General features: G+C 61.0%; 118 protein-coding genes and 3 tRNA genes (2 of these 121 only partly in view). 77 read left to right on the top strand and 44 right to left on the bottom strand.

Annotated features, from left to right (window positions below; translation table 11 throughout):
* The 11 genes from HNE05_RS06485 to HNE05_RS06435 form a co-directional block, all read left to right on the top strand.
* Nucleotides 1-273 carry the final stretch of an urea amidolyase associated protein UAAP2 gene (locus HNE05_RS06485; protein WP_173204536.1) on the top strand. The gene continues 363 nt to the left of window position 1, outside the view, so 273 of the gene's 636 nt are visible here — the last part of the coding sequence; the start codon falls outside the window, past its left edge; the stop codon is at nt 271-273.
* Between the two features lie 322 nt (nt 274-595).
* Complete coding sequence (gene uca / locus HNE05_RS06480; protein ID WP_173204533.1) at nt 596-4,219, top strand: urea carboxylase; 3,624 nt, start codon at nt 596-598, stop codon at nt 4,217-4,219.
* 171 nt (nt 4,220-4,390) lie between these two features.
* On the top strand, nt 4,391-6,196 hold the full coding sequence (gene atzF, locus HNE05_RS06475; RefSeq protein WP_173204530.1) for an allophanate hydrolase: 1,806 nt from the start codon (nt 4,391-4,393) through the stop codon (nt 6,194-6,196).
* A 252-nt stretch (nt 6,197-6,448) separates the two neighbouring features.
* On the top strand, nt 6,449-7,513 hold the full coding sequence (locus HNE05_RS06470; protein ID WP_173204527.1) for a DUF2157 domain-containing protein: 1,065 nt from the start codon (nt 6,449-6,451) through the stop codon (nt 7,511-7,513).
* On the top strand, nt 7,510-8,334 hold the full coding sequence (locus HNE05_RS06465; RefSeq protein ID WP_173204524.1) for a DUF4824 family protein: 825 nt from the start codon (nt 7,510-7,512) through the stop codon (nt 8,332-8,334). The genes HNE05_RS06470 and HNE05_RS06465 overlap by 4 nt, the downstream gene beginning before the upstream one ends.
* Nucleotides 8,335-8,419: 85 nt before the next feature.
* Nucleotides 8,420-9,904: a sensor domain-containing diguanylate cyclase gene (locus HNE05_RS06460; RefSeq protein WP_173204520.1), complete on the top strand. Its 1,485-nt coding sequence runs from the start codon at nt 8,420-8,422 to the stop codon at nt 9,902-9,904.
* The gene (locus tag HNE05_RS06455; RefSeq protein ID WP_173204504.1) at nt 9,901-10,110 is read left to right on the top strand and encodes a cysteine-rich CWC family protein; all 210 of its coding nucleotides are present in this window, start codon (nt 9,901-9,903) and stop codon (nt 10,108-10,110) included. Before HNE05_RS06460 ends, HNE05_RS06455 begins: the two co-directional genes overlap by 4 nt.
* 3 nt (nt 10,111-10,113) lie before the next feature.
* Entirely contained in the window at nt 10,114-10,806 is a 693-nt protein-coding gene (locus tag HNE05_RS06450) for a pseudouridine synthase (RefSeq protein WP_173204501.1), read from the top strand.
* Nucleotides 10,807-11,182: 376 nt separating this feature from the next.
* A complete protein-coding gene (locus tag HNE05_RS06445; protein WP_173204498.1) occupies nt 11,183-12,064 on the top strand; it encodes an alpha/beta fold hydrolase in 882 nt (293 codons plus the stop codon).
* A gap of 125 nt (nt 12,065-12,189) precedes the next feature.
* Nucleotides 12,190-12,263 (top strand) — tRNA-Gly (locus HNE05_RS06440).
* 325 nt (nt 12,264-12,588) lie between these two features.
* Nucleotides 12,589-13,323, top strand: coding sequence for a hypothetical protein (locus HNE05_RS06435; RefSeq protein WP_173204495.1), 735 nt, complete (start codon nt 12,589-12,591; stop codon nt 13,321-13,323).
* Nucleotides 13,324-13,623: 300 nt separating this feature from the next.
* Here the strand turns inward: HNE05_RS06435 and HNE05_RS06430 are convergent, their stop codons facing one another.
* The gene (locus tag HNE05_RS06430; RefSeq protein WP_173204492.1) at nt 13,624-14,847 is read right to left on the bottom strand and encodes a virulence factor BrkB family protein; all 1,224 of its coding nucleotides are present in this window, start codon (nt 14,845-14,847) and stop codon (nt 13,624-13,626) included.
* A gap of 85 nt (nt 14,848-14,932) precedes the next feature.
* On the opposite strand from HNE05_RS06430, the gene arsC reads away from it, so the two are divergent.
* From arsC to HNE05_RS06410, 4 genes are read left to right on the top strand one after another with little or no spacing between them, the layout of a single operon-like run.
* Complete coding sequence (gene arsC / locus HNE05_RS06425; protein ID WP_173204489.1) at nt 14,933-15,286, top strand: arsenate reductase (glutaredoxin); 354 nt, start codon at nt 14,933-14,935, stop codon at nt 15,284-15,286.
* The gene (gene wrbA / locus HNE05_RS06420; RefSeq protein ID WP_173204485.1) at nt 15,283-15,888 is read left to right on the top strand and encodes an NAD(P)H:quinone oxidoreductase; all 606 of its coding nucleotides are present in this window, start codon (nt 15,283-15,285) and stop codon (nt 15,886-15,888) included. Before arsC ends, wrbA begins: the two co-directional genes overlap by 4 nt.
* Nucleotides 15,881-16,291 carry a DUF2069 domain-containing protein gene (locus tag HNE05_RS06415; RefSeq protein ID WP_173204482.1) on the top strand — a complete coding sequence of 137 codons (411 nt, stop codon included), beginning with the start codon at nt 15,881-15,883 and terminating at the stop codon, nt 16,289-16,291. The genes wrbA and HNE05_RS06415 overlap by 8 nt, the downstream gene beginning before the upstream one ends.
* Complete coding sequence (locus HNE05_RS06410; RefSeq protein WP_173204479.1) at nt 16,291-16,974, top strand: alpha/beta fold hydrolase; 684 nt, start codon at nt 16,291-16,293, stop codon at nt 16,972-16,974. Before HNE05_RS06415 ends, HNE05_RS06410 begins: the two co-directional genes overlap by 1 nt.
* A gap of 6 nt (nt 16,975-16,980) precedes the next feature.
* On the opposite strand, the gene hda is transcribed toward HNE05_RS06410, so the two are convergent.
* The 3 genes from hda to HNE05_RS06395 are packed head-to-tail and all read right to left on the bottom strand — an operon-like array spanning nt 16,981 to nt 19,851.
* Complete coding sequence (gene hda, locus HNE05_RS06405; protein WP_160494865.1) at nt 16,981-17,685, bottom strand: DnaA regulatory inactivator Hda; 705 nt, start codon at nt 17,683-17,685, stop codon at nt 16,981-16,983.
* Nucleotides 17,682-18,776, bottom strand: coding sequence for an AI-2E family transporter (locus HNE05_RS06400; protein ID WP_173204476.1), 1,095 nt, complete (start codon nt 18,774-18,776; stop codon nt 17,682-17,684). Before HNE05_RS06400 ends, hda begins: the two co-directional genes overlap by 4 nt.
* A gap of 49 nt (nt 18,777-18,825) precedes the next feature.
* A complete protein-coding gene (locus tag HNE05_RS06395; RefSeq protein ID WP_173204473.1) occupies nt 18,826-19,851 on the bottom strand; it encodes a DUF2066 domain-containing protein in 1,026 nt (341 codons plus the stop codon).
* A gap of 207 nt (nt 19,852-20,058) precedes the next feature.
* Here HNE05_RS06395 and purM point away from each other — a divergent pair, with 207 nt between their 5' ends.
* The 4 genes from purM to HNE05_RS06375 all read left to right on the top strand — a co-directional run bounded on the left by purM (nt 20,059) and on the right by HNE05_RS06375 (nt 23,005).
* A complete protein-coding gene (gene purM / locus HNE05_RS06390) occupies nt 20,059-21,117 on the top strand; it encodes a phosphoribosylformylglycinamidine cyclo-ligase (protein ID WP_173204470.1) in 1,059 nt (352 codons plus the stop codon).
* Nucleotides 21,117-21,764: a phosphoribosylglycinamide formyltransferase gene (gene purN / locus HNE05_RS06385; RefSeq protein WP_420826991.1), complete on the top strand. Its 648-nt coding sequence runs from the start codon at nt 21,117-21,119 to the stop codon at nt 21,762-21,764. Before purM ends, purN begins: the two co-directional genes overlap by 1 nt.
* Before the next feature lie 10 nt (nt 21,765-21,774).
* Nucleotides 21,775-22,491 (top strand): DUF3108 domain-containing protein, encoded by a 717-nt coding sequence (locus tag HNE05_RS06380; RefSeq protein ID WP_173204467.1) that lies wholly within the window; start codon nt 21,775-21,777, stop codon nt 22,489-22,491.
* A 238-nt stretch (nt 22,492-22,729) separates the two neighbouring features.
* The gene (locus HNE05_RS06375) at nt 22,730-23,005 is read left to right on the top strand and encodes a Rho-binding antiterminator (protein ID WP_173204463.1); all 276 of its coding nucleotides are present in this window, start codon (nt 22,730-22,732) and stop codon (nt 23,003-23,005) included.
* 331 nt (nt 23,006-23,336) lie between these two features.
* Here HNE05_RS06375 and HNE05_RS06370 read toward each other — a convergent pair whose 3' ends face one another.
* From HNE05_RS06370 to cysM, 5 genes are all read right to left on the bottom strand, one after another.
* Nucleotides 23,337-23,876 (bottom strand): DUF2058 domain-containing protein, encoded by a 540-nt coding sequence (locus HNE05_RS06370; RefSeq protein WP_173204460.1) that lies wholly within the window; start codon nt 23,874-23,876, stop codon nt 23,337-23,339.
* 20 nt (nt 23,877-23,896) lie between these two features.
* A complete protein-coding gene (gene mazG / locus HNE05_RS06365; protein ID WP_173204457.1) occupies nt 23,897-24,736 on the bottom strand; it encodes a nucleoside triphosphate pyrophosphohydrolase in 840 nt (279 codons plus the stop codon).
* Nucleotides 24,737-24,998: 262 nt separating this feature from the next.
* Entirely contained in the window at nt 24,999-27,245 is a 2,247-nt protein-coding gene (relA, locus tag HNE05_RS06360) for a GTP diphosphokinase (protein WP_173204454.1), read from the bottom strand.
* An 80-nt stretch (nt 27,246-27,325) separates the two neighbouring features.
* On the bottom strand, nt 27,326-28,678 hold the full coding sequence (rlmD, locus tag HNE05_RS06355; protein WP_173204450.1) for a 23S rRNA (uracil(1939)-C(5))-methyltransferase RlmD: 1,353 nt from the start codon (nt 28,676-28,678) through the stop codon (nt 27,326-27,328).
* A 61-nt stretch (nt 28,679-28,739) separates the two neighbouring features.
* Nucleotides 28,740-29,633: a cysteine synthase CysM gene (gene cysM / locus HNE05_RS06350; RefSeq protein WP_173204437.1), complete on the bottom strand. Its 894-nt coding sequence runs from the start codon at nt 29,631-29,633 to the stop codon at nt 28,740-28,742.
* A 176-nt stretch (nt 29,634-29,809) separates the two neighbouring features.
* Between cysM and HNE05_RS06345 the strand changes: the two genes are divergently transcribed.
* From HNE05_RS06345 to HNE05_RS06330, 4 genes are all read left to right on the top strand, one after another.
* Entirely contained in the window at nt 29,810-32,563 is a 2,754-nt protein-coding gene (locus HNE05_RS06345; RefSeq protein WP_173204435.1) for a response regulator, read from the top strand.
* 106 nt (nt 32,564-32,669) lie between these two features.
* Nucleotides 32,670-33,665: a 2-hydroxyacid dehydrogenase gene (locus HNE05_RS06340; protein ID WP_173204433.1), complete on the top strand. Its 996-nt coding sequence runs from the start codon at nt 32,670-32,672 to the stop codon at nt 33,663-33,665.
* Nucleotides 33,666-33,693: 28 nt separating this feature from the next.
* Nucleotides 33,694-34,131: a hypothetical protein gene (locus HNE05_RS06335; protein WP_173204432.1), complete on the top strand. Its 438-nt coding sequence runs from the start codon at nt 33,694-33,696 to the stop codon at nt 34,129-34,131.
* On the top strand, nt 34,128-34,526 hold the full coding sequence (locus HNE05_RS06330) for an META domain-containing protein (RefSeq protein ID WP_173204431.1): 399 nt from the start codon (nt 34,128-34,130) through the stop codon (nt 34,524-34,526). The genes HNE05_RS06335 and HNE05_RS06330 overlap by 4 nt, the downstream gene beginning before the upstream one ends.
* A gap of 345 nt (nt 34,527-34,871) precedes the next feature.
* Here the strand turns inward: HNE05_RS06330 and HNE05_RS06325 are convergent, their stop codons facing one another.
* The 4 genes from HNE05_RS06325 to HNE05_RS06310 form a co-directional block, all read right to left on the bottom strand.
* Complete coding sequence (locus tag HNE05_RS06325) at nt 34,872-35,111, bottom strand: anti-sigma factor family protein (RefSeq protein ID WP_173204430.1); 240 nt, start codon at nt 35,109-35,111, stop codon at nt 34,872-34,874.
* Entirely contained in the window at nt 35,105-35,713 is a 609-nt protein-coding gene (locus tag HNE05_RS06320; protein ID WP_173204429.1) for an RNA polymerase sigma factor, read from the bottom strand. The genes HNE05_RS06325 and HNE05_RS06320 overlap by 7 nt, the downstream gene beginning before the upstream one ends.
* 18 nt (nt 35,714-35,731) lie before the next feature.
* Nucleotides 35,732-36,853 carry a beta-ketoacyl-ACP synthase III gene (locus tag HNE05_RS06315; protein WP_173204428.1) on the bottom strand — a complete coding sequence of 374 codons (1,122 nt, stop codon included), beginning with the start codon at nt 36,851-36,853 and terminating at the stop codon, nt 35,732-35,734.
* A gap of 373 nt (nt 36,854-37,226) precedes the next feature.
* Nucleotides 37,227-38,192 (bottom strand): lipin/Ned1/Smp2 family protein, encoded by a 966-nt coding sequence (locus HNE05_RS06310; RefSeq protein ID WP_173204427.1) that lies wholly within the window; start codon nt 38,190-38,192, stop codon nt 37,227-37,229.
* A 433-nt stretch (nt 38,193-38,625) separates the two neighbouring features.
* Here HNE05_RS06310 and HNE05_RS06305 point away from each other — a divergent pair, with 433 nt between their 5' ends.
* The 5 genes from HNE05_RS06305 (at nt 38,626) to HNE05_RS06285 (ending at nt 42,681) form a co-directional block, all read left to right on the top strand.
* Nucleotides 38,626-40,203, top strand: coding sequence for an ATP-binding response regulator (locus tag HNE05_RS06305; RefSeq protein WP_219637217.1), 1,578 nt, complete (start codon nt 38,626-38,628; stop codon nt 40,201-40,203).
* A gap of 97 nt (nt 40,204-40,300) precedes the next feature.
* Entirely contained in the window at nt 40,301-40,912 is a 612-nt protein-coding gene (locus HNE05_RS06300) for a LysE family translocator (protein WP_173204426.1), read from the top strand.
* Nucleotides 40,913-41,003: 91 nt separating this feature from the next.
* Nucleotides 41,004-41,720: a substrate-binding periplasmic protein gene (locus HNE05_RS06295; protein WP_240008825.1), complete on the top strand. Its 717-nt coding sequence runs from the start codon at nt 41,004-41,006 to the stop codon at nt 41,718-41,720.
* 106 nt (nt 41,721-41,826) lie between these two features.
* The gene (locus tag HNE05_RS06290; protein WP_173204422.1) at nt 41,827-42,003 is read left to right on the top strand and encodes a hypothetical protein; all 177 of its coding nucleotides are present in this window, start codon (nt 41,827-41,829) and stop codon (nt 42,001-42,003) included.
* Between the two features lie 264 nt (nt 42,004-42,267).
* Nucleotides 42,268-42,681: a hypothetical protein gene (locus HNE05_RS06285; RefSeq protein WP_173204420.1), complete on the top strand. Its 414-nt coding sequence runs from the start codon at nt 42,268-42,270 to the stop codon at nt 42,679-42,681.
* Nucleotides 42,682-42,719: 38 nt separating this feature from the next.
* Here HNE05_RS06285 and HNE05_RS06280 read toward each other — a convergent pair whose 3' ends face one another.
* From HNE05_RS06280 to HNE05_RS06260, 5 genes are all read right to left on the bottom strand, one after another.
* Complete coding sequence (locus HNE05_RS06280) at nt 42,720-43,811, bottom strand: extracellular solute-binding protein (RefSeq protein ID WP_173204418.1); 1,092 nt, start codon at nt 43,809-43,811, stop codon at nt 42,720-42,722.
* A 10-nt stretch (nt 43,812-43,821) separates the two neighbouring features.
* Nucleotides 43,822-44,931: an agmatine deiminase gene (aguA, locus tag HNE05_RS06275; protein ID WP_173204416.1), complete on the bottom strand. Its 1,110-nt coding sequence runs from the start codon at nt 44,929-44,931 to the stop codon at nt 43,822-43,824.
* Nucleotides 44,932-45,028: 97 nt separating this feature from the next.
* On the bottom strand, nt 45,029-45,916 hold the full coding sequence (locus tag HNE05_RS06270; RefSeq protein WP_173204414.1) for a LysR substrate-binding domain-containing protein: 888 nt from the start codon (nt 45,914-45,916) through the stop codon (nt 45,029-45,031).
* A gap of 76 nt (nt 45,917-45,992) precedes the next feature.
* Nucleotides 45,993-46,424 (bottom strand): 3-isopropylmalate dehydratase, encoded by a 432-nt coding sequence (locus HNE05_RS06265; RefSeq protein ID WP_173204412.1) that lies wholly within the window; start codon nt 46,422-46,424, stop codon nt 45,993-45,995.
* A gap of 103 nt (nt 46,425-46,527) precedes the next feature.
* On the bottom strand, nt 46,528-47,235 hold the full coding sequence (locus HNE05_RS06260; RefSeq protein WP_173204410.1) for a substrate-binding periplasmic protein: 708 nt from the start codon (nt 47,233-47,235) through the stop codon (nt 46,528-46,530).
* A 372-nt stretch (nt 47,236-47,607) separates the two neighbouring features.
* Between HNE05_RS06260 and HNE05_RS06255 the strand changes: the two genes are divergently transcribed.
* The 4 genes from HNE05_RS06255 to HNE05_RS06240 all read left to right on the top strand — a co-directional run bounded on the left by HNE05_RS06255 (nt 47,608) and on the right by HNE05_RS06240 (nt 50,453).
* Nucleotides 47,608-47,859 carry a hypothetical protein gene (locus HNE05_RS06255; RefSeq protein ID WP_173204408.1) on the top strand — a complete coding sequence of 84 codons (252 nt, stop codon included), beginning with the start codon at nt 47,608-47,610 and terminating at the stop codon, nt 47,857-47,859.
* A gap of 104 nt (nt 47,860-47,963) precedes the next feature.
* A complete protein-coding gene (locus tag HNE05_RS06250) occupies nt 47,964-48,596 on the top strand; it encodes a DUF502 domain-containing protein (RefSeq protein ID WP_173204406.1) in 633 nt (210 codons plus the stop codon).
* Nucleotides 48,597-48,739: 143 nt separating this feature from the next.
* On the top strand, nt 48,740-49,525 hold the full coding sequence (locus HNE05_RS06245; protein WP_173204404.1) for a dienelactone hydrolase family protein: 786 nt from the start codon (nt 48,740-48,742) through the stop codon (nt 49,523-49,525).
* A gap of 223 nt (nt 49,526-49,748) precedes the next feature.
* Entirely contained in the window at nt 49,749-50,453 is a 705-nt protein-coding gene (locus HNE05_RS06240; protein ID WP_173204402.1) for a 4'-phosphopantetheinyl transferase family protein, read from the top strand.
* A gap of 283 nt (nt 50,454-50,736) precedes the next feature.
* Here HNE05_RS06240 and metE read toward each other — a convergent pair whose 3' ends face one another.
* On the bottom strand, nt 50,737-53,058 hold the full coding sequence (metE, locus tag HNE05_RS06235; protein WP_173204400.1) for a 5-methyltetrahydropteroyltriglutamate--homocysteine S-methyltransferase: 2,322 nt from the start codon (nt 53,056-53,058) through the stop codon (nt 50,737-50,739).
* A 199-nt stretch (nt 53,059-53,257) separates the two neighbouring features.
* Here metE and metR point away from each other — a divergent pair, with 199 nt between their 5' ends.
* The 3 genes from metR (at nt 53,258) to HNE05_RS06220 (ending at nt 55,749) form a co-directional block, all read left to right on the top strand.
* Nucleotides 53,258-54,178, top strand: coding sequence for a transcriptional regulator MetR (gene metR / locus HNE05_RS06230; RefSeq protein ID WP_173204398.1), 921 nt, complete (start codon nt 53,258-53,260; stop codon nt 54,176-54,178).
* A 232-nt stretch (nt 54,179-54,410) separates the two neighbouring features.
* Complete coding sequence (locus HNE05_RS06225) at nt 54,411-55,322, top strand: peptidoglycan DD-metalloendopeptidase family protein (protein WP_173204396.1); 912 nt, start codon at nt 54,411-54,413, stop codon at nt 55,320-55,322.
* Nucleotides 55,323-55,398: 76 nt separating this feature from the next.
* A complete protein-coding gene (locus HNE05_RS06220) occupies nt 55,399-55,749 on the top strand; it encodes a hypothetical protein (RefSeq protein WP_173204394.1) in 351 nt (116 codons plus the stop codon).
* Between the two features lie 33 nt (nt 55,750-55,782).
* Here the strand turns inward: HNE05_RS06220 and HNE05_RS06215 are convergent, their stop codons facing one another.
* On the bottom strand, nt 55,783-56,526 hold the full coding sequence (locus HNE05_RS06215; RefSeq protein ID WP_173211615.1) for a class I SAM-dependent DNA methyltransferase: 744 nt from the start codon (nt 56,524-56,526) through the stop codon (nt 55,783-55,785).
* Between the two features lie 237 nt (nt 56,527-56,763).
* Here HNE05_RS06215 and HNE05_RS06210 point away from each other — a divergent pair, with 237 nt between their 5' ends.
* The 7 genes from HNE05_RS06210 to HNE05_RS06180 all read left to right on the top strand — a co-directional run bounded on the left by HNE05_RS06210 (nt 56,764) and on the right by HNE05_RS06180 (nt 62,265).
* Nucleotides 56,764-57,165 (top strand): hypothetical protein, encoded by a 402-nt coding sequence (locus HNE05_RS06210; RefSeq protein ID WP_240008824.1) that lies wholly within the window; start codon nt 56,764-56,766, stop codon nt 57,163-57,165.
* Nucleotides 57,162-57,530, top strand: coding sequence for a hypothetical protein (locus HNE05_RS06205; protein ID WP_173204392.1), 369 nt, complete (start codon nt 57,162-57,164; stop codon nt 57,528-57,530). Before HNE05_RS06210 ends, HNE05_RS06205 begins: the two co-directional genes overlap by 4 nt.
* Before the next feature lie 38 nt (nt 57,531-57,568).
* Nucleotides 57,569-58,240, top strand: coding sequence for a hypothetical protein (locus HNE05_RS06200; protein WP_173204390.1), 672 nt, complete (start codon nt 57,569-57,571; stop codon nt 58,238-58,240).
* 30 nt (nt 58,241-58,270) lie between these two features.
* On the top strand, nt 58,271-58,666 hold the full coding sequence (locus tag HNE05_RS06195; RefSeq protein ID WP_173204388.1) for a hypothetical protein: 396 nt from the start codon (nt 58,271-58,273) through the stop codon (nt 58,664-58,666).
* Nucleotides 58,667-58,878: 212 nt separating this feature from the next.
* The gene (locus HNE05_RS06190) at nt 58,879-59,424 is read left to right on the top strand and encodes a hypothetical protein (RefSeq protein ID WP_173204386.1); all 546 of its coding nucleotides are present in this window, start codon (nt 58,879-58,881) and stop codon (nt 59,422-59,424) included.
* A 246-nt stretch (nt 59,425-59,670) separates the two neighbouring features.
* Nucleotides 59,671-61,284 carry an FMN-binding glutamate synthase family protein gene (locus tag HNE05_RS06185; RefSeq protein ID WP_173204384.1) on the top strand — a complete coding sequence of 538 codons (1,614 nt, stop codon included), beginning with the start codon at nt 59,671-59,673 and terminating at the stop codon, nt 61,282-61,284.
* A gap of 240 nt (nt 61,285-61,524) precedes the next feature.
* On the top strand, nt 61,525-62,265 hold the full coding sequence (locus tag HNE05_RS06180) for a glutathione S-transferase family protein (protein WP_173204382.1): 741 nt from the start codon (nt 61,525-61,527) through the stop codon (nt 62,263-62,265).
* 292 nt (nt 62,266-62,557) lie between these two features.
* On the opposite strand, the gene HNE05_RS06175 is transcribed toward HNE05_RS06180, so the two are convergent.
* Nucleotides 62,558-62,968 (bottom strand): VOC family protein, encoded by a 411-nt coding sequence (locus HNE05_RS06175; RefSeq protein WP_173204380.1) that lies wholly within the window; start codon nt 62,966-62,968, stop codon nt 62,558-62,560.
* A gap of 205 nt (nt 62,969-63,173) precedes the next feature.
* Between HNE05_RS06175 and HNE05_RS06170 the strand changes: the two genes are divergently transcribed.
* The gene (locus HNE05_RS06170; RefSeq protein ID WP_173204378.1) at nt 63,174-66,290 is read left to right on the top strand and encodes a transglycosylase domain-containing protein; all 3,117 of its coding nucleotides are present in this window, start codon (nt 63,174-63,176) and stop codon (nt 66,288-66,290) included.
* Between the two features lie 118 nt (nt 66,291-66,408).
* Here HNE05_RS06170 and HNE05_RS06165 read toward each other — a convergent pair whose 3' ends face one another.
* From HNE05_RS06165 to HNE05_RS06135, 7 genes are all read right to left on the bottom strand, one after another.
* The gene (locus tag HNE05_RS06165; protein WP_173204376.1) at nt 66,409-66,909 is read right to left on the bottom strand and encodes a hypothetical protein; all 501 of its coding nucleotides are present in this window, start codon (nt 66,907-66,909) and stop codon (nt 66,409-66,411) included.
* Between the two features lie 247 nt (nt 66,910-67,156).
* Nucleotides 67,157-67,378 carry a VF530 family protein gene (locus HNE05_RS06160; RefSeq protein ID WP_173204374.1) on the bottom strand — a complete coding sequence of 74 codons (222 nt, stop codon included), beginning with the start codon at nt 67,376-67,378 and terminating at the stop codon, nt 67,157-67,159.
* A 76-nt stretch (nt 67,379-67,454) separates the two neighbouring features.
* Complete coding sequence (locus HNE05_RS06155) at nt 67,455-67,907, bottom strand: SRPBCC family protein (protein ID WP_219637216.1); 453 nt, start codon at nt 67,905-67,907, stop codon at nt 67,455-67,457.
* A gap of 10 nt (nt 67,908-67,917) precedes the next feature.
* Nucleotides 67,918-68,448 carry an RBBP9/YdeN family alpha/beta hydrolase gene (locus tag HNE05_RS06150; protein WP_173204370.1) on the bottom strand — a complete coding sequence of 177 codons (531 nt, stop codon included), beginning with the start codon at nt 68,446-68,448 and terminating at the stop codon, nt 67,918-67,920.
* 89 nt (nt 68,449-68,537) lie between these two features.
* Entirely contained in the window at nt 68,538-68,987 is a 450-nt protein-coding gene (locus HNE05_RS06145) for a hypothetical protein (RefSeq protein ID WP_173204368.1), read from the bottom strand.
* A 27-nt stretch (nt 68,988-69,014) separates the two neighbouring features.
* Nucleotides 69,015-69,302: a hypothetical protein gene (locus HNE05_RS06140; protein ID WP_173204366.1), complete on the bottom strand. Its 288-nt coding sequence runs from the start codon at nt 69,300-69,302 to the stop codon at nt 69,015-69,017.
* A gap of 25 nt (nt 69,303-69,327) precedes the next feature.
* On the bottom strand, nt 69,328-70,038 hold the full coding sequence (locus HNE05_RS06135) for a DUF4349 domain-containing protein (RefSeq protein ID WP_173204364.1): 711 nt from the start codon (nt 70,036-70,038) through the stop codon (nt 69,328-69,330).
* A 230-nt stretch (nt 70,039-70,268) separates the two neighbouring features.
* Here HNE05_RS06135 and HNE05_RS06130 point away from each other — a divergent pair, with 230 nt between their 5' ends.
* Nucleotides 70,269-70,832, top strand: coding sequence for a hypothetical protein (locus tag HNE05_RS06130; protein WP_240008823.1), 564 nt, complete (start codon nt 70,269-70,271; stop codon nt 70,830-70,832).
* Nucleotides 70,833-70,902: 70 nt separating this feature from the next.
* Here the strand turns inward: HNE05_RS06130 and HNE05_RS06125 are convergent, their stop codons facing one another.
* The 7 genes from HNE05_RS06125 to dinB form a co-directional block, all read right to left on the bottom strand.
* Nucleotides 70,903-72,027 carry a GNAT family N-acetyltransferase gene (locus HNE05_RS06125; protein ID WP_173204360.1) on the bottom strand — a complete coding sequence of 375 codons (1,125 nt, stop codon included), beginning with the start codon at nt 72,025-72,027 and terminating at the stop codon, nt 70,903-70,905.
* A gap of 140 nt (nt 72,028-72,167) precedes the next feature.
* A complete protein-coding gene (locus HNE05_RS06120; RefSeq protein WP_173204358.1) occupies nt 72,168-73,520 on the bottom strand; it encodes an OprO/OprP family phosphate-selective porin in 1,353 nt (450 codons plus the stop codon).
* Between the two features lie 238 nt (nt 73,521-73,758).
* On the bottom strand, nt 73,759-74,361 hold the full coding sequence (locus HNE05_RS06115; protein WP_173204356.1) for an HvfX family Cu-binding RiPP maturation protein: 603 nt from the start codon (nt 74,359-74,361) through the stop codon (nt 73,759-73,761).
* Nucleotides 74,362-74,400: 39 nt separating this feature from the next.
* Nucleotides 74,401-75,105 (bottom strand): HvfC family RiPP maturation protein, encoded by a 705-nt coding sequence (locus HNE05_RS06110; protein WP_173204354.1) that lies wholly within the window; start codon nt 75,103-75,105, stop codon nt 74,401-74,403.
* On the bottom strand, nt 75,102-75,929 hold the full coding sequence (locus HNE05_RS06105) for an HvfB family MNIO-type RiPP peptide maturase (RefSeq protein ID WP_173204352.1): 828 nt from the start codon (nt 75,927-75,929) through the stop codon (nt 75,102-75,104). The genes HNE05_RS06110 and HNE05_RS06105 overlap by 4 nt, the downstream gene beginning before the upstream one ends.
* Nucleotides 75,930-75,942: 13 nt before the next feature.
* Nucleotides 75,943-76,269 (bottom strand): HvfA family oxazolone/thioamide-modified RiPP metallophore, encoded by a 327-nt coding sequence (locus HNE05_RS06100; RefSeq protein ID WP_173204350.1) that lies wholly within the window; start codon nt 76,267-76,269, stop codon nt 75,943-75,945.
* 242 nt (nt 76,270-76,511) lie between these two features.
* Entirely contained in the window at nt 76,512-77,516 is a 1,005-nt protein-coding gene (dinB, locus tag HNE05_RS06095; protein WP_420826990.1) for a DNA polymerase IV, read from the bottom strand.
* 187 nt (nt 77,517-77,703) lie between these two features.
* On the opposite strand from dinB, the gene HNE05_RS06090 reads away from it, so the two are divergent.
* The 4 genes from HNE05_RS06090 (at nt 77,704) to rimO (ending at nt 80,249) form a co-directional block, all read left to right on the top strand.
* Nucleotides 77,704-77,780, top strand: a tRNA-Met gene (locus HNE05_RS06090).
* A 118-nt stretch (nt 77,781-77,898) separates the two neighbouring features.
* Nucleotides 77,899-77,975 (top strand) — tRNA-Met (locus HNE05_RS06085).
* Between the two features lie 153 nt (nt 77,976-78,128).
* A complete protein-coding gene (locus tag HNE05_RS06080) occupies nt 78,129-78,677 on the top strand; it encodes a cytochrome b (RefSeq protein WP_173204346.1) in 549 nt (182 codons plus the stop codon).
* 249 nt (nt 78,678-78,926) lie between these two features.
* The gene (gene rimO / locus HNE05_RS06075) at nt 78,927-80,249 is read left to right on the top strand and encodes a 30S ribosomal protein S12 methylthiotransferase RimO (RefSeq protein ID WP_173204344.1); all 1,323 of its coding nucleotides are present in this window, start codon (nt 78,927-78,929) and stop codon (nt 80,247-80,249) included.
* 117 nt (nt 80,250-80,366) lie between these two features.
* Here the strand turns inward: rimO and HNE05_RS06070 are convergent, their stop codons facing one another.
* On the bottom strand, nt 80,367-81,332 hold the full coding sequence (locus tag HNE05_RS06070; RefSeq protein WP_173204342.1) for an integron integrase: 966 nt from the start codon (nt 81,330-81,332) through the stop codon (nt 80,367-80,369).
* A 774-nt stretch (nt 81,333-82,106) separates the two neighbouring features.
* On the opposite strand from HNE05_RS06070, the gene HNE05_RS06065 reads away from it, so the two are divergent.
* The 26 genes from HNE05_RS06065 (at nt 82,107) to tsaA (ending at nt 101,975) form a co-directional block, all read left to right on the top strand.
* Complete coding sequence (locus HNE05_RS06065; RefSeq protein ID WP_078746352.1) at nt 82,107-82,475, top strand: PH domain-containing protein; 369 nt, start codon at nt 82,107-82,109, stop codon at nt 82,473-82,475.
* Nucleotides 82,476-83,819: 1,344 nt separating this feature from the next.
* Nucleotides 83,820-84,284, top strand: a complete 465-nt coding sequence (locus HNE05_RS06060) for a hypothetical protein (protein WP_173204340.1) — start codon at nt 83,820-83,822, stop codon at nt 84,282-84,284.
* Between the two features lie 93 nt (nt 84,285-84,377).
* The gene (locus tag HNE05_RS06055; protein ID WP_173204338.1) at nt 84,378-84,818 is read left to right on the top strand and encodes a hypothetical protein; all 441 of its coding nucleotides are present in this window, start codon (nt 84,378-84,380) and stop codon (nt 84,816-84,818) included.
* Between the two features lie 440 nt (nt 84,819-85,258).
* Nucleotides 85,259-85,810 carry a hypothetical protein gene (locus HNE05_RS06050; protein ID WP_173204336.1) on the top strand — a complete coding sequence of 184 codons (552 nt, stop codon included), beginning with the start codon at nt 85,259-85,261 and terminating at the stop codon, nt 85,808-85,810.
* 104 nt (nt 85,811-85,914) lie between these two features.
* Nucleotides 85,915-86,292, top strand: coding sequence for a hypothetical protein (locus tag HNE05_RS06045; RefSeq protein WP_173204334.1), 378 nt, complete (start codon nt 85,915-85,917; stop codon nt 86,290-86,292).
* Nucleotides 86,293-86,377: 85 nt separating this feature from the next.
* Nucleotides 86,378-86,836 carry a GNAT family N-acetyltransferase gene (locus HNE05_RS06040; protein WP_173204332.1) on the top strand — a complete coding sequence of 153 codons (459 nt, stop codon included), beginning with the start codon at nt 86,378-86,380 and terminating at the stop codon, nt 86,834-86,836.
* 78 nt (nt 86,837-86,914) lie between these two features.
* A complete protein-coding gene (locus HNE05_RS06035; protein ID WP_173204331.1) occupies nt 86,915-87,325 on the top strand; it encodes a hypothetical protein in 411 nt (136 codons plus the stop codon).
* Nucleotides 87,326-89,501: 2,176 nt separating this feature from the next.
* Nucleotides 89,502-90,146: a hypothetical protein gene (locus HNE05_RS06030; protein WP_173204329.1), complete on the top strand. Its 645-nt coding sequence runs from the start codon at nt 89,502-89,504 to the stop codon at nt 90,144-90,146.
* A 90-nt stretch (nt 90,147-90,236) separates the two neighbouring features.
* Nucleotides 90,237-90,767: a hypothetical protein gene (locus HNE05_RS06025; protein WP_173204327.1), complete on the top strand. Its 531-nt coding sequence runs from the start codon at nt 90,237-90,239 to the stop codon at nt 90,765-90,767.
* Nucleotides 90,768-90,858: 91 nt separating this feature from the next.
* Complete coding sequence (locus HNE05_RS06020; RefSeq protein ID WP_173204325.1) at nt 90,859-91,281, top strand: hypothetical protein; 423 nt, start codon at nt 90,859-90,861, stop codon at nt 91,279-91,281.
* A gap of 81 nt (nt 91,282-91,362) precedes the next feature.
* Nucleotides 91,363-91,806: a DUF6714 family protein gene (locus HNE05_RS06015; RefSeq protein WP_173204323.1), complete on the top strand. Its 444-nt coding sequence runs from the start codon at nt 91,363-91,365 to the stop codon at nt 91,804-91,806.
* 553 nt (nt 91,807-92,359) lie between these two features.
* Nucleotides 92,360-92,812, top strand: coding sequence for a TonB C-terminal domain-containing protein (locus HNE05_RS06010; protein ID WP_173204321.1), 453 nt, complete (start codon nt 92,360-92,362; stop codon nt 92,810-92,812).
* 110 nt (nt 92,813-92,922) lie between these two features.
* Nucleotides 92,923-93,177, top strand: a complete 255-nt coding sequence (locus HNE05_RS06005) for a hypothetical protein (protein ID WP_173204319.1) — start codon at nt 92,923-92,925, stop codon at nt 93,175-93,177.
* 97 nt (nt 93,178-93,274) lie between these two features.
* Nucleotides 93,275-93,634: a hypothetical protein gene (locus HNE05_RS06000; RefSeq protein WP_173204317.1), complete on the top strand. Its 360-nt coding sequence runs from the start codon at nt 93,275-93,277 to the stop codon at nt 93,632-93,634.
* An 87-nt stretch (nt 93,635-93,721) separates the two neighbouring features.
* Complete coding sequence (locus tag HNE05_RS05995; RefSeq protein WP_338053199.1) at nt 93,722-94,246, top strand: DUF6714 family protein; 525 nt, start codon at nt 93,722-93,724, stop codon at nt 94,244-94,246.
* 77 nt (nt 94,247-94,323) lie between these two features.
* Entirely contained in the window at nt 94,324-94,749 is a 426-nt protein-coding gene (locus HNE05_RS05990) for a hypothetical protein (RefSeq protein WP_173204313.1), read from the top strand.
* Nucleotides 94,750-95,144: 395 nt separating this feature from the next.
* Complete coding sequence (locus tag HNE05_RS05985) at nt 95,145-95,717, top strand: hypothetical protein (RefSeq protein ID WP_173204311.1); 573 nt, start codon at nt 95,145-95,147, stop codon at nt 95,715-95,717.
* Nucleotides 95,718-96,182: 465 nt separating this feature from the next.
* The gene (locus HNE05_RS05980) at nt 96,183-96,449 is read left to right on the top strand and encodes a hypothetical protein (RefSeq protein WP_173204309.1); all 267 of its coding nucleotides are present in this window, start codon (nt 96,183-96,185) and stop codon (nt 96,447-96,449) included.
* Nucleotides 96,450-97,018: 569 nt separating this feature from the next.
* Nucleotides 97,019-97,372, top strand: coding sequence for a hypothetical protein (locus HNE05_RS05975; RefSeq protein WP_173204307.1), 354 nt, complete (start codon nt 97,019-97,021; stop codon nt 97,370-97,372).
* A gap of 581 nt (nt 97,373-97,953) precedes the next feature.
* Nucleotides 97,954-98,277: a hypothetical protein gene (locus HNE05_RS05970; protein WP_173204305.1), complete on the top strand. Its 324-nt coding sequence runs from the start codon at nt 97,954-97,956 to the stop codon at nt 98,275-98,277.
* Between the two features lie 83 nt (nt 98,278-98,360).
* Entirely contained in the window at nt 98,361-99,143 is a 783-nt protein-coding gene (locus HNE05_RS05965) for an ATP-grasp domain-containing protein (protein ID WP_173204303.1), read from the top strand.
* Nucleotides 99,144-99,299: 156 nt separating this feature from the next.
* Nucleotides 99,300-99,572: a CopG family ribbon-helix-helix protein gene (locus HNE05_RS05960; RefSeq protein ID WP_173204301.1), complete on the top strand. Its 273-nt coding sequence runs from the start codon at nt 99,300-99,302 to the stop codon at nt 99,570-99,572.
* On the top strand, nt 99,569-99,859 hold the full coding sequence (locus HNE05_RS05955; RefSeq protein WP_173204299.1) for a type II toxin-antitoxin system RelE/ParE family toxin: 291 nt from the start codon (nt 99,569-99,571) through the stop codon (nt 99,857-99,859). The genes HNE05_RS05960 and HNE05_RS05955 overlap by 4 nt, the downstream gene beginning before the upstream one ends.
* A gap of 94 nt (nt 99,860-99,953) precedes the next feature.
* Nucleotides 99,954-100,328: a DUF6713 family protein gene (locus tag HNE05_RS05950; RefSeq protein WP_173204297.1), complete on the top strand. Its 375-nt coding sequence runs from the start codon at nt 99,954-99,956 to the stop codon at nt 100,326-100,328.
* 96 nt (nt 100,329-100,424) lie between these two features.
* The gene (locus HNE05_RS05945) at nt 100,425-100,586 is read left to right on the top strand and encodes a DUF2986 domain-containing protein (RefSeq protein ID WP_173204294.1); all 162 of its coding nucleotides are present in this window, start codon (nt 100,425-100,427) and stop codon (nt 100,584-100,586) included.
* Between the two features lie 696 nt (nt 100,587-101,282).
* A complete protein-coding gene (tsaA, locus tag HNE05_RS05940; RefSeq protein WP_173204292.1) occupies nt 101,283-101,975 on the top strand; it encodes a tRNA (N6-threonylcarbamoyladenosine(37)-N6)-methyltransferase TrmO in 693 nt (230 codons plus the stop codon).
* A gap of 203 nt (nt 101,976-102,178) precedes the next feature.
* Here the strand turns inward: tsaA and fpr are convergent, their stop codons facing one another.
* Complete coding sequence (fpr, locus tag HNE05_RS05935; RefSeq protein ID WP_173204290.1) at nt 102,179-102,958, bottom strand: ferredoxin-NADP reductase; 780 nt, start codon at nt 102,956-102,958, stop codon at nt 102,179-102,181.
* A gap of 133 nt (nt 102,959-103,091) precedes the next feature.
* Between fpr and HNE05_RS05930 the strand changes: the two genes are divergently transcribed.
* Complete coding sequence (locus tag HNE05_RS05930) at nt 103,092-104,018, top strand: LysR family transcriptional regulator (protein ID WP_173204288.1); 927 nt, start codon at nt 103,092-103,094, stop codon at nt 104,016-104,018.
* A 327-nt stretch (nt 104,019-104,345) separates the two neighbouring features.
* Here the strand turns inward: HNE05_RS05930 and HNE05_RS05925 are convergent, their stop codons facing one another.
* From HNE05_RS05925 to HNE05_RS05915, 3 genes are all read right to left on the bottom strand, one after another.
* Entirely contained in the window at nt 104,346-104,705 is a 360-nt protein-coding gene (locus HNE05_RS05925; protein WP_173204286.1) for a PilZ domain-containing protein, read from the bottom strand.
* Nucleotides 104,706-104,766: 61 nt separating this feature from the next.
* On the bottom strand, nt 104,767-105,192 hold the full coding sequence (locus tag HNE05_RS05920; protein ID WP_173204284.1) for a DUF4124 domain-containing protein: 426 nt from the start codon (nt 105,190-105,192) through the stop codon (nt 104,767-104,769).
* 294 nt (nt 105,193-105,486) lie between these two features.
* The gene (locus HNE05_RS05915; protein WP_173204282.1) at nt 105,487-105,861 is read right to left on the bottom strand and encodes a tetratricopeptide repeat protein; all 375 of its coding nucleotides are present in this window, start codon (nt 105,859-105,861) and stop codon (nt 105,487-105,489) included.
* Between the two features lie 165 nt (nt 105,862-106,026).
* Here HNE05_RS05915 and pyk point away from each other — a divergent pair, with 165 nt between their 5' ends.
* On the top strand, nt 106,027-107,478 hold the full coding sequence (gene pyk, locus HNE05_RS05910; protein WP_173204279.1) for a pyruvate kinase: 1,452 nt from the start codon (nt 106,027-106,029) through the stop codon (nt 107,476-107,478).
* A gap of 58 nt (nt 107,479-107,536) precedes the next feature.
* On the opposite strand, the gene ycaC is transcribed toward pyk, so the two are convergent.
* Nucleotides 107,537-108,151, bottom strand: coding sequence for an isochorismate family cysteine hydrolase YcaC (gene ycaC, locus HNE05_RS05905; protein WP_173204278.1), 615 nt, complete (start codon nt 108,149-108,151; stop codon nt 107,537-107,539).
* Between the two features lie 191 nt (nt 108,152-108,342).
* Here ycaC and HNE05_RS05900 point away from each other — a divergent pair, with 191 nt between their 5' ends.
* Entirely contained in the window at nt 108,343-109,257 is a 915-nt protein-coding gene (locus HNE05_RS05900) for a LysR family transcriptional regulator (RefSeq protein ID WP_173204276.1), read from the top strand.
* A 4-nt stretch (nt 109,258-109,261) separates the two neighbouring features.
* Here HNE05_RS05900 and HNE05_RS05895 read toward each other — a convergent pair whose 3' ends face one another.
* The 3 genes in view from HNE05_RS05895 to HNE05_RS05885 are tightly spaced (at most 42 nt apart) and all read right to left on the bottom strand, a layout consistent with a single transcriptional unit that may run on beyond the window.
* Nucleotides 109,262-110,035, bottom strand: a complete 774-nt coding sequence (locus HNE05_RS05895; RefSeq protein ID WP_173204274.1) for an enoyl-CoA hydratase — start codon at nt 110,033-110,035, stop codon at nt 109,262-109,264.
* 42 nt (nt 110,036-110,077) lie between these two features.
* Nucleotides 110,078-111,016 (bottom strand): iron-sulfur-binding ferredoxin reductase, encoded by a 939-nt coding sequence (locus HNE05_RS05890; RefSeq protein WP_173204272.1) that lies wholly within the window; start codon nt 111,014-111,016, stop codon nt 110,078-110,080.
* Nucleotides 111,009-111,052 carry the end of a GGDEF domain-containing protein gene (locus HNE05_RS05885; RefSeq protein ID WP_240008822.1) on the bottom strand. The gene runs 1,075 nt beyond the window's last position, so only the last 44 of its 1,119 coding nucleotides appear in the window; its start codon lies off the right edge, out of view — the gene reads right to left on this strand; its stop codon occupies nt 111,009-111,011. The genes HNE05_RS05890 and HNE05_RS05885 overlap by 8 nt, the downstream gene beginning before the upstream one ends.

Below are 111,052 nucleotides of genomic sequence, written 5' to 3'. Positions count from 1 at the left end.
ATGCACAGCTGCCGCGACAACTTCCTGCGCGCCAGCCTGCACGACGGCCGCCTGGAAAAACGCGACATCGGCGCCAACATCAACTTCTTCATGAACGTGCCGGTGACGCCAGAGGGCGGCCTGACCTTCGCGGACGGCATCTCCGCACCGGGCAAGTACGTGGAATTGAAGGCGCACATGGACGTCATCGTGCTGATCTCCAACTGCCCGCAACTGAACAACCCCTGCAACGGCTGGAACCCGACCCCGGCCGAGGTGCTGGTGTGGGACTGAAGCGGTTCTGCTCCCGTAGCCCGGATGCAATCCGGGAGTCCAGTGCCGCCAATCCCCGGATTGCATCCGGGCTACGCCGCTGGCTGTTCTGGCTGTGCCAAAGCCGCGCGGGGCAGTGCCTGGGTTCCCTCCCCTCTCCCCTCTCCCGTTCACGGGAGAGGGGCCGGGGGAGAGGGGAATGGCCGAGCGCCGAGTTGAACCCTCTCCCCAGCCCGTAGCCCGGATGCAATCCGGGAAGCCGGCAAAAGAATTTCAGCCACGGACGACCGTGGTGCAGACGACCAAGACGGGACGGCCCGCCAACCCTTCCGAGGGCAAGCAGATGTTCGACAAACTCCTGATCGCCAACCGCGGCGCCATTGCCTGCCGCATCCTGCGCACCCTGCGTCAACTCGACGTCAAAGGCGTGGCCGTGTACTCCGAGGCCGACGCCGCCAGCCTGCATATCCAGCAGGCCGATGAAGCTTTCAGCCTCGGCGAAGGCCCGGCCGCCGGCACCTACCTGGTGGTGGACAAGATCCTCGCCGTCGCCAAACAGACCGGCGCCAAGGCCATCCATCCCGGCTACGGCTTCCTCTCCGAGAACGCCGCCTTCGCCGAAGCCTGCGAGGCCGCCGGTATCGCCTTTGTCGGTCCGACACCCGAGCAACTGCGCGTCTTCGGCCTCAAGCACACCGCCCGCGCGCTGGCCAAACAGCACGGCGTGCCGATGCTCGAAGGCACCGAGCTGCTGGAAAACCTCGACGCCGCGCTGGTCGCCGGCGAGCAGGTCGGCTACCCGGTGATGCTGAAAAGCACCGCCGGCGGTGGCGGCATCGGCATGCGCGTATGCAACAGCGCAGCCGAGCTGAGCGATGCCTTCGAGGCGGTCAAACGCCTGGGGCAGAACAACTTCAGCGACAGCGGCGTGTTTATCGAGAAGTACATCCAACGTGCCCGTCACCTGGAAGTGCAAGTGTTCGGCGACGGCCAGGGCGAAGTCCTCGCCCTCGGCGTGCGCGACTGCTCGGTGCAGCGGCGCAACCAGAAAGTGCTGGAAGAAACCCCGGCACCCAATCTGCCGGCCGGCATGGCCGATGAGCTGTGCGCGGCGGCGATCAAGCTGGCCAAGGCGGTCAGCTACCGCAGCGCCGGCACCGTGGAATTCGTCTACGACAGCGCGGCCGAGCGCTTCTACTTCCTCGAAGTGAACACCCGCCTGCAGGTCGAGCACGGCGTCACCGAACAGGTGTGGGGCGTTGACCTGGTGCGCTGGATGATCGAACTGGCGGCCGGCGACCTGGCGCCGCTGAGCGAACTGGCCAAAGGCCTGAAACCCAGCGGCCACGCCATCCAGGCGCGCCTGTACGCCGAAGATCCGGGCCGCGACTTCCAGCCGAGCCCCGGCCTGCTCACCGCCGTGGACTTCCCCAAGGCCGATGGCAAGAGCCTGCGCATCGACACCTGGGTGGAAGCCGGCTGCGAGATTCCGCCCTACTTCGACCCAATGATCGCAAAGGTGATCACCTGGCAGCCGACCCGCGAGGAAGCCAGCGCCGCGCTGAGCCAAGCCCTGGCCGACTCGGTGCTGTACGGCGTGGAATCCAACCGCGACTACCTGCGGCAGATCCTGGTCGACGCACCCTTCGCCAGCGGCTCGCCCTGGACGCGCTGCCTGGAAGGTTTGCTCTACCAGGCACACACTTTCGAGGTGCTCAGCGCCGGCACCCAGACCACCGTGCAGGATTTCCCCGGCCGCCTCGGCTACTGGGCCGTCGGCGTGCCGCCGTCGGGGCCGATGGACGACCGCGCGCTGCGCCTGGGCAACCGCCTGCTGGGCAACGAGGAAGGCGCCGCCGGCCTGGAAATCACCATGAGCGGCCCGCTGCTGCGCTTCAACACCGATGCAGTGGTGGCGGTGACCGGTGCGGCGATTCCAGTCACCCTGAACGGCGTGGTTCAGCCGATAAACACCGCGTTGCTGATCAAGGCCGGTAGCACCCTGAGCCTCGGCACCATCGCCGGCAGCGGTGCGCGCTCTTATCTCACCCTGCGCGGCGGCCTGCAGGTACCGGATTATCTGGGCTCGAAAAGCACCTTTACCCTCGGCCAGTTCGGCGGCCACGGCGGCCGCGCCCTGCGTGCCGGCGATGTGCTGCATATCCCTGCTCTGACCAATCTGGAAGCCGGCGCGCAACTGCCCGCCGCACTGTGCACCGCCCTGCCAGCCGTGCGTGAAATCCGCGTGATCTACGGCCCGCACGGCGCGCCGGAATACTTCACCCCGGCCTATATCGACACCTTCCTCGCCACCGACTGGGAAGTGCACTTCAACTCCAGCCGCACCGGCGTGCGCCTGATCGGCCCGAAACCCGAGTGGGTGCGCGACAGCGGCGGCGAAGCCGGCCTGCACCCATCGAATATCCACGACAACCCCTACGCCATCGGCGCGGTGGACTTCACCGGCGATATGCCGGTGATCCTCGGCCCGGACGGCCCGAGCCTGGGCGGCTTCGTTTGCCCGGTGACCATTATCGAAGCGGACCTGTGGCAGCTGGGGCAACTCAAGGCCGGGGACAAGGTGCGTTTTCTGCCGGTGGATATCGCCACGGCGCGGGAGCTGGCCAAGGCGCGTAACGCAGAAAGCCACGACCTCGTAGCCCGGATGCAATCCGGGAGCGATGCGGCAACCGTTTCCCGGATTGCATCCGGGCTACAGAGCCCGATCGTGCTCGACATCGGCGCAGCCGACAAACGCCTGGTCGCCCGCCTCTCCGGCGACACCCACCTGCTGCTGGAAATCGGCGCGCCGGAGCTGGACCTGGTGCTGCGCTTCCGCGGCCACGCGCTGATGCAGGCGCTGGAAGCCAAACAGCTCAACGGCGTGATCGACCTGACCCCGGGTATCCGCTCGCTGCAGGTGCACTACCAACCGGAAACCCTGCCGCTACAGCAACTGCTCGACACCGTCGCCGGCGAGTGGGATGCGGTGTGCAACGCCCAGGACCTCAAGGTGCCGTCGCGCATCGTCCACCTGCCGCTGTCCTGGGATGACCCGGCCTGCCAGCTGGCCATCGACAAGTACATGACCACGGTGCGCAAGGACGCGCCCTGGTGCCCGAGCAACCTGGAGTTCATCCGCCGCATCAACGACCTGCCCAACCTCGACGAGGTGTACCGCACGGTGTTCGACGCCAGCTATCTGGTGATGGGCCTGGGCGACGTCTACCTCGGCGCGCCGGTGGCCACGCCGCTGGACCCGCGCCACCGCCTGGTCACCACCAAGTACAACCCGGCGCGCACCTGGACCGCCGAGAACTCGGTGGGCATCGGCGGCGCCTATATGTGCGTGTATGGCATGGAAGGCCCCGGCGGCTACCAGTTCGTCGGCCGCACCCTGCAGATGTGGAACCGTTACCGCGAAGTCGCCGCCTTCCACGGCAAGCCCTGGCTGCTGCGTTTCTTCGACCAGATCCGCTTCTACCCGGTAGGCGCCGAGGAGCTGCTGCAGATCCGCCGCGACTTCCCGCTCGGCCGCTATGAACTGCGCATCGAAGACAGCGAACTGGCCCTGGCCGACTACCAGGACTTCCTCACCGAGGAAGCCGAGGGCATCGACGCCTTCCGCAGCCAGCAACGCGCCGCCTTCGACGCCGAACGCCAGCGCTGGATCGCCTCCGGCCAGGCCCACTACGAGAGCGAGGAAGTGGCCCCCGAACTGGGTGACGACGCCCCGCTCGGCGCCGGCCAGCACAGCATCGACAGCCACATTGCCGGCAACCTCTGGCAGGTGCAGGTCGAGGCAGGCAGCGCGGTGAAAGCCGGCGATGTGCTGGTGATCCTCGAGTCGATGAAGATGGAAATCCCCCTGCTCGCCCCGCGTGACGGCGTGGTGCGCGAAGTACGCGTACAGCCTGGATCGCCGGTGCGCGCCGGGCAGCGGGTGGTGGTACTCGAGGAAGTCTGAGCTTCTACCCCCCTCTCCCGCTTGCGGGAGAGGAGCCGGGGGAGAGGGTCATTGGCAACGCAAGAGCCCCCTCTCCCTAACCCTCTCCCCAAAGGGGCGAGGGAACAGATCGTAGGGTGGGTCACGCTTCATCGACCCACCAAGCGGAATCGCAAGAAACGAGGAAGCCCGATGAAACACGAATTCGACCTGCGCCTCGGCGCCCTGAAAGCCGCCTACAGCGATGGCAGCCTGACCCCGCGCCAGCTGATCACCACCCTGCACGAGCGGGCCGCCGCACTGAACCCCGAGTTCAACTTGTTCATCCACCTGCTCAGCCTGGCAGAACTGGAACCCTACCTCGCGGCGCTGGACGACAAGTCACCGGCCGAGCTGCCGCTGTTCGGCGTGCCCTTCGCCATCAAGGACAATATCGACCTGGCCGGAATCCCAACGACCGCCGCCTGCCCGGCCTTCGCCTATGTGCCAGAGCAGAGCGCAACCATCGTCGCCCAGCTGATCGCCCTCGGCGCCGTGCCCATGGGCAAGACCAACCTCGACCAGTTCGCCACCGGCCTTAACGGCACCCGTTCCCCCTATGGCGAATGCCGCAACAGCGTGCACCCGGCCTACCCGTCCGGCGGCTCCAGCTCCGGCTCGGCCCTGGCCGTGGCCCTCGGCGTGGCCAGCTTCGCCCTCGGCACCGACACCGCAGGCAGCGGCCGCGTGCCGGCGGCGCTGAACAACCTGGTCGGCCTCAAGGCGACCAAGGGCCTGCTCTCCACCGCCGGCGTGGTGCCCGCCTGCCGCACGCTGGACTGCGTGACCTACTTCACCGCCAGCGCTGCCGAGGCCAGCCAGTTGCTGGCGCTGACTGCCAAGCTCGATGCGCGCGATGAATACAGCCGCGCCAACCCGCTGTGGAACGACGCCAGCGCCTTCGGCAAACCACGCCCGGGCTTCCGCTTCGGTGTACCGGTACAGCTGGAATTCCTCGGCTGCGCGGAAAGCCCGGCGCTGTTCGCCAGCACCATCGAACAACTGAAAACCCTTGGCGGCGAAGCGGTGGAAATCGACTTCGCGCCCTTCCTCGAAGCCGCGCGCCTGCTCTACGAAGGCCCCTGGGTCGCCGAGCGCTACAGCGTCGCCGGCGCACTCATCGAGCAGCAGCCGGACGCCGTGCTGCCGGTGATCAAGGCCGTGCTGGAAAAAGCGCCGAGCGTCAGCGGCGTCGACACCTTCCGCGCGCAATACCGCCTGCAGGCGCTCAAGGCGATCTGCGACCGCATCCTCGCCGAGGTCGACTGCATCCTCACCCCGGCCTACCCACGCCCGGTAACCCTGGACGAGCTGCACGCCGAGCCGGTCAAGCGCAACTCGGACCTGGGCTACTACACCAACTTCATGAACATGCTCGACTACGCCGCCGTCGCGGTGCCGGCCGGCTTCATGGCCAACGGCCTGCCCTGGGGCGTGACCCTGTTCGGTCGCGCCTTCACCGACCAGTACCTGCTCAGCCTGGCCGACGGCCTGCAGCGCCAGCACGGCCTGCCGCTATCCGGTGAACGCACGCTGGATACGCCGGCCCCGGCCAGCGTCGCCCGCAACGACCGCGCCCGCGTGGTGGTGTGCGGCGCGCACCTCGACGGCCTGCCACTGAACTGGCAACTCAAGCAACGCGGCGGCCGTCTGCTGCAGGCCACGCAGAGTTCACCGGACTACCAGCTGTACGCCCTGGCCGGCGGCCCGCCGTTCCGTCCGGGCATGGTCCGGGTTGCCGAAGGCGGTGTGGCCATCGCCGTGGAAGTCTGGGAACTGCCGAGCGCCGAGCTGGGTTCGTTCCTCACCGGCATCCCTGCGCCGCTGGGCCTGGGCAAGGTGCAGCTGGCCGATGGCAGCTGGGAAACCGGGTTTATCTGCGAGCCCTATGGCCTGGCCGGCGCCGTGGACATCACCCACTTCGGCGGCTGGAAGGCCTACATGCAGAGCAAGGGCTGAGGCCTGATAAAGGAGACAGCGGTGGATAAGCAGAGCGTTATCCACCCGACAATCCGTAGGAGCCCGCTTGCTGGCGATCAACGGCACCGCAAGAGCATCGCCAGCAAGCTGGCTCCTACAGGTTTCGTGCGCTCCGCCACGCGCAGCGAGGACAAGCGCGGCACAATTGGCGACTCACCTGTTTCGGGTTTAGAGTGCCGGCATCCAGCGCACGCCTGCATCACGCAGGCGCACAGTACACAGGGAAGAGTCATGCCGCTGACCCGCGACCAGGCGCAGCACCGCGCCGACGATATCCAGGCGTTCTACCGCGAGGTGCAGCGCCTGCACGAGGAACAGGCGCTGGCGCTCGGCAACGAGCAGCTGCAACACCTGCAACTGCATCATCAGGACTTGCTGGCGCAGTACCGCAGCCGCTTCGACATCGACCACACCCAGCAGAGCAAGCGCCTGTCGCTGAGCATGCGCATCGTCTCGTTGCTCGGCGCCCTGGCCCTGGTGGCCAGCCTGTTGTTCTTCTTCTACCAGTTCTGGGGCCTGTTCAGCGAAGCGGCGCAGGTCGCCATCCTGATCGGTTTCTCCCTCGGCAGCCTGCTGCTGACCTTCGTCATCCGCCAGCGCGACCCATCCGGCTATTTCAGCAAACTGGCCGCCCTGCTCGCCTTCGCCTGCTTCGTGCTCAACATCAGCCTGCTCGGGCAGATCTTCAATATCACTCCTTCGGACAAGGCCCTGCTGCCCTGGGCCGCCCTCGCCCTGCTGCTGGCTTACAGCTGCAACGCCCGTCTGCTGCTGATCGCCGGCCTGGCCTGCCTGCTGGCCTACAGCGCCACTCGGCTGTGCGCCTGGAGCGGCTTCTACTGGCTGGACGCGGGCGAGCATCCGGAAAATTTACTGCCCGGTGGGCTACTGGCGTTCCTCCTACCGCTGTTCGTCAGCCAGGTGCGCTTCAGCGGTTTCGCCGCCACCTATCGAGTCATGGGCCTGCTGGCCCTGTTCGTGCCCATGCTGGTGCTGGCCAACTGGGGGCATGGCAGCTACCTGCCGTTTTCCGCCGACAGCATCGAAAACGGCTACCAGCTGCTCGGCTTTGCCGCCGCGGCCCTGGCCATCTGGCTGGGCACGCGGCGCGACTGGGTGGAGGTGGCGCTGACCGGCCAGCTGTTCTTCATCGTCTTTCTCGGCATCAAGATGGTCGACTGGTGGTGGGACGTACTGCCCAAGTACCTGTTCTTCCTCCTGCTCGGCCTGGTTGCCGTGCTCAGCCTGCTGGTACTCGGGCGCATGCGCCGCAGCCACAAGGGGGCAGACGCATGATCACGTTCACCAGCCGCCACGCCCTGCTGGCCAGCCTCGCCCTGATCCTGCTGACCAATGCCGTGGCCCTGGGCGGTGTCTGGTACAACCGCCAGGGCCAGCCAGACAGCAGCCTGCTGCTCTCCGAGCGCGAACTGCTGCGCGACCACGAGGGCCCGCGCCGGGAAAACAGCGGCCTGGCCCTGCGCATGGACTGGCGTAGCCCACGCTCAGACGATGCCAATAACCGCTACCAACGCCAGCCCCTGCAACAGGAACAATTGCTGGCCCTGGGCTTTGCGCCGCTCGACGAGCAGTATCCGGGCTATTACCAGCGCTCCGACAAACGCCAGGTGCTGGTGGTGCTGGAGCTCGATGGGCCGGCCTACCAGGCCGAGCTGCAGCGTGCGGCCGCAGAGCTGGAACAGGCCAGTGCACGGCTGGCCAAACTGCCGCACGATGAAGAGCTGCAGGCCGAGGAAAAATCGGCACGCGAGTATCTGGCCAACCAACGCCAGCGGGACAGCCGCCTGTTCGCCGTCGATGTCGGCCTGGATGCCGCCAGCCTGCGCCAGCGCTACGCCGATCGCCGCCGCTACGCCCTGGTGCCCGGTACAGTCAGCGTCTGGTGCGATTGCAGCGGCAACGTGCGGCGCCTGACCGGGCAGATCAACCAGCTGCACAGCAGCAGTCTCAACGTGCCATATACCTGGCGCAGCACGCTGGCCAAACATCTGCCCGCCGCCTATTCGAGCGATGAGCGTCCAGCCTTCCAGGCCCAGGTCAATTTCGGTCAACGCCTGGAGCCCTGGATCGCGACAATTACCGGGCTGCCCGACTAGGCTCAGAACCCCAGCCCTGCACTGCCGGACGGTGACGCCAACCCGCCCGGCAGGCTAGCATGGCGTACTTCCCCAGGTTTCCGACATGCCACTCAGCCACTCCCGCAAAGCCCAGAGCATCCTGCTTCTACTGCTGCTCGCCCTGCTGCTCAGTGGCTTCGCCGCCACCTCAGTGATTGGCTACTACACCTCGCGCGACAGCATCCGCCACAACATCGTCAACACCGAGCTGCCACTGACCTCCGACAACATCTATTCGGAGATCCAGAAGGATCTGGTACGGCCGATCCTGATCTCCTCGATGATGTCGCGCGATACCTTCCTGCGCGACTGGGTGCTGGCCGGCGAACAGGACCCCACGCCGATAACCCGCTACCTGCTGGAAGTGCAGGAACATTACGGTGCCTACACCAGCTTCTTCATCTCCGAGAAGACCCACACCTACTACCAGGCCAAAGGCGTGCTCAAGCAGGTGCGCGAAGATGAGCCGCGCGATGTCTGGTACTTTCGCGTGCGTGACATGCAGGATGCCTACGAGATCAATGTCGACCCGGACATGGCCAACCGCGACCAGTTGACCATCTTCATCAACTACAAGGTGTTCGACTACAGCGGCAACTTCATCGGCGTTACCGGCGTCGGCCTCACCGTCGATGCAGTGGTCAAGCTGATCGACGACTACCAGCAGCGTTACGAGCGCAGCGTGTACTTCGTCGACAGCGACGGTCGCCTGATGCTCACTGGCGCCGAAGGCGGACCGCTGGGCGCCAAAGCCGGTCAGTTGCTCAGCAGCGTGGCCGGCCTGGAAGCACTGAGGGCCAAACTGCCGCAACCGAAGAGTGGCAACTTCAAGTACCAGGAACATGGCCGCGGCCACTTCCTCAATGTGCGCTTCATCCCCGAACTGGACTGGTACCTGTTCGTCGACAAGCACGAGGAAGGCGCCCTCGCCGGCATCCGCCATACCCTCTACCTGAACCTGCTGATCTGCGCGCTGATCAGCGGCCTGGTGCTGTTACTGGTGTACCTGGCCATGCGCCGCTACCAGCGTTTCATCACCACCCTGGCCACCACCGATGTGCTCACCGGCCTGCCCAACCGCCGCGGCTTCAACCTGCTGGCCGGCCAGGCGCTGCAGGAGGCCAAGCGCAACCAGAGCCCGCTGAGCGCCCTGCTGATCGACCTCGACCTGTTCAAGCAGCTCAACGACACCCACGGCCACCTGGCTGGCGACGAGGTGCTGCGTGGCTTCGCGCACAACCTGCAAAGCAACTTGCGCCAGTCCGACATCATCTGCCGCTGGGGCGGCGAGGAATTCATCCTGCTGCTCAAGGACACCGGCAGCAGCACGGCGCGCCTGCTGGCCGAGAAAATTCGCGAGCAGAGCGACGCCAGCAGCTTCCCCTTCAACGGCGTCAACCTGAGGGTCAGCACCAGTATCGGCATCACCGAACTGCATGACGAAGACACCCTCGACCGCCTGATCGCCCGTGCCGACCGCGCGCTGTACCGGGCCAAGCAGTCCGGGCGTAATCGCGTCTGCGAAGAAACCTTCGAGCCGCAGGCATGACCGACACCAGCCGCTGCCCACGCTGCGGCCAGCTCAACCGCTGCGCCCAGGCCGGCCAGTCCGAGGCCGTGGAGGACTGCTGGTGCTTCCACACCGCCGTTGATCCAACCGTGCTCGACAGCCTGCCGGCCGCGCAGCGTAACCAGGCCTGCCTCTGCCCACGCTGCGCTCAGGGCCTGCCCGCCGAGCCCAAGCAAGCGGACTGAGCCGTGCGCCTCGACCGCTTCCTCAGCAACCTGCCGCAGTTCAGCCGCGCCGACGCGCGCCTGCTGTTGGCCGGCGGGCGCATTCGGGTCAATGGGCAAACGATCGGCGATGGCCGCTGCGAGGTGCGCGAGTTCAGTCGCATCGAACTGGATGAGCAACTGCTGCAGGCCGGCAAGCCGGCGCGCTACTTCATGCTGCACAAGCCGGTCGGCGTGGTCAGCGCCACCGAGCATCCGCAGCACCGTACCGTGCTCGACCTGCTCGATGAGCCGGACAAGCACGAGCTGCATATTGGCGGGCGCCTCGACCTGGGCACCAGCGGCCTGCTGCTGATCACCAACGACGGCCTGTGGTCGCGCCGCCTCACCGAGCCCCGCAGCCGCCTGGGCAAGGTCTACCGGGTGCAGACCGAACAGCCGATCACGCCCGAGTACATCGAGGTGTTCGCCCAGGGCCTGTACTTCGCCTACGAGAACCTCACCACCCTGCCCGCCGAACTGCAGATTCTCGACAGCCACTGCGCCCTGCTGACCTTGCATGAAGGCCGCTACCACCAGGTCAAGCGCATGTTCGGCCACTTCCAGAACAAGGTCATCGGCCTGCACCGCGAACGCATGGGCCCGCTGCTGCTTGACCCGGACCTGGCTCCCGGTGAATACCGCGCTTTGAGTGCCGAGGAAATCGCGCAGGTGTGAATCGACAACCGTCCGGCAGAAGATAAGAAATCAGCCATTCGAGTGACTTGCCTCGGTCACACAAGCCTGCTTGAATCAAATCCAAGGTCCGGAAGTGACCAGTAAGTCGCACACAGAGTCTAAGAACACTTTTTTGGTTGAGGGTGCCACGGCACCTGTAACGGGACTGCCCCCTGATCGCACCGCTGCGGAGTGTTCGCACTCCACCCGGTCGATTCCCGAACCGAAAAACGCCCGTCAATAACAACACCTGTCGACAGACTGTAGCCGTCGACAAGGGCCCCCACTTTCCAGGCGTATGCCTACCTGTCCTGAAGCTCGCGCAGCTCGCGGTTTATCGCTGCGCGTCCGTAATTGCACGTCAGGGGCATGCATCATGAAACCAGAAAGCGCTGTGCTGGATATCCAGGGGCAATACCGGGTTTACACGGAGTTCTACCGCGCTGACAGCGCCGAGCACACCATCATTCTGGTCAACGGTTCACTGTCGACAACGGCGTCCTTCGCCCAAACCGTTCGCTATCTCTACCCGCATTTCAATGTGGTGCTGTTCGATCTGCCCTACGCCGGGCAGTCACGCGAACACAACGACCACACACGCCTGATGACCCGCGAAGAGGAAGCCGACATCCTCCTCGAACTGGTCGAACACTTCGCCTGCGACCACGTGCTGTCCTTCTCCTGGGGCGGCATCGCCACCCTGCAGGTCCTGGCGCGGCGGCCGCGGCGCATCGTGCGGGCGGTGATCAACTCGTTCTCGCCGATCACCAACCAGGCCATGCTCGGCTACTTGGAACGTGGCGTGGAAGTGATGAAGGCCTGCGACCGCGAAAATGCCGGGCTGCTGCTCAACGGCACCATCGGCAAGCACCTGCCCTCGCTGTACAAGCGCTACAACCATCGCCACGTGACCAGCCTGGAAATCTACGAGTACCAGCAGATGTGCTTCCACGTGGAAAACGTGCTGAACATGGAAGGCCGCTCCTGCATCAGCTTCGCCGCGGAAATCGAGATCCCCATGTTGTTCGTCAACGGCGAGTGGGACGAATACACCACGGTCGAGGATGCACGTCTGTTCGCCCAGTACGTGCCCCACAGCGAGTTCCGCAGCATCGACCAGGCCGGTCACTTTCTCGACATGGAACACAAGGCCGCCTGGCTGCAGACCCGCGACACGCTGCTGGGCTACCTGCAACAGCCGCTCAGCAACCGCCAGCGCAGCCTGGTCATGCAGGAAAGCGCCGCCCTCGCCGGCTGAACCGGAGCTGGAAGCAAGGCCCGCCCCGCCTCTGCTTCCGGCCACCGGGGCAGGCACGACACGAGTATTTCTCGCGCCGTGGCTTCACCTGCGCAGGCGATTCTGGTACAAAGTCACCCGCAAAAGCGGGTGTCGTATAATGGCATTACTCCAGCTTCCCAAGCTGATAACGAGGGTTCGATTCCCTTCACCCGCTCCAGATACTTATCCCAGCATGTTTCGAGTTACCGCAACATGAATAGGGAACCTATAGAAACCGGCCTTTAGAGCCGGTTTTTTTGTGCACGCATGCATCACCCTATATCCATATAGCGTTCCGGGCACGCTGCACGCATCGCCCGCGCCCACCAGTACAGCCTGCTCGATCACCCAGAGTTGCTCGGCTTCAGCGATATCGACCTTGAAATGATCCGCGACAAGCTACTGCGCCACCTTACCTGATATTGGAAAATCAAGCGTTTTGGTTATGATCAGTACGCCGATCAATCGGGCGCCAACCAGAACTTATAAAGACAGGGACACACATGAAAGGATTTCTCTCGGGACTTATCGACTTGGTGAAGGAACATATGAGTGATGAGAATGATGGAGATGACGATGGCATCCCTCATCTGCACCGATCACTTAATATCCCTGGGTTCACCAAACTCTTACCGGAAGCTATAGCGATAATCACTGAGCAACTCCCCAAGATCGACCCTGACCTTCCTTACGACAATGAACATGCGCAAGTTCAGGCCTATCAGAGCAAGCGTTTTGACCGTGATTACAACCTTGGGCCCTACGCTGACTTGTATCGGAGGGTAGCTGCGGTTGATCCTGAGTCAGCACCAACCTTCAAGCACGGGGGTGTTCTGGTTGCTGACTCTGCCAAACTTGCCGAGCAACAAAATGAACACATCGCACAAATTCTGTCGCCCCACCTGCCAGCTTACATCTTCAAACAGGACTACGCCGACCAAACCTTCGGCTTCGAGGTGTCGTCTTGTGAAGCTCTGCTCGCGTTGCTGAATAATCACGTCTACTACACGTACAAAGATTTTGGGTATCGCGACCCGGTCGCCACCGATGAGGAATCATTCAACAATCTCCTTCTCGGTTTTAGCTCCCACATCAACATTTTGTTCCCCAAGCTGGACGGCCTCCTTCATCTCGGCAACTGTGGACAGATCTACATTGGAGCAGAAGATATCGAGCGCCTGACCAGCCTAGAAAATCTCCTCCAACCCGCTGGTGCCTTCGTTCCAATGCCTTACTAAGGACACTGCGCCCTTCCCGCGTGCACAACACGCGGGCTTCCTGCTACCGCCGATAGGCACATGCCATTACCGTTTCTTTTGTGCGCCAGAACAACTACCGAAAGAACGATCACTGCTGAGCACAGACGCTCTCTTCCAGCCCAACACCGCAAACGCCGCAGCCAAAAAAAGAAAGCCCCGCACGAGGGCGGGGCCAAAGGAGCATTACGTCATGGAGATTCAACGCCCTCAGATTATGTCGGGAAAGGTGAAAACTTCGTGAAGCGCGCCGGCCGATTATCCGAGCCGACCAACGGTCACTCAGTCCGACCCCCGTAGCCACTGCGCCAGGCTGCCGCCGAACAGTGCGGCCTGTTCCTCATTGAGCAGTTCCAGAGCCCGGCGCAGGCCGGGGTACCAGACTTCATCGGCCAGCTTATCCGGCAACTGACCCGGCCGAGGCAAGGGCCAGGGGCTGCGATTGAGCAGCTGGTGCAGGGTGTAATGCTCCAGGTCACGACTGAGCACCCAGCCGCTGCCACCGCTGACCCGGCAGACCAGGTGTTCGCGCTCAAGGAAGTCGATGACCTCCTCCCACTCATCCTCCGGCAGCAGCCAGCCTTCGCGCTGCACATCGGCGTGCCGCACCGGCACACCCTGCAGCTGACGTTCGTGGAACACCCGCAGGATGCCCAACAGCACCAGCAGCCGTGGCAGGGCGCGGCGGCGCCAGTGGCGCGAGGACGACAGGTTGCACACCAGCTCGGCGCCGAACAGCACGATCAGCCAGGACACATAGATCCACAGCAGAAACAGCGGCACCGTGGCGAAGGCGCCGTAGATCAACTGATAACCGGGAAACAGGCTGACGAACAGGCCGAACAGCGCCTTGGCCACCTCGAACAGCACGGCGGTGAACAGGCCGCCGAGCAGCGCATTGCGCAGCGGTACGCGGGCATTCGGCACGGTCGCATAGATCAGGGTGAAGGCGGCAACACTGGACAGCAGCGGGGCAAAGCCGAGCAGGGTCTTGGCGCCGATCAAAGCATCCGGCCCGGACAGCAGCGACAGCGAAGTGACATAGGTGCTGATCGCAAAGCCGGCGCCGAGCAGCAGCGGACCCAGGCTGAGGATCGCCCAATACAGCAGGAAACTGGACACACCACGGCGCGGCTGACGCACCCGCCAGATGGTGTTGAAGGCCTTTTCGATGGTCACCAGCATCATGAACGCGGTGACCGCCAGCAGCACCACACCGATCCACGTCAGTTTGCGCGCCTGGACGGTGAACTCGCGCAGGTACTCCTGCACCGTGGCCCCGGAAGATGGCACGAAGTTGCGGAAGATAAAGCTCTGGATCTCTTCGCCCATGTCCTGGAAAGCCGGAATCGCCGAAAGCATGGCGAAAGTCACGGTCATCATCGGCACCACCGCGAACAGGGTGGTGTAGGTCAGCGCGGCGGCGCTCTGGGTGGCGCGGTCGGCAAAGAAGCGCTGAACCAGGAAACGCCAGAACTCCGTGACATCCTCTAAGCGCTGACGCATTCCCTCTCCTTAGCATGCCGAACTGCGCTGATCCGCGCCGAGGCAGGTAGAATAGCGCCCACCTCAGGCCTGATGCGACCCATCCATGACCGACTTGACCCTCTATCACAACCCGCGCTGCTCGAAATCCCGTGGCGCGCTGGAACTCCTCGAAGCCCGCGGCCTGACGCCGAACATCCTGCGCTACCTGGAAACCCCACCCACCGCCGCCGAGCTACAGAGCCTGCTGAGCAAGCTGGGCATCGGCGCGCGCCAGTTGCTGCGCACTGGCGAGGACGAATACAAGGCCCTCAACCTGGCCGACAGTAACCTCAGCGAGGCACAGCTGATCGCCGCCATGGTTGCCCACCCCAAGCTGATCGAACGACCGATCCTGATCGCCGGTGACAAGGCAGTAATCGGCCGGCCACCGGAGAAAGTCCTGGAGTTGCTGGCATGAGCGCACCTTACATCCTGGTGCTGTATTACAGCCGCCACGGCGCCACCGCCGAGATGGCCCGGCAGATCGCCCGCGGCGTCGAACAGGCGGGGCTGGAAGCACGCCTGCGCACGGTGCCGGCGGTATCCACCGAGTGCGAAGCCACGGCTCCGGCAATTCCCGCCGAAGGTGCGCTGTACGTCAGCCTCGACGACCTGAAGAACTGCGCCGGCCTGGCCCTGGGCAGCCCGACCCGCTTCGGCAACATGGCCGCGCCGCTCAAGTACTTCCTCGACGGCACCAGCAGCCTGTGGCTGACCGGCGAACTGGTCGGCAAGCCGGCCGGGGTCTTCACCTCCACCTCCAGCCTGCATGGCGGCCAGGAAAGCACCCTGCTGTCGATGATGCTGCCCCTGCTGCACCACGGCATGCTGCTTTGCGGCCTGCCCTACAGCGAAGGCGCCCTGCTCGACACCCGCGGCGGCGGCACGCCCTATGGCCCCAGCCACCACGCCGGTGCCGACGGCAAGCGAGCCCTCGACGAACACGAAATCGCCCTGTGCCGCGCCCTCGGGCTACGCCTGGGTAAAACCGCCCAGCAGCTGGAGACCCCGCGTGGCTAAGCAAACGAAACCCCTTCCCGCCCTCGAATGGCTGCAGCCCCGCCTGAAACTCACACGCGCCTTGAGCCTGTTCAGCTTCATCGCCCTGTTCGTCCTGCTGCTGGTGTGGAACCTCGGTTTCGCCGACCTGCACGGCGCGCGCACCTGGGTAGTGCTGAGCATCCAGCTGGTACCGTTGCTGCTGCTTGCACCCGGCCTGTTCCTCGGCAGCGCCCGCGCCCACGCCTGGACCTGCTTCGTGGTCAACATCTACTTCATCCAGGGTGTACTGGCGGCCATCGACCCGGCGCGCATGCTGTTCGGCATCCTGGAAGCCCTGATCAGTTTCGAGCTGTTCTGCAGCGCCCTGCTCTACACCCGCTGGCGCTTCCAGTACGACCGCAAGCTGGCCGGCGAGGCCTGATGCGCCTGCTGTTGCTGCCAGGCCTGAATGGCAGCAACCGCCTGTTCGTCCCGCTGCTGCCTTGGCTGGATGACGTGCAGGTTGTGCCTCTGCAGCTGCCATGCCAGGGCCCGCAGGACAGCGACAGCCTCGTCACCGCCCTGCTGCCACAGCTGGGTGACAGCCCCTTCGTTTTGCTCGGGGAATCCTTCTCCGGGCACCTGGCCTACCAGTTAGCCCTGCGCCAGCCGCCCGGACTGCGCGGGGTGATCTTCGCCGCCGCGTTTCTCCGCCGCCCGCACCCGCTGCTAGCCCTCAGCCGCTACCTGCCGCTGCCCAAGCGCCTACTCAGCCACGATCAGCTGCTGCAGTTGTTCTGTGTCGGTAGAAACGCCAGCCCGGCGCTGCTCGCCCTACTGCGCGAGGAAATCCACCAGTTGCCCGACCCCCTGCTGCGGGCCCGCTTGCACAACCTGGCGCACTTGCAGGAGCCCAACCAGCCACTGGCTGTGCCCGCCCTGCACCTGTGGCCGCAGCAGGATCGTCTGGTATCGCGCAACGCCGCAGCCAGTCTCAGCCGACACTGCAGTGATTTGCGCCAGATAGCGCTGGAAGGGCCGCACTTCATCCTGCAAAGCCGCGCAGAAGCCTGCGCGCAAGCGATCAAGGAATTTGCCGCAGAGCTGGATACCTCACCCGCGTAGCAGCAGCTACCAGCCGAGGACTTCTTTCAGGAAGGGAATGGTCAGCTTGCGCTGGGCCTGCAGCGAGGCCTGGTCGAGGCGTTCGAGCAATTCGAACAGCGCACTCATGCTGCGCTCGCCACGGTTGAGGATGAAGCGCCCGACTTCATCGGTCAGGTGCAGGCCGCGGCGCGAGGCACGCAGCTGCAGGGCACGCAGCTTGTCCTCGTCGGACAGCGCATGCAGCTGGAACACCAGCGCCAGGGTCAGGCGCGACTGCAGGTCGGCCAGACCGATCGGCAACTCGCGTGGCGCGGCGGCGGCAGCAATCAGCAGACGCCGTCCACTGTCGCGCAGGCGATTGAACAGGTGGAACAGCGCTTCTTCCCACTCCGGCCGGCCCGCCACCGCTTCCAGATCATCCAGGCAAACCAGCTCGCACTGCTCCAGGTTGTCGAGCAGCTCCGGGCCATAGTCGGCCACTTCGGCCAGCGGCAGATAGACCACCGACTCGCCACGCTGCTCGAACCGCAGGCAGGCCGCCTGCAGCAGATGGCTGCGCCCCACGCCCTCGCTACCCCAGAGGTAGATCAGGCTTTCGGTCCAGCCCGCATCGGCCTCGCACAGGCGCTCGGCATAGCCGAGGGCCGCAGCGTTGGCGCCGGGATAATAGTTGGCGAAGGTGGCGTCATCACGCAGACGCACCCCCAGGGGCAGCTGAATCGGGATCATGCAGGGTTGGGCGGTTCGTCAGAACCTGCTCCGGGCTCACCATAGAGGGCGGAAAGTTTATAGAAATCATGAGCATGGCGCAGCAAAACCATGATGATCGCCGCCACCGGCAAGGCCAGCAGCACGCCGGTGAAGCCGAACAGTTGGCCGCCGGCAAGGATGGCGAAGATTACCGCCACCGGATGCAGGCCAATTCGATCACCGACCAGCCAGGGTGTCAGCAGCATGCCTTCGAGCAGCTGGCCGATGCCGAACACCACGGCGATGCCGATCAGCGGGTACAGCTCGAAGCCGCCGAACTGGAACAGTGCCGCTACCAGCGCCGCACCGAAGCCGACGATAAAGCCCATGTACGGCACGATGCTGGCCAACCCGGCCAGCACACCGATCAGCAGGCCCAGCTCCAAGCCGACCAGCATCAGACCGCCTGAGTAGATGCCAGCCAGCGCCAGCATCACCAGCAGTTGGCCACGGATAAAGGCACCCAGCACTTCATGGCACTCGCCGACCAGCTGCACCACGAAACTCTCGCGGCCCCTTGGCAACAGGCCACGCAGCTTGGCCAGCATCACATCCCAGTCGCGCAGCAGGTAGAAGGCCACCACCGGGATCAACAGCAGATTGCCGATCCAGCCGAGCAACGCCAGGCTGGATGCCGTGGCCTGGGCCAGAACCAGGCCGACGATATCGCTGGTCTTGCCCAGGTGCTCGCTGAGCGCGGCCTTGATCTGCTCAAACCGCCAGAAGTCCTCGGCCAGGCCGAACTGCGCCTGCGTCCAGGGCAGCGCCTGGTGCTGCAGCCAGTCGAGCAACTGCGGCACCAGCTCGTACAGGCGCATCAGCTGGCGCCCGAGCATGGGGATCAGCACCAGCAAGAGAATCAGCAACAGCAGGCTGAACAGACCGAACACCAGCACCACGGCCCAGGTCCGCGACAATTTGCGCCGCTCCAGGCGATCAACCAGCGGGTCGCTCAAGTAAGCCAGCAGCATCGCCACCAGAAACGGCGACAGAATCGGCGTCAGCAGATACAGCAGCCAGCAGAACAACACCAGCCCAGCCAGCCACATCCAGCGGCGTGAATCGGTCATATCAGGCTCTCCGCCTTGATCTAGCAGTTAACTGGGAGCTGGCGACGGACTACCAGCGAAAACGCAGCAGGTTTGCAGGAGTCGGGGCTGGTGCAGCCCCGGCTGCGGCGCTGGCATCCAACGGCGCTGCATCTGCCGGGACTTCCTGCAAGCCGGCCAGGCCCAGTTGGGCGCGCAGCTGTTCGGCGCTGGCGTTGACCTGCCAGGTCAGTTGATCGCCCTTGACCTTGTTCAGGCGCGCGGCGAAGGGTTCGAGCAGGCGCGCCAGCTCGGCATAGCGGGCCAGGTCGGCGCCCTGCACCTCGACCAGCATGGCGCCTGACGCACCCGGCTTGACCACGAAACGCGGTGCCAGACGCTCGCTGACGGCCAGCAGAACGGCATCGGCCAGCTCTTGCGGACTTCCGCCTTTAACAGTCCCCTGCTCACGGGTATCCCCAAGCCACAGACGCCACTCAGCTGCCATTCCAGCGTACTCTTCACGAGCAAGCACGGTCAGCAGAGCATCGGCGTCATAACGCTTCGATGCCTCGCGCAGAGCATCGGGTTGATTGGCACTCAGATTCTCCGATGTAGCAACTAGCTGCTCCTGCAGGTCGGCCAACGGCAGACGCAGTGGCAAACCGCGATTCTGTGCGGCCTGGCGCAAGGGGGCGGCTGAGCTCTGACCATCGCCAACCAGGCTAGCTTCCTCTCGCGAAGTGACTATCCACCAAGTCAAAATGGAAGGACGATTAGCCCCCCACAGGGCCAGCCCAGCCTGGCGCAACTTGTTGTCGGTGGTCAGCGGATCGAAGTCGACCACCAGGGTTTCGCCTTCGTAGACATAGCGACTGACCAGCTGCTGCGGGTCCTTGCGCACCCCGTCCAGGGCCGGCGACTGCAGCGCCTTGGCATCGCCAGTCAGGCGCAGCACCAGGGTTTCCAGAGCTTTGCCCAGGGCCACCGTGCGTTCTTCCGGCTGCTGGCTGGTGACCGGCTCGCGTACCTGATAGAGGCCGCTGACCGGCTCGGCGAAGGACGGCAGGCTGAGCAGCGCGCAGCACAGGGCAAACAGACGAACGAACAGGCGCATGGTGAGTCTCGAAGGCTGGGGGTTGTGCGACAGGCGCACGTGAAGGGCTATACCTTAAACAGCCGCCGGCCACCCGGCAACCGTCGGGGCCGGTGGCCGCTGGCGGGCAAGCCTGATAAAATCGCGCGCCTTCGCAGACCGGCATGCCTGTGGGCACCACCCAGGGCCGGTCGCCACTCGAATTTCCCCCTTTAAAGGCCTGAACCCATGAGCAAGCAACCCTCCATCAGCTACAAGGACGCCGGTGTAGACATCGACGCCGGTGAAGCCCTGGTCGAACGCATCAAAGGCGTCGCCAAGCGCACCGCGCGCCCGGAAGTCATGGGTGGCCTGGGTGGTTTCGGCGCCCTGTGTGAAATCCCCGCCGGCTACAAGCAGCCGGTACTGGTCAGCGGCACCGACGGCGTCGGCACCAAGCTGCGCCTGGCACTGAACCTGAACAAGCACGACAGCATCGGCCAGGACCTGGTCGCCATGTGCGTCAACGACCTGGTGGTGTGCGGCGCCGAGCCGCTGTTCTTCCTCGATTACTACGCCACCGGCAAGCTCAACGTCGACGTGGCCGCCACCGTGGTCACCGGCATCGGCGCCGGTTGCGAACTGGCCGGCTGCTCCCTGGTCGGTGGTGAAACCGCCGAGATGCCTGGCATGTACGAAGGCGAAGACTACGACCTGGCCGGCTTCTGCGTCGGCGTGGTGGAAAAAGCCGAGATCATCGACGGTTCGAAAGTCGCCACCGGTGACGCCCTGATCGCCCTGCCCTCCTCTGGCCCGCACTCCAATGGTTACTCGCTGATCCGCAAGATCATCGAAGTGGCTGGCGTCGATATCGCCACCACCGAGGTGGCTGGCAAGCCGCTGACCGACCTGCTGATGGCGCCCACGCGCATCTACGTCAAACCGCTGCTCAAGCTGATCAAGGAAACCGGCGCGGTCAAAGCCATGGCCCACATCACCGGTGGCGGCCTGCTCGACAACATCCCGCGCGTGCTGCCGCAAGGCGCCCAGGCAGTGGTCGACGTGGCCAGCTGGAGCCGCCCGGCGGTGTTCGACTGGCTGCAGGAGCAAGGCAACGTCGACGAGCACGAGATGCACCGCGTACTCAACTGCGGCGTCGGCATGGTCATCTGCGTCGCCCAGGACCAGGTCGAAGCGACCCTGGCCAGCCTGCGCGCTTCCGGCGAAGCCCCGTGGGTGATCGGCCAGATCGGCGTTGCCGCCGAAGGCGCTGCCCAGGTCGTGTTGAACAACCTGAAAGCCCACTGATGGCCGACTGCAATGTCGTGGTGCTGATTTCTGGGTCTGGCAGCAACCTGCAGGCCCTGATCGACAGCATCGCCACCGGTGACAGCCCGGCACGCATCCGCGCGGTGATTTCCAACCGCGCCGATGCCTATGGCCTGGAACGCGCCAAGCTGGCCGGCATCGACACCCTGGTCCTCGACCACAAGCAGTTCGACGGCCGCGAAGCCTTCGACGCCGCGCTGGTCGAGGCCATCGACGGCTTCGATCCGCAGCTGGTGGTGCTGGCCGGTTTCATGCGCATCCTCAGTGGCGGCTTCGTCCGTCACTACGAAGGTCGCCTGCTGAATATCCACCCCTCGCTGCTGCCCAAGTACAAGGGCCTGCACACCCACCAGCGCGCGCTGGAAGCCGGTGACCGCGAGCATGGCTGCAGCGTGCACTTCGTGACCGAGGAACTCGATGGCGGCCCACTGGTCGTACAAGCGGTAGTTCCGGTACAGGCTGACGACACGCCAGAGAGCCTGGCGCAACGCGTGCACGCCGAAGAACACCGCATCTATCCCCTGGCGGTCAGCTGGTTTGCCAGTGGTCGCCTGCGCCATGCCGATGCTGGCGCCCTGCTCGATGGCCAGGCCCTACCGGCCAGCGGTCATATCATTCGCAACTAAAGGAGACTCCATGCCCCGCGTCCTGTTGTTGCTGCTCGCCGTACTGGCCCTGCCGGTGCAGGCCCTCGAACTGAAACCGTTTTCCGCCAGCTACACCGCCGACTGGAAACAGGTGCCGATCAGCGGCACTGCCGGGCGCAGCCTGAAGGCCCTGGACAACGGGCGCTGGGAGCTGACGTTCGAAGCGGCCATGCTGGTCGCCAGCCTCAGCGAAGTCAGCACCTTTCGCGTCGAGAGCGGCACCTTCCTGCCGCTGACCTACCGCTTCGAGCGCAGCGGCCTGGGCAAGGCCAAGCAGATCGAGCACGACTTCGACTGGACCGAGAAGCAGGTACTCGGCAGCGATCGTGGCGAGCCGGTGCGCTTCGCCCTCAACCGTGGCATGCAGGACAAGTCGACCTACCAGTTGGTGCTGCAGGAAGACGTCGCCGCCGGCAAGCAGAGCATGAGCTACCAGGTGGTCGACGGCGACGAGATCGAGGTTTACGACTTCCGCGTGCTGGGCGAGGAGCGCGTGCGCACCCAGGCCGGGCTGATCGACGCGATCAAGGTCGAGCGCGTGCGCGACCCGACCCAGAGCAGCCGCAAGACCGTGCTGTGGTTCGCCAAGGACTGGGACTACCTGCTGGTGCGTCTGCACCAGGTGGAAAAGGACGGCAAGGAATACCAGATCATGCTCAAGGACGGCACCGTGGGTGGGCGCGCCGTCGAAGGCATCAAGAAGTAAGAACCCGTCCACGATCTCCTGACTGTCGGCCATACCGCGTTAAAAATGGCCTCGGAATGCTCATTTACAGCTCGTAAACTCCGCTTCCTCGGCCATTTTTGCCTTGTCTGGCTCTAATTCAGAGGATCGTAAACAGGCTCTTCGCACTCCTGCCGTGAACGAGCCGGGCAATGCCCGGCTTTTTTCTGCCTGGTGAAAATACCCTAGGCTGGTCAGTGAGCCATCAGGGGATAACGCCATGAACGACAGCTACCAGCCCATCGCCTGCGATCTTTACGACTACCTGGAGATCGCCTGCCTGCACCACTACCACCTGCGCATCGAGCTGACCGATGGCAGCGAGCTGCAGGCCGAGGCAGTGACCACGGAGATTAATGCGAGCAAGGAGGAGTTCTTCGTCGTGCGCAGCGCTACGGGTGAACAGCGCTTGCGCATGGATCGCCTGCTGGCCATCACACCGTTGGATACGGGTGCCAGTTTCGGCCGGGTGCTATTGGGTAATGCGCGCTGCTAACCACTCAACCCGGTAAACGCCCTACGCGAAACCCGGTTGTAGCCCGGATGCAATCCGGGAGTGGAGCTGCCTATTTCCCGGATTGCATCCGGGCTACGACTGGAAAGCGGCATTTTTCCTTGCCGCACATGCAGCAGCCATGCAACGGGATGATGAGTTGCTGGCACCTCGGACAGCCCCCTCTCCCACTTGTGGAAGAGGGTTAGGGAGAGGGGCGCAGTGGCCTGCCCTACCCTCTCCCCCGGCCCCTCTCCCGTGAACGGGAGAGGGGAGCAAAGCACTTAAGTGAACGGTATTAGGGCAATGCCCAGCTTTTTCCACTCACCCAGCGTCACCACATCAGGTCGTCCGGCACCTGGTAGGCGGCGTACGGGTCGTCGGCATCCGGCGCCTCGGTCTGGGTGTTGAGCAGCAGCACCCGTTGCGGGTCGCGCTCCTGGATCTTCAGCGCGGCTTCGCGCGGGATGATCTCGTAGCCGCCGGCATGCCGGACGATGGCCAGCGAGCCACGGCTAAGCTTGTCGCGCAGCATGGCGTTGACCGCGATGCGCTTGACCTTCTTGTCGTCGACGAAGTTGTAGTAGTCCTCGCTGGTCATCTTCGGCAGGCGCGAGGTTTCGATCAGTTGCTTGATCTGCGCGGCGAGGGCCTTCTGCGCGGCCTTCTCCTGCTGCTGGCGGTTCAGCTCCTGGTCGCGCGCGACCTTCTCGGCCATGGCCTGCAGGGCGGCCTGCTTCTGCGAGTCGTCGACTTCGACCTGGTTCTTCTTCTCCAGGCGCTGCTGCTTCTGCTTCTGCTTGCCGGCCTGCTTGACCTGCTTTTCATTGACCAGACCGGCTTTCAACAGCTGATCGCGGAGGGAAATACTCATAAGGCCTTCAATCTCGACAGTTAACAGCCAGGCAGCAGTTTTTCCTGCTTCTTGGCTTCGCCCCACAGGGCATCCAGTTGTTCCAGGCTGCAATTCTCAATGGGCTGGCCGGCTGCGCGCAAGGTTTGTTCGATAAAGCGGAAGCGCCGCTCGAACTTGCCGTTGGCACTGCGCAGGGCCGTTTCCGGGTCGACCTTGAGATGGCGCGCCAGGTTGGTGACCACGAACAGCAGGTCGCCAATTTCCTCGGCGATGGCCTGCGGGTCGTTCTCGCTCATGGCCTCCAGCACTTCGTCCAGTTCTTCGCGCACCTTGTCCACCACCGGCAGGGCTTCCGGCCAGTCGAACCCGACCTGGGCTGCGCGCTTCTGCAGCTTGACCGCGCGGCTCAGGGCCGGCAGCGCGCTGGGCACATCGTCCAGCAGGGACAGCTGCTCGGGAACGGCGGCCTTTTCTGCACGCTCCTCGGCTTTTAACTCTTCCCAACGCTGTTTGACCGCCGCTTCCTCGAGCCTGGCCGCATCCGGCGCGCCATACAGGTCGCCATCGACGAACACATGCGGGTGGCGGCGGATCAACTTGCGGGTAATGCCGTCGACCACCTGGGCGAACTCGAATCGCCCCTCCTCGCGGGCCAGCTGGCTGTAGTAGACCACCTGGAACAGCAGGTCACCGAGCTCACCTGGCAGGTGCTCGAAGTCGCTGCGCTCGATGGCGTCGGCTACCTCGTAGGCTTCCTCGATGGTGTAGGGGACGATGGTCGCGTAGCTCTGCTTGAGGTCCCACGGGCAACCATGTTGCGGGTCGCGCAGGCGGGCCATCAGGTGCAGCAGGTCGTCGAGGGAATAGGTGTCTTTCATAAGCCTGTTTCGCACAGTCGGTGGATGGATTGCGCCGCGCGGATTACCCCGCCCAAATCAACCGTAGCCCGGATGTAATCCGGGGGCCTTGGCGCCGGCCACCCCGGATTGCATCCGGGCTACGGACTGGAATTATTCATTCGGGTTGAGCGTCGCGAGCGAAGGGCTGGCTAGGCGAAGTGGCGTCGGAAAAGCGGAGTTGGCTGTAGCCAATGAGCATTTTCCGGTGCCACTTCAACAACGCCAGACCGAGCGCAGCAGCTCAACTGCTGCGGCTGCGGCGGGCCTCGATAATATTGGGCAGCTGCGAGATACGCCCCAGCAGGCGCGCCAGCGCATCCAGCCCGGGAATCTCCACGGTGATCGACATCGACGCGGTGTTGTCTTCCTTGTTCGAGCGGGTGTTCACCGCCAGCACGTTGAGGCGTTCGTTGAGCAGCAGCTGGGAGACGTCGCGCAGCAGGCCGGAGCGGTCGTAGGCCTTGATCACGATATCCACCGGGTAGGTCTGCACCGGCACCGGGCCCCAGCTGACCTGGATGATCCGCTCCGGCTCGCGCCCGGACAGTTGCAGCACCGAGGCGCAGTCCTGGCGGTGGATGGACACCCCACGGCCCACGGTGATGTAGCCGACGATCGGGTCGCCCGGCAGCGGCTGGCAACAGCCGGCCATCTGCGTCAGCAGGTTGCCGACACCCTGGATCTGGATATCGCCGCGCTTGCCCGGCTTGTAACCGCTGCTGACCCGCCGCGGGATCAGCTCCAGCTGTTCGTTGCCACGCTCCGGCTCGACCAGTTGCTGCGCCATGTTGACCGCGTGGGCCAGGCGCAGGTCACCGGCACCGAGGGCAGCCTGCATGTCCTCGGCGGTCTTCATGTTGCACTTGTCGGCCAGCTTGTCGAAGTCCACGTGCGGCAACGCCAGGCGCGCCAATTCGCGTTCGAGCATGACCTTGCCGGCGGCGACGTTCTGGTCGCGGTCCTGCAGCTTGAACCAGTGGACGATCTTCGCCCGCGCCCGCGAGGTGGTGATGTAGCCGAGGTTGGAGTTCAACCAGTCGCGGCTCGGCGAGCCGTTCTTGCCGGTGATGATCTCCACCTGCTCGCCGGTCTGCAGGCTGTAGCTGAGCGGCACGATGCGCCCGTTGATCTTGGCGCCACGGCAGTTGTGACCGATCTCGGTGTGTACGCGGTAGGCGAAGTCCAGCGGCGTGGCGCCCTTGGGCAGGTCGATGGCGTGACCGTCCGGGGTGAACACGTAGACCCGGTCCGGCTCGATATCCACGCGCAGCTGTTCGGCCAGGCCGCCGATGTCGCCGAGTTCCTCGTGCCACTCGAGCACCTGGCGCAGCCAGGAGATCTTCTCTTCGTAGTGGTCCGAGTTGCCTTTGACGTCGGTGCCCTTGTACTTCCAGTGCGCGCACACGCCCAGCTCGGCTTCCTCGTGCATGGCCGAGGTGCGGATTTGCACTTCCAGCACCTTGCCGTCCGGGCCGATCACCGCCGTATGCAGCGAGCGGTAGCCGTTCTCCTTGGGGTTGGCGATGTAGTCGTCGAACTCCTTGGGGATGTGCCGCCACAGGCTGTGCACGATGCCCAGCGCGGTGTAGCAGTCGCGCATCTCCGGCACCAGCACGCGCACCGCGCGCACGTCGTAGATCTGGCTGAACTGCAGGCCCTTGCGCTGCATTTTGCGCCAGATCGAATAGATGTGTTTGGCCCGCCCGCTGATGTCCGGCTTGATCCCGGCGGCGGTCAGTTCCTCGCGCAGCTGCTTCATCACATCGTTGATGTACTGCTCGCGATCGAGGCGGCGCTCGTGCAGCAGCTTGGCGATCTGCTTGTACTGCTCGGGCTCCAGGTAGCGGAAGGACAGGTCCTCCAGCTCCCACTTGATATGGCCAATGCCTAAGCGGTGAGCCAGCGGCGCATAGATGTCGAACACCTCGCGGGCCACGCGATGGCGCTTCTCGTCGTCGGCATGCTTGACCGCACGGATCGCGCAGGTGCGCTCGGCCAGCTTGATCAGTGCCACGCGCACGTCATCGACCATGGCCACCAGCATCTTGCGCAGGTTTTCCACCTGCGCCTGGGAGCCAAGCACCAGGGAGTCGCGCGGATTCAGCGAGGCGCTGATCGCCGCCATGCGCAGCACGCCCTCGACCAGCTTGGCTACTACCGCGCCGAACTTTTCCTGCACCGTCTTGAGGGTGATCTTGCCTTCGCGCACGGCGCGGTAGATCACCGCAGCCACCAGCGAATCCTGGTCGAGTTTGAGGTCGGCGAGGATCTCGGCGATCTCCAGACCGGTGCGGAAGCTGGAGTTGCCCTCGGCCCACAGGTTCTGCGCGGCGTTGGCCTGTTGCTCGGCATCGCGGGCGAACTCGCAAGCGACTTGCAGCGCAGCGCGGTCCAGCGCCGGATCGGCTTTCAGGGTGTGGTCCAGCCACGCTTCCAGGTTGATGCTGCCGTCATCGTTGATCGGCTGATGAGCCCTGACCTGTACCATCTCTTACCTTCCCTACGGCGAGCGTTCGACTCGCAGAAATATCGCCAGCCTCTCGGGACTGGTCAGACTACGCGAGCATCCTAGCCCGCCTCGAATAACGCCATGGCCTCGACATGCGCCGTCTGCGGAAACATGTCGAGAATGCCGGCCCGTTTCAGCCGATAACCCTGACGCACCAGCTCGGCCGCATCGCGGGCCAGGGTCGCCGGATTGCACGATACATAGACCAGACGCCGGGCACCCAGCACAGCAATCTGCTTGACCACCTCGAACGCGCCATCACGCGGCGGATCGAGCAATACCGCATCAAACTGCTGCCGGGCCCAACCGCCCTCGGCCAGCGGTTTCGACAGGTCGGCGCGAAAAAAGTGCAGGTTACTCAGGCCATTGGCGCGGGCATTGTCACGCGCCCGCTCAACCATCGTCTGCACCCCTTCCACCGCCACCACTTCGGCAACCTGCTGCGCCAGCGGCAGGGCAAAGTTGCCCAGGCCGCAGAACAGATCCAGCACCCGCTCGCCAGTCTGCGCTGCCAACCAGTCTAGTGCCTGTTCGACCATCGCCTGATTGACCGGCCCGTTGACCTGGACGAAATCGCCCAGGCGGTACTGCAGCTCCAGGTTCCACGGTTCCAGACGGTAACCCAGGCTCAGCCCGGGCTGATCGGCCTCCGGCTCGCCGGCACCGTGCAGCCACAGCTGCGCCTGGTGCTCGGCGCAGAAGCTGCGCAGGCGCGCCAGGTCGGCCTCGCCCAGCGGCGCCGTGTGGCGCAGCAGCAGGGCCGCCTGGGTGCCGTGGAACAGTTCGACGTGGCCGAGCGCCTGGGGTTTGTCCAGGCTGCGCAGTAACAGCGGTAACGCGCGCAGCAAAGGCTGCAAGGGCTGTACCAGTACCGGGCAGTCGGCGATGGCGACGATGTCCTGGCTGGCGGCGGCGCGGAAACCCACCTCCAACTGCTTGTTCTTGACGTCCCAGCGCACGGCGATGCGCGCGCGGCGGCGGTAGGCGAACTCGGGGCCGACCAACGGTGCGGCCCACTGTTCGGGCTCAATTCCGCCCACTCGCTGCAGCTGCTCACTCAGGCTGCGCTGTTTCAGGGCAAGCTGCTCGGCGTGCGGCAGGTGCTGCAGAGTGCAGCCGCCGCAAGTGCCAGCATGCGCGCAAGGCGGCTGACGACGCAGTTCCACTGCCTGCAGGATGCGTTCGGCGCGGGCCTCGACCACCTGGCTGCGGGCCGCCAGCACGCGCGCTTCGACCTCCTCGCCCGGCAGCGCGCCGGCGACAAACCAGCTGCGGCCGTCGACGAAGGCAATGCCGCGGCCATCGTTGGCCAGCCGCTCGATGCTGAGCTTCTGCTTCTTGCCCACTGGCACTTGCGCCTTGCGCTCGCCGCCGCTGGGTTGGAAACGCAAGCCACCGCTGCGCTTGGCCATCTGGATTACCTGCTGATCGATACGCTGAACGTGGGCCGCAGCCTGGCTGCAGCCGTGAAAATTATTGCGGGTCGTCGTAGACGCCGGTGGACAGGTAGCGGTCGCCGCGGTCGCAAATGATCGCCACCATCACCGCGTTCTCCACTTCCTGCGACAGGCGCAGCATGGCCGCCACCGAACCGCCGGAAGACACGCCGCAGAAGATGCCTTCCTCGCGGGCCAGGCGCCGCATCACCTGCTCGGCTTCCAGCTGGCTCATGTCGATCACCCGATCCACCCGCGTGGCGTCGAAGATCTTCGGCAGGTATTCCTCGGGCCAGCGACGGATGCCGGGGATGGCCGAACCTTCCTGGGGCTGCAGGCCGACGATCTGCACCGCCGGGTTCTGTTCCTTGAGGTAACGCGACACGCCCATGATGGTGCCGGTGGTGCCCATGGAACTGATGAAGTGGGTGATGCTGCCCTGGGTCTGCTGCCAGATCTCCGGGCCGGTGCCGGTGTAGTGAGCCACCGGGTTGTCGCCGTTGGCGAACTGGTCGAGCACCTTGCCACGGCCATCGGCCTGCATCTGCAGGGCCAGGTCGCGGGCGCCTTCCATGCTGTCGACCAGGATCAGCTCGGCACCGTAAGCAGTCATCGCCGCCTTGCGCTCGGCGGTAGAGTTGTCCGGCATGATCAACACCATCTGGTAACCCTTGATCGCCGCGGCCATGGCCAGGGCGATGCCGGTGTTGCCGCTGGTGGCCTCGATCAGCACGTCGCCGGGCTGGATATCGCCACGCTGCTCGGCACGGCTGATCATCGACAGCGCCGGGCGATCCTTCACCGAGCCGGCCGGATTGTTACCTTCCAGCTTCACCAGCAAGGTGTTGGAGGTGTTGCCGGGCAGGCGTTGCAGGCGAACCAGCGGGGTGTTGCCGATGCAATCGGCGATGGTGGGAAACTGCAGGGTCATGGCGAACTGAATGATCCGGGTACAGATAGAGGCGCCCATGATAACGGCAAACCGCCGCGCGCCATATCGCAGGAACTTCGCAGCTTGTTACCGAGGCTTATATAGAGACGCAAACGGCTGTCAGCCACCCCGGTCAGCCGCTAAACTCGACGAACACTTACCTGCTGGAGAACCCCGTGTTCAAGGAACTCGGCATCAAGGGCCGCGTGCTGCTGCTCACCCTGCTGCCCACCAGCCTGCTGGCCCTGGTTCTGGGTGGCTATTTCACCTCGATGCAGCTGGCCGAATTGCGTGCCCAGCTGCAACAGCGTGGCGAACTGGTGGTGCAGCAACTGGCGCCCCTGGCCGCGCCGGCGCTGGGCCGCAACGACGCCAAGCTGCTCGAACGGCTGGCCCAGGAAACCCTCAACCAGGCCGATGTGCGCGCCGTCAGCTTCCTCTCCAGCCAACGCCAACCGCTGGCCCAGGCCGGCCCGAGCATGCTCAGCCCGCCGCCACAGAGCGATGGCAGCCCGCTGGTGCAGAGCGACGGCGAGGATGCCACGCGTTTTCTGCTGCCGGTCTACGGCCGCCATCGCAGCCTGGTCAGCGAGCAGAGCGACGACGAAGCCAACCGCCTGATCGGCTGGGTCGAGCTGGAGCTGTCACACCACCGCACCCTGCTGCAGGGCTATCGCAGCCTGTTCGCCAGCCTGTTGCTGATCGTCACCGGGCTGGCCGTCACCGCCCTGCTCGCCCTGCGCATGAGCCGCACCATCAACGAACCGCTGCGCAGCATCAAACAGGGTGTGGCCCAGCTCAAGGACGGCAATCTGCAGACGCGCCTGCCAGCCCTCGGCAACCATGAACTGGACGAGCTGGCATCGGGCATCAACCGCATGGCCGAATCGCTGCAGAATGCCCAGGAAGAGCTGCAACACAGCATCGACCAGGCCACAGAAGACGTGCGACAGAACCTGGAGACCATCGAGATCCAGAACATCGAACTGGACTTCGCGCGCAAGGAGGCCCTGGAGGCCAGCCGCATCAAGTCCGAGTTCCTCGCCAACATGAGCCACGAGATCCGCACCCCGCTCAACGGCATCCTCGGCTTCACCAATCTGCTGCAGAAAGGCGACCTCACCCCGCGCCAGCAGGACTACCTGGGCACCATCGAGAAATCCGCGGAGAGCCTGCTGGGGATCATCAACGAGATCCTCGACTTCTCCAAGATCGAAGCCGGCAAGCTGGTCCTGGAAAGCATTCCGTTCAACCTGCGCGACCTGCTGCAGGACACCCTGACTCTGCTCGCCCCCGCCGCCCACGAGAAGCAGCTGGAGCTGGTCAGCCTGGTCTACCGCGACACCCCGCTGTCGCTGCAGGGCGACCCGCAACGGCTCAAGCAGGTGCTGACCAACCTGGTCAGCAACGCCATCAAGTTCACCCGCGAAGGCACCATCGCCCTGCGCGCCATGGTCGAGGACGAAAGCGACGACCGCGCGCAGCTGCGCATCAGCGTGCAGGACACCGGCGTCGGCCTCTCCGACGAAGACCAACGTGCGCTATTCCAGGCCTTCAGCCAGGCCGACAACTCGCTGTCGCGCCAGGCCGGCGGCACCGGCCTGGGCCTGGTGATTTCCAAACGCCTGATCGAACAGATGGGCGGCGAGATCGGCGTCGACAGTGCGCCCGAGGAAGGCTCGGAGTTCTGGATCAGCCTGAGCCTGCCCAAGGCCCGCGACGACAGCGAAGACCTGCCGCGGGCGCCACTCAGCGGCCGCCGTGTGGCCATGCTGGAACCCCACGCCCTGGTCAACCAGGCCCTGCAGCACCAGTTGGAAGATTGCGGCCTGCAGGTCCTGCCGTTCGCCAGCCTCGATGCCCTGCTGGAAAGCGTGGCGCAGCACCAACAAAGCAAGCAGCCGATCGAGCTGGCCGTGCTCGGCGTGCGCGTGCAGGAGCTACCGCCGGAGCAGCTCAGCCAGCGCGTCTGGGACCTCGACCGCCTCGGTTGCAAGAGCCTGGTGCTGTGCCCGACCACCGAGCAGGTGCTGTACCACGAGAGCCTGCCGGACGCGCACAGCCAGCTGCAGGCCAAGCCGGCCTGCACGCGCAAGCTGCAACGCGCGCTCTCCGACCTGATCCACCCGCGCCAGCAGCGCAGCGAGAGCCGCCAACCGCTGACCAGTCGCGCCCCGCGCCTGCTGTGCGTCGACGACAACCCGGCCAATCTGCTGCTGGTGCAGACCCTGCTGGGCGACATGGGCGCCGAGGTGGTCGCCGTGGACAGCGGTTACGCCGCCCTGGACAGCGTGCAGCAGCACAACTTCGATCTGGTCTTCATGGATGTGCAGATGCCCGGCATGGACGGACGGCAGGCCACCGAGGCGATCCGCCAATGGGAACAGGAGCGCGAGCGCAGCCCGATGCCGATCGTCGCCCTCACCGCCCACGCCCTCGCCAACGAGAAGCGCGCCCTGCTGCAGAGCGGCATGGACGACTACCTGACCAAGCCGATCAACGAGCGCCAGCTGGCCCAGGTGGTGCTCAAGTGGACCGGCCTCGACCTGCGCGGCCAGGTCGCCGCCAGTGCCGCCGACAGTGTACCGGTCAGCAGCTCGCTGCACGTCCTGGATGCCGAGGAAGGCCTGCGCCTGGCTGCCGGCAAAGCCGACCTGGCGGCCGACATGCTGAGCATGCTGCTGGCCTCGCTGGCCGCCGACCGCCAGACCATTCGCCAGGCTCGCGAAAGCGGTGATCGCAACGCCCTCATCGAACGGGTGCACCGCCTGCACGGCGCCACCCGCTACTGCGGCGTGCCGCAATTGCGCGCCGCCTGCCAGCGCAGCGAAACCCTGCTGAAACAGGAGAGCCCCGCCGCCCAGGGCGCCCTCGACGAACTCGACGCCGCCATCGCGCGCCTGGCCGCAGAAGCTGCCGTCGGCGCCTGAAGCGGCGCCACCGGCGCTGAACGAGCGCATCCGTTCGCGCTTACCGGGCCCTCGCCCCACTCACCGATGCAGGCTGGCAACCTGCATCCCGCCTCAGGAAACCGCCATGCGCATCATCCTGTTCAGCAGCAAAGCCTACGACCGCGACAGTTTCCTCGCCGCCAGCGCGCCCGCCGACTGGCACCTGCAGTTCCAGGAAGCCCACCTCAACCTGCAGACCGCAGCGCTGGCCGCCGGCTACCCGGTGGTCTGCGCCTTTATCAACGACGATCTGTCCGCCGCCGTGCTAGAGCGCCTGGCCGCCGGCGGCACACGCCTGATCGCCCTGCGCTCGGCCGGCTACAACCATGTCGACCTCGACGCCGCGCAGCAGCTCGGCCTGAGCGTGGTGCGCGTGCCGGCCTACTCGCCCTTTGCCGTGGCCGAGCATGCGGTCGCGCTAATCATGGCCCTCAACCGGCGCATCCATCGCGCGTTCAACCGCACCCGCGAAGGCGACTTCAGCCTGCACGGTCTGACCGGCTTCGACCTGCACGGCAAGTGCGTCGGCGTGATCGGTGCCGGCAAGATCGGCCTGGCCTTTGCCCGCATCATGGGCGGCTTCGGCTGCACGGTGCAGCTCTACGATCCCTACCCCATCGGCAACCTGAGCGAACTCGGCGCCCAGCAGGTTGGCCTCGACGAACTGATCGCCAGCAGCGACATCATCAGCCTGCACTGCCCGCTGAACGACGCCAGCCGCCACCTGATCGATGGCCCGCGCCTGGCGCAGATGAAACGCGGCGCCATGCTGATCAATACCGGCCGCGGCGCCCTGGTCGACACCCCGGCGCTGATCGGCGCGCTGAAAAGCGGCCAACTCGGCTACCTCGGTATCGACGTCTACGAAGAAGAAGCCGAGCTGTTCTTCGAGGATCGCTCCGACCTGCCCCTGCAGGACGACGTGCTGGCACGCCTGCTGACCTTCCCCAACGTCATCGTCACCGCCCACCAGGCCTTCCTCACCCGCGAGGCGCTGGCGGCAATTGCCCGCACCACCCTGGACAACATCGCCGCCTGGAGCGCGGGCCAGCCGGTCAATCGGGTGACACAGAGCGCGTGATAGCATGCGCTGCGATTTTGGAGGACTCATGGCTCTACACGACTTTCGCTACACCCTGCTCAGCCCACAGCACACCCTGACCGAATGCCGCGCCCTGGTGCCCGGCCGCTATCAGGTCACCGGCAATGGCGGCGCCATCCAGAATGGCGACACCCTGCTGGTGACCCTCAAGGGCAGCCGCGAACTGACCCTGCGCCTGGAAGTGGAAAAGGTCCGCCGTCTGATCAATCCGCCAGGCCAGTGGGTCGCCGTAGCCACCGGCCCGGTGTTCCGCGAACTGGCTATCCTCAACTGGCAGGTGACCTGCGACAGCTGCGCCACCCAGATGGACTTCGAATTCGCGGTAGACGCCGCGCTCGGCGAGAAAGCCCGCCCGGCCGCCGCCGATGCCCGCCTCCAGGAACTCGGCTGGCACGGCCGTAACGGACAGCATCTTTGCCCCCGCTGCATGGAGAAAAGCGCATGAAACCAGCCCTCGCCCTGCTCGCCGCCAGCCTGGCCGGTTGCGCCGCCGACCCGGTGCAACTGGAAAGCGACAAGACCTATCGGGTCGAGTGGATTGGCGAGCGTCCGCTGATCGACCGCAGCCACCTGACCGTGACCCTCGGCGAAGATGGCCGCGCCTACGGCACCGCCGGCTGCAACCACTGGTTCGCCGCCTACACCCGTGAGGGCGACAAGCTGAGCTTCGAAACCGCCGGCAGCACCCGCAAGATGTGTGCCCCGGCGCTGATGGAGCAGGAACAGCGCTTCCTCGAAGCCCTGGGTCAGGTGCAGCGTTGGGATGTCTCGGGCATTGGCCAACTGCGCCTGTGGCCTGCCACAGGCAAACCGATCCGCCTGTGGCCGGATGAAGGCTGAGAACCTATTTACGATCTCCTGACTGTCGGCCATGCGGCGTTAAAAGCGGTCTCGGAAAGCCGCTTGCGGCTAACGCGCTTCAGCGCGACCCGGAGGGCGAGTTAAACGAGTCATGCTCATTTACAGCTCGTAAACTGCGCTTGACTCGCTTCGCTCGCCCTATGGGCCAGCCGATGGCTGTTACTTCGCTGCGCTCGTCTCTCGACCGTTTGATTCGCTAGCGCTCACCCTTCGGGCCAGCCTGAGGCTGTTACTCCCGCTGGTCGTTGCGCCTTGCCTGGCTCTAATTCAGAAGATCGTAAACAGGTTCTGCGCGCATCCAACCGACCACGCGCGTCTAGCGTATTAGTCCTGGCGCGACTGGTTGCGCTGCTCCGCCAGGCGTTCAGCCAGCACATCCAGTTCGGGAATGGCCGCATCCGGCAGCTTGCGCAACACACCCTGGGTCACCTTCATCTGGCGGATGAAGCGCCGACAATGGCGACACATGGCCAGGTGCGCACGCACACCCAGGCGCTCGCGCAGGCTCAACTGGCCATCGAGATAATCACTGGAGTGAGCTACCAGTTCCTTACAGCTCAGCATTGACCGGTCTCCTCGAAATGCTCCAGGGTGGCGAACACCTTGAGCCGTGCGCGGTGCAACAGCACCCGCACATTGGAGAGAGAAAGCTCCAAAAGATTACAAATCTCTTCCAATTCCAGGCCCTGACGCTCGCGCAGCAACAATACGCTGGCCTGCATCTCGGAGAGGCTGGCCAGGGTCTTTTCCAGGCACTGACGCAACTCTTCCTCGCTCAGCAGGGCTTCGGGCGAGTCCTCGTGCCAGGCATTGGGCGGCGTCTGCCAGTGGCCATCCGCGGCGAAACGCTCGCCACCGACGCTGCCGTGGGGGCCGGGCAGGTCATCCAGCAGCACTTCGCGGCGATTATGTTTGAGACGGGTCTTGGCGGTGTTGGCGGTGATGGTCAGCAGCCAGGTCTTCAGGCTGGAGCGCTGCTGGAAACCCTCCAGGTTGCGCACCACGGCCAGCCAGGCATCCTGCACCACTTCGTCGGCATTGCGACTGCCGACGATCGCATAGGCCACTGCGCGCATGGCGCCCTGGTAGGTGGCGACCAGCTCGCGGAAAGCCTGTTGCTCACCGGCCAGCAGGCGGGTGAGCAGCTCGACGTCGTTCCCTGACATGCTCGCCGTGAGCCTCTATCAATGCTTGCGCAGGATCACGCTGCCAATCGAATAACCCGCACCGAAGGAGCTGAGCACGCCCAGCGCCCCACGCGGCAGGTCGTCTTGGTACTTGTGGAAGGCGATCACCGAACCGGCCGAACTGGTGTTGGCGTAGGTATCCAGAATCACCGGCGCCTCGCCTTCCTGGGCATCGCGACCGAGCAGCTTGCGGGCGATCAGCAGGTTCATGTTGAGGTTGGCCTGGTGCAGCCAGAAGCGCTTCACGTCGGTGATGTTTATCTGGTTCTCGTTCAGGTGGGCGGCGATCAGCTCGGCGACCATCGGGCAGACTTCCTTGAACACCTTGCGGCCTTCCTGGACGAACAGCTTGTCCGGCGCGCCGATGCCCTCTTCCGCCGCGCGATTGAGGAAGCCGAAGTTGTTGCGGATATTGTTGGAGAACTGGGTCAGCAGCTTGGTGCCGACGATGTCCCACTGGTATTGCGAGGTGGCCAGATCGGCGCGCTCGATGATCACCGCAGTGGCGCCATCGCCGAAGATGAAGTGGCTGTCGCGGTCGCGAAAATTCAGGTGACCGGTACAGATCTCCGGGTTGACCATCAGCACCGCACGGGCCTGGCCAGTCTGGATCGCGGTGGTGGCGGCCTGGATGCCGAAGGTGGCCGAGGAGCAGGCCACGTTCATGTCGTAGCCCCAGCCGTTGATGCCGAGGGCGGCCTGTACTTCGATGGCCACGGCCGGGTAGGCACGCTGCAGGTTCGAGCACGCAACGATCACCCCATCGATATCGGCGACGGTCTTGCCAGCGCGCTGCAGGGCTTCCTTGGTGGCGCCCACGGCCATCTCGCAGAGAATGCCCCACTCCTCGTTGCTGCGTTCGGCAATGCGCGGGGTCATGCGCTGCGGGTCGAGGATGCCGGCCTTGTCGATCACATAGCGGCTCTTGATGCCCGACGCCTTCTCGATGAAGGCCGCGTTGGACTCGGTCAGCGCCGCGACTTCGCCGCGCTCGATGGCGGCCGCATTGTCGGCGTTGAACTGCTGTACATAGGCGTTGAAGGAAACCACCAGCTCCTCGTTGGAGATGCTGTTAGCCGGGGTATACAGGCCAGTGCCACTGATTACTGCTTTGTGCACGGGGCGTTCCTCTTATTCTGGGTCGTCGGCGCGACCAGTTGTGCGATAAGCCTGCGGCCAGCCGCAGGCAGAAATTCTTGGTCAAGCGAGGCGTCAGCGCCAGGCAGTGGCACGCCCCGCTTTAAAGCATCAAGTTTGCCACAGCCGGGCTCGCGCCGCTGCCTCGGCAGACTGCCGGTGGGCTACCCCGCTGTAACGGGAGATGCTTGCCAGAGCGAGTGAGACACAGAGAAGAAGCAGGTAGTTTCGCCAATCATGCGGCCAAATGACAGGTAGCTCGCCGCCACGATGGAAGCCGGGCACCGCACGGGCATGCCCGCACTGGCCCCATGCGGCTCACCCGCTCGCCTTGCACGAGCGGGTGAGCGGCTTATCAATTGCAGTTGGCGTTCGGGGTAGCCGCTACCACAGTACTGAAGTGGTAGCTGTAGTCGCCGTCGACCGCCTGGGTGCCGCTGCTGCCGGCATGCTCGCCGATGATCCAGGTCTGCGCCTTGGGAATGCCGCCGTCGGCATAGGCGGCAATATCAGTGGTGGCGTTGCCGTAGGCGCGCACGATGTTCAGGCCGACCTGCTCGCGCAGGTACTTCACATAATTGGTCTTGTGCGCCTGGGTGTCCGGCGGAATCGGGCCGTCGCCGTAGGGATTGGAGCGGTAGTGCCACTGCGGGATGCCCTGGTAGTCGAACCACTGGCGGGCATCCTTGGTCACCCAGTACGGCCGCGCGGTGAGGAACACCAGCTGGTAGCCCTTGTCGCGGTAGGCCTTCACCGTCTGCGGCGCGTAGTAGTAGGCCTGTGCGGTCTTGACCCCGACGTAGTCGGCATAGGCCTCGAAGTCGTTGATAGTCAGCGTGCCATCGATATCGAACAGCACGGCCGGGCGGTTGGGGTCGACCACGCTGAGGTAACCGTCGACCTGGCTGAGGTCGCCTTCGACCACGAAACGCAGGCGGTACTCGCCCACCGGCCGGGTGCCGACGGCCACGTTGATCTTGCCGTCGCTATCGGTGGTATGGCGGCCGAGGTAGCTCCAGCCGCCCATGCCGGTGCCGTACAGGTAGGCATGCACGTACTCGCCTTCCAGATCCTTGTGCAATACCGCGTCGTAGTCGAACTTGGCGGTGACGGTGGCCGCCTGGCCGCTGCGCACCATCTGGTCGTGGACCATGTGCCAGGGCTTGTACAGGCCGGCCAGCACCGTGCTGCCAAAGTGGCGGAAACTCTTCTTCGCCGGTTTGGTGAAACTCGGCGGGTTGGCGGGGCTTTGGAAGTCCGGGCATTGGGCGCTGGCCTGGGCACTCAGGGCCAGCAGGGTGAGAGCTGCGAGAACACGCATCGCTACATTTCCTTATGGTTCGTTGTTGTTATGGCGCATCCCCGAAGCGGGGCGCGCTAGAAGTTAAGCAGCGATTGTTAAGCCGACATGAATACCCAGAGCGCCGCCGCGCACGGCCGAGCGCGCCACGCCCACCGACAAGCTCTGGCGTGCGGTTGGCAATCCTTTGATCGGCGCCTCGACTTTGCCGACGTGTGATCGACATCACCTATCGCCCACCACCGATCGGCCTCTGCCGAGCCGGCGCGCAGCGTATCTGAGGTTGCGGGTCGGAATCGTCCCAGCAGGACGTCGCACAAAATCTGATCCAAACTGGGTTGAGCCTGCGCCACCGGGAGATGGTCGGGCCACACCGCGAGGAGGCCACTGCAGTACGCCCCTCTGCCGCCATAGCCCACGCACATACCGCCCTTCCACCATCGAGGATGCTGAAGTGTTCGCCGCAAATACCATTTTCCTGGTGGTCGACGATGTCGAGTCCATGCGCAAGATCAACGCCGCCCAGCTACGCACCCTCGGCGCCCACAATATTCTCCTGGCCAACAATGGTGCCGACGCCTTGCGCATCCTCACCCGCCAGCCGGTCAACGTGATCCTCTCGGACTGGAACATGCCGGTGATGGACGGCCTGGAGCTGTTGCAGACGGTGCGCGCGCACCCGCGCCTGGCGCACCTGCCGTTCATCATGATCACCGCTGAATCGGACCGCGCGCAGATCCTCCAGGCGGCAGAAGCCGGGGTCAGCGACATCCTGCTCAAGCCCTATACCAGCCAGGAAATGGGTCAGCGGGTCGAGCGCGCCATGCAGCGGCAACCCCGCGAGCCCGTTGCCAACCGCAGCACAGCAGCAGCCAGCGCCGAGGCGCCCGGCGCCCCGGCCGAGGGGGCGGCGCAACCGCGCGAGAAGCAGCGGCCCACCCTGCTGGTGGTGGACGACGTAGCGGACAACCTGATGCTGATCTCCGGCCTGTTCAAGGACGAGTTCCGCGTGCGCATCGCCCACAACGGCCAGAAGGCGCTGGATATCTGCACCTCGGACGACCCGCCGGACTTGCTGCTGCTCGACATCATGATGCCCGACATGGACGGCTTCCAGGTGGCCGAGCAGCTGCGCGGACACCCCACGGCCTGCAACCTGCCGCTGATTTTCATCACCGCCATGACCGATGCCGAGTCGCGGCAGAAGGGTCTGGAGCTGGGCGCCGTGGACTTCGTGACCAAGCCGATCGACCCGGCGCTGCTGCAACTGCGGGTACGCAACCTGCTGCGCTATGTGGCGCTGCACAAGAACCTGCAGACCGACTACGACAACATGCTGGAGCTCAGCCGCCTGCGCGAGGATGTCGAACGCATCACCCGCCACGACCTCAAGGGCCCGCTGGCCGGGATCATCGGCCTGGTGCAGAACCTCGCCAACGAATGCAAGCTGAAGCCGCAGCAGGCCGAAATGCTCCATCTGGTGGAAGAAAGCAGCCTGCAGCTGATGCAGATGGTCAACCTGTCCAACGAGTTGTACAAGATCGAAACCGGCCGCTTCCAGCTGGACGCCAAGCCGATCGACCTGGCCCTGATGCTCCGCCGCCTGCTGGGCACCACCGGAGCGGCCTTCGCCGAAAAGGAGCTGCAGCTGGACCTGCAGCTACCGAAAGGCGGCGCCCCTCAGGGCCTGGGCGACGCCATGCTGTGCTACTCGCTGCTGCAAAACCTGCTGAAGAATGCTTGCGAGGCCGCCCCACCACAGAGCCAGGTGAACCTCCGGCTGAGCCAGGAGGATGGGCGGGTACAGCTGTGCATGGAGAACCAGCCGGCCGTGCCGCTGGAAATCCGCGAACGCTTCTTCGACAAGTTCGCCACCTACGGCAAGCAGGGCGGCACCGGCCTCGGCACCTACTCGGCGAAGCTGCTCAGCGAGGCGCAGCACGGCCAGCTGGAGCTGCAGGTCGATGATGACGCGGACCTGACCCGGCTGCTCTTCTCCCTGCCCAGTGCAGCAGCCCAGCCGCCGGCTTGAACAGCCCGCCGCAGCCAAACGCCAGCCTGCCGAGATGCCGCTGGCGCAATGGCGGCCAACGCGGCAACCTTGGGCCAGCTGCCACCGAGAGACGGACATGCACCTGCACACCTGGCTGATCTACCTGATCGCGATTACCGGCTTGGCCCTGACGCCCGGCCCCAACGGCCTGCTCGCCCTCACCCACGGCGCGCTCTACGGCCACCAGCGCACGCTGTGGACCATCGCCGGCGGCGTACTGGGCTTCGTCCTGCTGATGGCCCTGTCGATGTTCGGTCTCGCCGCCCTGCTGCAGGCCTCGGCCAATGCCCTGGTGGTGCTCAAGTGGCTCGGCGGCGCCTATCTGATCTGGCTCGGTCTGCAGCTCTGGCGGGCCCCGGCCCTGCACCTCACGGCAGTCGCCCCGACCGCACTGAAGCCCGGCCCGACGCTGCTGCGCCAGGGCCTGCTGTCGGCCATCTCCAACCCCAAGGTGATTCTGTTCTACGGCGCCTTCCTGCCGCAGTTCCTCGATCCGGCTGGCAACCTCTGGCTGCAATTTGCCGTGATGGCACTGACCTTCGCCCTAGTCGAGGGCCTGGTGGAATACATCCTGGCCCGCCTCGCCCAGCGCATTCGGCCCTGGCTGGAGCGCAGCGGCAAGACCTTCAATCGCTGCTGCGGCGGCATGTTCGCGGCAATGGGCACGGCCCTGCCACTGACCCGCTGAAAACGCCAGCGGAAGAATCTTTGCCCACGCTTGTGCTTAAGCTATGCACTGCGCCAGTCACCTGGCAGTCCCTCGCCAACCCGGTATTGCCATGCGCTTGTTGCCACTTGCCCTGCTGCTGTTGAGCGCAACCCTCGGCGCCGAGGAGCGGCCCTTGCGCTTCTCCGTGATCGAGAGCTGGGCCATGCCGATGATGCAGATCGACAACGGCAAGGCCACCGGCGGCATCCTTTACGACCTGCAGATGCGCCTGGCGCAGAAGGTCGGGCGGCGCGCCGAGCTGCTGGTCATGCCACGCCTGCGCGTGCAGCAGATGCTGGTGCGCGGCGAGATCGACGTGCGCTGCTACGTCAACCCGGCCTGGCTGCAGGAGCCCCACCACCAGTACATCTGGAGCGTGCCTTTCATGGTTCAGCGCGACCTGCTGGTTAGCCGCCCTAGCGACAAGCTGGCCCCGCTGCCGGGTGAAACCATCGGCACCGTGCTGGGCTTCATCTATCCGCAACTGCAAAGCCAGTTCAATACGGGTCAATTGGTGCGCGAAGACTCACGCACCCAGGAACTGGCCCTGACCAAGCTGGTCGCCGAACGTTATCGCTTCACTGTCAGCAATGAACTGTCCCTGAACTGGTTCAACCGCCAGCAGCCGGCCAACCGCAAGCTGCCGGCAGTCCGTGAAGTCGCCAGCGACCTGGTCGCCTGTATCGTCCGTGACGCACCGGATGTGCCAACCATGCCCCTGCTGCGCGCCCTGGTGCAGATGAGCAACGACGGTGAGTTCACCGCCATCCTGGCCAAGTACCGCTGAGACCGTCCTGCTGTATCCGGAGTCGAATGAAGTCTGTGCAGCAGAACAATTCCACCGCCAGGCTGATCGACTAGACTGCCGCCTCCCATTCTCGTAAGGACACGCCATGGACAACGTCTACAAAGCCCCCGAAGCCGCCCTCATTGACTCCGCCACAACGGCCGGCAGTACTGCCTTCTTCGTCACCTCGATCCGCAAGATGGCCATTCTGTACATCGCTACCCTAGGGTCTGTTGCCGTTTCGTTCACGGCCGCGACGGAGCCTGTTTTTGCGCGGGGCTAGGCGCGAGACGCGAGGTTTGGTCGTCCAAATGAGCCGTTGAGTAACGACGTCCCGCGCAAAAACGGGCCCGTCCCTACGGGTTGCGCGCCAAATCGCGCCATGCGTCGTTGCGTGACTTGCCAAGGGAATAACCATTGCCTGCGTCCCACGCCTAGCCTGGCGCGATTTTGCGCAGCAACGCGGTTCGCGAACGAAACGGCAACAGACCCTGGCCTGTACGTCCTCTACTGGGGCTACAAGCAGTGGGACAGCCAGCGCCACAGCATGCCGAAGCGGATCATGCCGGTGTGGCGCTCGATCTTTATCATCTTCTTCATGCACAGCCTGGCGCGCCGGATTGGCGAGCGCCTGCAGGCCCAGGGCCAGCCACTCGGCAAGCCCAGCGGCGCAGCGACCTTGTTCGTGGTGCTGGTGGTGCTCGGCGCCGTGCTCGGCAGCGTCACCTCGCGCAACGAGGTGCCGGTCATCATCGATGTCCTGGTGCTGCTCCTGCAGCTCGCCTCGTTGCTGCCGATGATCAGTATCCAGCGCCAGGCCAACCTGGCCAGCGGCGACCCGGAAGGTACCAGCAACAGCAGCATGTCCGGCAGCAACATCGCCTTCCTGATCCTCGGCGGCATGCTCTGGCTGCTCTATCTGGCCGGCCTGGTGATGATCATCCTGCTCGGCGGCGCCTGATTCACTTCGCCAGAGCCAGCCCTGGCTCTGGCCCCTCCTCACAACCCCGACTTCAACTTGCTGAACGCCCGCGTCAGCGCCCGGTTGAAGGCCGGACTGTTGTCGTTCTTGGTGTACAGCTTGGCGCGCAGTTCCTGCGGCGGATAAGTACCGGGGTCGGCGAGGATCGCCGGATCGACCGTGGCATTCGCCGCCGGCACCGCGTTGGCGTAGTAGATGGTGTTGCTGATGGCGCCGATCACCTCGGGCGTCATCAGGTGATCCATCAGCGCCAGCGCTTCCTGCGGGTGCGGCGCATCCGCCGGAATGACCATCGCATCGAACCAGATCAGCGTGCCTTCGCGCGGAATGCTGTAGTGCAGGCTGTACGGCTTGCCCGCCTGCTGCGCCTGGCCGGCGGCGATCGACACGTTGCCGTTCCACGACATCGCCAGACAGGTATCGCCGTTGGCCAGGTCGGCGATATTGCGGTCGTTGTCGAAGTAGCGGATCGACGGCCGCACCTTGGCCAGGTGCGCCTCGGCCAGCTTGAGGTCGTCGAGGCTCTGTCGGTTGATGTCCAGGCCCAAGTAGCGAAAGGTCGCGGCGAACACCTCGTTGGGATCGTTGAGGAAGCTCACTCCACAGTCGGCAAACTTCGCCACCACCTGCGGGTCGAGCAGCATCGCCCAGCTATCGGTCGGCGCGTCGGCCATGCGCTTGGCGATGGCCTCCTTCTGGTAGCCGACACCGGTGGTGCCCCACACATACAACCCCGCGTAGCGATTGCCTGGATCGAAGGCGGCCATGTGCCCGGTGAACTCCGCATCGAGCCCGGCGAAGTGCGGCAACGCGGCCTTGTCCAGCGGCTGCAACGCGCCACTGCTGATCGCCCGCTGCAAGTGCTGGCCGGCAGTCAACACCAGGTCGTAGCCACTGCGCCCGGTGAGCAGCTTGGTCTCCACCGTCTCCAGCGAGTCGAAGTGATCGGCGATCACCTTGATCCCGGTTTTCTTTTCGAAGGCAGACAGGGTGTCCGGCGCCAGGTATTCGCTCCAGATATACAGGTTGACCTGTTTCGCGGCCTCGGCCGCCTGCGCATTCGCGCAGGCGGCCAGACCCAGGGCCAGCAGGGTTGCGTGCAGTTTCATCGGAGCCTCCTCAGCGCTTGGGCGCGGCGTATTGCGGCATGGTGATGCAGGCAACGTTGCCGCCCCCAAGAAGAATCTCCCGCGAGTTCTCGATGCCAAGGATGCGGTGCTTGGGGAACAGCTCGGCCAGGGTGGCCTGGGCCACGCGATCGCAGGGGTCATTGAACAGCGGCACGACGATGGCCGAGTTGCCGGCGTAGTAGTTGATGTAGGAGGCGCAGATCTGCGTGCCGGCCTGGCGCGTATGGGTGGCGTCGTCCTGATCGAGTCCCTCGGCCTCTTCCGCCGTCCATTCCAGCACACGCGGTTGCGGCAGCTTGTGCACTTCCAGCTCGCGGCCCTGGGCATCGCGGGTGCTGCGCAGGATGTCGTAGGCCTCCTGGTAGATTTCCCACTGCGGGTCGTTGCGGTCGTCGGTCCACTGCTGCACCACCACGCCGGGGCGCACGAAGCAGGCCAGGTCGTCGATATGGCCGTCGGTTTCGTCGAACTTGCAGCCGCGCGGCAGCCAGATCACCTGCTCGGCACCCAGGTAGTCGCTGAGTCGGCGGGTCATCTCGTCCTTGCCCAGGTGGGCGTTGCGGTTGCGATTGAGCAGGCACTGCTCGGTGGTCAGCAGGGTGCGCTGGCCATCGGTCTGGATGCCGCCCATCTCGGCGATAAAGGGCGCGCGGTAGCGGTCGTAGCCTTCGATCTCGAGGATCTTCTGCGCGATCTGGTCATCCTTGTCCCACGGGTAGTAGAGGCCGCCGTCGAGGCCGCCGTAGGCGTTGAACTCGAAGTCCACGCCGCGCACCTCGCCGCTGTCGTCATTGACCAGGAAGGCCGGGCCGCTGTCGCGGAACCAGGTGTCGTTGCAGGTCATTTCCACCACCCGCACATGGGCCGGCAGCTGACGGCGGGCGTTGGCGTACTGGCTGGCCGAGGCGCATACGGTGACCGGTTCACTGGTCGCGATAGCGCTGACGATATCGACCCAGACTTTCTGCGCCGGCTTGGCGCCGTTGCGCCATACGTCGGTGCGCTCCGGCCAGCCGAGCCAGCAACGGGCCTTGGGTTCGAATTCGCCGGGCAGGCGGAAGCCGTCGGTTTTCGGGAGGGAGGTCAGGGAACGGGCCATTGCTAGGTACTCGTCGGTGGCTGTTGGATAGCTCGACAGTACCCGTGGCAGAGCGCCCGCGACCAATGACCATTATCGCGGGATAGCTGAATTCAATTCACAGATCGACCAACTGATCGGTGAACCACTCGACGAACTGCGCCACCGCCGGTTTGTCCAGACGCAGGCGTTCGCAGACCAGTGCGTATTGCCCGAGTGAAGCCACGCTGGCAGCGAACGGGCGCACCAGGCGGCCGCTGGCCAGGTCCTCGGCACTGGTCAGGTTGTCGCCGATGGCTACGCCCTGCCCCCGCGCCGCTGCCTCCATGGTCAGCCCGGCATGGCCGAGATACAGATGACGCTGCGGCTGGATATCGCCAGCATGGGTGGTCAGCCAGGCGGTCCAGGTCTTGCCGTCCTGATCGTCGTGCAACAGGCAGTGGCGCGCCAGGTCGCGTGGGTGCTTGAGCGGCAGCTGGTTGAACAGGCCGGGGCTGCACACCGGAAAGAACAGCAGGGTCGGCAAGGGCCGCACGAAGTAGGCACTGCCATCCGCCGGGCCGGTGCCGTAGGTGATCGCCAGGTCGATCGGATCAAAGGGCTGGGTCGCTTCCAGCGGCTGCTCGTAGAGGTGCAGGGTGATCTGCGGATAGCGCTCGCTGAAATCGGCCAGGCGGCCAATCAGCCACTTCTGCGCCAGCTCGGCAGTCACCGCGATACGCAGTTGCGCCTGGGAGCCGGGGTCGCGCAATTCATCACAGGCCTCGCCGATCAGCTCGAAGGCCTGCTGCAGGCTGCGCAACAGGCGCTTGGCTTGCGGCGTGGGGCGCACCTGGCGGCCGTCGCGCTGAAACAGCGGCGTGCCGAGTTGCTCTTCGAGCTGGCGGATCTGGTGGCTGACCGCGCTGTCGGTGACGCACAGTTCGGCAGCCGCACGGCCGAAGTGCGCATGCCGCGCGGCACACTCGAAGGTACGCAGCGCGGTGAGAGATGGCAGGCGACGCATGGCTACAGGCTTCCCGGCAAAAGCCGGCATGCTTGCTCAGCAGGCACGCCGGCGTCCAATCGATATTCGCCGGATATCAGGGTTTTGGCATATCCGGGCGAATATCGAAACCACCCTGATTCTCACTGACGATGCGGAAGGCGTAGGTCTCGCCAGCCGTCACTGGCACCGCCAGCTCGCGCAACAGGCGGCCCATGCTGCACAGGGTATCGTCCTGTTTATCCAGAGTGATGCCTACCACTCGCGTCCCCGCCGGCACCTGGAAGGAGGCCACTTCGCCGACGCCGATACGCGCCGCCACCTGGCGATCCACTTCGATGGCCACATAGCAGCCGCCGCCCATCATGCCCAGGTCACGATTGACCACGATCTGCCCAGCCCCTTCACGCACCTCCTGGAAAGCCAGCAGGCGGTCGGCCGGCACCTGTTTCACATGCTCCGGATCGGCACGAAAGGACGAACAACCGGCCAGCAACAGCAACGGCAGAATTGCAGAGATCAAGCGCATGGAAGCCCTCCTTGGGCGATCTGGGATGCACCCCAGTATTGGCGCTTTCGGCGCTACGACTCAAGTAGCGACCGCTCGGCCTACTACCGAGACCAGGCGCCGCTCAGTGTTCCAGCCAGGTCCGGCGCAGCTGCGCCATGCTGCCATCTGCCTTGAGCCGCAGCAGCTCGGCCTGCCAGCGCTGGACCAGTTCATCCGGCAAGGCCCGGGAAAAGCTCAGGTAGCTGATCGCTGGAGCCACGCGATAAACCTGCTCCACCGCATCGGCCTCGACCTTGGCACGCACCAGCAGATCAGGCACTTGCAGCTCATCCATCGCCAGCAGCGGTTGCCGACCGGCCAGCAGCATGAGCATGGCCGTCAGCGAGGTTTCGGACAGCACCAGATTGCTGAAGCCTTCGCCCTGCAGGAAGGTGTGGGTGTAGAAGGCACGCGGCAGCAGGATGCCGGAGAACTGCTTGGCTTCGGCCAGGCTGGCAATCCGGATGCCCGAGCCGGCACGCGCATAGAAACTGGTCCGCGACTCCAGCAACGGCCCCACCCACTTGAACAGGCTCTCGCGCTCGACCGTGCGTTTGGGGCAGACCAGCACGATGTTGGGCTCGGCCAGGCCGATCTGGTAGGCGCGCGACCAGGGCAACACCTCGATCGGCGTGGTGTCCCCGAGGCGCAACTGGATCGCCTTGACCACCTCGACACAGAAACCGGTCACTTGGCCGTCACGCGTAAATGCCAGTGGCGGCACCTCGGTCGTGAGGATGCGCAGCTCGCCCGCTACAGCTACATTGCTGCCAATCAGCAGAAGCAGCATCCCTGCCCAGCAAACTACTGCAGCCCTCATCGCCTGACTCCATGGATCTCGAGTTCTAGGTATAGGCCTGCTGTCGGTCACATACCAGCCAATCCGGCATGACGCGCCAGCCAGTTGTTTGTGTGGGCTGCAAAAAATTGGCTAAGGTCGGCAAGCGTTGCACGGGCGCCCAGCGGCAACAGCTGGTACACCCTGGCCGAGCAATGGCTGCGACGCCAGCTGGCCGACGAAGAGGCCCGCTGTCCAGCAGAGTCGCTGCAGCTGGAGTCCTGAGCCAACATCGCAACCGGCCTGACATCGGCTTTAGCCGACTGGGACCTGCCGGCCAGGTATACTCCCGCCCCCTCCCCCTCTGGCTCGCCGTGAACCGTCATGACTTCCAAACCCTCGCCTGACCAAGCCACCGCTGTCACTCAGAGCGAAGCAACGCTCGACGCCGACAGCCCAGCCGAACCAACCGGCAAGCCGGTGATTCCGGCCTTCAGCTTCCCCTTCGCGCCGGCCACCTTCGCGCCGGGCAAGGGCGATAACCAGCCCTGGCACCAGAAGGGCAACAAGTCCGCGCACGAAAAGAAGATCGGCGCCGCCCCACCCGGGACTCGCCGCTCGATGGGCAAGCGCTAGGGTCTGTGCCATCTGCCTGACTGCCGGCAGCAGCGGGTAGGCAGCGCCCGGGCTTTGCACTAGCCTTGGCGCCGCCATTCGAGGCCAGCCCAGCGGACGCTCCCATGTTCAAACGCAGCTTCAATTCGCTTCTCACCACCTGGCTGGCCGGCCTGCTGGCGCTGTTGCCACTGGCCCTGAGCCTGGCCCTGCTGGGCTGGCTGGTGAGCCTGCTCAACCAACTGATCGGCCCCACCAGCTTTGTCGGCAAACTGTTCGCCGGGCTGGGCCAGCCCTTCGTCAGCAGTCCATTGCTGGCCTGGTTGCTGGGCACCCTGGCGCTACTGGTGGCGCTCTATCCGCTCGGCCTGGCCGTGCAGCTCGGCCTCAAGGGCCCGTTGCGCCGCCTGTTCGACCGCACCCTGCGGCGCATCCCGCTGCTCGGCAACCTGTATGGCCTGGCCGATCGCTTCGTCGGCCTGCTCGACCAGCAGGAAGGCGCCGACCTGGCGGCCATGCGTCCGGTCTGGTGCTTCTTCGGCGGCGACGGCACGGCGGTGCTGGCCCTGCTGCCCAACCCGCAGCCCATCGAGATCAACGGCCGCGCCTACCACGCCATCCTGGTGCCGACCGCGCCCGTACCGGTCGGCGGCGGCCTGCTGTATGTGCCGGTGGAATGGGTCAAGCCAGCGGAAATGGGCATGGACCGCTTCACCAGCATCTATGTATCGATGGGCATCACCCCGCCCAAGGCTTGAGGATGCGAGCGATCCCCCGCCGGATCGTCCTGAACAAGGTCTGCGGCAGAGCCGACCCGGCGCACGGATTCGCCTGGTCAGCTTTCCGGACACGGCAAGCTGGGCCAGACTGAGCGCTTCGCCCACCTCTGGAGACTTCTGCCATGCGCCCTCTTCTGCTGAGTCTTTTACTGTTCTGCAGCGCCTTCACCCAGGCTGCCATCCAGACCCGCGAGATGCCCTATACCGGCCCCGATGGCACCCAGCTGATCGGCTACCTGGCCTGGGACGACGCCATTGCCGGCGCACGCCCCGGTGTGGTCGTGGTGCATGAGTGGTGGGGCCTCAACGACTACGCCAAGCGCCGCGCCCGCGACCTCGCCGCCCTCGGCTACAGCGCCCTGGCCATCGACATGTATGGCGGTGGCAAGAACACCCAGCACCCGGACGATGCCAAGGCCTTCATGAGCGCCGCCATGGCCAGCAGCGAGGCGGCCAAGGAACGCTTCAACGCGGGCCTGGAACTGCTCAAGGCCCAGCCGCAGACCGACCCGGCACGCCTGGCCGCGATCGGCTACTGCTTCGGCGGCAAGGTGGTGCTGGACATGGCTCGCCAGGGCGTGCCGCTGGCCGCGGTGGTCAGTTTCCACGGCGCGCTGGCCACCGCCACCCCGGCCATGCCAGGCAGCGTCAAGGCCAAGGTGCTGGTCGAACATGGCGCCGCCGACAGCTTCATCACGCCGCAGCAGATCAGTGACTTCAAGACGGAAATGGACAAGGCCGGCGCCGACTACCGCTTCGTCGAACTGCCCGGCGCCAAGCACGGTTTCAGCAACCCGGATGCCGATGCGCACAAAGGCCACGGCCTCGACCTCGGCTACCAGAAAGCAGCCGACGAGCGCTCCTGGGCCGATATGCAGGCGCTGTTCCAAGACGTATTTGCCAAATAGCTGGCAAAAAAAACGGGAGCCCTGCCGGGCTCCCGCACTCACTCAGTAGAGTAAATCCACAGCGGCAAATTGCCGGATGTGGCTACAACCTCACCAGCGCTCACTTGGAACGCATGTCCCATATTGGCAAAAAACAAGCGCTTGCTCTGTAGCGCTTCGTTACGCCTGTGCAAAGAAATGTAAACGGCTGGCCCGTCCCTGCGCTGCACGGCAGAATGCCGGCATGAATCACTTGCCACCTTTCTGCAGCCTGCTGCCCTCCGCCTGGCCCGCCCCCCTCGAATTGCCGGGGGCGCAACTGGTGCGCGCGCAGTTCGACCCCGCGCAACTGCACGCCGAGGATTTTCAGCGCTGCGGCATTGCCGCGGTCAACGGGGTGGCCAAGCGCCAGGGCGAATACCTGGCCGGGCGCCTGTGTGCCCGCGAGGCACTACGCCAGCTGCACGGCAAACCCAGCGTGCCGGAGCGCGGTGAGGATGGCGCGCCGCAGTGGCCGCTCGGCGTGGTCGGCTCCATCACCCACGGCGCCGGCCAGGCCGCTGCACTGGTGGCCCACGCCCGCGACTGGCAAGGCCTTGGCCTGGATGTGGAGCAACAGCTCAGCGCCACCCGCGCCGCCAAGCTGGCCGGCGAGATCCTCACCCCGGCCGAGCTGGAGCGCGCCAGCGGACTGCAGCCCGAGGCCTTCGCCCGCCTGGTGACCCTGACCTTTTCCCTCAAGGAGAGCCTGTTCAAGGCGCTCTATCCGCTGGTGCGCCAGCGCTTCTACTTCCACGACGCCGAGCTGTTGCACTGGAGCGAGGATGGCCGCGCACGACTGCGCCTGCTGATCAACCTGAACAGCGACTGGCCGACTGGCAGCGAGCTGGATGGCCAGTTCGCCGAGTTCGATGGCTATTTGCTGAGTTTGCTTGGGGTAGCTGCGTAGCCCGTCAAAAGCACCCTCTCCCCAACCCTCTCCCATAAATGGGAGAGGGAGCAGTCCGTGACCCGGATAAAATCCGCTGAGACCTGATAGGCCGCTCCCGGATTACATCCGGGCTACCAAGAACCAGAGTCCATAGCCTGAATGTAATCCGGGGATCCCACCTCTCGCAACGCAGAACCCAACCGACTTGCACCAAGTCGCAGCACAGCTCCCCTCTCCCATTTATGGGAGAGGGGCCGGGGGAGAGGGTTGCGCAGAAACGCCCTTGCCGAGCAACCCAAGATCAAGCCAGCTCCGCCCGCAACTGCCGCGCCGCCGCCACCATGTTCACCAGCGCCGCTTCGGTCTCCGGCCAGGCGCGGGTCTTCAGGCCGCAGTCCGGGTTGACCCACAGCCGCTCGACCGGCACACGCTGTGCGGCCTTGCGCAGCAGGCGCAGCATCTCGGCGCTATCCGGCACCCGTGGCGAATGGATGTCGTACACCCCCGGACCGATCTCGTTGGGGTAGGCGAAAACTTCGAACGCCTGCAATAACTCCATGTCCGAGCGCGACGTCTCGATGGTGATCACGTCGGCATCCATCGCCGCGATGGACTCGATCACGTCGTTGAACTCGCTGTAGCACATGTGCGTGTGGATCTGCGTTTCGTCGCGCACGCCACTGGCACACAGGCGGAAGGACTCGGTCGCCCAGTTCAAGTACCCCTGCCATTGTGCCTGGCGCAGCGGCAGCCCTTCGCGGAAGGCGGCTTCGTCGATCTGGATGACCTTGATCTCGGCGGCTTCCAGGTCCACCACCTCGTCACGAATCGCCAGCGCCAACTGCCGTGCCTGCTGTTCGCGGGAGATATCGTCGCGCGGGAAGGACCACATCAGCATGGTCACCGGGCCGGTAAGCATGCCCTTCATCACTTTGTCGGTGAGGCTTTGCGCATAGCTACTCCACGCCACCGTCATCGGCTGTGGGCGGCTCAGGTCGCCATAGATGATCGCCGGCTTGACGCAGCGCGAACCGTAGCTCTGCACCCAGCCGAAGCGGGTGAAGGCGTAGCCATCCAGCTGCTCGGCGAAGTACTCGACCATATCGTTGCGCTCGGCCTCGCCATGCACCAGCACGTCCAGGCCGAGCTGCTCCTGCACGGTGACGGCATGGCGGATCTCGCTGTGCATGGCCTCGGTGTACTCGACCGCCGATAGCTTGCCGGCCTTGAACGCCTGGCGCGCCAGACGGATCGCCGAGGTCTGCGGAAAGGAACCAATGGTGGTGGTGGGAAACGCCGGCAGTTGCAGACGCGCACGCTGCTGCTCGATGCGCACGGCGAACGGCGACCGACGCTGGCTGTCGGCCGGAGTGATAGCGGCCAACCGTGCCTGCACCGCCGGTTTGTGAATACGCGGCGATTGCGCGCGGCTGGCCTGCACCGCACGGCTCTGCGCCAGAGCCGTCTGCACCCGGGCATCCTGCGGGTCATTCAGCGCGGCGGCCAGCAGCGCGACTTCCGCGCACTTCTGCACGGCAAACGCCAGCCAGCTCTTCAGCTCTGCATCCAGCTGGTCCTCGCGCCCCAGGTCGACCGGGCTGTGCAGCAGCGAACAGCTCGGCGCCAGCCACAGGCGGCTGCCCAGGCGCTCATGGGCCTGCTGCAACACCTCCAAGGCCTGCTGCAGATCCGTGCGCCAGACATTGCGCCCGTTGACCACACCGAGCGACAGCACCTTGTAGGCCGGCAGGCGGTCGAGGATCGCAGGGAACTGTTCCGGCGCGCGCACCAGGTCGATATGCAGGCCATCCACCGGCAGCCCGGCGGCCAGGCCGAGGTTGTCTTCCAGGCCGGCGAAATAGGTGGCGATCAGCTTCTTGCCCGGCTCGCGCTGGAGGATGTTGTAGGCACGCTCGAAGGCATTCTTCCAGTCCTGCGGCAGGTCGAGGGCGAGGATCGGCTCGTCGATCTGCACCCACTCCACGCCCTGGGCCGCCAGACGCTGGAGGATTTCGCCATAGACCGGCAGCAGTCGCTCGAGCAGGTCGAGTTTGTTGAACTCGCTGCCCTTGGCCTTGCCCAGCCACAGGTAGGTCAGTGGGCCGATCAGCACCGGCTTGAGGTTGTGGCCCAGGGCCTTGCCCTCCTCGACTTCCTCGAACAGCTGCTCCCAGCTCAGCTCGAACTGCTGGTCGGCACTGAATTCGGGGACCAGGTAGTGGTAGTTGGTATCGAACCACTTGGTCAGCTCTTGGGCAGACGCGGGCTGGGCATGGGCACCGCCGCAGCAGGCGTTCGGGCTGCGCGGGTTCGCGGAAGCGCCCCGCGCCATGGCGAACAGGGTATCCAGGGTCGGTTTGCCGCCGTGCGGACGAAAGCGCGCGGGGATCACGCCGAAGGCCAGCGAATGGCTGAGCACCTGGTCATACCAGGCGAAGTCGCCGACCGGCAGCAGCTCGATGCCGGCGTCTTTCTGTAGCTGCCAGTGGGCGGCGCGCAGCTGGCGGCCGACGGCGCGCAGGCCGGCTTCGTCCAGTTCGCCCTGCCAGTGGGCCTCGAGGGCTTTCTTCAGTTCGCGGTCGCGGCCAATGCGGGGGAAGCCGAGGTTATGGGCCAGTGCCATGGGTCTATCTCCTTGTTCGTCAGTGGCACCATTCTCGACACCCGACCGCACATGAGACAAACTCAACATATTCGCGATGATCAACAGTTTTACTCACCATCATCGTAGGGTGGATAACGCTCCGCTTATCCACCAGCAACCCGCACAGCCCAAGTGGTGGATGCACAGAGCGTCATCCACCCTACATCGCGAGGCCGCCATGCTGGAAATCCGCCACCTGAAAACCCTGCACGCCCTGCGCGAGGCCGACAGCCTGGTGGAAGCCGCCGAGCGCCTGCACCTGACCCAGTCGGCGCTGTCGCACCAGTTCAAGGAGCTGGAGAGCCAGCTCGGACTGTCGCTGTTCATCCGCAAGACCAAGCCGGTGCGCTTCACCAGCGCCGGCCTGCGCCTGCTGCAACTGGCCGACAGCCTGCTGCCGCAGATGCGCGCCGCCGAACGCGACCTCACGCGCCTGGCCGGTGGCACCGCCGGGCGTCTGCACATGGCCATCGAATGCCACAGCTGCTTCCAGTGGCTGATGCCGACCATCGACCAGTTCCGCGACGCCTGGCCGGAGGTCGAGCTGGACCTGGCCTCCGGTTTCTCCTTCGCCCCGCTACCGGCCCTGGCCCGAGGCGACCTTGACCTGGTGGTGACGTCCGACCCGGTGGAACTGGCTGGCATCACTTACGTGCCGCTGTTCACCTACGAGGCCATGCTCGCCGTGGGCAACCAGCACCCGCTGGCCGGCAAGCCCTACATAGTTCCCGAAGACCTGGCCAAGGAAATCCTCATCACCTATCCGGTGGAGCGCGACCGCCTGGACATCTTCACCCGCTTCCTCGAACCGGCCGACGTCGAACCGGCGCAGGTGCGCACCTCGGAACTCACGGTGATGATGATGCAGCTGGTGGCCAGCGGCCGCGGCGTGTGCGGCCTGCCCAACTGGGCGCTGCACGAATACAGCTCGCGGGACTATGTCACGGCCAAGCGCCTGGGCGACAAGGGCCTGTTCGCCACCCTCTACGCCGGCATCCGTGCCGACATGCTCGACGCCCCCTTTATGCGCGACTTCCTGCTCACCGCCAAGGACACCTCCTTCTCCACCCTGGAAGGCGTCAGCGCCGCGCGCAACTGACCACGCGCCGCAGCGGGCGCCGCGACATGGACAGGGCCAAGACAAAACGGTAGCGTCCAAACCCAGCCACCGAGCCAGTCGGTGGCCTGGACTTGCCGTCCCGATCGCATGACTCAGCGAACGCTATCGAAGCAGGCAAGGCCTTTACAGACCACAAGGAAGATTGCGCCACATAGCCGTCACGTTTAAAAACGGCCGTTATGTCGCCTGACAACAACCAGGGAAATTCGCGGTGAACATAAGCGCATTACAACTTACCAGCTTCTTGCTGGCGGCATTATTATCCTGCACTTCTTTCAGCCAGGAAATGTATAAATACAAGGATAGTAATGGCAAGTGGGTCTTTAGCGATAAACGCCCTGCAGAGACAGCAGAAGTAGAAAGCCTAGACTATAAAGAAACTAAAAAATCGCTGCCCAAGCCGAGAATATACACACAGCAGCAAGATGGCTGGCATTACCTGATAGCCGACAACCCCTTTCATGCGCCCGTTGAATTCCGAGTACTCTCTTCAGCTTTTGAGTCTGGCACCCACACCTATATCGCGCCCAGTACCAAACAAGAAATAATCCATAAAAGTCGCGCCGACATTCCGCCCTTTCGTTATGGTTGGCAACTGGGTGATCCCGCGACCCAAGAAGTCAATTACTTATATAAGTCACCCGTATCATCGCGGACGACGCATAAAATAACCCAGTCTTTCAAGGGTGCGTTTTCCCATACCGATGCAGCCAACCTTTACGCGGTCGACATCGCCATGCCTGTTGGCACCTATATCAGCGCTGCCAGAGAAGGGACGGTCATCTGGACCAAAGATGACTACCACATGAGCGGCAAGACGGGGTACTTCCTCGACAAGGCCAACTATATACAAATCCTGCATGACGATGGCACCTACGCCGTATATGCCCACCTGTTGCTGGGCAGCGCCAAAGTCCAGCCCGGCGACAAAGTTAAAGTGGGCGACATACTGGCGCGCTCCGGCTCGTCGGGGTATTCAACGGGCCCGCACTTGCATTTTGTAGTACGCAAAAATGCCGGCTTAACGACCGCCTCAATACCCTTTAGATTTGTAGATCAGAACGGAACGCCCTTTATCCCACAAAGAGGTATGAAACTGGCCGGGGTCGCAGACAGCTTCTAACAGCGTAGCAATTGCACCTAGCATTTAGTCGGCAGCGTATGCCGTATCCGCTCACTGAATCAGCCTGTATGAAACCATGTACACACTGCTCGACTTCAAAGACAAAAACCTCGCCGCCTACCTGAATTCAGCGCTGCGAAGGCATGGCCTGGATTCTTATGTTTTTCCCAGCGGATTCGGCCCGGAAGGCGAGGAGATATTCTCTATCAGCTGCCTTCAGCCCAGCGAACTCAAGCAGGGTCGGTACCTCATATACAGCAGCCGCTATTTTCTGAACGACATAGCGCCCGAGGCCGCCAGTGAACTACGGGAAATACGCAACAAACATACTCAGGGGATTTTAAAACTACTCACATCGAAACCGGCCATCATCGCCTCAGCCTTGGCCATGACCGCCGCCGCACTGGGCTACATCTTTGACCTGTGATGCACACAACGCACTGAGCCACGAGCTCTACGGTTAAAGCTTTACACACACGAAAATAGCGTTGCCGGATTGGCCATCCCAAGACGCGATCCGCGCGTAGTCATGCTCAAACACCTGCACTGCAAAATAGGGTTCCAGCAGCTTTTGCAGCTCGGCAAAACTTACCGCCACCATGGGATGTTCGTCCTGCCAGGACTGCGTCACGCCCTGCGTGGTCTTTTCGATACTCAGCCGCAGGGACTGTTGTTCACCATGGCCGCTGTAATGCCAGCCGGAGCTGAACGCAAAGTGGCTGCCGTCATGCTCCACCGTATGCCGTGCAAATGACTGGTTGTTGATCTGGCCCTTGTCGACTGCATTGAAGCAGAACACCCCGTTCACTCTGAGTGCGCCATGCACACTGGCAATGCACTGTTGCAGCCGCTCAACTGTGCCGCTGTAGTGGATGGAATAGAGAAAGCAGGTGATCAGGTCCAGGGGCCCGTCGACCTTGAACGCACACATATCCTGCAAGCTGAATTGCGCTTCGGGGCAGCGTCGTTGGGCGATATCCAGCATGGGCTGGTTGATATCCAGCCCCGCACTGTTGAAACCCGCATCGATGAAGTGCCGCACATGCGGTCCGGTACCGCAGGCCAGATCGAGGTGATCGCTGCCGTTATTGCCGAACAACTGATTCAGCCGGCGCACGCCGTTGCTTTGTGCCGGGTAGTCAATGTCGGCACACATCAGGTCGTAGTAGCCGGACAGATCGGTATACAAAGCAGTGGAAGACATGATGCCCCGGCCATTCGAGCGAAAAAATTCAGAGCGCGCATGGTATAGACAAGCAGCCATCCGCGCATGCAGAGCACTCAAGGTAGATTCAAGGCCACTGATTCAAGCCACAATCGGTACGCCAGTCGAAAGGCGCGCAATGAGCTGAAGCCTGGCGCGCAAGGTCCTTGATTAACGCCTGCCAGATATCTCGCTCGGATAAACTCAACCGCCAGACAACAAGGACGTGAACATCCCGTGACTGCCCCGTGGCTGTGTAGAAATCTGTTGTGGGTCGATGGGCTAGCGGCCGCCAGCGCCGGAGTGCTGATGCTCGCCATCGGTGACCGCTTGAGCAGCTGGTATCAGCTCCCCCCAGCGTTGCTGCAGCTCATCGGCCTGGTGAGCCTGGGCTACGCCACCTATTCCCTCTCGCTGGCCATGCGAGCCAGGCGCCCACGCACACTCATCGTGCTGCTGGTGATAGCCAACTCGCTGTGGGCAGCGGCGTGCTTACGCTGGGCAGTGGTTTTCGCCCCCACGGCCAGCCCCTGGGGGCTGGCACATTTACTCGGGGAGAGCGCTTTTGTCGGTGGCCTGGCGCTGCTGGAGTGGCGCTGGTGGGCACGCCTGGCAACGCCTGTGGAGGCCGCAGCGTGAGCGGGCCAGACAAGCCGGGCCACCCCCATCGCGTAGGCCGCAGCCTCAGGAGCCTGTGCACCCTGCCTGCGGCGCCATTGCTGATACTGCTGGTCAGCGAGGCGCACGCCTTCCAGCCTTGCCCTGGCGCTAGCCAACCCTGTGCCTCGCCCATACAGGTATTGCTGCTGGTGGTACTGCCCTGCCTGGTGCTGAGCGGGCTGGCGCTGCTGGCCAGGAAGAAGCTGCAACGGCGCTGGCTCCGGGTAAGCTGCTGGCTGCTGCTGGCCAGTGTCGGGCTGCTCTGGTTACTCGCGATCTATGCCGCCTTCAACGCCTTTCTGGCGCCCTGTACGACAGGTTGCTGGTATGGCATTGGCAGTTGAACGGCGCGACTGCTGCCAGGCCTCCAATCGAGATGAACATGCGCACACCACTGATCGCTGTAACGCTGCTCATTTGTGCCAGCTCCGGGGCCCAGGCCACGGAGAAAATCTGGCCTTTGCTGTTACCCGGCCAGTACCACGTCGACGAGGCTCCAACACAGCCGGGCCACGGCTGGTTGGCCCTAACGGCCCGCAACGCCGTCTGGCACCTAGAACCAACACACCTGCAGGCCAATCGCGTATATGACCCGGTGCTTGACCCCGATGAACAGAGCAAAACCGGTATCGAACTGACCTCTGCCGATAGCACAGCTATTGCCTATCTGCGCCTGCCAGGCCTAGTGCCTGGCCAACTGACCACGGCCAGACTGCTACGCGGCGAACTGGAGCAGCCGATCACCGACGAGTCACCGAGTCCGCGTCTCTTGTTTGGCGGACGCGAGTACGACTTCGTCCGCGCTGGCGAGACCATTTCGCTGCGCAGCGGTACACAGAGCAGCGTACTGGAGGGACTGGTAGCAGGTGATGTGAACAGCGACAACGGCGTGTCGTTACGATGGGCCGGCGACCTCGATGGCGACGGTGAACTGGACCTGCTAATGAGCTACACCCGGTATAACCAGTCGGGAGCTTGTTTGTTCCTGACCCAGGGCACACCCGACAAGGTCCTTATACGCCCCACGGCTTGCCATGGTGGCGTGGGCTGCTAATGCCATGTTAGCTGTAATGAGTACGGATAAATGTTACTGCTGATTGAATATCTAATCTTATTTGGCCCTGCTTCAATGTTTGCGGGTATCGGCATAGCGATGATCCCTTTAGGCTTGCTAATGGGCGGTCAAGGCATGTTCATTAGCGGAGTATCTATCATCGTGCTCATTGAGCTGTTCTCTTTGTTAGGGCTATACGGCTGTTTTCAGCTGGTTCGCAAACGTCTAGACCCAACTATTCCCGTAGCAAAACCAATGATCTTACTTATTCAAGTTTTACTTGGTGGCGTTGCTGTAATTGCTTTTGGTCTAATGGGCGCGTTTTACGAAATTGGCTGGCATCTTTATATACTCGGCGCACCAGTCATAGGTGCGCTACATTTAATTTATTTAAATCGGGAGTATTTGTTTGGCAATCACAGCTAACAAGTCGATCAAGGCCGCTCACATTCGCTCGCTGGATAACTTCAGTCTGGGCATGCTTCGCATTTTATGCCCAGCCTTACGCTGCCCCTTAGTTCTGCGCTACAGGCCACGGAATTTGACCACACGCTGATCCAACCGATAAACCCACCGCACCGACCGGCTGATTGGATTGGCACCGCGCTCCTGTTGTTGGAGCTGACAAGGACTCCGTGATGCGGCTACTCGCTGTCAAACTCCTGCTGACCCTGCCGGTTGCCGCTGCGCTGGCCTACCCCCTGCTGCAGCCCGAGGCCGACGCCGGTATTTTCCGGGAACTCGAGATGCTTGGGCCGTTTGCTGCCATCAGCCTAACGCTGCTGTTCCTGGTCGCGGTTTTTCTCTACTGCCGGGACCTGCAACGCGCGCTGTCACTGGTCCGCCCGGCGTGCCGTAGCGCCGCGCCACGCAGCGTCTGGCTGATGCTCCTGCTGCCGTACAACTTCATCGAAGACTTCTTCATCGTCGCCCATGTCGCCCAGTCACTGCGCCGGGAAGCCCAGACCAATGACGCACTGCGTCCCTTCTCGCACTTCGGCATGCTGTCTGGCATCGGCTGGTGCAGCGCGCAGATTCTCTCGCTGATTCCCCACGCCATCGGCTCGCTGGCGGGCCTGCTGGCCGTGCCGCTGTGGCTTGCTCACTGGCACCTGATCCGCAGGATCAACCGTGCCCTGAGCGCAGCGCCGCCCGCTATAGTTGAGCAGGGCAACGCCGGATGAACGAATCTCAAGCATGCCCTGGCGTTAGCCCGTACGGTGGGCAATGCCAGTTAGTAAAGCGCTCTGCTCCCCTCTCCCACTTGTGGGAAAGGGGCCGGGAGATAGGGGAGCGAATGTCCACCCTCTCCCCAGCCCTCTCCCGTAAACGGGAGAGGGGGCGAAAACCTACCTGATCTGCAGTACGTACCGCAGGTACTGTTCAGCACCGATCAACAGTCAGTTCCCCCTCACCGGCAAGGAATCCCCATGAGCCTGTCGCTGCTCAATCGCTATGCCTTCTTCGCCTTCTGCGTGCTGTTTACCCTGCTCAGCCTGCCCTTTCTCGGCGCCCATGAATGGTTGTGGGCGTTGACCCTGCTGACTGGCGTGCTCAGCCTGGTGGGTATCAACGACCTGCTGCAGACGCGCCAGGCAGTGCGGCGCAACTACCCGATCCTGGGCAATATCCGCTACTTGGTCGAGGGCCTGCGCCCGGAGATCCGCCAGTACCTGCTGGAGGCCGATGGCGACAAGCTGCCGTTCTCTCGCGCGCAACGTTCGCTGGTGTATGCGCGGGCGAAGAACCAGAGCGCGGACAAGGCCTTCGGCACCCTCAGCGATGTGTACCAGAGCGGCTTCGAGTTCATCGGCCACTCCATGCTGCCGGCCGCGCACTGCGACCCCAGCACCTTCCGCGTCACGGTCGGCGGGCCGCAGTGCACCCAGCCCTACTCGGCCTCGGTGTTCAATATCTCGGCAATGAGCTTCGGCTCGCTCAGCGCCAACGCCATCCGCGCGCTGAACCAGGGCGCCCAGCGCGGCGGTTTCTACCACGACACCGGCGAGGGCAGCATCAGTCCCTACCACCGCGAGCATGGCGGCGATCTGGTGTGGGAGCTGGGCAGCGGCTACTTCGGTTGCCGCACGGACGATGGCCGCTTCGACCCGGCACGCTTCGCCGAGCAGGCGCGCAATCCGCAGGTGAAGATGATCGAGATCAAGCTGAGCCAGGGCGCCAAGCCGGGTCATGGCGGCATCCTGCCCAAGCACAAGGTCACCGCGGAAATCTCCCTCACCCGGGGCGTACCGATGGGCCAGGACTGCATCTCGCCGGCGCGCCACAGTGCCTTCGCCACGCCGCTGGAACTGCTGCAGTTCATCGCGCAGCTGCGTCAGCTGGCGGATGGCAAGCCGATCGGCTTCAAGTTCTGCCTGGGCCATCCGTGGGAGTTCATGGGCATCGCCAAGGCCATGCTGGAGAGCGGCATCCTCCCCGACTTCATCGTGGTCGATGGCAAGGAAGGCGGCACCGGCGCGGCGCCGCTGGAGTTCACCGACCATATCGGCGTGCCGCTGCGTGAAGGCCTGCTGTTCGTGCACAACACCCTGGTCGGCTGCGGCCTGCGCGACAAGATCCGCCTCGGTGCCAGCGGCAAGATCGTCAGCGCCTTCGACATCGCCAGCGTCATGGCCCTCGGTGCCGACTGGGCCAACTCGGCCCGCGGTTTCATGTTCGCCATTGGCTGCATCCAGTCGCAGAGCTGCCATACCAACAAGTGCCCGACCGGCGTGGCCACCCAGGACCCGCTGCGCCAGCGCGCCCTAGTGGTGCCGGACAAGGCCGAGCGGGTGCACAGCTTCCACCGCAACACCCTCAAGGCCCTGGCCGAGATGCTCGCCGCCGCCGGCCTCAGCCACCCGTCGCAGATCGAGGCCAAGCACCTGGTGCGGCGCATGTCGGCCAGCGAGATCAAGCTGTACTCGCAGCTGCATGTATTCCTCGAACCCGGTGAGCTGCTCAGCGGCGAAGTCTCCGGCGAGTTCTACCCGCGCATGTGGAGCATGGCGCGGGCTGACAGCTTCGAGGCGGCGGAGGTCTGAGCACCGGCGCAGCACCCTAATGGTGGATAAGCCGAGTGTTATCCACCCTATGCGCTGTGGCTCTGGGTAGGCCGGATGTAATCCGGGAGTGGTCTGCGAACCTTGCGATATCCCCGGATTGCATCCGGGCTACGGACTTGTGCAGGCTGCTCGATACACTGGAACTGATCGCGCGACTAGGTAGTCAGCTAAGTGTCCTTTACACTCCGCCCAAAGCTCATGGCACAAGGCCACCACCCGATGCGCACCCTGTACCAGTTCCCGATTTCCCACTACTGCGAAAAGACCCGCTGGCACCTAGAGCACAAGGGCCTCGACTACCAGGTCGCCAACCTGTTTCCCGGCCTGCACCGCTTCAAGAGCAAGCGCCTGGCCGGCATCGTCACCCTGCCGATCCTGCAGGATGGCGCCACCCGCATCGGCGACTCCACCGCCATCGCCCTGCACCTGGAACAGGCCTACCCGCAGCAGCCGCTGCTGCCGGAAGATGCTGACCAGCGCGCGGCCGTCCTCGAACTGGAAGAGCGCTTCGATCGCCTCGGCGTGCATGTGCGGCGCTGGCTGTATGGCCAGATCAAGGACTGGAGCTCGGTGATGCACGCCATGCTCAAGGTCTACCGCCCCTGGTTCGGCCTGCGCGACCTGCTGCAGCCGGTGCTGATCAATGGTGTACAGAAGCTCTACGGGGTGACGCCCGAGCGCGTGGCCAAGTCTCGGATCGAGCTGCTGGCCGGCCTCGACCTGATCGAGCAACAGATCGGTGGTGACCCGGCGCGCTACCTGGTCGGTGAGCGCCTGAGCCTGGCCGATGTCAGCGCGGCCGCCCTGTACGCCCCGCTGTTCACTCCGACCGGAACCCCCTGGGATGGCATCGCCGGGCATGACGCCGAGACCCAGCGCTTCCTCGACCAGCTTTACGCGCGTCCGGCCGGGCAGTGGGTGCTGCGCCGCTACGCCGAGGATCGCCCGCGCGCCGAATGATGGCGCGCGGGCAGGCTGTTGAAAAACGTAGGCGAGGCAGCCAGCGCAAGGCGCTACGTCAGTAACAGCCTCCGGCTGGTCAAAACGGCGAAACGTAGCGCAGCGGAGTAACAGCCGCAGGCTGGCCCGCAGGGCGAACGCAGTGAGTCAAAAGCGCAGTTTACGAGCTGTAAATGAGCATGACTCGTTCCACTCGCCCTTCGGGCCGCGCTAAAGCGCGTTAGCCGCAAGCGGCTTGCTGAGCCTGTTTTTAACGCAGCGATGGCAACGCAGGTAGTTTTTCAACAGCCTGTTACTCGCTCCAGGGGTCATAGCTGCCCACACTCCACAGGTGGCCTTCGCCATCCTTGCAGGTGAAGCCACGACCGCCGTACTCCTCGTCCTTGATCGGGATCAGCACCTCGAACCCGGCCTGCTGCACGCGGGCATACACGGCATCGGCATCCGCGACCTGCAGGTACAGGCTCTGGGTGTTGCCGCCGACCTGCTGTGGCTCGCGCATATGCTGGCCGAAGCCGCTGTCCTTGAGTGAGCCGAGCATCAGCATGCCGCTGCCGTGCAGCAGCTGCGCATGTTCGATCTGACCGTTGCCGGCCGACACGCGCAGCTGTTCGCGAAAGCCGAAGACCTGGCACAGCCAGGTGATGGCCGCCGGGGCATCGCGATAGAGGATGACGGGGATCAGGCTGGAGCCCTTGTCCATGGGGTGTTCTCCTGATTTTCGCGGGGCAGACTGGGCGATTCGAGGCCTGGCATCGCCTGTGACCGCGCCAGGCAACCAGCAACAGTGAAGCAGAGCCCGGACGCCATGACTGCCCGCTGGTCGGCGACGATAAAAGGCCTCTGGCCCGGCAGCCTGCGACTAAGCTTTGAGCAAGAGCAAACATCTCGAGGCCAGGCCGATCGCTATGGGCGTTTTATGGCAATCAGACGCACCGCCAACAGCGCTCCCCGTGAGCGGCCCAGAGCCGCTTTTGTTGCCCGAAAAACCGCCCCCCCGCAGGCGCCTGAAAAGCCTGTTCTGGCTGGGCCTGCTAGCCGTACTGATCGCCCTGGGCCTGGGCGTTGCCCATGAGCTGAAAACCGCCCAGCTGCAGGCCCGCGAATTCAGCCGCTACGCCGCCAGCCTGAGCTACGCAGTGCAACCGGGGCCGAGCAAAGCCATCCAGTTTCCGGCCGACGGCCCGTTCGACAAGCGCCTCGGCTACGCGCACCTGCCGCTGTTGCTGGAGCGCCTGCAACAACGCAACTTCCTCATCAGCGAGCAGGCGCAGTTCTCCCCCGCCCTGCTCGACTACAGCCAGCGCGGTTTCTTTCCACCCTTCGCGGAAAAACTGCAGACCGGCCTGACCATCAGCGACTGCCGTGGCCTGCCGCTCTACCAGTTCCGCTACCCGCAGCAGCTCTATGCGCGTTTCGAGGACATCCCGCCGCTGGTGGCCGGCAGCCTGCTGTACATCGAGAACCGCCACCTGCTCGACAGCGAGCAGGCCCAGGCCAACCCGGCGGTGGACTGGCCGCGTTTCGTCAAGGCGGCGCTGTCGCAACTGGGCAAGAACTTCGCCATCCAGGAGCAGTCGGCCGGTGGCAGCACCCTGGCCACCCAACTGGAGAAATACCGCCACTCGCCGGACGGCCTGACCCTGTCGGCCATGGAGAAACTGCGGCAGATGGTTTCCGCCAGCGTGCGCGCCTACCAGCAGGGCCCAGACAGTTTCGCCGCGCGCCAGGCCATCGTGCGTGACTACCTCAACAGCGTGCCGCTCTCCGCCGCCCCCGGGCATGGCGAAGTGCACGGCCTGGCCGACGGCCTGCGGGTGTGGTTCGGTGCCGATTTCGCGCGGGTCAATGCCCTGCTCGACCCCGTGCGCACGCCCATGGCCAGCAGCGCCGAGCGCGGCCTGGCGCTGCGCCAGGTGCTGGCCCTGATGATCGCCCAGCGGCGCCCCTCCTATTACCTGGCCCAGGGTCGCAAGGAGCTGGAAAAACTGACAGACAGCCATATCCGCGTGCTGGCCAGCGGCGGCGTGATCGGCTGGACCCTGCGCGATGCGGCGCTGGCGCAGAAACTGCAGTTCCGCGACCTGGCCCAGCACCCGGCTATCCAGCCGGTGCAGAGCAACAAGGGCATCAGCGTGGCCCGTACACGGCTGTCCAACCTGCTCAACCAGTCGCTGTACGACCTCGACCGCCTCGACCTGTCCGCCAGCAGCACACTCAACGCCGAACTGCAGCAACAGGTCAGTGCCTACCTGCACCAGCTGGCCGACCCCGAGTTCGCCGGGCAGATCGGTCTGTACGGCGAACGCCTGCTGTCCGCGGAAAAAACCGCCGAGGTGCGCTACAGCTTCACCCTGTTCGAGCGTACCCCGGCCGGCGCGCGGGTGCGGGTGCAGACCGACAACACTGACCAGCCCTTCGACATCAACGAAGGCAGCAAACTGGAACTGGGCTCCACCGCCAAGCTGCGCGTACTCACCACCTACCTGGAAGTGATGGCCGAGCTGCACACCCGCTACGCCGGACAGAGCCCCGATGCACTGCGCAAGATCGAAGTGGCGGCGCAGGATCACCTGACCCGCTGGGCCATCGACCAGCTGATCGCCCAGCCCAACCTGCCACTGCGCGATCTGCTCGCCGCCGCCCTGGAGCGCAAGTACTCGGCCAGCCCCTACGAAGGGTTCTTCACGGGTGGCGGGCGACACACCTTCAGCAACTTCAAGCGCGAAGACAACGGCCGCATTCCCACTATGCGCGAGGCTCTGCGCGAGTCGATCAACCTGCCGTTCATCCGCCTGCTGCGCGACCTAGTGCGCTACAGCACCTACCACGGCGAGGGCAGTAGCGCCGAGCTGCTCAAGGACGACCAGCACCCGCAACGCGCCGACTACCTCAAGCGCTTCGCCGACCGCGAAGGCACCACCTTCCTGCTGCGCTTCTGGCGCAAGTACGAGGGCAAGAACGCCCAGCAACGCCTGGATACCTTCCTCGACGGCCTGCGCCATACCTCCACACGCCTGGCCGCCGTGCACCGCTACCTGATGCCGGAAGTGGACGAGGCGACCTTCGCCGCTTTCCTGCGTGCGCACCTGCCGCAGGAAAAGAACAAGCTCACCGACAAGCGCATCCACAGCCTCTACCTGGACTACGGCCCGGGCGCCTGGAGCCTGCCGGACCAGGGCTACATCGCCCGCGTGCACCCGCTGGAGCTGTGGCTGCTGGGTTACCTGATCGAACAGCCGCAAGCCACCTTCAAGGATGCCGTGGCCGCCAGCGCCGAGGAGCGCCAGGTGGTCTACGGCTGGCTGTTCAAGTCGCGACACAAGAGCGCCCGCGACAGCCGCATCCGCACCATGCTGGAGGTCGAAGCCTTCCTCGATATCCACCAGCGCTGGCAGCGCGTGGGCTATCCGTTCGATCACCTGGTGCCGTCGCTGGCCACCGCCATCGGCAGCTCCGGCGACCGCCCGGCAGCGCTGGCCGAGCTGATGGGCATCATCCAGAACGACGGCATCCGCCAGCCCAGCGTGCGTATCGACAGCCTGCACTTCGCCGCCGCCACGCCCTATGACACCGAGCTGGTCTACGACGTGCGGCGCGGTGAACGGGTGCTGCCAACGGAGGTTGCCGCGGCCCTGCGCGAGGCGCTGTCACAGGTGGTGGAAGCCGGCACCGCACGGCGCCTGCATGGCAGCTTCAGCCTGGCCGATGGCACGCCGCTGGTGCTCGGTGGCAAAACCGGTACCGGCGACAACCGGGTGGAAAACGTCACCCGCGGCGGCCATGTGCTCAGCTCACGGGCCATCAACCGCACCGCCACTTTCGTCTTCTACCTCGGCCCGCGCCACTTCGGCACCCTCACCGCCTTCGTGCCGGGCGAGGCCGCGGATAAATTCCGCTTCACCTCGGCACTACCGGTGCAGGTACTCAAGGGCATGGCACCGATTCTCACCCCGCACCTGCAGCCGGACAGCCAGACTGGCTGCGCCATACCCACCAGCGCCGCGCAGGTGCGCAATCTCTGAGCATCCACGGCACGGTGGATAAGCGAAGCGTTATCCACCCTACGCAACCCGCCCGCCAACGTAGGGTGGAAAACCGCGCAGCGTTTTCCACCGATAGCAAAGCGCCAGAGCGTAAATTCTATTCAGGCAGGCACTGGGCATTGAGCGTGTGCACCTGGCGCTGCGCACAACTGCTCAGCTCGCCCGAGCTGCACTGACGCCCCAGCACCAGGCTGTCGCCCTCCAGCGCCCAGCTGGCTTCTGGCAACTCCAGGCGCGCCAGTTCGGCACAGGTACGGGTGTCATAGACCAGCAGTTCGCCACTGGAACCACTGAACGACTGCACCAACAGGCGCTGCTCGCGGCGATCGAGGAACACCGCGCGGCGCAGCCAGATGCCACCCTCCACAGTGCAACTGGCCGTGCCCTGGCTCAGGACCATGGGCGGCTCGGGGAAGCTGTCGACCTCACCGTCGCGCTTGAAGTTGTGGAACTCCACCTGCACCCGCTCGCCGGCGCCGCCATACAGCGCCGCGTACTCGCCACCGCGCGGCTCGATGGCCAGCGCCCGGTAGGCGCAATCGGCCAGGGCCAGCGGCGCCGCCAGCCACATCAGGGGTAACCACAGGGTTTTGTTCATCCATGAAGCCTCTTTGCTGTCTCAGAACCTGTTTACGATCTTCTGAATTAGAGCCAGACAAGGCGCTACGCCAGTAACAGCCTCCGGCTGGTCAAAACGCCGAGGAAGCGGAGTTTACGAGCTGTAAATGAGCATGACTCGCTTCACTCGCCCTTCGGGTCGCGCTAAAGCGCGTTAGCCGCAAGCGGCTGTCCGAGGCCGTTTTTAACGCGGTATGGCCGCGAGTCAGGAGATCGTAAACAGGTTCTCAGCCTTTGCTGCGCATCTGCACGAACAACGCCTCGACCTTCTCGCGCGCCCAGGGCGTCTTGCGCAGGAAGGTCAGGCTCGACTTGATGCTCGGATCGACCTTGAAGCAGCGGATATCGATGCGGTTGGCCAGGCCATCCCAGCCGTACTTGGCGACCAGCTCGCCAAGCAGTTTTTCCAGGGTGATGCCATGCAGGGGGTTATTCGCTTGTTCGCTCACGATGGGCCTGTGTGAAGTGCAATTGCCGGGCGCCAAGTTAACCACAACTCGGCGTTGCTTCAGCCGCAATCCGGCATCAGTTGACCAGTTGCTCGCAGTAGTTTTTCAGTCCCCGCATCCGCGCCACCACGGCACGGCGGAAGTACCAGACGGCGAGCGGCTCGAGCAGCCAGGGTAGCGCCCAAGGCTGGACTTTCAGGTTATAGCGGAACACTGCCTGAGTACGCTGCGGCCCGAGCTCGCTAAATACCCAACTGCCGGCAAACTGCTTGAGTAGCAAGGGCCCCTTGAGCATACGGATCGCCGCCCGTTGCGGTGCATCCACCTGCACGAACTCAACCTCCATGCGCAGGCCACTACGGGCGACCACCTCGACGCGAGCGCCACGCTGCACCGTTTGCAACGCACCGACAAAGGCAATTCGCTCGGGGAATGGATCCCACTGATAACGCACGGCGTAGTCCTGTGAAACCTCGTACACCCTCGCACGCTCTGCGGCGATCTCGAGGCGCTGTTCGATCAAGGCCATGTACGCCACCTCACTCCAGCAGCGACTGCAGCAGCGCCCTGCCCTCGGCCCAGTCGCCCAGGCCGCTGTCGCCGTTGATATGCCCGGCCGCGCCGATATTGGCCCAGCGACTGCCCCAGCGGATTGCCGAGCTGTGCGCATGTTCCAGGCTGGAGAACGGGTCGTTGCTGCTGGCCACCAGCAGGCTGGGGAAGGCCAGCGGCAGTTCCGGCACCGGCACGAAACCCTCGATGCCCAGCTCGGCAGCCGGGCCTTCCGGGTCTGGAGGAGCCACCAGCATGGCGGCGCGCACCGACAGGCGGGTCTGCGCCGCCCAGTGCGCCACCAGCCCGCAACCCAGGCTGTGGGCCACCAGTACGGTGTGCGGGCCGCTGGCGGCCACCGCCTGCTCCAACTGCGCCACCCACTCGCTGCAGACCGGGCGCCACCAGTCACGCTGCTCGACCCGGCGAAAACGCGGATCGGCCTGTTGCCACAGGCTCTGCCAATGCTCGGGACCGGAGCCGCCGTAGCCGGGGATAATCAAAAAAGGCGTACTCATGGGCCATGACCTCCATGTCTGCATGCTGTCGATAAGCGCGGTCTAGCGAGACCGCCGCTGCTCATGATGCCCGCGAGCCGCATCTGGGCCTAGCCGGCAGTACTCTGAAAGTTGAACACGCGCCACTGGCCCTGGCCATCGCGGCGCAGCTCGATGCTGTACGGACAGGGGTTGGGCGCGAAGTCGTAACGCACCGTGATCGATGGCATCTCCACTTGCCGACCGCTCAGCCAGCGGCGCAGGCGGTTGCCACGAGACTGCGGCGGCGACAACGCATACACCTGCCAGGTGCCACGAGCACAACGCTGGCGCGCCGCGATCTGGCGAAACTGCGGCAGATCACGGCCCGCCAGGCCGTCGGCCTTGAGGGTCAGATCGTAGGCTTCGGCCAGGCGCTCATCGTGCAGCAGGTAGATAAAGCGTGTCGCCACGGCCATAGCCGACTCGTTGCGATACTCGGCTTTCAGCCACAGCCAGCCGCCCCCGCCCACAGCGGTGGTGACTAGCACCACCAGCAGCACAATCATCCAGCAGCGCATAGCGCTCTCCTGCCACTCCGGGTCGGTTCAGATATCCAGATCGATGCCGTCGCGAAACGGCCGGGCGAGCTGGCGCAGCAACCAGAACAGCAGGTTCACCGGCAGTTCGATGAGGATTTCCAGCAGATCCAGCCAGGAGTGCGCCTCCTCGCGCTGGCCCCTGCGCCGACTTGGCCACAGCCAGTAGGCCAGGCCGAAGCACAATGCTGCCAGACCCAGACAAGGCCACAGCGGTCCGCCACTGAGGCCATGCACCACGCTGGCAACGGCCGCCAAAAACAGCAGCACGGCGCCACATTCACGCAGAACATTCACAGGCAGCCCTCCCGGCGCACCAGCCTCATTCGCGAATGATGAACAGCTTGGTCACGAACCACGCGGTGCCCTTGTACAGGTAACCCAGCGGGCCGTAGATGGTGGCCGGCTTTTCCGCTTCCTGCTGGCGCAGTTCGACGCGCAGGGTGGACATCTGGATCTGGTCCTTGAGGATGCGCATGCGCGCTTCCATGGAGTCGATCTCGGACTGGATACGGTTCAGCTCGCTCTCGATCTGCAGGATGTCCTTGATGTCCTTGGCCTTGCCGAGCAAGTCGCGGAGGCGGTCACGCAGGGCGATGTTGTTGCGCAGGCGAGTTTCCACGTCGACGTACTGTTCGGTGACATCCTCACCCTTGACGTGGCGCGACAGCACTTTGCCACTCTGCTCGACATTGCCCAGGGCCGCGGCGAAGGCATCCTTGGGCACGCGATAGACCAGGCTCTGGCTGTAGCTGCCGTAGTCGCTCTTTTCCTCGACATAGCCACCCAGCGCCAGCATGCGCTCGGTGAGCTGGGCCTGAGCCTTGGCCAGGTCGGCCACTTCCAGGGAGAAGTTGGCGGTCCACACCAGCAGGCGCCCGGAGGCCTTACCCTGCTCCGCTGAACTGTACCCAGCAGTGGCAGGCGCAGCAGCTTCACCCGCCATCTCCCCGCCTTTGGACGCGCAGCCGGCAACCCCGGCCAGGGTGAAGAGCAAGGCCAGCACGGCCCATTGACGCAGGTAGTTTTTCATCCGATGACGCCCTCTATGGCTTGTCCCTGTTGAACAAGCGCGGATCATACGGGGTTTACCAACCCTCTTTCACCCGCTGCGCCAGGTAAACGTCACCCCTGCGCTGCAGTTCACGACAGCAACAGAACCAGCGCGGCTAAAGGGGTTATCCAACCGATCCACAGGGCGTCATCATTTCGTCACCTGCCGCAGCGAGACTCTCCTGCCATTCGTCCTGGGGAGGTAATTTGATGTCCGTACAATCCATGTTCAAACCCGTATCCATCGCTCTGCTGGCTGCCGCCATGGCCGCATGCAGCAACCAAGCACCGGCGCCGAAGGCAGAAAGCCTGAACAACGAAGACTGGTACCAGGTGCGCACCGAAGAGAACCTGTACCTGTTCGACGACGCCACGGTTTATCGTGACTTCCTCGTCAGCGGCAAGGCGCCCTACCTGAAAGACCTGCAAGAGAAGGACAAATACGGCCAGGCCATCGTACTGGCGCTGCGCGCCGAGGATCAGGGCAAGGATCTCAAGAAGATCGCCGCCTACCAGTTCCTCAAGCAGAGCCTGCCACCGGCCAGCAGCTTCTACGGCGAAATCCGCCAGGAAGGCATCATCTTCGTCAGTCGGCGCTACGGCGACATGGTCGACGTGAACAACCTCGGCGAGCCGATCTTCCGCCACACCGAAATCGCCAGCGGGCCGAACGGCGAGCGCGTGGTCTATCTGCTGCAGAAAGAAGAGAAGAAGCCGGAAAAACTGATCAAGCAGTTCCAGGTCAACAACGGCATCACCCCCACCAAGGGCTGATCGCGAGCGCTGCAACAACCCGGCCCGGGGCAATCCCTGGCCGGGTTTCAGCCGTTTAGGGCGGCACTCATCAGGCACACCGATACGGCAAGGCGGCCTGCGCCTGCGCCAGGTAGGCTTTGATATGCCCGCGCTCTTCCTGCAAAAACTCCATCACCGCCGCCCGCAGACCGGGATGACACAGGTAGTGCCAGGACTGCGTCAGCACCGGTTCGAACCCCCGCACCAGCTTGTGCTCGCCCTGGGCACCGGCATCGAAACGCCGCAACCCCTGGGCAATGCTGTAGTCGAGCCCCTGGTAGAAGCAGGTCTCAAAGTGCAAGCGGTCGAAGTCGCCCAAGCAGCCCCAATAACGACCGTAGAAGGTATCGCCATCCACTAGGCTGAAGGCCATGGCTACCGGCCGCGTGCCCTGGCGGGCGATAACCACGCGGATGGCTGCCGGCATGCGCTCGGCCACCAGGCTGAAGAAGCTGCGCGTCAGGTAGGGCGCACGGCCGCGCACATAGTAGGTATTGGCGTAACAGGCATAGACGAAATCCCACTCGACCTCGCTCAGTTCGTGCCCTGCGCACCAATCGAAGGCGATGCCCTGCCCCGCCACCTGCTCACGCTCCTTGCGTATCTGCTTGCGCTTGCGCGAAGTCAGCGCATCGAGGAAATCCTGGAAGTCGCGATAGTCGCGGTTGAACCAGTGGTACTGGCAGCCGATGCGTGACAACCAGCCCTCGCGCCCGGCGAGCAGCGCATCGGTATCGGCCTGGGTGAAATTGATGTGCAGACTGGACAGCCCCTGGCGCGGCAGGTCGCGCTCCAGCTCGTCGAGCAGTTGCGCCGCAGCCGACGCATCGCCCAGCAGGCGCTGGCCACTCACAGGGCTGAACGGCACGGCGCCGAGCAGCTTGGGGTAATAGGCAATGCCGGCGCGCTGACAGGCATCGGCCCAGCCCATGTCGAACACGTACTCGCCATAGGAATGCGCCTTCACATAGGCCGGCAGCGCCGCCAGCGGCTTGCCGAGCGCATCGCAAAGCAGCCGGTGAGCGGCTTGCCAGCCGCTACGCCCACCGATGCTGCCGCTGTCTTCCAGGGCCGAAAGAAAGGCGTGGCGCAGGAACGGCTGCGGCCCGCACAGCAAGGCATCCCAAGCGGCGGGCTGGAGGTCATTGAGGCTGGCGAGGGTACGGATCGGCATGGGCGCAGTCTGGCCTGTCGTCCGGGCAAAAAAAAGCCCTGCACAAGCAGGGCTTAGGAGAGTAACTCCAGCGTCATACTGTAGAGCCAGTGCAGAACCTGGCAGCGGAAGAGGGCCCGCCGCCAGGCTAGCGAACAGTCTTAGAACACGTACTGCGCGCGCATCACGAAGCCGTCGCCATCGTCGTCGCCAGCCGAGTTCTTGGCATTGTCGACCGAGGAGGTGACGTACACGCCGCTGATCTTCACGGACTCGTTGGCGTACCAGTTCAGACCGACGTTGTGTACGGTGCCTTCGATGTCGTCGACATCGCTGAAGTCCTTGCCAGACTTGCCGTCGCCATTGACGAAGGCCGCGTAGTCGTTGTTGTCGTCGGCGCTGATGTGGTCGTAGCGGTAGAACACTTCCCAGGCACCAATCTGCTTGTTGGCCGGCTTGATCGCGTCGAACTTGCCGAGCTTGTAGCCACGCGCCTCGCCGGTCAGGGTGTAGGCGAGCTGCACGTAGTAGCCTTCGGAATCGACATCGTCGAAGGTGTTGTCGTCAGCCTTCAGGGTGCGCGCCACATACTCGCCCTGTACGGAGAACGGGCCGGTGGCCCAGGCGGCTTCCAGACCCCAGGCGGCGTCATCATCGAAGGTGCCGACGCTGGTGGCTTCAGCGCCGCCCAGTTGCAGACGGTTGCCGTTGTCGCCGGCATCCTGGCCACCGTCGGTGCTCACACCACGGATACCCAGGCGGCTGCGGATACGGCTGTCGAACTCGCCGTCGGACACGTCGCGCTGGGCAAAGTTGAGGCCCAGGTGCAGGACGTTGCCGGCATCGTGCATCGGTGCGAATACGCCGCGCAGGTTGAACTGCTTGGAGCTGTTGCCGTCTTCGTCGGAGTTGCTGGCGTCCTTGGCGAACAGACCAGCCGAACCGTACAGGGAAGTGCCAGCGGTGCCGGATGCCTGGATGCCCATGCCGCCGTTGTGACCGTTGGCCCAGTCGACCAGATCATAGGCAGCGTTACGCTCCTGGGCAGTCACCCACTTGGAGCTGGTGGCTTTTTCCAAACCGAATTCTGGGTCGAAGCGGCCGGCCTTGATCGATACCGGGGCGAAGCCGTTGTAGGACAGCGAGGCCTCGTCGAAGTAACCGTCTTCATCGCGGTTGTCGCCGCCGGCGTTGTGCGAGAAGTCGTAGTTGAGCTGGTAGGCCCAGTCGCTGTACATCACGCCGCCCAGTTCGAGGAAGGCACGACGGAAATAACCGGCGTCGGCGTTATCGCCATCCTTGGTGTAGAAGCCGTCGAAGGTGCTGTAGTCAGCCTGTACGCGGCCGCCCAGCTTGAAGCTGAATTCTTTGTCGGTGGTGCCGACTTCCAGGCCACCTTTGGTCTTGATGACGATGTCAGTGCCATCGGTGGTGACGGTACCGGCGAAAGCCTGGGCGGAAATGGCCAGAGCCAGGGCGCTGGCTGCAAAACCGGCGAAGTGCTTACGGATCATCGATGAATTCCCCTAATGGTCTTTGCGTTGGAAAACACGCGGGCGGGTGCCCTTGGTGCTGGAGGGGAATCTTGGAGGGGGGTTATTTCAGCCCAGTTGCTGATAGATGAAAGTTCTATGACAGAGGAACTTTTTACTTCCTTTGATAATAACTAGCGAATTGCCTCGGGCCGCCAGCCATTGCCTGACGCCCCGCACCCGGCAGGAACGCCGACCGCAGCACAGCCGGCAGGTCCATTCAGCTCGCTTTGCGGCGTAACGCGCGGGCCAGCCAGTAATCGACGCTGAGCCAGCGCCCGGCACCGCTGAAGAACAGCGCCACCAGCATCACCAGGTAGGTGGCGGCGAACTCGATGCCGTTGTTCAGCACCACCAGCTTGCCGCTGCTGGTCAGCCAGTCGTAGTTGCCGTGCTCCTTGAGCAGCGCCCGCGCCCGCTCGATCTTCTCGGCCGAGGCCAGCACCCGCTCGTTGGCGAACGGCGCCGAGGGGTCGGCAATCGCCTGCCAACCATAGGGCCAGTGCACACTGACGATCGCCACCAGCATGGTCACCATCAGCGGGATAGTGATCCAGCGCAGAGCCAGACCGAACAGCAGCAGGATCGCCCCGCCCGCCTCGGTCAACGCCGCCAGCCAGGCCAGCAGTTCGGGAAATGGCAGGCCCAGGCCCCAGTCCGGGTTGCCGAACCAGGCGATGGTCGCGGGCATATCCGCCAGCTTGTGCGTACCGGCCATCCAGAAAATCGGCACTAGGTACAGACGCAGCAGCAGCGGGCCGAGAAAGTCGAGGCGACGGGTAGCGTCCAGGGCATCCTGGAGGCGATTGAGCAGGGTCAGCATGAGAGTCTCCGTTGGCTGGGCAGCGCGCCGCCTGGCCGGTCAGATGGTCGGGGGGAACCAGATGTCCTGGCGCTGCCAGTCGTCCAGTAGCGCGCGGGCATGGGTGAAGTAACGTTCGTCGGCGGCAATACCACTGGTCTCGGCCAGGACCAGTAACGCCGCAGCACTCGTCTCGCCCGCCTGCAGGCGCAGGGCCAGGTGATAAGCGAACGGCGACAGCTGCTGGAAGCGCACCTTGTCCGCCGCGTCGCGCCAGGCCAGCAGACAGGTCGGTTCGGCCGGCGCGTGCAGTGGTCGGTACTCGGCACTCAGGCGTTGCACCGGCCAGGCATAAGCCAGCGGCCAGGCCAGGGGTGACCAGCCCTGCGCGGGCAATTCGACTGTGGCCACATCCAGCTCAAGCTCGACCCGTTCGTAATGCGCCAGTTCGAGGAGGAACGGCGGATCATCCGCCTCGGCGACAAAGCCCTGCTGCAACCAGCCAACAAACTCCGCACCGATCTCGAGGAAATACGGCGTGGTGCAGCGGTGCCCGGCGATGAAACTGCGCACCAGGCGCTGCCAGCGCGCGTCATCGAACAGCCGGCGCAGCACCGGAAAACCGCTGCTGAGAAAGCTCTCGATATTGTTGAAGAACAGGCCTTCGTACACCGCCATACGCTCGGCAGCGATGCCCGGCAGCAGCGCCTGCGCCTCGGGCTGGCGAATGCGCGCGGCGAAGGCCAGCTGGTCGCGCTCGCTCATCGCCCGGCCCCCTGCTGCAAAGCTCGGATCTGCGCCACCTCGGCATACAGCTCGCTCACCGGCGGGAAGTTGAAGTCGCGTTCCAGCAGGGTCGGCCGTACGCCATGCAGTCCATAGGCCTGCCGGAGCAACGCCCATACCGGGTCGCACACCGGCGCGCCATGGGTGTCGATCTTCAGGTCGGCGGCCTCGTCGTAGTGCCCGGCCATGTGCAGGTAGGCGATGCGCTCGCCCGGCATGGCCTGGATATAGGCCAGCGGGTCGAAGCTGAAATTGGTCGCGTTGACGTAGACGTTGTTGATGTCCAGCAGCAGCTGGCAATCCGCTTCGTCCAGCACCGCGCGAATAAAGCTGGTCTCGTCCAGCTCGCCGGGCAGGCGCGCATAGGCCGAGACGTTTTCGATGATCAGCGGTCGTTCCAGCACATCCTGCACGGTGCGAATGCGCGTGGCGACCCGTTGCACGGTGTGCGCCGTGAACGGCAACGGCATCAGGTCGTACAGCTGGCCCTCGTCGGCACAGGCCGACAGGTGTTCGCTGTAACCGCGGATGCCGTGTTCGTCGAGAAAACCCTTGATGGCCTTGAGCAACTCGATATCGAGCGGCGCCACGCCACCGAGGTTGAGGGACAGACCATGGCAGAGGAACGGCACGCGCTCACTGAGGCCGCGCAGCTGGCGGGCAAAACGCCCGCCTACGCCGATCCAGTTTTCCGGGGCGATTTCGAGGAAATCCACCTGGCCCACGGCACTGTCCGCCAGCGCCGTCAGCAGGCCGCGACGCAGGCCGAGGCCGGCGCCGCTGACGAAAGGCTGCAGGGTCATGTCCGTGGCGACCTTACTCGGCCTTCTCGGCGCCACAGCTGCCCTCATGGGCCGCCTTGCCTTCGCCACAGGAACCTTCTTTGGCGGCCTTGCCTTCCTCACCGCAGCTGCCTTCTTTGGCCGCCTTGTCGCCGCCACACTTGCCCTCTTCGGCTTTCATTTCGGCGCCGCACTTGCCCTCGCCACAGGAACCTTCGTGGCCCTTCTCATGGGCAGCCAGGCTGTAGCCGCTGCTCAGTTCCTGGGCAGCAAACGGGTTGCCGGCAGCCTGGGCAGTTACAGCGACAGTGCTCAGCAGGGCGGCACCCAGGGTAGCGACAACGGTATTCAGCTGTTTCATGGAATCTCTCCGGTGGTGGTTGATTCAGGGAAGCCGGCATGGCCCCCTCGCAACACTAGACGCAGGTGCACGGCCAGCGTTACAGGTGGCGTAGATTTTTTCTGCGCTGGTTGGTGCGGCAGTTTACTCGGCGCCTAATTCGGACGCCGGAAACTCCCCTCTCCCACTTGTGGGAGAGGGGCTGGGGGAGAGGGCCTGGGCCAACTTACCCTCCCCCATTACTCGGCATCCCGTCATGGCGCTCAGGGCGCAAACAGCTCCAACTGCTCATGCCGGCCACGCATGTCCAGCAGCCGCACGCCCACCCCGAGCAGGCGCACCGGCTTGTTGCCGCGGGCAAAGGCGGCCGACAGCAGCTGCTGGTAGCTGTGCAGGTCACGGCGCGCACCGGCCTGCTCGAGGGTGGTCTGGCTGAAGTCGTGAAATTTGATTTTGACGAAGGGCTTGTCCGGCTTATAGCTGCTGTCGAGGCGCGCCATGCGCGTTTCCAGCTGCTCTAACAACTCCGGCAAACGCTTCAGGCACATCGCCAGGTTGGGGATGTCCTCGTCGTAGGTGTTTTCCACACTCACCGACTGGCGCCGGCTATCGGTCTGCAGGGCGCGCTCGTCGATGCCCCGGGCCAGGCTCCACAGGCGCTCGCCAAAACTGCCGAACTCGCGCACCAGGGCCAGCTTGTTCCATTCACGCAGATCGGCGCAGGTGCTGATGCCCAGGCGCCCGAGCTTGTCCGCGGTGACCTTGCCCACGCCATGCAGCTTGCTCACCGGCAGCACGGCGACAAACTCGTCGACCTGATCCGGGGTGATGACGAACAAGCCATCGGGTTTGCGCCAGTCGCTGGCGATCTTGGCCAGGAACTTGTTCGGCGCCACCCCGGCCGACACGGTGATATGCAGCTCCTGCGACACCCGGCGGCGGATCTCCTTGGCGATGCGCGTGGCGCTGCCGGCAAAATGCGCGCTGTCGGTCACGTCCAGGTAGGCCTCATCCAGCGACAGCGGCTCGATGATCTCGGTGAACTCGCGAAAGATGCCGTGGATTTCCCGGGAAACCGCCTTGTAGGCATCCATTCGTGGTTTGACCACTTTCAGATCTGGGCAGAGCTTGAGCGCCTGCCCCATCGGCATGGCCGAGCGAATGCCCCAGGCCCGCGCCTCGTAGTTGCAGGTGGCAACCACGCCCCGCCGATCGGCAGCGCCGCCCACCGCCAACGGCTTGCCGGCCAGCTGCGGGTCGTCACGCATCTCGATCGCTGCATAAAAGCAGTCGCAATCCACATGAATAATCTTGCGCACGAAAGTCCGGAAAGCCCCAGCAGGCAAGCCCTGAAGCCCTCGAGTCTACCACTCGTCCAGCGCTAAGCAGCTGATCGATCAGGATTTTTTCCACGTTAAAGGTTGACAGCCGAGGATTTGACGATAGAATTGGCGCCGCGGGATGGAGCAGTCTGGTAGCTCGTCGGGCTCATAACCCGAAGGTCGTAGGTTCAAATCCTGCTCCCGCAACCAGTTTCGAAGAAAGGCCACTCAAACGAGTGGCCTTTTTCGTTTCTGCCTTTTTATTTAAGTAATTGATTAAAAAGCAGAAATCGATTGACAGAAACTTCTACCGCAGTAGAATTGGCGCCGCGGGATGGAGCAGTCTGGTAGCTCGTCGGGCTCATAACCCGAAGGTCGTAGGTTCAAATCCTGCTCCCGCAACCAGTTTCGAAGAAAGGCCACTCAAACGAGTGGCCTTTTTCGTTTCCGCCTTCCGTTGACCTCCCTCAGCCTTTCTTAAGGTTCACGGCGCTATGCTGTGCAACTCGTTTAACCAAAACCTGCCAACAGGCGCAGGAGACTGATCGAGGACGCACGATGAGCTGGAAGAACTCCGAACAGCGCTATGGCAGCCTGTCCATTGCCCTGCACTGGCTGATGCTGATCCTGATTGCCGGCGTCTATGCCTGCATCGAACTCAAAGGCAACTTCCCCAAGGGCAGCGATACCCGCGAGCTGCTCAAGCAATGGCACTTCATGCTCGGCCTGGCGGTATTTGCCCTGGTCTGGCTGCGCCTGCTGGCACGGCTGATCGCCCCCACGCCGAACATCGTCCCGGCCCTACCCGCCTGGCAAGCCATCCCCGCCAAACTCATGCACCTGGCGCTGTACCTGCTGATGATCGGCGCGCCACTGGCCGGCTGGCTGATCCTCAGCGCTGCTGGCAAGCCGATCCCGTTCTTCGGCCTGGAGCTGCCGCCACTGGTCGGCGAGAACAAACAGCTAGCCGGACAGATCAAGGAACTACACGAGCTGGCCGGCACCGCCGGTTACTGGCTGATCGGCCTGCACGCCGTCGCCGGGCTGTTCCACCATTTCGTCAGCCGCGACAACACCCTGACCCGCATGCTGCCGGGGCGCGGCTGATCCAACCACTGCGCCCCTCCCGTCGGAGCAGCTGCAGCCGCGAAGCGATGCCTGAGTACAGCGCCATCTCGCGAATAGAGCCGTCCCACCCAAACGGGAAAGCCGGTGCAGCCCAGGAATAGGCGCCCACCTTTATATAAAGGTGGCAAACGGCACCTCGTAACGCTGGCCAAGCCTCGTCTGCGCCGCTAGAATTGCGCACTTTTTGATCAGCGGCGCCACCCAGAGCGCCCGATGAGGTTAGCCCCGATGTCCACCGCCACCCCGAAAGTCGGCTTCGTCAGCCTTGGTTGCCCTAAAGCGACTGTCGACTCCGAACGCATCCTCACCCAGCTGCGCATGGAGGGCTACGAGATCGTGCCCACCTACGAGGATGCCGACGTGGTGGTGGTCAACACCTGCGGCTTCATCGACAGCGCCAAGGCCGAATCCCTTGAGGTGATTGGTGAAGCCATCGCCGAAAACGGCAAGGTCATCGTCACCGGCTGCATGGGCGTGGACGAAGGCAACATCCGCAACGTGCACCCTAGCGTGCTCTCGGTGACTGGCCCGCAGCAGTACGAGCAAGTGGTCAACGCCGTGCACGACGTGATCCCGCCGAAGACCGATCACAATCCACTGATCGACTTGGTGCCGCCGCAAGGCATCAAGCTGACCCCGCGCCACTACGCCTACCTGAAGATTTCCGAAGGCTGCAACCATCGCTGCAGCTTCTGCATCATCCCCTCGATGCGCGGCGACCTGGTCAGCCGCCCGGTCGGCGATGTACTCAGCGAAGCCGAGCGCCTGGTCAAGGCCGGCGTCAAAGAGCTGCTGGTGATCTCCCAGGACACCAGCGCCTACGGCGTCGACCTCAAGTACAAGATGGACTTCTGGAACGGCCAGCCGGTAAAGACGCGCATGCTGGAACTGTGCGAAGCGCTGTCGTCGATGGGCGTGTGGGTGCGCCTGCACTACGTCTACCCCTACCCCAACGTCGACCACGTCATCCCGCTGATGGCCGAAGGCAAGCTGCTGCCGTACCTGGACATCCCCTTCCAGCACGCTAGCCCGAAAGTGCTGAAGGCCATGAAACGCCCGGCCTTCGAAGACAAGACCCTGGCGCGTATCAAGCAATGGCGCGAGATCTGCCCCGAGCTGACCATCCGCTCCACCTTCATCGTCGGCTTCCCCGGCGAAACCGAAGAAGACTTCCAGTACCTGCTCGACTGGCTGACCGAAGCGCAGCTCGATCGCGTTGGCTGCTTCCAGTACTCGCCCGTGGAAGGCGCACCGGCCAATGACATGGACCTCGAAGTCGTCCCCGACGACGTCAAGCAGGACCGCTGGGACCGCTTCATGGCCCACCAGCAGGCCATCAGCGCCGCCCGCCTGCAGCTGAAGATCGGCCAGGAAATCGAAGTGCTGATCGACGAAGTGGACGAGCAAGGCGCGGTCGGCCGCTCCTACGCCGATGCCCCGGAAATCGACGGCAGCGTGTTCATCGACTCCACCAGCGTGAAGCCCGGCGACAAGATCCGCGTGCGCGTGATCGACGCCGACGAATACGACCTCTGGGCCGAACTGGCCTGATCGCCAGGCGCTTAACGCCAGAAAACAAAAAGCCCCGCCTGCATGCGGGGCTTTTTATTACGCGATCATCGACCAACCGTATAGCAGCGGCTCCAGCCGCGAAACCTCAATACACCACTACCGATCTAGCGGACTAATCACCCCCAGCCCACCACGATTGAGCACATGGGTATAGATCTGCGTGGTCTTCACATCCGCGTGCCCCAACAGCTCCTGTACCGTGCGGATGTCCTGGCCACTCTCCAGCAGATGGGTGGCAAAGGAATGGCGGAAGGTGTGCGGCGTAGTGTGCTTGATAAGCCCGGCACGCCTGGCCGCTTCACGCACCCCACGCTGGATGGTTTTCTCATGCAGGTGGTGGCGAAAAATCCCCTCTGAGCGAGGATCCTTGGAACGATTAATCGAAGGGAAGACAAATTGCCACCCCCACTCTGCCGCCGCATTCGGATACTTGCGCGCCAGAGCGAACGGCAGATTGGCCCGCCCAAAGCCCTCGGCCAGATCGGTACGGTGCAGTACCTCCACCTTCAACAGATGCTCCTGCAACGGCAACACCAGCCGTTGCGGCAGCATGGTCACCCGATCCTTCTGCCCCTTGCCATCACGCACCAAAATCTCACCACGAGCGAAATCGACATCCTTCACCCGCAAACGCAGCGCCTCCAGTAACCGCAGCCCCGCGCCATACAGCAGATTGGCGACAATCCAGCGCACACCCGATAACTGCGCCAACACCAACGCCACTTCCTCGCGGGTCAATACCACCGGTAAATGCTTGGGCTTCTTGGCACGAACAATGTCATCCAGCCAGGGCAACTGCACCTGCAACACCTGCTTGTAAAGAAACAGCAGCGCAGCCAACGCCTGATTCTGCGTGGAGCCGGAGACATTCTTGGCCACTGCCAAGTGCGTCAGAAAAGCCTCGATTTCCGCCGCCCCCATCTCAGCCGGATGCCGATACCGATGAAAGCGGATAAAGCGCTTCACCCACTCGGCGTAGACAGCCTCGGTACGAATCGAATAGTTTCTCAAACGAATCTGCTGGCGCACTTGCTCCAGCAATTTTGGCTTGCCGTCATCCATGTCGTGTTGCTCCCTGAGTGATGTCGCCTTTCCCGCGACCTCCTCCAAGCTAGACAAGGACTTGTAGAACGACAAGGAACGTTATCTGACATTTTGTCGGGGGTTATGCGACAGCGATGTCGTCTAATTATAGTTAGGCGCAAGGGCAAAATTGGTTCTTCAGCACCGAGCCAGGGAACACAATCATCGCATCAGCGCGGTATTCCTGAATCGAATGGTCGCCTGGCAGTAGAGGCCGTTATTTGTGGCCAGCATAGGAGTTGCTTTCAGAGAATGTGCACATCACAAATAACTTCCGGGGCCAAAACCGACACGCCGTGCGCACCGCCGGTTAAGCTCGGCGCTGGCATCATTTCCCGCGCTCGGCTGGGCAATCTAACAATTGGCTCAAGTCGTTCGCTTCGCTCACTCGGGACCGGCGAAGCCGGCCCCTTAGCCAAACGTTAGGCGCAAGGGCAAAATTGGTTCTCCAGCACCGAGCCAGGAAACACAATCACTGCATCAGCGCGGTGTTCCTGAATCGAATGGTCGCCAGACAGTAGAGGCCGTTATTTGTGGTCAGCAAAGGAGTTGCTTTCAGAGAATGTGCACATCACAAATAACTTCCGGCGCCAAAACCGACACGCCGTGCGCACCGCCGGTCAGGCTCGGCGCTGGCCTCATTTCCGGCGTTCGACTGGGCAGTCTAACAATTGGCTCAAGTCGTTCGCTTCGCTCACTCGGGACCGGCGAAGCCGGCCCCTTAGCCAAACGTTAGCAGAACAAGGAATAGTCATGATCGACTTTAACAATAAAGGTTTTTTCAAGCTCAAGCAGAACAGTGAATATGCAGAGAAAATTACTGCATTGCTGTTAGACAATGAGGAAATCATTGACTCATACAAATCCATGCGTGATGGCGTGGTTTTCACCAGCAAGAGAATTATTGCCGTAAACGTTCAAGGGCTAACCGGTAGCAAAAAAGATTTCACGTCCATTCCTTATAAAAACATTGTTGCCTACTCGGTGGAAACATCAGGAACGTTTGACCTTGATTCAGAACTGGAAATATATCTATCCTCTGTTGGCAAGGTGAAATTCGAGTTCACTGGAAAAACCTCAATGGTAGAAATATCGAAACACATATCAAAGCACCTGCTTTAATTTCAACTCACACACTCAGCCGTCTGCTAACAACTGGTTCAAGTCGCTCGCTTCGCTCACTCGGGACCGGCTAAAGCCGGCCCCTTAACCAAACGTTAGAAGGCAAGAAGGTTAATTTGTGAACCGCCAATTAAAAGCAATCATCACAGGTTTAGCCTTTGCATCTATTCCAATAGCTTTCATCTTTGCTTTCAGTTACACGCAATTTATCTTTATAGCCTTCCCAATATCCCTACTTATTTTCATGGTCACAGCAGCCTTAAGGTCATGCTGCCAGCACTGCGGACAACCAACAATCTATAGTATTAATGGCCGGGCTTGGAGCATTTGCATTAGTGGCCCATGCCCCAACTGCGGAAAGCCATGTTAATCGTGGCTATGCCGTCTAACTACTGGTTCAAGCCGTTCGCTTCGCTCACTCGGGACCGGCTAAAGCCGGCCCCTTAACCAAACGTTAGGGAATCATGCTAAGCACATTTATAGCGCCAGCACTCATAATCACATTATTAGTATGCCTAGTAAGTGCTGTAGGTAGCAACACCATACAAAGTAAAATTCGGGCAGCCGTAATTTTACTCTCTCCAATTTGGTTTCCAGTGCTTTACCTTTGCACTATATATCTAGCCAACTTATTACCAAACTTTGAATTCAAAGGCGAGTCCCGCCTTGCTTTATTTTTACTTTTCGCAATTCCGCTTGTAGGCAGCTACCCTATCTTCACGTCAGAGCACGTCCCCCTAATTGGGAAATTACTAGCTATACCTGTGTACTACCTAGCCTCGTTGGTTTTTATTGGGCTCGGCAGCTGGATTCTAGGGTGCGAACTGGGCGTTGTGGGGTGCCATTAGGCCATCCCTAACAACTGGTTCAAGTCGTTCGCTTCGCTCACTCGGGACCGGCTAAAGCCGGCCCCTTAACCAAACGTTATGTTTCAGCTGGGGTCATCCATGCATAAAAACAAAGAATTAAAATTATTATCTGCACTGATCAAGCAAAAGGACATGAAGCCCACAAGTAAAAATAAGCGACTTGCTATAAATTTTATAACCTGGCTAATAATCGGGCTTGTAGCGAGCTTCAGCTACAACTATTTTGGGAGACCTGAAATTCCTGGGTTGGTTATCTTTTTTGGAGCGCTAGCAATGGGCGTCTTCATTGGCATTATTTCAATGTGTGACGTATCCAGAAGTCAGTGGCCAATAATAAGGCCTCACATAAACTTCAAAAGCATTGAGGAGCGAGTCCGTGAGCTTGAAACATAACAATGCGCTCAAAGCGCTCACTCCGTTCGCTGGGACCGGCGAAGCCGGCCCCTTAGCTTAATCGTTAGGCATGATCAAACACATGAATCAACATCGCTGGCAATGCGTCCACTGCAACGCCGAAAACAGCACGAACTCTGATACATGTGCATCCTGCCAAAAATCATGCTACGAAATTTTGGATGAGCAACGTCACGACAGCCCATTCGAAAATTCTTACCAAGTTTATTATATGTATGGTGCTTGGACGCTCGTGCCTGCATCCATACAGATCCTTAGCTCGATGGGGCTTTACTGGCAAAGCCTTTTAGTAATCGCACTCCTACTTACATCATTATTAACAGAGCAATTCTGGCACATTGCGAGAAATAGCAATTTCTTTCGCCTTATTTCCAAGCTTTCTATCGCGCAGTTAGCAATCGCCTTGGTCAACCTGCTCACTCACAGCATGGTTGTTTCTGCAGCTGGAATCATTATCGGTATCACAGCTGCCATAATTTCCTTTATACCAATTGCAAAATATACTGAAAAATACAGGCTCAGATAATGATCCATGCAAGGCCTAACAAGGCGCTCAAATCGTTCGCTTCGCTCACTGGGACCGGCTAAAGCCGGCCCCTTAGCTTAATCGTTAGGCCCCATGAATAAACCACTCAGCAGCGCCATAATTCTTTTTCTTTGCTTCGCATGTGGAGCTGCGGGTTATATCTATGGCTATCTCTCACAACCAGAACAACGAATTTATCCACCAGTAATTCTAAGCTCAATGTCAGAAGCAAAATTATTCGATAGTTCATTTTCTAGCGATGAATTAATTTCCACATACAATTCATCTGAGATACTTAAGATACTTTCAAACTCAGCTTGGACCCAACCAGGAATCATCACGAAAGGAAGCTGGAAAATACTTCTAGACAATGAAACAAAAATCCACCTGAGCTACTACGGAAATTTCTTTTGGATAGAAGGTACTAAAGGTTTCTTTTTGGTGCACCCAGACAACAAAGCAGACTACCAAGCTCTCTTAGGCAAAATACATATAAAAACAGTAGCATGGCGAAAAATTAGAAATGGAACCTAACAACTGGTTCAAGCCGTTCGCTTCGCTCACTCGGGACCGGCTAAAGCCGGCCCCTTAACCAAACGTTAGAAGGCAAGAAGGTTAATTTGTGAACCGCCAATTAAAAGCAATCATCACAGGTTTAGCCTTTGCATCTATTCCAATAGCTTTCATCTTTGCTTTCAGTTACACGCAATTTATCTTTATAGCCTTCCCAATATCCCTACTTATTTTCATGGTCACAGCAGCCTTAAGGTCATGCTGCCAGCACTGCGGACAACCAACAATCTATAGTATTAATGGCCGGGCTTGGAGCATTTGCATTAGTGGCCCATGCCCCAACTGCGGAAAGCCATGTTAATCGTGGCTATGCCGTCTAACTACTGGTTCAAGCCGTTCGCTTCGCTCACTCGGGACCGGCTAAAGCCGGCCCCTTAACCAAACGTTAGAGATCATATTTCGTGCACAACCCATTCAGAACACCAACATATGAAGACGGCGGCACAACAACAAACTCTCCAAGTTTAAATATTTTATTACTTTTATTATCTATAATCACCTCCTACATGCTGACAAAAGACTTCAGCCACTTACTTGTTACTCATAACGACTCGCTAGCAAAAGCAGCTAAAATTTCAATATTTCATTACATATACATAAAAGCCATCCCATTCGAGATCGCTTATTTCAGAGCTTTTTCCAGCATTGCCATTCTTATATTCATATTTTTTACAGCCCGAAACAGCCATAATTTTTCAAGGTACTATTTTTTTGCAATAGCTTATGGGGCTACACAACTTGCGTATCAAACACTAGCGATAACAGGTGCAATTGAAATTCTTAGGCAAGTATCCGGAAAAAGTATCTTCGATACAGGTTTTTGGCTTCACCCAACAATAGCGCCAAGCATAATAGAAGTGCTTATTAAGCTCTCACTAACTCTAGTTCCGTCAATTGCCTTTCTAGCACTATGCGTCACCGTCAAAGCAATAATACAAAAGCAAAATAATTAAAAAAACATCCCATGGATATCTCTAACTAATGGTTCAAGCCGTTCGCTACGCTCACTCGGGACCGGCTAAAGCCGGCCCCTTAACCAAACGTTAGGTTACAGCTCATGATCTATGCAGACATCGGAAGCTTCGACCTTGAAAACTCCCGAATAGACGGTGTTCTTCGTAGTGGTAGCGAAATAGCCATATCATTTAAGTCGATTTTCTTTGAATCCAATAAACATCAAACAAACGAACAGCTTAACGCCGTAATTCGGCTCTCTAACGTCACCAGCGAATCAGCAACACAGCACTTAGGTGGTGGCGTGGAAAAACATGCAGATCTAAGCGACTGCCCAATAGACATAGTAGAGTTAGCAAGCATCGAAAATGGAACCCTAAATTTGCAGGGCTACAAAAATAATACGCCTTGGTTCTGCTGGGAAATTACGGCACTCAGCATCATAATCGAATGGGGCGAAAATCGTGCAACTGCAACCTAACAACTGGTTCAAGTCGTTCGCTTCGCTCACTCGGGACCGGCTAAAGCCGGCCCCTTAACCAAACGTTAGCAGCCTGAGTTAGACCATGACACGCATACAACAGGCAAGGCCGAGTGATGTACCAACACTTCTTCCACTCGTAGCCGATTATTGGAGCTTCGAGGGTATTAGCGAATTTGAACAAGAGCGCGTCGCAACACAGCTAATTCGCTTGCTCTCAAACCCAGATCTTGGGGCTGGCTGGATTGCAATTGTGGATGGGATAGCGGTTGGTTATCTGCTTGCAGTCCACGTATTTAGCCTTGAATACTTGGGTCTTACAGCAGAAGTCGACGAGTTTTTCGTATCGTCGTCACAACGAGGAAGTGGTATTGGTGCAGAACTTCTAAAAAACGCCGAATCTGAATTCATTCGGCGAGGGTGTACAACTATTTCGCTTCAACTATCGCGCAGCAACAATTCCGCTCGTAAGTTCTACCATAGCTTGGGATATACCGAGAGATCAGGGTATGAACTCCTCGACAAAGTATTGGGTAACTGCTAACAACTGGTTCAAGTCGTTCGCTTCGCTCACTCGGGACCGGCTAAAGCCGGCCCCTTAACCAAACGTTATAGGTCATCAATGCGCACCGTCCTGCTGCTGATTTCTACTCTACTAATTTCAGTAACTGCCAATAGTGCAGAGTTAAGCAAATCAGAGGCTCTCGATCTTGCTGAGTTATTCATCCTAGAAAACGGCTTTACGGATGCATCGGCCAAAGAGGTAAAATCAATTCTTGAGAGCAAGGGCATTACCTGGACTGACGAATCTCAAAAGAAACTTATCCATCATGTTTTTACTGTGCACCCAAAAGCTATCGGGATAAAGCCGTGGTATCCATGGGCAGGAGAAGGTTGGAGCGTAGCGTTTCTCCGCACAAAAACAGACCCATCAACTGAATATAACTGCCGAGTCGTAACAATTAATGCGAATGGCTCAAATATTCAAATAATGCATAAAAATGGGCACTGCAAAACCTTTTCTGGACTCTAGCCAGCAATGCCCTATAACTACTGGTTCAAGATCGTTCGCTTCGCTCTCTCGGGACCGGCTAAAGCCGGCCCCTTAACCAAACGTTAGAGCAGTCAATCCATGAGAGTGTCAGCCCTAAGCCTCGTAGCATTCTTAATACTTAGTGCTCTTGTGTCTTATTTCCTTGAGGCCAGCTTCGCTGTTGCCCCTGGAGTTGTGGCTGTCGCATATTTAATTGGGCAAATCCTGAGTTTCGGATCGGAGCATTTTACTGAGTACTGCATCAATATAGCCATCCTCGCCTCAGTGTTAGCAGCACTCTTCATCGCAAGTCACTTCTTTCCTATAATTAATGAGGTAGGGCTTTACAATGTGCAAAAGCTCTAACAATTGGTTCAAAGTCGTTCGCTTCGCTCACTCGGGACCGGCTAAAGCCGGCCCCTTAACCAAACGTTAGGGAATCATGCTAAGCACATTTATAGCGCCAGCACTCATAATCACATTATTAGTATGTCTACTAAGTGCTGTAGGCAGCGATACCATACAAGGTAAAATTCGGACAGCAGTAATTTTACTCTCTCCTATTTGGTTTCCAGCACTATACCTTTGCACTATATATCTAGCCAACTTATTGCCGAATTTTGAATTCAAAGGCGAGTCCCGCCTTGCTATATTTTTACTTTTCGCAGTTCCGCTTGTAGGCAGCTACCCTATCTTCACGTCAGAGCACGTCCCCGTAATTGGGAAATTAATAGCTATACCTGTGTACTATCTAGCCTCGTTGGTTTTTATTGGGCTCGGCAGCTGGATTCTAGGGTGCGAACTGGGCGTTGTGGGGTGCCATTAGGCCATCCCTAACAACTGGTTCAAGTCGCTCGCTTCGCTCACTCGGGACCGGCTAAAGCCGGCCCCTTAACCAAACGTTAGGCACCACTACCACCCATGAAGATCGCAATGAAAAAGATAATTTTACTTATAAGCACAGTCTTATTGCTTTTAGCAGCTGCCTACTCACTGGGCGAGATGACTTACTTTCTCAGAGGCATAATGCAGCGCACATACAACCTCACACCTCTAGCAGGAATTGCAATTGGGAACATTATTTTCTCATGCGCACTACTACTAGCCATTAGCTCAATAAGAAAGCAAATTTCAAACAGCAAAATAGTCGCGTCTGCCTACATCATCACCGGTCTTATAGCCAGTTTCTCAATGCTTATTTACTACCTATTCCCCGGCCTCCCATCCTCAGTAAGCCTCATCAGTATTCTGTCTCCAGAATCACATATATCTATGACTGGAGCTTTAATGGTTGCGCTCGGACTGTCCGCATTTTTACCTACGCGGAAGCAGGCATAGCTCATTGTTCTGTGCGCGCCTAACAAACGGTTCAAGTCGTTCGCTTCGCTCACTGCGGGACCGGCTAAAGCCGGCCCCTTAACCAAACGTTAGGCGGCAACAGCAATTAAAGGATGTGCGGGCATGGAAGTCTTTCACAGTTACGCAGGCAAACACCGTGCAGCCCGGAACAGAAACGTGCTCAATAATCGGTTCGCCGCCCTACCCCAGCTCATTTGCTGCTCGCTGCGCCTCAAGGCTGCGGTGCACCTATCGCGCGTCCTGGTAGCTCGCTCAGTCGGGGTTCCGTCCAGAAAGAATCAGTTGCTTGCAAGAGAATTGCGGGTTGGCCACAGTGCGGTATTCATCACCTGCGTCCGACTCGATGCCCGCTGCCTAACAACTGGTTCAAGTCACTCGCTTCGCTCGTTCGGGACCGCGTTCCGCGGCCCCTTAACCAAACGTTAGGCAAACCAATGAATAAGTGCGTTGTTCTCTATCTCTGCACCGCAGAGTTCACAGGGGAAAGTGAAATTGAGTACAGCTCAGCTCCCCAAGTCGGAGCTGTGCACAACTGCATACTGTTTGTCATGCAGCAGAATTCGGGTGCCGAAACTGAGCTGGCACACCAACTGCTGTCAAAACACGGGTGGGGAAACGCTGAAATTCAAAGCAGCAAGCCATTCGTGCCCGAGAGCGTAAACTCTGAAAAAATGCAGGCTTTCCAACGTCACTATGAAGAGTGCCTGGAGTACGGCGACTCACTAGTGTGGTATGCCTAACAATGCGCTCAAAGCGCTCACTCCGTTCGCTGGGACCGGCGAAGCCGGCCCCTTAGCTTAATCGTTAGGCACACCAAATGAACATCTTGGAAATGACGCCAGAACATATTAGCGAATACATTGATAACGGAGGCATTACCAGTTTCGTATCGTCAAAAAAAGGCGTCTATCCAATTTCATACTTAGAATATGCAAAAGAAGACATATCTACAGAAATATCTAGGCGAACCATCGTAAACGCCATATCAAATGCAAAGCGAGCATTCCACTTTCAAGTGGATATAATTTGTGATTCTTTTGGTTGGGATAAATATAAAAAAAACAGAAATTCTGGCTTCCCAGCAAAGCTAGAGTATTTATCTAAGTGCGGAATCATAAGCCCAAACATCCTATTAAAATTAAATCGTGTCAGAAACACTGTAGAGCACGAATATAGTGTGCCATCAGAAGAAGAGCTTAGGGACTACATCGATATAGTAGAGCTATTTCTAATGGCAACAAAAATATTAACAGACCGCTACCCTGCATCTATCGACTTCGATCTCATGCAAGATGAGGACTACGACACCACACTTGAACTTCCAGAGTCAATCATCGCAAAAATAACCATGCATGAAGGTGGTATAGAGCTAAGTGGAAATAATGAAACGCGCACAATCTCTATCGATGATAGCGATTACTACCCATGGCTAGCTGCAATAGTGAGCAATTATCTGCGCTGAGGTGATGCCTAACAACTGGTTCAAACCGTTCGCTTCGCTCACTGGGACCGGCTAAAGCCGGCCCCTTAACCAAACGTTAGGGCTAGGTCGATGCCAGTGCTCGGTATAAATGTTACATACCTGTTGATAGCTGTTCTGATCAGTATCTACGGTAGTTTTTATGTGGCGTTTTCTCCGAGTGAAGTTACTGTCGCGTGGGCGAAGAATTCATCCATTATATTTTTTGTGTACTTTATCGCGTCTAGTACGATTTTCTTTATCAAGAACAAACAAAAATTGAGCAAGATTTTTAAAAATAGATTGGGATTCTATTTTTTCATAATCGTAGGTTTGCCAAGTGTTTTTGCTTTGCTTGCCTACGTTCATTTTGGTGCGCTTTCAAAGGGGGTTCCTGCGCTTTATACAGAGCTATTTTCTGAGGAAATATTCACAGAAACTGAAATTACGAGCAAGCGGGCATGGGGGAAGCGAGGCCGCCATGAAGCCGTTTCGATTTCAGGTTTTTCTGACCGCTTTCCAGTTTCAAGGCAGTACTATGATTCAGTATCGGTAGGCGAAAGTGTTAAATTGAAAATAATAAAATCTGAGCTAGGCACTAAAATTGAGTTTGTTAAGCCCTAACAAACGGTTCAAGTCGTTCGCTTCGCTCACTCGGGACCGGCTAAAGCCGGCCCCTTAACCAAACGTTATGCCTCAACCAAAGGAATGAGTCGTGAATAAAATTTTACTAGTCATCGGAATGCTGTTTTCACTGTGTGCTACAGGTTCGGAACAATACGACGGAATCCCAGATAAATTCATGGGGCTGGTCGAAAAAGGTGACCACATCAGTGCAGTAGATTTAATTTTCGGAGGAGCTAAAGGTCCCGAAAAGATCGACGCAGAAACAAAATTCGTCAAAGAGCAATTACTCGGAGTTCTTGGAAATTTTGGAAAGTATTATTTCCACGAGAAAATATCAGAAGAGAAAGTAGGCTCTCGATATGCACGACTAACATACATTATTGGCTACAAAGAGAAGCCTCTGTTTATATCTTTCGTTCTATATAAAAATGAAAAAACTTGGCGCGTCAGATCATACACCACCAACTCTAACTATAAAGCCCTAGTTAAGAGCAACAACGAAACCCTGTGACAAGCATAACAATTGGTTCAAATCGCTCGCTCCGCTCGCTGGGACCGGCGAAGCCGGCCCCTTAACCAAACGTTATACGCCATGAACTGGATCGAAGAGTCTCGAAAAATATTCAAAATCTCGAAGCCTGAGCACTTCACCGATTTCGCTCATTGCGAGGAGTGTCTTGATCACGACCTGAGTCTTGTGAGCTCGGATGTTGACTCTATTGGCTTTGATGAGCTTGGCAACCCAGGCTGGGACCCTATCTGTTATGTAGAAGCAGAAGGTTTTATTTATTATTTCCCAGCCTTTGTAAGGCTTTGCCTGAACAGCAATTCCGATCAGTCATACATCAGTCAATTTTTATTTCACTTAAGCTCTGATGGAAATAACAATAAATACACACTATCGTTTTCTGTCGAGCAGCGGAATTTCACACTGAAATTTATTAAGTATTTGGCAGAAACAAAAATTGATACCATCACGCTATATGGCGATGAAGAAATGCTTTCTACCACTATAGAAATCTGGGCCAGCGTATAACAATTGGTTCAAAGCCGTTCGCTTCGCTCACTCGGGACCGGCTAAAGCCGGCCCCTTAACCAAACGTTAGCTACCAGCCATGACACCTACAGTACTCAACCATATCGCCGTAGAGATTGCGCCATATAGGGCAAAAATGTATCGCGCCATGCTTGTGTGCGGCGTTCTACTAGGCGCTGTGTTTTTCTTTTCTTACATATTTAAAGCGAATAACGACTATATTTCTATAACAGCATGGGGTTCGGCTATCATACTCGGCTGGTTCAGCCTATTAACATCAGTTATTCAGTGGCATCACAAGCAACCAGAAAAGCCAGAGCTAGGTTTTCTAAAAAGACTAAAATACACTTGGCTAAAAATAATTACATGGTTTCACTGCGTCATAATATCAATTTCATCATTGCTGCTTTCCTATGTTACTTTTGCATCTCTCTTCAACATCCTTTTCGGTTATGGCAGCTAACAACTGGTTCAAACCGTTCGCTTCGCTCACTGGGACGGGCTAAAGCCCGCCCCTTAACCAAACGTTATACGCACTAAGGGCATGCACTCAATGTACACCAGATCATTTCTAATATTCCTAATTGCCCTTACGATAAGCGGCTGTATTCCGACTCACTCACATCACGCAGCCGCACCTCAAAGCGCACCTGAACCTCAAGACTGCATTGACACAAACAAAGAATACAGTCCTGCATACATCAAAATGGAGCCTTATGAAGGCTACATCGATGAGGTTAAAGAGAAACTAAGAAGGGTCGGAAACCTTAATGCAGGCCATTCAAATAGAATCAAATCCAGTAAAATATCAATAATCCAAGTACGCATAGACAGGCACGGATTATTAAAAGAAGCGAAAGTCGCCTCACCATCCTGCGACCCAAAAGCCAATGAGCAATTTATAAAAATAATAAGAATGGCAGCTCCTTTCTCACCCTTTCCGAATTACTCAACAATCGATGAGTCTTCATTTGAGGTCAAAATGATATTCGATCCATCAAAATAAATAACTGAGAATTTTGTTGGCCACGTATAACAATGCGCTCAAAGCGCTCACTCCGTTCGCTGGGACCGGCGAAGCCGGCCCCTTAGCTTAATCGTTAGAGGTCACAGCAATTGAGTGCCAACACCTCAGCAATCGATGCCCACAAAAAGACAATTACAGCAGGTAGCTTCGTACGCATTATTGAAATACCGACTTGGCTCACGCATGACCTGCCAGAGCAGGAAGTGCAACGCCTGCGACAATGCGAAGGGAGCATCATGAAAATCCTAGAGGTAGACAAATATGGCTACATTTGGTTTGGTACAAACAACGAAGGTCGCTGGTTTTGCCTCAAACCAGATGAAGTTGAAGCCGTAGGCAACTGAGTTGTCCTCTAACAATGCGCTCAAAGCGCTCACTTCGTTCGCTGGGACCGCGTTCCGCGGCCCCTTAGCTTAATCGTTATACGCTCAAGGAAGTTCTATGACTGAGCAAGAGCTTGAAGAAAAGTCGGAATTCAACATTCGATTACTAAAAAATTCGGCCAAGTGGATGTCGATCTTTGCAGCCATCTGCATTGGAGCCATTTATCTATTTTGGTTATTCTGGAGCCTTAAGCACGACGCCGCATTCATACAGATACTCTACGAACATCTTGCTGCAGTGATTGGCATACCGGGTGCAATTATCACAGCCTTTGTATTAGTTAGTGCTCTAGAACAAGTTTCCGGCCCAATTGAGTTTGAGGGACTGGGATTTAAATTCAAAGGTGCATCCGGCCCCATAGTGCTCTGGGTGCTTGTATTTTTAGCCATAATATCTGGCATAAAAATTCTTTGGTGAGCGCATAACAATGCGCTCAAAGCGCTCACTTCGTTCGCTGGGACCGGCGAAGCCGGCCCCTTAGCTTAATCGTTAGCTGTCCAAATCATGACCAACGCGCCCGCACTACTTCGACGAATACATGAGGAATTTGGCTCAATTCCATTTCCAACTCATCGCGGTCTGTATGCGGCGATGGCGATGGATGATTGGATTTCTGACGAAACAAAATTGAGGAAGATTACACTTGAGAAGGATTACATAGGTGAGTGGTGGGATGTTCCGCTGGAGCATCTGAAAGATTGCCTGCATTACTCGCTTTGCTACCTAGATTCGAGCGGCGTCGAGTTCTATCTGCCTGCGTACATGGTCGCTCTGCTTAGGTTTCCAGAGCAATTTGATCACCCAAAGTGTTCTAGTGCTTGGAGCGTGATATCCCACTTCAGGCTGAATGAAGACGATGATGAGCTTAGGGAGTACTCGCGAGGTCAGTTCTCTAGAATTGACGGTGGGAAGAAACGCGTGTGTCGTGAGTTTCTGCAACACGTTGCAGCATGCCCGCTCTACAATATCCACGCATCAGAACTTGCAAAGGAAGCCCTAGAGAATGAGTTTTGGGCGGTGGACAGCTAACAAATGGTTCAAGTCGCTCGCTTCGCTCACTCGGGACCGGCTAAAGCCGGCCCCTTAACCAAACGTTAGAGATAGTCATGAATAAGCGTGCTCTCATCCTAGGGATACTCGTAGCATTTCTGGCCAGCGTCATTTCACAAGCTCTGCTACGTGGTCAAAAAGCAATCGCTTCCGATGTTGCTTCATATACTCCATATTTCCTATCTCCACTTTTCAGTATGTTGATACAAGCTACATCGATGCTGGCATGGGCCATCCCTGGGTTTTACGTCGGCTACTTATGCAAAAATAAACCAGCACAACATGGCGCAATGTTAGGAGCAACATATGGAGCACTACTTGGAGTGGCTGTATTCGCAATGCAAGCATCAGAACTAAGCAACACCGACTCCATGCTAATACTCGCAACATCTGCCTTAGCACAAATAGCAAAATACTCAGTACTCTTTGCGCTAGCCGCTCCAGCCGGCTATCTTCTTGCCGCGCATCGTGCAAATCTCTAACAACTGGTTCAAGTCGTTCGCTTCGCTCACTGCGGGACCGGCTAAAGCCGGCCCCTTAACCAAACGTTAGGCGCAAGGGCGAAATGGGTTGTTCAGCACCGAGTCAGGAAACACAATCGCCGCATCCGCGCGGTGTTCCTGAATCGAATAGTCGCCTGGCAGTAGAGGCCGTTATTTGTGGCCCGCAAAGGAGTTGCTTTCAGGAAATGCGCACATCACAAATAACTTCCGGGGCCAAAGCCGACACGCCGTGCATACCGCCGGTTAAGCTCGGCGTTGTCAGCATGTCTTGCGTCCGACTCGAAGCCCGCTGCCTAACAACTGGTTCAAATCGCTCGCTCCGCTCGCTGGGACCGGCGAAGCCGGCCCCTTAACCAAACGTTAGGCAGCTCTGCATGAAATTACGCGCCATCTATCTGACCGTTCTGCTTCTGGGCTCTCTGCTTGGCTGTGACCAAAGCGATAACCTGATTGAGCAGGAACGTGAGGTTTATAGTGCGCTAATAAATTACTGGCCTAAGGACACATTACAAAATGTAGTCCTCAACAGCGAGTCAGCTCCATTTGACGAAGAGCAAATGGCCCGATATATCTCCAGTTTCAAATACCAGTCCACTAACTTAACTTCTGTAAAGAGATCTTTAACTACTATAAATTCGTCCTCAAGTACTCTCCCTTTACCTGCGCACGAAGATTTACAAATTTTTGCAGAAAATGAGCGCACTGAGATATTTGGCAATCCAAAACGGTCATTGAAAAGTCGCTGGGAAACCTTTAATAAGTTGCACCCTGAGTCTCTTAGTATTATTAGTTTATCCAGAGTAGGCTTCAATAAATCTGCAAGCAAAGCACTTGTCTACTATTCCTCTTCCTGTGGCCCGCTATGTGGCAGAGGTTATATGGTTTATCTTGAAAGAGGCTTTTGGGGCTGGCGGGTAATATGGCTGGAGAATTTATGGGTATCCTAATCAGTACTGTTCATCTATATCGCCGCCTAACAACTGGTTCAAGTCGTTCGCTTCGCTCACTGCGGGACCGGCTAAAGCCGGCCCCTTAACCAAACGTTAGGCGGCAAAAGCAATAAAGGAATGTGCGGGCATGGAAGTCTTGAAAAGTTACATCCCAAAACTATGTGCAACGCCGAAGCCAAACGTGCTCAATAATCGGCTCGGCGCTCCGCTCCAACCTCTTCGCTGCTCGCCGCGCCTCAAGGCTGCGGGTTATCGATGCAAGCGCCTGGAAGCCCGCTCAGTCGAGGCTCCATCCATAAGGAATCAGCTGCTTGCAAGGCCGCTACAGGTTGGCCACAGTGCGGTATTCATCGCCTGCGTTCGGCTCGAAGTCCTCTGCCTAACAAATGGTTCAAGTCGTTCGCTTCGCTCACTGCGGGACCGGCTAAAGCCGGCCCCTTAACCAAACGTTAGATGCCTCAAATGACTAACTCTCTAACCGTCTTGGAAATTGTTGGCCCATGGTCTGGTGAGGCTACAACCAGCCTGATGCAGCGCTGCAAGGCTGCTTGGAATGTACCGCTGACAGAACTATCCGATCACATGGTCGCAACTTTCTTGGAACAACGCATAGCCATCCCAGAGGTTCTTGCCGAAGCGGAGCGCCGTCTTGTTTCAGAAGAGCGAGATGAAACAGAGCTTTTTGAAGGCCAGCTTAATGAGGCAGTTCATCGTGCAAGAGGCATCTAACAATACGCTCAAAGCGCTCACTTCGTTCGCTGGGACCGCGTTCCGCGGCCCCTTAGCTTAATCGTTAGGCACCAATAGCATGAAGCACACAACGTACTTTAGATTTGCGATTGCTCTGCCAATTTTGCTTCCTGCTCCGCTGAGCTTGTTGGCACCAAAACCTTTCGGAATGTTATTCTGGGCAGCACTACTAGCAGGAGTGCCATATTTAATATTCTGCGTAGCTATTGGATATTGGCAGAGGAATATGTCTTTTCGAAACACAATAAAATTATCCTTGCTTCTCCCCATCATTTTTTGCCCATTCTCTATAACTGGGGGTCTAATCGCCATTTGGCTTTTAGGTGGAGGTGCACCAACTGATGCAATTCCAACATCCATAGGCCTCGGCGGCTTCACTCTGCTTGTAGGATATTTCTATGTTGCTGTTGCATTAATTTTTTATCCTCCTGCAAATTTCATATCCGAATTATGGAGCCGTGCCAGTGCCTAACAAACGGTTCAAGCCGTTCGCTTCGCTCACTCGGGACCGGCTAAAGCCGGCCCCTTAACCAAACGTTAGGCAGCATATGGAAGACAGTGCAGACCTCAAAGTTAAATGCTCGGAAGCAATTCAGCTTTTACAGTTGGGGCACATTGAGCTGCTGGCTAACCAATATGGCTACGCCTTAGCCTTTGGAAGGCCAGCGCACCAAGCGATCCACGCGGATCTCAGTGCATGCTTACATGAGCTTGGGGCGCATGGGTTTACACCTCTGCCCCCACTGCCTGAAATTGAAGTATCTTTCCTCACCGAAAATTCTTCAGGCATAGAGGCTGTCATTGAATGCCTTGTAGAAACAGACTCTGGCGCAAAACTCCTAGTAGAGTTTATATCAACCGAGAAAGGTATAAGTCTTGAGCACATCAGTACTGCTGCCTAACAAATGGTTCAAGCCGTTCGCTTCGCTCACTCGGGACCGGCTAAAGCCGGCTCCTTAACCAAACGTTAGGCGTCCCTATGTACGGCCCAGATACTGAGCGTGTCTTTCGAAGCTTCGAAGCAAAACTAGACATGACGATTAGCGAGATTCGGGATGTGCTACATGGAGCCGAGCTGGTCGCGGCTGATGCAAGCAACCGGAAAAGACTTGATGCTGGTCACGCATCGCATCGTTTAAGTTGGGGTGTATTCATCGGCACAAACAAAGTTAGACGCGGAGAACCCACACACTGGGAACTTCGTTTGTCTTACGAAGAGCCATGGGGCCCGAGCGATCCTCAGGTACTCCGCGCAAACTTGGTCAACAGAATTTCCGGAGAAAACAGGAGCATCAAAGTTCCGGTGCCCCGAGAGGAAACAATTGTGAGTGAGTCTTTTGCCAAGTTCATTATCAGCACGATGCAGAGTGTGGTTCCCAAGTGAGCCAGACGCCTAACAACTGGTTCAAGCCGCTCGCTTCGCTCACTCGGGACCGGCTAAAGCCGGCCCCTTAACCAAACGTTAGGTTCCATGGAGAGTTACGTGCCGGTCATCGAGTGGAAACAGCCTTGGCGAGCTATTCAATTTGCGGCCGAAATTCCTGGTGTCCAAAATCAGTTTGAGCAGGAAATCACCAAGGCTCACCCTTTATTCGGTAAAGGAGGAAGAGTCATAGGTCGCCGGATTGACTGCGACGATGTAGTCGTAATTTTAAGTAACGGGTCATATGTAAACGTGCATCTGGTATGGGGCTCTGGCCCCGGAGCATTCCCTGATAAATGGCCAGCTTGGTTTTCTTACGGTTCCATTGAGTCTTTCATAGAAGCAATGAAAGGCGATGCCTTGGAATACGGTGAGGAAACCTAACAACTGGTTCAAGCCACTCGCTTCGCTCGCTCGGGACCGCGTTCCGCGGCCCCTTAACCAAACGTTAGCCAGCAGAGGAATACATGCGTTTACTCTATCCAAGCGACCCTCTTGACTCCAAGCTCCCAGATGAGAGTTACAAGGAAGAATTCGATGCTGCGTTAGCTGCTGGCATCAGCACATCATTATTTTCCTTTGAAGATTTTGAGTCTGGCATTTTAAAAATTCGTCCAGAAGCCCAACAGGGCGAAATAGTCTTATATCGCGGCTGGATGCTCACACCAGAACTATACGAACGTTTATCTTCTGCGCTGCACAGTAAAGGGGTCTTAGCATTCACAAGCCCTGTGCAATACAAGCTTTGCCATCACCTACCTGAATGGTATCCACACCTAACTGACTTAACTAGCGAAACCATAGTCCTAAAAAGTGACGCAAACTTTGAAGAAGAGCTGGCTCACCTAAAGTGGCCAGGGTATTTTATAAAAGACTATGTTAAGTCACTGAACACTGCTGGCGGCTCTTTGGTTGACACACCGAATCAAATCGGAGCAGTTGTTCAGCTAATGCAAAAATATCGTGGCCAAATCGAAGGCGGCGTTTGCGTCAGAAAACGTGAAAACTACATAGAAGGCACGGAGCGACGGTACTTTGTTCTGAACGGCAAACCCTACGCGGCAGCAGGTAATGTTCCGGAAATTGTTAATGTCTGCGCTCGAATAGTCAGGAGCCCATTCTTCTCGGTTGACGTTGTGTTGAGGTCAGACAATGTAATCCGAGTAGTTGAACTCGGTGACGGTCAAGTTTCAGACAGAAAGGAATGGGAGGCTGAGAGGTTCGCACAAATGCTGCGTGCTGCCGGCTAACAAATGGTTCAAGCCGTTCGCTTCGCTCGCTCGGGACCGGCTAAAGCCGGCCCCTTAACCAAACGTTAGATGCTATGGCCCACCATCCGTCAACGCCCGCTTGCCCCACTGAATACCATGTAATACATTGCATTCAACAGTATGGAGAGCACCCCAATGAGCGTCACAACCGTCCGGCTACAACCTGAGCTAGAAGAAAACCTTGGAGCCATGGCCGAAAAGCTTCATAGGAGCAAAAGCTGGCTTATTAATCAGGCACTTAGAGAATTTTTTGAGCGCCAGACATTAGAGCAGAACCGCTGGCAGGAAACGCTACAAGCTATGGAGTCCGTAGCACAGGGCAAGGTCGTGTCCGACGAGGCCGTAAACACTTGGCTCCAAAGCTGGGGCAGCTCCAATGAACTGCCACCACCGAAGGCGGGCCAATGAAGCTGGTCTACTCAGAAGAGTCCGTGGCAGATTTGGTTCGTCTCCGGGAATTCATTGCTGAGAAAGATCCCCTTGCCGCCGCACGTGTAGCAACAGAACTCATTGCGCGCATCGAAAATCTTCGCCTATTTCCAACAATGGGCCGCGCAGTCGAATTAGCCCCAGACCCAAAAGCTATTCGCGACGCAATTTTCGGGAAATACGTAATTCGGTATGCAACTCATACCGAAACTGTCGTGATTCTTCGTATATGGCACCACTATGAAGACCGCATGCAAAGCACCTAACAACTGGTTCAAGCAGTTCGCTTCGCTCACTCGGGACCGGCTAAAGCCGGCCCCTTAACCAAACGTTAGGCTACAACCCCAAGGAATCGTGCAAATGGAAAGAAGCTTTTTCTTAACAATGTGCCTGTTAATTTTGCACCAAATTGATGCCGCGTTTTGGCGAGAGTGGGAGATGTTCTATCTGCCGGGTGGCGTTCAAGGGTATCTGCTTTTTAATAGCCTGATAATTCCAGTCGTACTATTGGGTTATAAACACGTAATCCAATCAAGCAGTAAAGCTATTATTTTCGCTACCGTCTGCGCGACTCTTGGCGTGCTCACATTTTTAATTCACTCGGGGTTTGCCTTGGCAGGTCTTGAGCAGTTTCATTTACCCTTATCCAGGGCCATCATTGCACTTTGCCTGCTAAGCTCACTTTGGCAATTTATCGAGGTGAGGAAATTTTATTTGCGTCATGCTGTAGCCTAACGACTGACTAAAGTCATTCACTGAGACGGGTTAGAGGCGCGCCACATCAACACTTTCATTTAATATTATCAACAACCACACGCTGAGCAGCAGAACATGAACCGTCGTAAAAAAATCAAACAGCTCTTGGCAGCTAACGCCAAAAAAGCCAGCGCCAAATTGGCGCCAAAGAAAAAACCCACGTACATCAGCAAAGCTGATCGCTTAAAATTAGCCACTGAATCCAACCAAGGCTCCACTGACACTCCGGAGATCTGATATATACCCTCAGGATCACCGCAGCGCTAAAAAGTGGCTATTCCGCATTCCGTGCCGTGCACATTCAAAGCGACCGAGATAAATACGCTCATTCACCGAGCAGCACTTCGCTACCATTCAGTCTCATCAAGAAAATCTCGTGGCATGGCATCAAGTTTATGATGCCGCTAAAGCCCTAAAGTAGTAGGTGCTATACGTAACACCTGATATCCACCGGTCAGCTGTTCCCCTTAATACGAGTCTGATGCCACGCCCCTATGCGCCTCTTCCTCGCCCTCCTGCTAGCTCTCGCCACGGGCACTGCCCAGGCAGATGATCCACCCTGCTTGTTCAACCCGGACTCCGACAGCCACCAGAGTTGTTACCACGTGACTGCCGATGGGCAATGTGTGCATTTCGGGGCAGTCTGCACCCCGGACGGGCAAGGGTTCTACAACCCGCAAACCGGTGCCAACCATATCTGCCATCACGTTATGGCTGACGGCAAGTGCGCGCATTTCGGCGTCCCAACCGGCACATCGGGGCAGTGCATGTTCAATGCGCAGGCCAATGCCTACCAGACCTGTCACCACGTCACGGCCAGCGGGCAGTGCGTGCATTTCGGTACTGTCTGCAACTGACTCCCCCTCAACCAGCACGGACCGGCAGGCGACTGATCGGCTACCATGCATGCTCACTCCGCCGTGCCGCATTGCCATGCCCTACTCCGTCTCACCCGTTGGTTTCGTGCGCTCCTGTTTCAAGGAAAAGTTCGCCATTCCCCGCCAGCCGCAATTGGCTCCGGCAGCTCGGGGCGTGCTGGAGTTGGTGGCGCCGTTTGATCGGGCCGAGGCTATTGCTGGGCTGGAGCAGGTCAGCCATGTCTGGCTGCTGTTTCTCTTCCACCAAACCCTGGAAGACAAGCCGCGGCTCAAGGTTCGTCCGCCCCGGCTGGGCGGCAATGCGTCTATCGGGGTGTTTGCCAGCCGTGCGACGCACCGTCCCAACGGCATTGGGCAGTCGGTGGTGCGACTGGACAAGGTCGAACCGGGGCGCTTGTGGCTATCCGGCATCGACTTGCTCGATGGCACGCCGGTGCTGGATATCAAGCCTTATGTGCCTTACGCCGATTGCCTGACCCAGGCGCAGAATGCGCTGGCCGAGGCGGCGCCAGAGGCGATCGCGGTGGAGTGGGCAGGCGCTGCCCTGCAACAGGCGCAGCAGCACGCACTGCGCCTGGGCGAGCCCTTGGTCGAGCTGATTGAACAGTGTCTGGCGCAGGACCCACGTCCGGCTTATCAGGTGCCGGAGCCAGAGCGCCGCTACGGCGTGCAGTTCTGGGATGTGCAGGTGCGCTGGCATTACCCGCAAGCGGGGCTGATTCGGGTGCTGGAAGTGGTGACGGCCTGATGAGTGCCTGTCCCGGATTGCATCCGGGCTACGTTGGGCCTCTGCTGCGAGCTGTCCCTGCCCTCTCCCCCGGCCCCTCGGCTTTGGCTTCCTGCGTCGCCCTACCTCCTGCCTCCATGCAGTCGTCTCCCGTAAACGGGTAAGGGGGGGGCTGAAACGACAAACCCGCCTCTCGGCGGGTTTGTCTGTGCAGCGACTGGCGCTTACTTCTCGACGAAGGCGCGTTCGATCAGGTAGTCGCCCGGCTCGCGCATGCGTGCGGAGATTTTCAGGCCGAAGCTGTCGAGCACTTCGCTGGTCTCGTCGAGCATGCTCGGGCTGCCGCAGATCATGGCGCGGTCGTCCTGCGGGTTGATCGGCGGCAGGCCGATGTCGGCGAACAGTTTGCCGCTGCGCATCAGGTCGGTCAGGCGACCCTGGTTCTCGAACGGCTCGCGGGTCACGGTCGGGTAGTAGATCAGCTTGTCTTTCAGGGCATCACCGAAGAACTCGTTCTTCGGCAGGTGCTGGGTGATGAATTCCTTGTAGGCCACTTCGTTCACGTAACGCACGCCGTGGACCAGGATGACCTTTTCGAAACGCTCGTAGGTTTCCGGGTCCTGGATCACGCTCATGAACGGCGCCAGACCGGTGCCGGTGCTGAGCAGGTAGAGGTGTTTGCCGGGGTTGAGGTCGTCGAGTACCAGCGTGCCGGTGGGCTTCTTGCTGATGATGATCTCGTCGCCTTCCTTGAGGTGCTGCAACTGCGAGGTCAGCGGGCCGTCCGGCACCTTGATGCTGAAGAACTCCAGGTGCTCTTCCCAGTTCGGGCTGGCGATGGAGTAGGCACGCATCAGCGGGCGGCCAGTGGGCTGCTGCAGGCCGATCATGACGAACTGACCGTTTTCGAAGCGCAGGCCCGGATCACGGGTACATTTGAAGCTGAACAGGGTGTCGTTCCAGTGGTGCACACTGACTACGCGCTCGACGTTCAGGTTGCTCATGTGTTTCTCCAAGACTGGCGCTATCAGATCGGCTGGATGCTGCCAGGACTGGCAGTGGTTGCGCGCAATTCTAGTGGGGGCCACAATATCTGTGAAATGGATTATTAAGATATAAGTTATAGGTTATATAGATATGCGATTTACGTTGCGTCAGCTGCAAGTGTTCGTCGCCGTCGCCAAACACGAGAGCGTCTCCCGCGCCGGGCAATCCCTGGCCCTGTCGCAATCGGCGGCGAGTACCTCGCTGAGCGAACTGGAGCGGCAATCCGACTGCCAGTTGTTCGACCGGGCAGGCAAGCGACTGATCCTCAACGCCCTTGGTCAGCAGTTGTTGCCGCAGGCAGTGGCCCTGCTCGACCAGGCTCGCGAGATCGAGCAATTGCTCAACGGCAAGAGCGGTTTCGGCTCCCTTGAAGTGGGCGCCACGCTGACCGTGGGCAACTACCTGGCCACCCTGCTGATCGGCAGCTTCATGCAGCGCCATCCGGAATGCCGGGTGAAGCTGCAAGTGCACAACACGGCCCATGTCGTGCAACAGGTCGCACACTATGAGCTGGATCTGGGGTTGATCGAGGGTGACTGCCAGCACCCGGATATCGAGGTGCAACCCTGGGTGGAAGACGAGCTGGTGGTGTTCTGCGCCCCGCAACATCCCTTCGCCCGCAGTGGCCAGGCCAGCCTGGAAGAACTGACGCGCGAGGCTTGGGTGTTGCGCGAACAGGGTTCGGGCACACGCCTGACCTTCGACCAGGCCATGCGTCACCACCCCACGCCGCTGAATATTCGCCTGGAGCTGGAGCATACCGAGGCGATCAAGCGCGCCGTGGAATCAGGCCTGGGCATCAGCTGCATCTCGCGCCTGGCCCTGCGCGATGCCTTCCGCCGTGGCAGCCTGGTGGCCGTGGAAACCCCGCAGCTGGATCTGACCCGGCAGTTCTACTTCATCTGGCACAAGCAGAAGTACCAGACCGCCGCCATGCGCGAATTTCTCGAGCTGTGTCGCGAGCTCACAGCCGGAATCAGCCGCAGCGATGAGATCATCTTGCCGTCGATTGCCTAAGAGCCTGTCCACGATCTTCTGTCCGTCGGCCATACCGCGTTAAAAACAGGCTCGGAAGCGGCTTGCCGCTAACGCGCTTTAGCGCGACCCGAAGGGCGAGTGCAACGAGTCATGCTCATTTACAGCTCGTAAACTCCGCTTCCTCGCCTGTTTTGACCAGCCGGAGGCTGTTACTGGCGTAGCGCCTTGTCTGGCTCTAGTCCAAAAAATCGTGAACAGGCTCTAAGGCATGGGAGCTGGATGAGCAGGAAATCGAGCACAGCACCCGCCCTACACGGACAGGCGCCAGCGTGGCGAGGGTCGATCAAAGGGGGCGGTGTTCAGGCTTCAGGCAGAGGTCTGCAAGGGACGAAAGCTGAAGTAGTGACGCAGCGCATCGACCATTTCCACATAGTCGGAAGGCGGCGCCACCAGGGCAAAGCCGGAGTCGTAGCTGCCTGGCGTAATGTCCTCGCGGCTCCACTGGCAGGTGGCATGGAAGTCGATGTTATGGATCTGGGCATCGCGGCCCGGAATCTTCAGGCGCATGTCGAAACGCGCGTTGACCAACATAGGCAGCTGGCTGATCAGCATCAGGCCGTCCAAGGAGACGTTACCGATATAGCCCATGGGCTTGTCGGTAATACGGTTGAACACCTTGAGGTAGTACGGCAACTGATGGCGTTCAATGCTGCGCGGAATATGCATGATGGCCAATCGCTATGGATGAGTTTTTGAGTATGGCCGCAGCCTAGGACTCTCGCCAGGCTCAGCTGCAGCGTTCGGCGATCTGAGTCGACAGGCGGCTGCGTGCGGCTTCCATTTCCTTGTCGCTGTAATAGACGCGATTGCCAGCGGCGTCATTACTATAGAAACGCCCGCTCTGCTCGATTTGCGCCTTGTTATGGCGCAGCTGACGGCACTCCTCGGCGCGCTGGGCCTGGGCGGCTGCGGCTTGCTGGTCGTCCCTGGCCTGCTCCGCGCGACGCGCCTCGTAGAACTGTTCGGTACGTTGCTCGCGCTGGCGGGTGGCGTCATCGCGCTCGACCACCTGCGGCTTCACTTCCACCGTTTGCGCATTGCTCGCCCCTGGGCGCTCGCCAAAATGCACCCGGCCCTGGGCATCGGTCCAACGGTAAATTTCCGCTGATGCCAGTGCGGGCAACAGCAAGGCACAGCACAACAGTCGACGCATCGTTCACTCCCTCGAAAACCAGAGCTTAACCCTGGTCGAAACTCCCTATTAACCGGCCGACCAATGGCCTCAGAACCTGTTTACGATCTCCTGACTCGCGGCCATACCGCGTTAAAAACGGCCTCGGTAAGCGGCTTGCCGCTAACGCGCTTTAGCGCGATCCGAAGGGCGAGTGAACGAGTCATGCTCATTTACAGCTCGTAAACTCCGCTTCCTCGGCGTTTTGACCCGCCTGAGGCTGTTACTGGCGTAGCGCCTTGTCTGGCTCTAATTCAGAAGATCCTAAACAGGTTCTCAGAGCGCCGCGGGCGATGCCTTGGCTGGCTCTGAGCTGCCATGATGCCCGAGTTGTTGAAGTGTCTCCAGACGCGCCCGAGCCCGATAGGCATATTCGCTGGTCGGGTACTGGTTGATGATGAACTGATAGGTCTGCGCCGCATCGACGAACAGGTTCTGCCGCTCCAGGCACTGGCCACGCAGCAGGGAGATTTCCGGCTGCACATAACGCCGCGCCCGGCTGGTGCGCTCGGCGCGTGAGAGGTCGAGCAGGGCCTCCTCGCAGTTGCCTTGGTCGTAATTGCGATAGGCATCGTTGAGGTGATTGTCGAGTGCCATCCGGCTGCACCCGGCCAGACTGGCCAGGGCGAAAAGCATGATCAGGGTACGCATGGTGTTGTCCTCCATTGCGCAGTGTATCGACTGCTGTGGCGGTTTCTGCAGAGGCCGATGCCTGGCAGCAAGTTTTCCACCGCTTTCAAGGTAGTGCATCGGAACAATGACTACAGTGTTTTGCCGTAGTAGCCTCGCGCCACGCCTTGTAAATGGAGTCCCTGCATGACCTTGCGTCGCACCAAAATCGTCGCCACCCTCGGCCCGGCCAGCAACTCGCCGGAAATGCTCGAGCAGTTGATCCTTGCCGGCATCGACGTGGCCCGCCTGAATTTTTCCCACGGTTCGCCCGAAGATCACAAGGCCCGCGCGCAGCTGGTACGCGACCTGGCTGCCAAACATGGCCGCCATGTGGCGCTGCTGGGCGACCTGCAAGGCCCGAAGATCCGTATCGCCAAGTTCGAAGGCAAGCGCATCGAACTCAAGGAAGGCGACCTGTTCCGCCTGTCCTCCAGCCACTCGCGCACCGCGGGTAACCAGGAGGTGGTCGGCATCGACTACCCGGCGCTAATCCAGGACTGCAACGTCGGCGATGAACTGCTGCTGGATGACGGCCGCGTGGTCATGCAGGTCGAACTCAAGGGCGCCGAGGAGCTGCATTGCCGCGTCACCATCGGCGGCCCGCTGTCCGACAACAAAGGCATCAACCGCCGTGGTGGTGGCCTGACTGCACCAGCCTTGACCGAAAAGGACATGGCCGACATCAAGCTGGCCGCCGAGATGGACCTGGACTACCTGGCCGTGTCCTTCCCCCGTGATGCCGCCGACATGCAGCTGGCCCGCCGCCTGCGCGACGAAGCCGGCAGCACAGCCTGGCTGGTGGCGAAGATCGAACGCGCCGAAGCGGTGGCCGATGACGAAACCCTCGACGGCCTGATCCGCGCCAGTGACGCGGTGATGGTGGCGCGCGGCGACCTCGGCGTAGAAGTCGGCGATGCCGAGCTGGTCGGCATCCAGAAGAAGATCATTGCCCACGCCCGCCGTCTGAACAAAGCGGTGATCACCGCCACGCAGATGATGGAGTCGATGATCCACAGCCCGATGCCGACCCGCGCGGAAGTGTCCGACGTGGCCAACGCCGCACTGGACTACACCGATGCGGTGATGCTCTCGGCCGAAAGCGCCGCCGGCGAATACCCGCTGGAAGCGGTGCAGGCCATGGCGCGCGTGTGCCTGGGCGCGGAGAAGCATCCGACCAGCCAGAAATCCACCCACCGCATTGGCCGCACCTTTGAGCGTTGCGACGAGAGCGTGGCCCTGGCGACCATGTACACCGCCAACCACTTCCCCGGCGTGAAAGCGATCATCAGCCTGACCGAAAGCGGCTACAGCCCGCTGATCATGTCGCGCATCCGCTCGTCGATCCCGATCTACGCCTTCACCCCGCACCGCGAGGCCCAGGCCCGCGTGGCGCTGTTTCGTGGCGTCTACACCGTGCCATTCGACCCAGCGTCCCTGCCGGCCAACAAGGTCAGCCAGGCGGCGGTGGACGAGCTGCTCAAGCTCGGCGTGGTCGAGCCGGGTGACTGGGTGATCCTGACCAAGGGCGACAGCTACCACGGCACCGGCGGCACCAACACCATGAAGATCCTGCACGTCGGCGATCCGATGGTGTGATGCCGCGTTGAATGCAAAAGGCCGCTCAGTGAGCGGCCTTTTCATTGGCGCTCTTGGCCTACTTCTGGTTGTAGCTCTGGATCAGGTTGGCGTAAGCCGGCAGATGGCCGCCGAGGATGCCGCCGAAGCCCTCAATGTCGTTGCGCCAATCGCGGTGCAGCTCACAGCCGACACTGAACCAGTTGAGCAATTGCGCACCGGCATGGGCCATGCGGGTCAGCGCTGCATCCCGCACCGAGGTGTTGAAGGTGCCGGAAGCATCGGTCACCACGAAGACATCGTAACCCTCCGCCAGTGCCGACAGGGTCGGAAAGGCGACGCAAACGTCGGTCACCACACCGGCAATGATCAGTTGCTTGCGGCCGGTGGCCTTGATCGCATTGACGAAGTCCTCATTGTCCCAGGCGTTGATCTGACCAGGCCGGGCGATATAGGGCGCATCAGGGAACAGAGCCTTGAGCTCCGGCACAATCGGCCCGTTCGGCCCCTGCTCGAAGCTGGTGGTGAGGATGGTCGGCAGTTTGAAAAATTTGGCGATATCGGCCAGCGCCAATACGTTGTTCTTGAACTCGTCCGGGCTGTAGTCACGCACCAGCGACAACAGACCGGCCTGATGGTCGACCAGGAGCACGACGGCATCGTCCTTGTTCAAGCGCTTGTAGGTAAAGGACATGGGGTAAACCTCCCTCAGGGTTGTGGCGGATAGCTATCGAGGCTCTCGACCACCTCGATAGACTCCCAGCCTAGTCGCTGGCGGATCGCCTGACGCCCCAGCAATTGGATAAAAGGCTTTTCGGAAAAACCGAACAATCCCGCTACTTACGAGCGCTATTCTTGCCCTATCTGAAGCCTGGGAGCCGCCCCATGAAACTAGACCTGCAGGAAATCGAAACCTTTCTGCGCGTGGTGGAACTGGGCGGAGTGAGCCGTGCTGCCGAGGCGCTGGCACTGTCCAAATCGGTAGTGAGCAAGCGCCTCAGCGATCTGGAGCAGCACCTGGGAGCCAAGTTGCTGCACCGCTCCACGCGCAAGGTGGCCCCCACGGAGAACGGCCAGCGCTTCTACCAACAAGCCAAGGGCGCCCTGCGCGACCTGCACGAGGCGGCCGAAGCGGCAACCTTCAACGACAGCGGCCTGCGCGGGCGCCTGCAGATGCTGGCGCCAATGAGCTTTGGCACACTCTGGCTGGCCCCGCTGATCGCCGAGTTCATGTGTCTGCACCGGGAACTGGAAGTCACCCTGCACCTCGATGACCGCATCAGTGACTTCGAACGCGAGGGCTACGACCTGTGCGTGCGCATCTCGCGCATCGGCGACAGCGCGCTGATCGCCCGCAAGCTCGCCACAAGCGCGCGAATGCTCTGTTGCAGCCCGGAGTATGCCGCCCAGCACGGAGTGCCAACACAGATAGAGGAGCTCCTGGCACACGACTGCATCGGCTACAGCAACGTAACCTCCGGGCAGTTCTGGTCATTCGAGAGCTGCGACGCTGCGGGTGATCTGCTGAGCATTGCGCCGCGCGGGCGATTCGCCAGCAACAACGGCGAAGTGATGTGCGCAATGGCGCTTGCGGGCCAGGGTCTTGCGCTACTGCCGAGTTTCATCGTGCACCGCCACCTGCGCGATGGCTCACTGATCGAGGTACTGCCGCAGGCTCGTGCGCAAGCCTATGCCATCTACGCCATGTACCCACGCTCCAGCCGAGCCTCGCGCAAGGTACTGGCGCTGTGCGACTTCCTCCAGCAGCGTCTGGCCAACCCGCCCTGGGAAAACGCCTGAGGTCTCAGGCGAACTTGGAGAAATCCGGCTTGCGCCGCTGCATAAAGGCTGACAGCGATTCGATGGCCTCCGGCGAGCGCAGGCGCTGGCCGAACAACGCACCCTCCTCCTCGATCACCTGACGCAGCTCGGTGCGCCCCGGCGCGCGCATCAGGCGCTTGCTGTCAGCCACTGCCGAGGGGGCCAATGCGAGGAAGCGCTGGGCCATCTCGCGGGCCTTGGCGAGCACCTCGGCGCCACCCTCCAGCGCCGCATTGGCGATGCCCCACTGCGCCGCCTGCTCGCCCGTAAAGCTCTCGCCGAGCAGCAACAGCTCCGCAGCCTTGGCCTGGCCCAGCAGGCGCGGCAGGATCAGGCTGGAGCCGAATTCCGGGCACAGGCCGAGGTTGACGAAGGGCATCTTCAATTTGGCCGTGCGGCTGACATAAACCAGGTCGCAATGCAGCAACAGGGTGGTGCCGATGCCCACGGCCGGGCCATTGACCGCGGCGATCACCGGCTTGGCGAAGTCGAACAGTGCACGCATGAACTGGAACACCGGGCTGTCCATGCTGGTCGGCGGTGCCTGGAGGAAGTCCGCCACATCATTGCCGCTGGTGAAGCATTCGCTGCCGCCGGTGATCAGCACCGCGCGCACGCTGCGGTCTGCATTGGCAGCGTCCAGTTGCTCGGCCAACTGGCTGTACATGGCACGGGTCAGGGCATTCATCTTGTCCGGACGGTTCAGGTGCAGGGTCAGCAGACCGCCTTCGCGCTCGACCAGTACATGCTCGCTCATCACAACTCCTTGCAGATTCGGGGCGCCCCGAACGCAAGCAGCTTATGCGCGGGGCAGAAAGACGTCGGCCAGCACCTGGTTGCGCGGCACGCCGGCCAGGTACAGGCGGCGCGCGAAGCTTTCCACGCTGGCGGGAGAGCCGCAGAGTAAGGCGCGGGTTTGTCGGGAAACAAGCTTCAGTTCCGCCAAAACCGCCGCCAGCTCGGTCGCCGTCAGCAACTCGACCTGCAGCTGCGGGTGCGCGGCGGCCAATGCCCGCAAGGCTTCGGCCAGGTAATGCTCGCTGCTGTCGTGGGCCACATGCAGTACGCGGATCGGCCCCTCGTGCTGCTGGCGCAAGGCTTCGCGCAAGATGCCCCAGAGCGGCGCCAGGCCGGTGCCGGCCGCCAGCAACCAGAGCGGACGACTGTGCCAGTCCGGGTCATAGTGCAGGGCGCCGCCACGCAGCTCGCCCAGGCGCAGCACATCACCGGGCTGGAACTGCCGTGCGGCATCGCTGAACGCGCCCGGCTGGCGGCAATCCAGGTGGAACTCCAGCCAGGCATCCTCACCCGGCAGGCTGGCCAGCGAGTATGGCCGCGCCAGCGCAGCACCGGCCCAGAGCACCAGGTGCTGGCCGGCGCTGTAGCGCAGCGCCTTGCCCGGCTGCAAACGCAGGCGCAGCACGCTCGGACTCAACCAGTCGCTGGCCACTACAGTGGCCGGCAGGCCGTCGCGGGCCGGGTCGAACAGTTCCAGGGTCAGCTCATCGACGACCCGGCACTGGCAGGCCAGGCGCCAGCCCTCGGCCAGGCGCTCGGGGCTGAGGGCCTCCGGCGCGGCGTTCTCCACCTCGCCGCGTACGCAGCGCACCAGGCAGGCATGGCAGCTACCGGCACGGCAGCTATAGGGCACGCGCAAGCCGGCAGCGTTGAGTGCGTCGAGCAGGTTGCTAGCGCTGGAAACCGACCAGGACTGGCCGGCCACATGAAGTTCAGGCACCCGCGCCCTCCCAGGCCGCATCGCAGCGATTACGGC

The sequence above is a fragment of the Pseudomonas campi genome (assembly GCF_013200955.2).
GTDB lineage: Bacteria > Pseudomonadota > Gammaproteobacteria > Pseudomonadales > Pseudomonadaceae > Aquipseudomonas > Aquipseudomonas campi.
This window is presented reverse-complemented; position numbering and strand designations above follow the sequence as displayed.

Coding starts and splice junctions, on each gene's coding strand:
- HNE05_RS06145 (WP_173204368.1), bottom strand. CDS start 68,987: ATGCGCTGCTGGATGATTGTGCTGCTGGTGGTGCTAGTCACCACCGCT.
- HNE05_RS06200 (WP_173204390.1), top strand. CDS start 57,569: ATGCGCACACCACTGATCGCTGTAACGCTGCTCATTTGTGCCAGCTCC.
- HNE05_RS06180 (WP_173204382.1), top strand. CDS start 61,525: ATGCGCACCCTGTACCAGTTCCCGATTTCCCACTACTGCGAAAAGACC.
- HNE05_RS06470 (WP_173204527.1), top strand. CDS start 6,449: ATGCCGCTGACCCGCGACCAGGCGCAGCACCGCGCCGACGATATCCAG.
- uca (WP_173204533.1), top strand. CDS start 596: ATGTTCGACAAACTCCTGATCGCCAACCGCGGCGCCATTGCCTGCCGC.
- HNE05_RS06285 (WP_173204420.1), top strand. CDS start 42,268: ATGCCGAAGCGGATCATGCCGGTGTGGCGCTCGATCTTTATCATCTTC.
- HNE05_RS06215 (WP_173211615.1), bottom strand. CDS start 56,526: ATGTCTTCCACTGCTTTGTATACCGATCTGTCCGGCTACTACGACCTG.
- purN (WP_420826991.1), top strand. CDS start 21,117: ATGGCCGACTGCAATGTCGTGGTGCTGATTTCTGGGTCTGGCAGCAAC.
- HNE05_RS06335 (WP_173204432.1), top strand. CDS start 33,694: ATGGCTCTACACGACTTTCGCTACACCCTGCTCAGCCCACAGCACACC.
- HNE05_RS06105 (WP_173204352.1), bottom strand. CDS start 75,929: ATGACCCTGCAGCCTTTCGTCAGCGGCGCCGGCCTCGGCCTGCGTCGC.
- HNE05_RS06115 (WP_173204356.1), bottom strand. CDS start 74,361: ATGCTGACCCTGCTCAATCGCCTCCAGGATGCCCTGGACGCTACCCGT.
- HNE05_RS06125 (WP_173204360.1), bottom strand. CDS start 72,027: ATGCCGATCCGTACCCTCGCCAGCCTCAATGACCTCCAGCCCGCCGCT.
- HNE05_RS06300 (WP_173204426.1), top strand. CDS start 40,301: ATGCACCTGCACACCTGGCTGATCTACCTGATCGCGATTACCGGCTTG.
- HNE05_RS05960 (WP_173204301.1), top strand. CDS start 99,300: ATGAGCGTCACAACCGTCCGGCTACAACCTGAGCTAGAAGAAAACCTT.
- HNE05_RS06370 (WP_173204460.1), bottom strand. CDS start 23,876: ATGAGTATTTCCCTCCGCGATCAGCTGTTGAAAGCCGGTCTGGTCAAT.
- HNE05_RS06245 (WP_173204404.1), top strand. CDS start 48,740: ATGCGCCCTCTTCTGCTGAGTCTTTTACTGTTCTGCAGCGCCTTCACC.
- HNE05_RS06155 (WP_219637216.1), bottom strand. CDS start 67,907: ATGGCCTTGATCGAACAGCGCCTCGAGATCGCCGCAGAGCGTGCGAGG.
- HNE05_RS06430 (WP_173204492.1), bottom strand. CDS start 14,847: ATGCGTCAGCGCTTAGAGGATGTCACGGAGTTCTGGCGTTTCCTGGTT.
- HNE05_RS06070 (WP_173204342.1), bottom strand. CDS start 81,332: ATGGATGACGGCAAGCCAAAATTGCTGGAGCAAGTGCGCCAGCAGATT.
- HNE05_RS06195 (WP_173204388.1), top strand. CDS start 58,271: ATGTTACTGCTGATTGAATATCTAATCTTATTTGGCCCTGCTTCAATG.
- HNE05_RS05895 (WP_173204274.1), bottom strand. CDS start 110,035: ATGAGCGAGCATGTACTGGTCGAGCGCGAAGGCGGTCTGCTGACCCTG.
- HNE05_RS06025 (WP_173204327.1), top strand. CDS start 90,237: ATGCCAGTGCTCGGTATAAATGTTACATACCTGTTGATAGCTGTTCTG.
- HNE05_RS05985 (WP_173204311.1), top strand. CDS start 95,145: ATGAAATTACGCGCCATCTATCTGACCGTTCTGCTTCTGGGCTCTCTG.
- HNE05_RS05955 (WP_173204299.1), top strand. CDS start 99,569: ATGAAGCTGGTCTACTCAGAAGAGTCCGTGGCAGATTTGGTTCGTCTC.
- HNE05_RS06320 (WP_173204429.1), bottom strand. CDS start 35,713: ATGTCAGGGAACGACGTCGAGCTGCTCACCCGCCTGCTGGCCGGTGAG.
- HNE05_RS06260 (WP_173204410.1), bottom strand. CDS start 47,235: ATGCTGCTTCTGCTGATTGGCAGCAATGTAGCTGTAGCGGGCGAGCTG.
- HNE05_RS06240 (WP_173204402.1), top strand. CDS start 49,749: ATGAATCACTTGCCACCTTTCTGCAGCCTGCTGCCCTCCGCCTGGCCC.
- rimO (WP_173204344.1), top strand. CDS start 78,927: ATGTCCACCGCCACCCCGAAAGTCGGCTTCGTCAGCCTTGGTTGCCCT.
- HNE05_RS06255 (WP_173204408.1), top strand. CDS start 47,608: ATGACTTCCAAACCCTCGCCTGACCAAGCCACCGCTGTCACTCAGAGC.
- tsaA (WP_173204292.1), top strand. CDS start 101,283: ATGCCCTACTCCGTCTCACCCGTTGGTTTCGTGCGCTCCTGTTTCAAG.
- HNE05_RS06280 (WP_173204418.1), bottom strand. CDS start 43,811: ATGAAACTGCACGCAACCCTGCTGGCCCTGGGTCTGGCCGCCTGCGCG.
- HNE05_RS06015 (WP_173204323.1), top strand. CDS start 91,363: ATGAACTGGATCGAAGAGTCTCGAAAAATATTCAAAATCTCGAAGCCT.
- wrbA (WP_173204485.1), top strand. CDS start 15,283: ATGAGCGCACCTTACATCCTGGTGCTGTATTACAGCCGCCACGGCGCC.
- HNE05_RS06030 (WP_173204329.1), top strand. CDS start 89,502: ATGAACATCTTGGAAATGACGCCAGAACATATTAGCGAATACATTGAT.
- HNE05_RS06330 (WP_173204431.1), top strand. CDS start 34,128: ATGAAACCAGCCCTCGCCCTGCTCGCCGCCAGCCTGGCCGGTTGCGCC.
- metE (WP_173204400.1), bottom strand. CDS start 53,058: ATGGCACTGGCCCATAACCTCGGCTTCCCCCGCATTGGCCGCGACCGC.
- HNE05_RS06055 (WP_173204338.1), top strand. CDS start 84,378: ATGAATAAACCACTCAGCAGCGCCATAATTCTTTTTCTTTGCTTCGCA.
- relA (WP_173204454.1), bottom strand. CDS start 27,245: ATGGTACAGGTCAGGGCTCATCAGCCGATCAACGATGACGGCAGCATC.
- HNE05_RS06460 (WP_173204520.1), top strand. CDS start 8,420: ATGCCACTCAGCCACTCCCGCAAAGCCCAGAGCATCCTGCTTCTACTG.
- HNE05_RS06290 (WP_173204422.1), top strand. CDS start 41,827: ATGGACAACGTCTACAAAGCCCCCGAAGCCGCCCTCATTGACTCCGCC.
- mazG (WP_173204457.1), bottom strand. CDS start 24,736: ATGAAAGACACCTATTCCCTCGACGACCTGCTGCACCTGATGGCCCGC.
- HNE05_RS06010 (WP_173204321.1), top strand. CDS start 92,360: ATGTACACCAGATCATTTCTAATATTCCTAATTGCCCTTACGATAAGC.
- HNE05_RS05915 (WP_173204282.1), bottom strand. CDS start 105,861: ATGCGTACCCTGATCATGCTTTTCGCCCTGGCCAGTCTGGCCGGGTGC.
- HNE05_RS06175 (WP_173204380.1), bottom strand. CDS start 62,968: ATGGACAAGGGCTCCAGCCTGATCCCCGTCATCCTCTATCGCGATGCC.
- HNE05_RS06270 (WP_173204414.1), bottom strand. CDS start 45,916: ATGCGTCGCCTGCCATCTCTCACCGCGCTGCGTACCTTCGAGTGTGCC.
- HNE05_RS05945 (WP_173204294.1), top strand. CDS start 100,425: ATGAACCGTCGTAAAAAAATCAAACAGCTCTTGGCAGCTAACGCCAAA.
- HNE05_RS06400 (WP_173204476.1), bottom strand. CDS start 18,776: ATGACCGATTCACGCCGCTGGATGTGGCTGGCTGGGCTGGTGTTGTTC.
- HNE05_RS06135 (WP_173204364.1), bottom strand. CDS start 70,038: ATGAAAAACTACCTGCGTCAATGGGCCGTGCTGGCCTTGCTCTTCACC.
- HNE05_RS06170 (WP_173204378.1), top strand. CDS start 63,174: ATGGGCGTTTTATGGCAATCAGACGCACCGCCAACAGCGCTCCCCGTG.
- HNE05_RS06130 (WP_240008823.1), top strand. CDS start 70,269: ATGTCCGTACAATCCATGTTCAAACCCGTATCCATCGCTCTGCTGGCT.
- hda (WP_160494865.1), bottom strand. CDS start 17,685: ATGATCCCGATTCAGCTGCCCCTGGGGGTGCGTCTGCGTGATGACGCC.
- arsC (WP_173204489.1), top strand. CDS start 14,933: ATGACCGACTTGACCCTCTATCACAACCCGCGCTGCTCGAAATCCCGT.
- HNE05_RS06220 (WP_173204394.1), top strand. CDS start 55,399: ATGTACACACTGCTCGACTTCAAAGACAAAAACCTCGCCGCCTACCTG.
- metR (WP_173204398.1), top strand. CDS start 53,258: ATGCTGGAAATCCGCCACCTGAAAACCCTGCACGCCCTGCGCGAGGCC.
- HNE05_RS06185 (WP_173204384.1), top strand. CDS start 59,671: ATGAGCCTGTCGCTGCTCAATCGCTATGCCTTCTTCGCCTTCTGCGTG.
- HNE05_RS06265 (WP_173204412.1), bottom strand. CDS start 46,424: ATGCGCTTGATCTCTGCAATTCTGCCGTTGCTGTTGCTGGCCGGTTGT.
- HNE05_RS06250 (WP_173204406.1), top strand. CDS start 47,964: ATGTTCAAACGCAGCTTCAATTCGCTTCTCACCACCTGGCTGGCCGGC.
- HNE05_RS06150 (WP_173204370.1), bottom strand. CDS start 68,448: ATGAGTACGCCTTTTTTGATTATCCCCGGCTACGGCGGCTCCGGTCCC.
- pyk (WP_173204279.1), top strand. CDS start 106,027: ATGACCTTGCGTCGCACCAAAATCGTCGCCACCCTCGGCCCGGCCAGC.
- HNE05_RS05900 (WP_173204276.1), top strand. CDS start 108,343: ATGAAACTAGACCTGCAGGAAATCGAAACCTTTCTGCGCGTGGTGGAA.
- HNE05_RS06060 (WP_173204340.1), top strand. CDS start 83,820: ATGAATCAACATCGCTGGCAATGCGTCCACTGCAACGCCGAAAACAGC.
- HNE05_RS05965 (WP_173204303.1), top strand. CDS start 98,361: ATGCGTTTACTCTATCCAAGCGACCCTCTTGACTCCAAGCTCCCAGAT.
- HNE05_RS06165 (WP_173204376.1), bottom strand. CDS start 66,909: ATGAACAAAACCCTGTGGTTACCCCTGATGTGGCTGGCGGCGCCGCTG.
- HNE05_RS05930 (WP_173204288.1), top strand. CDS start 103,092: ATGCGATTTACGTTGCGTCAGCTGCAAGTGTTCGTCGCCGTCGCCAAA.
- HNE05_RS06380 (WP_173204467.1), top strand. CDS start 21,775: ATGCCCCGCGTCCTGTTGTTGCTGCTCGCCGTACTGGCCCTGCCGGTG.
- fpr (WP_173204290.1), bottom strand. CDS start 102,958: ATGAGCAACCTGAACGTCGAGCGCGTAGTCAGTGTGCACCACTGGAAC.
- HNE05_RS05990 (WP_173204313.1), top strand. CDS start 94,324: ATGAATAAGCGTGCTCTCATCCTAGGGATACTCGTAGCATTTCTGGCC.
- HNE05_RS05995 (WP_338053199.1), top strand. CDS start 93,722: ATGACCAACGCGCCCGCACTACTTCGACGAATACATGAGGAATTTGGC.
- HNE05_RS06040 (WP_173204332.1), top strand. CDS start 86,378: ATGACACGCATACAACAGGCAAGGCCGAGTGATGTACCAACACTTCTT.
- HNE05_RS06325 (WP_173204430.1), bottom strand. CDS start 35,111: ATGCTGAGCTGTAAGGAACTGGTAGCTCACTCCAGTGATTATCTCGAT.
- HNE05_RS06435 (WP_173204495.1), top strand. CDS start 12,589: ATGAAAGGATTTCTCTCGGGACTTATCGACTTGGTGAAGGAACATATG.
- HNE05_RS06455 (WP_173204504.1), top strand. CDS start 9,901: ATGACCGACACCAGCCGCTGCCCACGCTGCGGCCAGCTCAACCGCTGC.
- HNE05_RS06310 (WP_173204427.1), bottom strand. CDS start 38,192: ATGCGTGTTCTCGCAGCTCTCACCCTGCTGGCCCTGAGTGCCCAGGCC.
- HNE05_RS06100 (WP_173204350.1), bottom strand. CDS start 76,269: ATGAAACAGCTGAATACCGTTGTCGCTACCCTGGGTGCCGCCCTGCTG.
- atzF (WP_173204530.1), top strand. CDS start 4,391: ATGAAACACGAATTCGACCTGCGCCTCGGCGCCCTGAAAGCCGCCTAC.
- rlmD (WP_173204450.1), bottom strand. CDS start 28,678: ATGGCCAAGCGCAGCGGTGGCTTGCGTTTCCAACCCAGCGGCGGCGAG.
- HNE05_RS05950 (WP_173204297.1), top strand. CDS start 99,954: ATGGAAAGAAGCTTTTTCTTAACAATGTGCCTGTTAATTTTGCACCAA.
- HNE05_RS06000 (WP_173204317.1), top strand. CDS start 93,275: ATGACTGAGCAAGAGCTTGAAGAAAAGTCGGAATTCAACATTCGATTA.
- HNE05_RS05920 (WP_173204284.1), bottom strand. CDS start 105,192: ATGCGTCGACTGTTGTGCTGTGCCTTGCTGTTGCCCGCACTGGCATCA.
- HNE05_RS06065 (WP_078746352.1), top strand. CDS start 82,107: ATGATCGACTTTAACAATAAAGGTTTTTTCAAGCTCAAGCAGAACAGT.
- dinB (WP_420826990.1), bottom strand. CDS start 77,516: ATGCGTGACGACCCGCAGCTGGCCGGCAAGCCGTTGGCGGTGGGCGGC.
- HNE05_RS06445 (WP_173204498.1), top strand. CDS start 11,183: ATGAAACCAGAAAGCGCTGTGCTGGATATCCAGGGGCAATACCGGGTT.
- HNE05_RS05980 (WP_173204309.1), top strand. CDS start 96,183: ATGACTAACTCTCTAACCGTCTTGGAAATTGTTGGCCCATGGTCTGGT.
- HNE05_RS05975 (WP_173204307.1), top strand. CDS start 97,019: ATGGAAGACAGTGCAGACCTCAAAGTTAAATGCTCGGAAGCAATTCAG.
- HNE05_RS06110 (WP_173204354.1), bottom strand. CDS start 75,105: ATGAGCGAGCGCGACCAGCTGGCCTTCGCCGCGCGCATTCGCCAGCCC.
- HNE05_RS06410 (WP_173204479.1), top strand. CDS start 16,291: ATGCGCCTGCTGTTGCTGCCAGGCCTGAATGGCAGCAACCGCCTGTTC.
- HNE05_RS06295 (WP_240008825.1), top strand. CDS start 41,004: ATGCGCTTGTTGCCACTTGCCCTGCTGCTGTTGAGCGCAACCCTCGGC.
- HNE05_RS06190 (WP_173204386.1), top strand. CDS start 58,879: ATGCGGCTACTCGCTGTCAAACTCCTGCTGACCCTGCCGGTTGCCGCT.
- aguA (WP_173204416.1), bottom strand. CDS start 44,931: ATGGCCCGTTCCCTGACCTCCCTCCCGAAAACCGACGGCTTCCGCCTG.
- HNE05_RS06080 (WP_173204346.1), top strand. CDS start 78,129: ATGAGCTGGAAGAACTCCGAACAGCGCTATGGCAGCCTGTCCATTGCC.
- HNE05_RS06375 (WP_173204463.1), top strand. CDS start 22,730: ATGAACGACAGCTACCAGCCCATCGCCTGCGATCTTTACGACTACCTG.
- HNE05_RS06340 (WP_173204433.1), top strand. CDS start 32,670: ATGCGCATCATCCTGTTCAGCAGCAAAGCCTACGACCGCGACAGTTTC.
- HNE05_RS06045 (WP_173204334.1), top strand. CDS start 85,915: ATGATCTATGCAGACATCGGAAGCTTCGACCTTGAAAACTCCCGAATA.
- cysM (WP_173204437.1), bottom strand. CDS start 29,633: ATGACCCTGCAGTTTCCCACCATCGCCGATTGCATCGGCAACACCCCG.
- ycaC (WP_173204278.1), bottom strand. CDS start 108,151: ATGTCCTTTACCTACAAGCGCTTGAACAAGGACGATGCCGTCGTGCTC.
- HNE05_RS06395 (WP_173204473.1), bottom strand. CDS start 19,851: ATGCGCCTGTTCGTTCGTCTGTTTGCCCTGTGCTGCGCGCTGCTCAGC.
- purM (WP_173204470.1), top strand. CDS start 20,059: ATGAGCAAGCAACCCTCCATCAGCTACAAGGACGCCGGTGTAGACATC.
- HNE05_RS06120 (WP_173204358.1), bottom strand. CDS start 73,520: ATGATCCGTAAGCACTTCGCCGGTTTTGCAGCCAGCGCCCTGGCTCTG.
- HNE05_RS06035 (WP_173204331.1), top strand. CDS start 86,915: ATGCGCACCGTCCTGCTGCTGATTTCTACTCTACTAATTTCAGTAACT.
- HNE05_RS05925 (WP_173204286.1), bottom strand. CDS start 104,705: ATGCATATTCCGCGCAGCATTGAACGCCATCAGTTGCCGTACTACCTC.
- HNE05_RS06465 (WP_173204524.1), top strand. CDS start 7,510: ATGATCACGTTCACCAGCCGCCACGCCCTGCTGGCCAGCCTCGCCCTG.